Raw genomic sequence first — 115343 nt, 5'->3', positions numbered from 1 at the left:
CCCAGATTCGCTGGAATAGCAGCCGGATGCTGACGAGGATATTCCACGGATCGAGGCCGATCGCCGCCAGCACGACGCCGACCAGGATCGACATCAGCACCAGGCGGAACAACACCGCGAGCGGCGAGCCGCCGAGGAAGCGGGTCAGGCTGTCGTCGGAGGCCGGAATATTTCGGGTGTCGTCGCGCATCACTGGGTCCTCGTGCGGTGCGGCCGCATGATAATCGCTGTCGAGCAGATGGGGAACCGGCCTGATGGCGTCAATGGCTGCTCGGGGCGGCTTTTTCGGGGCCGGCGGTGTCGGCCTTCAGCATCCGTTCCAGCGTCGCCAGCCGGTCGGCGTCGCGCGGCGGCTTGTCCCAGCGCAGCCGGCTGATTCGCGGAAACCGCATCGCCACGCCGGACTTGTGCCGCGGCGAGCGTTGCAGCCCCTCGAACGCGACTTCCAGCACCAGGCCCTGGTCGGGCTCGTGCACGACATGGCGGACCGGGCCGAATTTCTCGGTGGTGTTGCGGCGGACGAAGCGGTCGATCTGCAGCAGCTCCTCGTCGGTGAAGCCGAAATAGGCTTTGCCGACCGGAACGAGCTGGTCGCCGTCGTCGCCTTCAGTCCAGACCCCGAAAGTGTAGTCGGAGTAATAAGACGAGCGCTTGCCGTGGCCACGCTGGGCGTACATCAGCACCGCGTCGATGATGTGCGGGTCGTGCTTCCACTTCCACCACTGGCCTTTCGGCCGGCCGGGCAGATACAGCGCGTCGCGCCGCTTCAGCATCACGCCCTCGACCGCGTCGGCGTCGAGGCCGGCGCCGGCGCTGGCCGGATCGCGCCGCGCCGCCCGCAAGCCGTCCCAATCGTCGAACGCGACCGTCGGCGAAAGATCGACTCTGGGGTCGTCGAGCCGTGCGATGAAGCGCTCGAGCCGCGCACGTCGATCGACGAAGGGCTGTATCCGCAGATCCGCGTCGCCGTCGCCGAGCAGGTCGTAGGCGCGCAGATGAATCGGATACTCCTTGATCAGCTTCGGCGTCACCGATTTGCGGTTGAGCCGTTGCTGCAGCACGTTGAACGACTGCACCCGGCCTTCGCGCAGCACCAGGAGTTCGCCGTCGATCGCGCCGGGCAGCCGCAGCGATGGCAACAGGTCCGGGAAGCTCATGGTGATGTCCTCGCCGCTGCGCGAATACAGCCGCACCACGGTTTCGCCGTCGTCGCCGATGCCGCTCACCGCCTGGACGCGGATGCCGTCCCATTTCCATTCGGCGATGTAGTCGGCCGGGGTCATGGCCTCGAAGTCGGCGTCCTCGACCGCATGCGCCAGCATCACCGGGCGGAACGGCGCCGGATCGCGGTTGACCGGCTGCGGGCCGCGGCCGTCGAGCCAGGCGAACAAGTCGAGATAGGGCGCCTCGAGCCCGGGCCAGACCAGTTCGACGTCGTGCGGATCCTTATCGCCGAGCGCTGCGGCAGCGGTCTTTGCGAGGCGCGCCGAGATGCCGATCCGCAGGCCGCCCGTGACGAGCTTCAACAACGCCCAGCGTCCGGTCTCGTCGAGTTCGTCGAGCCAGCGCGCAAGCTGCGCCGGCAGCTCGGCCTTGCCGAGGCTGTGCAGCGTGGTGACGATGTCGGTGAGCGTCGGCGGCGGCGGGTTGTTGTGGCCAGCTTTCGTTGCTGCGTCGGATAGTGGAGAGGTGTGTTCACCCGACGGACTGCGCGCTCCCTCTCCCGCTTGCGGGAGAGGGGTGGGGTGAGGGTGCGCCGAGGAAAAGCTCCCGTTGTCGACCCCCACCCCCGACCCCGGATCAAGTCCGGGGCAGGCTCCCTCCCCGCAAGGGGGAGGGGAGGAGGCTCGGCCTCGCGGCGCAGGCCACATCAGCGCGACCGTCTCCGACAGGTCGCCGACATAGTCGTAGGACAGGCCGAACAGCACCGGATCGGTGCGTTCGGCGATCAGAGTCCGGATCAGGCCGGGCTTGGCGTGGCGAAACGACAATGCGCCGGTCAGCGCGGCCAGCGCATAGCCGCGGTCGGGGTCTTCGGTGGCGCGGAAGTAATTGGTGATCAGCCGCAGCTTGTTGTTGCGGCCGGGCTCATAGGCGAGGCGGTCGAGCAATTCGGCGAACCGGTTCATGCCTCGGCGGCCTCGGTCTCGCCCGCCGCCAGGCCGACGTCTTCGTCTTCGTCACCGTAGCCGACCAGATCGAGCGGGCGCGCGGTGAGGCCCTTGCGCTGGCACCAATGCACCAGCGCGTCTTCCTGGCCGTGGGTGACCCAGACTTCGCCGGCGCCCGTTGCGGCGATGGTCGCGGTCAGGCCGTCCCAGTCGGCGTGGTCGGAAATCACCAGCGGCAGCTCGACGCCGCGCTGCCTCGCGCGGGCGCGCACCCGCATCCAGCCGGAGGCGAAGGCTGTGAGCGGATCGGGGAAGCGCCGCGTCCACAGATCGGACGTCGCGGACGGCGGCGCCAGCGTGATGGTGCCGGCGAGCTCGGCCTTCTTCACCCCCTTGACCGGCCGCAGCTCGCCGAGCGGCAAACCGCGCTGGGCATAGTAACGCGTGATCTTCTCCATCGCGCCGTGCAGATAGATCGGTGCATCATAGCCGGCATCGCGGATCAGTGCGATCACCCGCTGCGCCTTGCCCAGCGAGTACGCGCCGACCAGATGTGCGCGCTCCGGAAACAGCGCGACGGATCCGAGCAGCTTGCGCACTTCCCCGGTTGCGTCGGGATGGCGAAATACCGGCAGCCCGAAGGTCGCCTCGGTGATGAAGACGTCGCACCGGACGAGTTCGAAAGGCGTGCAGGTCGGGTCCGGCGCGTCCTTGTAGTCGCCGGAGGCAACGATCCGGAGGCCGCCGCATTCGACCGCCACCTGCGCCGAACCGAGCACGTGGCCGGCCGGATGGAAGGTCACTGTCGTCTCGCCGAGCCGGATCGTTTCGCCGTAGCCGATCGCCTGCGTGCTGCCGGCGAAATTTTCGCCGTAGCGCAGCCGCATCATGTCGAGCGTTTCCTGCGTCGCCAGCACCGCGCCGTGGCCGGGCCGGGCGTGGTCGGAATGGCCATGCGTGATCACGGCCCGTTCGACCGGCCGCACCGGGTCGATGTGGAAGCCCCCTGGCTTGCAGCACAGGCCTTCGGCTTGGGGCATCAGGATGTCTTGCGGGCGCATCGACGACATATAGGCGGGCCTCGACTGCAAACGAGTCTCGACCCGCCCGGTTCCGTCGACCGGCTTCTCTTTCAGCGGGAAGCGGAGGCTTCCCGCCGCGCCGCTGCGGCATCATCCAAACAAAAACCCCGGCCGTGAGGCCGGGGTTCGATATCTGTCGTCGCTGTCGGGAAGGCTTAGTACTTCGCAACAACCGGCTGGTTGAAGTGATAGTTGATGCCGGTGCGGAGCATGTGATTGGTCACCTTGGAGGTGCTCACGGCTGCGCCGCCCAAGAACGAGTCGGTGGTCGAGCCGAGGTCGACGTAGAGATATTCGGTCTTCGAGGTCCAGTTCGGGCCGAGCAGGCCGAACAGCTGGAACGGCGTCTCGACGCCGGCGCCGACCGCATAGCCGCTGCGCGAGCGGTTGAAGGTCTCGTTGCTGAACGCGGTCACGACGTTGGTCTTGACGTTGCCGTAAGCGTAACCGCCGGTGGCGTAGAACAGGGTCGAGCCGACCGTGTAGCCGAGGCGGGCGCGGGCGGTGCCGAACCAGGGAAGCTTCTGGTTGTAAAGGAGGAGCGAACTTAACACCGCGGCCCGGTCATCCTTCTGGGTCGAGCCTTGGAAGTCGGCCTCCGCACCGAACACCCAGTTCGAAGCCTGCCAGTTGTAGCCGATCTGACCGCCGCCGACGAAGCCGTCCGGCGAGAGGTTGAAGTTCTCGCTAAAGATCACCGACGAGGTCGTCCGGTTGCGCGCGGTGGCGCCGCCGAAATTGCCGCCGAGATACAGGCCGGCCCAGTTCGCCGGGGGCGGCGTGATGTACATGCCGTTGCCGCCGATGCGATAGTTGAGGCCGACGCGGAAGATGCTCTCGCGATATTCGGTGCGCAGCGCCTGGGTGCCGAACACGTCGTTGCGGTTGCCGAGGTCGAGATACAGATATTCAATCTTGCCGGTCCAGTTGCCGCCGATCGCCGCTTCGACGCCGGAGCCGATGGTCCAACCGGTGCGGGTCTCGCTGAAGGCGAACGGCACGATGCCGCCGATCTGGGTAACGGTGGTCTTGACGTTGGCGGCGGCGAAACCGCCAGTGAAGTAGCCGACCACCGGGCCGCGCACCAAGCCCACGCGGCCGCGCACGGTGGTGAACCAGTCCAGCTTCTGATTGTAGTTGGCCGCGCCGAGCGGGCTGCTCAGGGTGGTATGGCCGTCGGTCATACCGCTGCCCTGGATGTCGGCTTCGACGCCGATCAGCAACGGACCGAGGAAGGTGGTATTGGACTGCCAGTTGTAGCCGATCTGACCGCCGCCGATCACCCCCTGGGGCGACAGGTGCGAGGCAACGCCGCCCGCCGGGACGGCATGGGTCTGAAGGTCACGACCGAGGCCGACGCCGACGTTCGCGCCGATGTAGAAGCCGGTCCAGTCATAGACGGCCGCGATCGGCGCCTTGAGGTACGGGGCTTTGACGGCAAGATCGGCCGCCTGGGCGCTGACGGCTGAGCCAATGAGCGCGACGCCGACGAGAATCTTTTTCATGAGTGGACCTTCCTGACAATTGCCCAACTATTACCCGGCATGCCCTCTTTGCGCTGTACCCGTGCGGCCACAGTCGCTGAAAATCGGTCCCCGGCCTCGCCGTAAATGATTGATTAACGGACTGAATCCGAGCGGAGCGAAGTCCGCCGGAGGCTGCGGCACCAAGTCGCTGGGAAGAATCGACAAATTCATTCGAATTTGCCGCCAAGCGGCAAATCCCGCTCCAATTTCGCGCGCCGAGGGTTGCGGTCCTGAAGTGTTCCGCACAGGATGACTTGCCGCAAAGAGCGATTCAAGCCGCGGCAAACGAGAACCGGACGCGCCAGCGAACCGGCACAACAGGGGAGGAAACTCAATGAATTTACGCCCGAATTCCGTTTTCGCGTCGGCAGCCGCGGTGGCCGCGGTTATGCTTGCGGCCACATCGGCTGCAGCGGCGGAGAAGAAATACGATCCCGGCGCCAGCGACACTGAAATCAAGATCGGCCAGACCGTGCCGCATTCGGGTCCCGGTTCGCTCTATGGCGTGCTCGGCCGCGTCGGCGAAGCCTATTTCCAGATGCTGAACGACAAGGGCGGCATCAACGGCCGCAAGGTCAAATTCCTGACCCTGGACGATTCCTACAGCGCGCCGAAGGCGGTCGAAGCCACCCGGCGGCTGGTCGAGCAGGAAGAGGTGCTGGCGCTGTACGGCTCGCTCGGCACCGCGCCGCAGACGGCTGTCCACAAATATCTCAACAACAAGAAGGTGCCGCAGCTGCTGCTGAACACCGGCGCGTCGAAATGGAACGACCCGAAGAACTTCAAATGGACCATGGCGGGTCTGCCGCTCTATCCGACCGAGGCGCGGATTCTCGCCAAATACGTGCTCAGCGTGAAACCGGACGCCAAGATCGCGATCCTCTATCAGAACGACGATTTCGGCCGTGACTTCCTCGGCCCGTTCAAGAAGGTTTTGGAAGACGCCGGCGGCAAGGCCAAGGTGATCGCCGAGGCCAGCTACGATCTGACCGAGCCGACCATCGACTCGCAGATGATCAATCTGTCGAAATCCGGCGCCGACGTGTTCTACAACATCACCACCGGCAAGGCGTCGTCGCAGTCGATCCGCAAGGTCGTGGAACTCGGCTGGAAGCCGCTGCAACTGCTGTCGGCCGGCTCGACCGGGCGCTCGATTCTCGAGGCCGCAGGCCTCGACAACGCCAAGGGGATCGTGGCGATCGCCTATACCAAGGACATCGGATCGCCGAAATACGCCGGCGACCCCGACGTGATGGCGTTCGAGGAATTGCGCAAGAAGTACCTGCCGAACGTCACGCCGGACAATTCGATCGCGTTCTCCGGCTATGCGCAGGCCGCCGCCATGGCGGAAATTCTGCGCCGCTGCGGCGACGATCTGACGCGTGAAAACGTCATCAAGCAGGCGTCGATGCTGGGCGGATTCCGCGCTCCGCACATGCTGCCCGGCGTGAGCTACTCCTACAAGCCGGACGACTACACTTCGATCAAGACGCTCTACACGATGGAATTCAGCGGCAAGGACTGGATCGTGTCCGACAAGCCGGTCGCTGAATAACGGATCTCACCGCGTCCAGCGCTGACGGGACGCCCGCCTTCGGCGGGCGTTTTGCGTTTCCGGATCGCATGGCCGGCGGAGCCGCGCGACGATCTCGATTTTGACGCGACGAATGCCTAGCTTGGCGATGTGACCATCGCCGATTCCGACGCTCCCCTCGATCTGCTGCCCGACCGCTTTCGGCACTGGTTCGCCGCACGCGGCTGGACGCCGCGCGCGCACCAGCTAGCGTTGCTGCGACAGGCGCGCGCGCAACGCTCGGCGCTGCTGATCGCCCCGACCGGCGCCGGCAAGACACTGGCGGGCTTTTTGCCGACGCTGGTGGAGTTGAGCGAGGCGGCGCCTAACCTCTCCCCGATTGCGGGGAGAGGTCGACTAGCTGGCGTAGCCGGCAAGTCGGGTGAGGGGGCTGATGAGTTGCCCATTGCCGGGGCAGCTGTGTGCGCCGAGGCGCCCCCTCACCCGGCGCGCCGAGCTGCGCTTGCCGCGCCACCCTCTCCCCGCGCGCGGGGAGAGGGTTCGAGCCGCGGTCTCCATACACTGTATATTTCGCCGCTGAAGGCGCTGGCGGTCGACATCGCCCGCAATCTCGAAGCGCCGATCGCGCAGATGAATCTGCCGATCCGGGTCGAGACCCGCACCGGCGACACGCCGGTGTCGCGACGCGCGAGGCAACGCAAATATCCGCCGGACATTCTGCTGACCACGCCGGAACAGCTCGCGCTGCTGCTGGCGTCCGACGATGCGCCCTATCTGTTCGGTTCCCTGCAGCGCATCGTGCTCGACGAGCTGCACGCGCTGGTGACCTCGAAGCGCGGCGATCTGCTGTCGCTGGGGCTGGCGCGGCTTTGGCGGATCGCGCCGCAGCTTCGCGCCACCGGGCTATCGGCGACGGTCGCCGATCCCGATGAGCTCGCGCGCTTCCTGGTGCCGCAGCCGTTCGTTCCCTCTCCCCTTGTGGGAGAGGGTGGCGCCGAACGCAGTGAGGCGACGGGTGAGGGGGCGAGCGCGGGCGCCGAGCCCGCAGCCTACCCCTCACCCCGGCCCTCTCCCACAAGGGGAGAGGGAGAACAGGCCGACATCGTCGTCGCCCGCGGCGCGGCGCAGCCGATCGTCGAGATGCTCGACACCAAGGAGCGGCTGCCCTGGGCCGGGCATTCGGCGCGCCATGCGCTGGCCGAGATCTACGACCTGATCCGGCGCAACACCACCACGCTGGTGTTCGTCAACACCCGCAGCCAGGCGGAGATGCTGTTCCAGGAACTCTGGCGCATGAACGACGACAATCTGGCGATCGCGCTGCATCACGGTTCGCTCGACGTCGCGCAGCGCCGCAAGGTCGAGGACGCGATGGCGGCGGGGCGGCTGCGTGGCGTGGTGTGCACCTCTTCGCTCGATCTCGGCATCGACTGGGGCGACATCGACCTGGTCGTCAATGTCGGCGCGCCGAAAGGCTCGTCGCGGCTGATGCAGCGGATCGGCCGCGCCAATCACCGGCTCGACGAGGCGTCGCGCGCGGTGCTGGTGCCGGCCAATCGCTTCGAAGTGCTGGAATGCGCTGCCGCAATCGATGCGGTCGCCGAAAACGCGCAGGACACCCCGCCGCAACGCACCGGCGCGCTCGACGTGCTGGCGCAGCACATCCTCGGCTGCGCCTGCGGCGAGCCGTTCGTCGCAGATGAATTGTACAAGGAAGTGCGGAGTGCGGCACCTTACGCCGATCTCAGCCGGGCTGATTTCGACGATACGCTCGATTTCGTCGCCACCGGCGGCTACGCGCTGAAGAGCTATGAGCGCTTCGCGCGCATCAGGCAGGACAAGCAGGGCAAGTGGCGCGTCGCCAATCCGAAGGTGCGGCAGGCTTATCGCCTGAATGTCGGCACCATCGTCGAGGAGGCGATGCTGAAGGTGAAGCTGGTGCGCTCGGCGAAGTCCAAAGGCGGCGGCCATACCGGCGCGATCGCGCGCGGCGGCCGGATGCTCGGCCAGATCGAGGAGTACTTCATCGAGGGCCTGACGCCGGGCGACACCTTCGTGTTCGGCGGCGAGGTGGTGCGCTACGAGGCGCTGATGGAGGATCAGGTCTACGTCTCCCGCGCGCACGACAAGGATGCGCGGGTGCCGTCCTATATGGGCGGCAAGTTCCCGCTCTCGACCTATCTGGCCGAACGCGTCCGCGGGTTGCTCGCCGACAAGCAGGCGTGGAAGGGGCTTCCTGATCAAGTGCGTGACTGGCTCGCGCTGCAGAGCAAGGCGTCGCGCGTGCCGGGCCGCAGCGAGCTCGTGGTCGAAACCTTTCCGCGCGCCGCCAAATACTACCTGGTCTGCTACCCGTTCGAAGGACGGCTGGCGCATCAGACGCTCGGCATGCTGCTGACGCGGCGGCTGGAGCGTGCCCGCGCCCGGCCGCTCGGCTTCGTCGCCAACGAATATGCGCTCGCAGTGTGGGGGCTCGGCGATACGTCTCACATGATCCGGCAGGGGCGGCTCGATCTCGACGCGCTGTTCGATCCGGATATGCTCGGCGACGATCTCGAAGCCTGGCTCGCCGAATCGGCGCTGATGAAACGCACCTTCCGTTACGCGGCGATCATCTCCGGGCTGATCGCGCGGCGCTTCGCCGGCGAGGAAAAATCGCGGCGCCAGGTGCTGTTCTCGACTGACCTGGTCTACGACGTGCTCAACAAGCACCAGCCCGACCACGTGCTGTTGCGCGCCGCGCGCGCCGACGCCGCCACGGGGCTGCTCGATTTACGGCGCCTCAGTGATATGCTGACGCGAATCAAGGGGCGCATCGTCCACAAGGAACTCGATCGCGTGTCGCCGCTGGCGGTGCCGGTGATGCTGGAAATCGGCCGCGAAGCCGTGTACGGCGAGGCTTCCGACGAACTGCTCGCCGACGCGGCCGACGAACTGGTGCGCGAGGCGACCGAGCGTCGCTAGAAGAACTGGATGTTCCGCATCCGCTCCGTCATGCCCGGGCTTGTCCCGGGCATCCACGACCACTGCTTCCCCCCGTGTCCATCGTGATGGCCGGGACGAGCCCGGCCATGACGATGTTTGCTGATCCGCTTCCGATCAACGACTCCGCAGTATCGATTGCCGGCGCTACGTTCGCCGCCGATCTGTCCGGCGTGCTGTATTGGGAGCGCGAGCGGCTGCTGGTCGTCTCCGACCTGCATCTCGAAAAAGGCTCGAGCTATGCGATGCGCGGCGTGCTGCTGCCGCCTTACGATACCGTCGCCACGCTGGGCCGGCTCGGCGCCGTGGTCACGCGTTTCAATCCGCGCACGGTGATCGCGCTCGGCGACAGTTTTCACGATCGCGACGCGCATGGCCGGCTGTCAGGCGGCAATCGCGATATCCTGATGGCCCTGCAGGCGGGCCGTGACTGGATCTGGATCGCCGGCAACCATGATCCGGCGCTGCCCGCCGATCTCGGCGGTTGCGTCGCCGACGAGGTCGCGCTCGGCGGCGTGATCTTCCGCCACGAGCCGACCGGGGCGCACGGCGAAATCGCCGGCCATCTGCATCCCAAGGCGCGGGTCAGCCGCCGCGGCCGCAGCGTCGAGCGGCGTTGCTTCGCCGGCGACGGCAGCCGCATGGTGATGCCGGCGTTCGGCGCCTATGCGGGCGGGCTCAACATCCGCGATGCAGCCTTCGCCAGGCTGTTCGGCTCGGCCGTGGTCATCGCCCATGTCCTCGGCGACCACCGTCTCCACGCCATCGCAGCGTCGCGCTGCTGCTGAAAGGCCCTGTTCGGCCCCGCGCGTCGAACGCGCCCCGGATTGACGCGTGCGGGATGGTCAGTCGCGACGAAAGACGATCGACGCCATCCATCCGGTCGCGAGCGCCATCAGGGCGGTCACCAGGCCGTAGATGATGCCGTGCTGCTTCGCCGCGGTGGCGACGAATTGTTCGAAGCCGACCTTGGCGATCTCGAAGGAGGTCTCGGTCTGGGTCAGCAATTCGCCATTGCCGAGCAGCTTGATGTGCACTTCGTAGCTGCCGATCGGCACTTCGGCCGGCAATGGAATGCCGGTGCGGAACAGCGTCGGCGTGAGGAACTTCACCGCCGCGGGGTCCTGCTCGTACAGCTTGCGTTCCTCGCGGAGCCGGACGAAGGCGGTGCGAAACTGATCGTCGGCGACGACGTCGGCATAGTCGGTGCCGATCCGCTGCGTCAGCAGCGTGTGTCTGATGCCGAGTTGTTGCCGCCGCCGCACGTCGGGCGCGGCGATGGCCTCGATCGGGCGGTTGGAAAACACCGCCAGATAGCTCGGCACCATCAGGAATTCGCGCGAATCGCTGTTGATCCAGATCCCGAATTTCCGTTCCTTGCGCCGCGTCACCATGTTCGTGCGCGGGCCGATCACGGTGACCACGAGGTCGTAGGGCATCTGCGCGACCGGCGCCGGAGAGTCGCGCTCGACCGAACCGAACAGCACCAGCTCGCCGCCGGAATAATTCGGCGTCACGGTGACCCGGGCGTTGGAGACGGAGACGATCAGTTTCTCGGCCTGCGCCGGCCAGGCGCAGGCGAGCCCGAACGCAGCTGCGACGGTGAATGCGAAGGCCGATAAGCGACGCCGTGCCATCAGCTCGGCCCCGTATCACGGATGGTGAAAAGCTCGTCCGGGCGGATGCCGAGCTCGACACCGAAGCGGACCCCGACCCCGAGCACCAGAAGGCCCAGCAACAGCCGCAGCTGCTCGCTGCGGATGCGCTGGCCGGCGCGGGCGCCGAACTGCGCCCCGGTGACGCCGCCGATCATCAGCATCAGCGCCAGCACCGCGTCGACCAGATGGTTGGTCGCAGCGTGCAGGATGGTGGCGATCAGCATCGTCACCAGCGTCAGCACCATCGACGTGCCGACCACCATGCTGGTCGGCACCCGCAGCAGATAGATCAGCATCGGCACCAGAATGAAGCCGCCGCCGACGCCCATCACCGCGCCGATGAAGCCGATCAGGAGGCCGATCGTCACCACCGGGATCACCGACAGATACATCTTGGAACGTTTGAACCGGATCTTCAGCGGCAGCGCGTGGATCCAGTTGCGGTTGCCGGTGCGGCCACTGAGCGCGACTTCGCCGCGGCGGGTGCGCAGGATCGCTCGCAGGCCCTCATAGACCATCAGCCCGCCGACTCCCGTCAGCAGCACCACATAGGCCAGCGCAATCGTCAGATCGAGCTGGCCGATCGAACGCATCAGCACGAAGAACCACACGCCGAGGGCGGTGCCGGCGATGCCGCCGCACAGCAGCACGAAGGCCAGCATCGGATCGATCGCGCGGCGCCGCCAATACGACAAAGCCCCGGAAAACGACGAGGCCGCCATGTGGCTGGTGACGGACGCCACCGCGACGGCGGGCGCGATGCCCACGAAAATCAGCAGCGGGGTGAGTAGAAAGCCGCCGCCGACGCCGAACATGCCGGACACGAACCCGACCGCGGCGCCCATCGCGAGGATGAGCAGGACGTTGACCGGCAGGTCTGCGATCGGGAGATAAAGCTGCACGCGCGGTCGCTTCGGAGTTCGTCGCTGTGGCTGAAAGCGCGGATCGTCGACCCGACAACCCTGAATAGCCGAAATCGGGCTGAGCAGGGATTAACGAATCCGCGACGACCGGGCTTTTTTCAGCCCGGCGGCCGGATCGTTTTCAAGACGGTGAACGAACAGGCTTAACGCGCGGCGCGCTTGCTGGTCGCTGGTTTGGCTGTGGCGGTCGCCTGCGCGTCCCAGCCGCCGGCCGGCGCCGCGACCTTGACGGCGCTGTCGGGCTGCGGCTCCACGGTGAAGGTCTGGATCGCGAGCCGGGCCGCCGACAACGACTGCGGGTCGAGCCGCTTGGCGACGTCGTCGCGTTTGCGCGCGGAATCGGCGTCACCCTGGGCGGCGGCGAGGCTGAACCATTTGAACGATTCGGCGAGGTTCTGTTCGACGCCGATGCCGCGGGCATAGAGGATGCCGAGGTTGAACTGGCTGTCGGCGACGCCGCGCTCGGCCGCCTTGCGGAACCATTCCGCAGCGCTCTTGTAGTTGGCGCCCTTGGCGCCGCCATCGGCGTCGAGCACCGCGAGATTGTGCATGGCCTTGGCGTTGCCGCGGTCCGCCGCCTGAATGTAGAAGCGCCGGGCCGTGTCGAGGTCCTTCTTCACGCCGAGGCCCTTCTCGTTGAGGGTCCCCATCCGGAACATCGCCGGCACGATGCCGGCTTGCGCCGCGCGGCCGTACCACTTCGCCGCTTCCTCGAAATTCGCGGTGATACCCTTGCCGTCGGCGTAGCGGTTGCCGACCTCGTAGGCCGCCGCGGCGTCGCCCTTCAGCGCGGCCTTGCGCAGCGCCTGTCCGCCGATCGCGTCGGGGAGGGTTTCGCCGGCCGGAATCGCGACCGTGGCCGTGACCGTGGTGTTTGCGGCGGCGTTGACCTGCGGCGTCGGGATCGTCCCGGTGACGTCGGCGGAGGCAGGAGCGGTGGACGGCGCGGGCGGCGCAGCAGGCGTTTGCGGCGGCGCGAACAGCGACTGCCGATTGATCGGGGTCGGCGATGTCATCGACGGGGCGGGCGTCGGCGTGGCGGGGTTCGCCGCGGGCGGCTCGATCTCTTCGTCCCCACTCTGCGGCATCAAGTCCTGCGGCGCCGGTTCGCTGAGGCTGGCGGCCGGGGTCGGGTGGCCGTCATCGAGCAGATTCATCGCCATCTTGAAGGTGCCGAGCACGATCACCACGACGCTGGCGCCGACCAGCAGCGAGCGGATCTTGGACCCGATGGTCGATCCCGGCTTGCCGGGAGCCGGGCCGGACTTGCCGCCGTCGCCCTTGGGCTTGTCGCCGGATTGGGTGGTGGCCGCTGCCGCGGCCTGCGCGGCGCGGCGGGCGGCCGCGATGAAATTCGAGCTGCTGGCGGGCTCCGGCTTGGCGCCGGCGAATTCGCTGATGGCGCTCTCCGAGGCTGCGATGCGTTCCGACGGCGACGCCACCCGGCCGGGAGGGCGGGTGCCGGGTTCGAGCGGATGATCCGGTGGCAGCGAGGCATCGGCGGCGAGCCTTTGCGGCGCGATCTGCGGCTCAGGGGCCGAGGGGCGGCTGACGGGCGGCGCCAGAATATCCATGATCGCCCGCGGTCCCGGCGTCGGCTCGGGCTGTTCCGTGGGCCGCGTCGGCGCGAACTCCCGCGGAGCGGCCGCGAACGCGGTCGCGGCTGCGGGATTCGGCATCTCCGGGCGCGGCGGCAGCGAGATTTGCGGCGCCGCCGGCGGAGGCGTGACGACCGGCTGCTGCGGCTGGGCGGGTTCGCGCGCCGCCGCGGGTTGCGGCGCGGACCGCGCCTTGCGCAAATCGCCTTCGATCATCGCCAGCCGGTCGACGACGTGGCCGAGCGTGTTGTGAACCGCTTCCAGCGAATCCTGGGTGTGGCGTCCGGTTTGCGACTGGCTCAGGCGGATGTCGGAAATTTCGCGCTTGATCGACTCGACGACGCCCGGGTCGAACGGCGGCGCGGCCGGCGCGCGACCGAGATCGGCGATGCGGTGGAAGCTCTCCTGCTGCCGCTCGAGCATCCGGAGGATGTCCTGCAGCCCTTCCTCGACCCGGCCGAGATCGCCGCTGCCGCGTTGGACGGCGGCGGCTTCCATCCGCTCGAGCAGGTAGGAAACACGCTGTTCGAGATGAGCGAACGCCGACGAGCCGTCGTTGCCGACCGGCATCTGATCGAGCCGCTCCGACAGCGCCCGCACCGCGCCTTCGAGCTGCTCGGTGGATTCGGTGGCGATCGGCCGTTCGCGGTTCTCCAGCGCCGCGGTCAGCGCCGAAATCCGGCTTTCCAGCGCCGCGAAGGAATCGCTGTGGCTGTCGGCGCGGGCGAGCTGATCGACCTTGTCGGCCAGCGTGTGAACGTTGTCGCTGAGCTGCGCCAGCGCCTCGTTGGAGGCGACGTTGGAGACGATGCCGCGCAATGCGCCGATTGCATTCTCGAGCTGTTGCAGCGTGCCGGGATCGTCGCTGTTGCGCACGATCATGTCGATCTTGCCGCCGAGATTGCGGATCGCCTCGTCGAAGCCGGCGAGCTGCTCGGCCGGCGTCAGCGAGCGCAAGGCATCGCGGATTTCGCCGAGCGCGCGTTCGATCCCGGCGATCACGCCGGCGTCGCTGCCGTTGGCACGGGTCTCGTCGAGCCGCTGCGACAGCGATCTGATCTCGCTTTCGAGCGATTCGATCGCCTTGCGCGGCAATGCTTCGGTGATGGTCTGGCGGATATCGGCGAGATCGGCGCGGAACGCCGCGATCGATTGCTCGATCACGTCGGGGCGCTGCAGCGCGTCGATCTGGCTGGTGATCTTGAGGAGCTGTTGCTCGAGGCTGGAAAAGTCGGGCCCCGGCCGTGCCTGCGGCGGCGCCATCGCCGGCGCGATCGGCGGCGACTGGCGCAGCGGCATCCGCTCCACCGGGGCGTCGAGCTCGGACTGGCGCGCGGCGATCTCGGCGATCGCGCGATCGAGCGCACTCGGATCGAGCGGCGGCGAGGCGTGATAGACCTGCGCCGCGGCGTGCTCGACGCGTTCGGTCGGCGATTGCGGGGCGGAGGCAGCGGCTCGGGGCGGCGCGGCCTGCGTCGGCGCGACGGCTGAGGGGGCCGCCGTAGCGACCTTGGGTTCGGTGATCCGGGCGAGCCTTGCGTCGAGTCGCGAAATCGCGTCGTTGAGCTGCCGCGCCACGCCGGGCTCGCTGCGCACCGGGGGGCGTGAAATCTGGTCGATCTGGCGGGCGATGGAATCCAGCCGTTGGTGAATTTCGGCGACCTCGGTCGCGTTCTTTTCCGCCAGCGGGGCGCGGATCGACTCCCGGGTCGTGTCGGCCGTCGGGTGCGGCTGAGGTGCGCTGTCGCCGAGCTGACCGTCGATCCAGTCGGCGAGCGACATGCCAGCGCGCCGGGCGGCGGCCTCCGCCCTTTCGCGCACTGACGGTTCGATGCCCTCGACGCTCCACGATACGCGATTCATGCCCTTGTCCGCTTCCGAACCGGCGCCTGCGGCGCCCGCGAATCCTCCCCGTCGTGTCCGTGCCGAAAGACACCCGAATTCAATGCGGGAGGGCCGCCTCTGGCATCGACTTTTTCCTGTTAGGGTAAATACCGAGTTAAGGATTTGGGCGGTTGCGCCGTAAAGTTGCCGGTCGCGACCCGCCCGCCACACCTTCGCGCGGTCGCCCGGTGTGTTCGCTCGCTATCGGGTGAACAGGGCGCTCAAATCGTCGATATCCGATTCCGTCACGACGGTGTGGGCCGGGTTCAGCACCGCGGTCTGACCGATATAGGCCCAGTACAGAAATTCGGCCCGCGGTAGCGCGCGCCGGCCTTCGACGCCCGACTCGATCATGAGCTTCGACAGATAGTCGATGCGCCGGGCATCCACCGAGGCGACCATCGCCGCCGCAGTGGGATCGGTCGCCGCAAGCTCGCGGATCGCCCGGTCGAGGCTTCGGTCCTCGTTGAAGGCGAGCTTCATCAGATGCGTCAGCCGCGCCGGCCCGACGATGGCGGCGTCGATGTCGCGAAACACCTGGTCGGTCGCTCGCTCCTGCCAGAGCTGCAGGAGTTGCAGGCGGAAATCGGTGGCGTCCCTGAAGTGCCAGTAGAAACTGCCCCGCGACACCTCCAGCCCGGCCGCGAGATCGCCGACCTTGAGGGCATTCGCCCCGTGCCTGGCCAGCGTCCGCAGCCCGTGCGCGAGCCAGTCCGAACGTGTCAGCCGGTCCTTGGTATCTGAATCCATGGCCGGACCATACACCAGTGTATTGACAGGTCCAAGCCGCGCCGTTACATGCCATTCATAGGTGTATGGAGATGATCCGACAGAATGCGGCCCCTACGGCTGCCGGGATCATCCTGGTGGAGGAGCGCTCGTGCATGCCATCTCGGTCCAGCGCTGGATGCCCCTGACGGCCGCTTCGCGGCCTGCGTCAGCTGCGCGTGTCGATTGATGTTGCGGCGCCGCCTGTTCGGCAACATCCTCCCTCACCCCACGTTCCCTTTGTATTTATGTCTCGTTGATCTGGAGCGTCGCCGATGGCCTTGACCGGGCTCGACAAGTGGTACGCCTTCATGAAATCCCACGACGCCGCGGCGTTGTGGGAGCTGCTGCATCCCGACGCGGTGTTCGAGAGCCCGGTCGTTCACACGCCGCAGGCCGGGCGCGACATCGTGTTCAAGTACCTCACGAGCGCCGAGAAGGTGCTGGGCGGCCCGGGTTTCAGCTATGTCGGCGAATGGCGCAGCGACAACGGCGCGGTGCTCGAGTTCGAGAACGTGATCGACGGCATCAAGCTCAACGGCGTCGACATCATCACTTTCGCCGAGGATGGCCGTATTACCCGTTTCAAGGTCATGGTAAGACCACTGAAAGCGATCAACCTGCTGCATCGGCTGATGGGAGAGCAACTGGCGCGACAATAAGGCGCTGCGACCGGCCGAATTTCCCTCGCCGCCGTTCGAGATCACTCGGATGGCGGACACCTCACAACAATCCCGATCGAGAGAACCGCATGACGATCTACAAGGCTCCGGTTGAAGATGTCAGCTTCCTGCTGAACAACGTGTTTCACTTCGACAAGTACAACAACCTGCCCGGCTTCGCGGACGCGGCACCCGACGTGCGCGACGCGATCATCAACGAGGCGGCGCGGCTCTCCGAGCAGGTGCTGGCGCCGCTGAATGCGGTCGGCGACCGCGAGGGCTGCGTCCGCCACGACGACGGCAGCGTCACGACGCCGAAGGGCTTCAAGGAAGCCTACAAGCAGATCGCCGAAGGCGGCTGGCTCGGCCTGTCGTCGCCGCCGGAATTCGGCGGCCAGGGCCTGCCGGTGACGCTGACGCAGACCGTCGCCGAATTCCAGATCTCCGCCAACATGGCGTTCTCGATGTATCACGGCCTGACCATGGGCGCCGCCGCGGCGCTGCTGGTCCACGGCAATGCCGAGCAGAAGGCGCTGTATCTGCCGAAGATGACCGCCGGCGAGTGGACCGGCACCATGAACCTGACCGAGCCGCAATGCGGCACCGATCTCGGACTGCTGCGCACCAAGGCGGTGAAGCAGGCCGACGGCAGCTACAAGATCACCGGCACCAAGATCTTCATCTCCGCCGGCGAGCACGACCTGTCAGAGAACATCATCCATTTGGTGCTGGCACGGATCGAAGGCGCGCCCGCCGGGATCAAGGGCGTGTCGCTGTTCGTGGTGCCGAAGATCCTGGTCAATGCCGATGGTTCGCTCGGCGCCCGCAACGGCGTGATGTGCGGCTCGATCGAGCACAAGATGGGCATCCACGGCAACGCCACTTGCACAATGAACTACGACGATGCCACCGGCTGGCTGATCGGCGAAGAAAACAAGGGCATGCAGGGCATGTTCGTGATGATGAACGAGGCTCGCCTCGGCGTCGCCGTGCAGGGCCTCGCGCAGTCCGAGGTCGCGTATCAGAACGCGGTGGCCTATGCGCGCGAGCGTCTGCAGGGCCGTGCGCTGTCGGGACCGAAGGCGACCGACAAGCCGGCCGATCCGATCATCGTGCATCCGGACGTGCGCCGCGTGCTGCTCACCATCCGCGCCTTCAACGAGGCGGCGCGCGCGCTGGTGATGTGGACGGCGCTGAAGAGCGACGTCGCGCACCGTTCCGACGACGCCAAGGAGCGGCAGATCGCCGACGATCATCTCGGCCTGATGACGCCGGTTCTGAAGGGCGTGCTGACCGACGTCGGCTTCTCCAACGCGGTGCTGGCGCAGCAGGTCTATGGCGGCCACGGCTACATCGCCGCCAACGGCATGGAGCAGTTCGTCCGCGATGCCCGCATCGCGATGATCTACGAGGGCGCCAACGGCATTCAGGCGCTGGATCTCGTCGGCCGCAAATTGCCGCGCGACGGCGGCCGCGCGGTGATGGCGTTCTTCGCCGAGGTCGGCGCCTTCGCCAAGGAGCACGGCGGCGACGAGGCGATGAAGCCGTTCGTCACGCCGCTGTCGACCTCGCTCAGCCATCTGCAGCAGGCCACCACCTGGCTGATGCTGAACGCGATGGCGGCGCCCGACAATGCCGGCGCCGGCGCCACCGATTACATGCAGCTGTTCGGCCTGGTGGCCTGCGGCTACATGTGGGCGAAGATGGCCAAGGTGGCACAGGACAAGATTGCCGCCGACGGCGCCACGCCCTATCTGACCACCAAGCTCGTCACCGGCCGGTTTTTTGCCGAGCGAACCCTGCCGGGCACCGCGCTGCATCTCGCGCGAATCCAGGCCGGCAGCGGTACGGTGATGGAATTGCCGGCGGAAGCGTTCTGAGCAAGCCCCAAGCGTCATTGCGAGCGAAGCGAAGCAATCCAGAAGCCGCACCCAAAGACTGGATTGCTTCGTCGCTATCGCTCCTCGCAATGACGAAATGACACGCGATTGTTCAATTCGTCCGGCATCCTGAGCACGGACCGATACGGGAGAGAACCGATGCCCGAAGCCTATATCTACGATCACGTTCGCACGCCTCGCGGCCGCGGCAAGGCCGACGGCGCCTTGCACGAGGTGACCGCGCTGGCGCTCGCCACCGTACCGCTGAAAGCGCTGAAGGAACGCAACAACCTGAAGCAGGACGTGGTCGACGACGTCATCCTCGGCGTGGTCGATCCGGTCGGTGAGGCCGGCTCGGACATCGCGCGGTTCGCGGCGATGAACGCGGGCCTCGGCGAAGCCGTGCCGGGCATCCAGATCAGCCGCTTCTGTGCCTCGGGCCTCGACGCGGTGAACTTCGCTGCGGCGCAGATCATGAGCGGCCAGCACGAGCTGGTGATCGGCGGCGGCGCGGAATCGATGAGCCGCATCGGCATCGGCGCCTCCGGCGGCGCCTGGCCGATGGACCCGTCGATGGCTGTGCCGTCCTACTTCATGCCGCAGGGCATTTCGGCCGATTTGATCGCGACCAAATACGGTTTCTCGCGGGACGACGTCGACGCTTATGCGGTGCAGAGCCAGCAGCGCTCGGCGAAGTCGTGGGAAGAAGGCCGCTTCGCCAAATCGGTCGTGCCGGTCAAGGACATCAACGGCCTGACCATTCTGGCCAAGGACGAGCACATGCGGCCATCGACGACGATGCAGTCGCTCGGGCAGTTGCAGCCGTCGTTCGCGCCGATGGCGGTGATGGGCGGTTTCGACGCGGTGGCGATCCAGTCGCATCCGGAGATCGAGAAGGTCAACTACGTCCATCATGCCGGCAACTCTTCCGGCATCGTCGATGGCGCCGGCGCGGTGCTGCTCGGCAGCAAGGAAGCCGGTGCCAAGCACGGCCTCAAGCCGCGCGCAAAAATTCGCGCCTTCGCCAATATCGGCTCCGAGCCGGCGATGATGCTGACCGGCCCGGTCGACGTCACCAAGAAGCTGTTCGAGCGCTCCGGCATGAAGAAGAGCGACATCGACCTGTTCGAGCTCAACGAGGCTTTCGCCTCGGTGGTGCTGCGCTTCATGCAGGCGTTCGAGATCGACAACGACCAGATCAACGTGACCGGCGGCGCGATCGCGCTCGGCCATCCGCTCGGCGCGACCGGCGCGATGATCCTCGGCACCGTGCTCGACGAGCTCGAGCGCACCGGCAAGGCGACCGCGCTGGTGACGCTGTGCATCGGCGGCGGCATGGGCACCGCGACGATCATCGAACGCGTCTGACGCCGTAGGGTGGGCAAAGCGAAGCGTGCCCACCATCGCATTCATTGCGTGAACGTGGGCACGGCGCGAGGCGCGCCTTTGCCCACCCTACAAACACCCACACCGCCGCGCCGCAACGGCTGCTGGCATCGAAGGAGCTAATCAATGACCTTCAAGATCTTCAAGCTCGAAACCGACGCCGACGGCATTGCGCTGGTGACCTGGGACCTGCCCGGCAAGTCGATGAACGTGCTGGACGCCGCGACCATCGAGGAACTCGGCGCGATCGTCGAGCAGACCACCAAGGACGCCGCGGTCAAGGGCGTGGTGATCACCTCCGCCAAGGAGGCGTTCTGCGCCGGCGCCGACCTGTCGATGCTGGAAACCATGAACCGGCAGTTCGCCCAGATCCGCAAGGACAAGGGCGAGGAGGCCGCGCAGCAGATGCTGTTCGACGAGAGCCGCAAGCTGTCGCAGATCCTGCGCAGCATCGAGACCAGCGGCAAGCCGTGGGTCGCGGCGATCAACGGCCTCGCGCTCGGCGGCGGCTTCGAAGTGACGCTGGCCTGCCACTATCGCGTCGCCGCCGACAATCCGAAGTCGCGGCTCGGCCTGCCCGAGATCAAGGTCGGCCTGTTCCCCGGCGGCGGCGGCACCCAGCGGATTCCGCGTATCGTCTCGCCGCAGGACGCGATGACGATCCTGCTCAAGGGCGACCAGATCAAGCTCGACAAGGCCAAGGCCTGGAAGCTGGTCGACGCCGTGGTGCCGGCCGCGGATTTGATCCAGACCGCGAAGGACTGGATCAAGGGCGGCGGCAAGGCTGTGGCGCCGTGGGACGAGAAGGGCTTCAAGCTGCCCGGCGGTCCGGTGTTCTCCAAGCAGGGCATGATGATGTTCCCGGCCGGCAACGCGATCTATCGCCGCGAGACCTACGACAACTACCCGGCCGCGCGCGCGATCATGAGCTGCGTCTACGAGGGCCTGCTGGTGCCGATGGATACGGCGCTGCGGATCGAGTCGCGCTACTTCGCCAAGGTGCTGCAGACCAAGGAAGCCGCGGCGATGATCCGCAGCCTGTTCTTGTCGATGCAGGAGCTGAACAAGGGCGCGCGCCGCCCGCAGGGCGTGCCGCCGACCAAGGTCAAGAAGCTGGCCATCATCGGCGCCGGCTTCATGGGCGCCAGCGTAGGCTACGTCTCGGCCAAGGCCGGCATCGACGTGGTGCTGATCGATCGCGATCAGGAGAGCGCCGACAAGGGCAAGGCGCACTGCAAGAGCGTGATCGACGGCCTGATTGCCAAGGGCCGCGCCAAGCCGGCCGACGCCGAAGCGCTGATGTCGCGCATCACGGCCACGCCGGACTACAACGCGATCTCGGATTGCGACCTGGTGATCGAGGCGGTGTTCGAGGATCGTAAGATCAAGGCCGAGACCTACGCCAAGGCGCAACCGCTCTTGAAGGAAGGCGCGATCTTCGCCTCCAACACCTCGACGCTGCCGATCAATTCGCTGGCCGAGGAGTTCAAGGACCAGTCGAAATTCGTCGGCATCCACTTCTTCTCGCCGGTCGAGAAGATGATGCTGGTCGAAATCATCGTCGGCAAGAACACCGGCGACGTCGCGCTCGCGACCGCGCTCGACTACACCCGTCAGATCAACAAGACCCCGATCGTGGTCAACGATTCGCGCGGCTTCTTCGCCAACCGCTGCGTGCTGCGCTTCACCGCCGAAGGCCTCGAGATGCTGATGGAAGGCATCCCGGCGCCGATGATCGAGACCGCGGCGAAGATGGCCGGCATGCCGGTCGGGCCGCTGTCGCTCGCCGACGAGGTCGCGCTCGATCTGGTGCTGAAGATCATGAAGGCCACCGAGGCCGATCTCGGCGAACAGGCGGTCGATCAGCAGCAGAAGAAGCTGATGGTCGAGATGGTGGAGAAGCAGGGCCGGTTCGGCCGCAAGAACGCCAAGGGCTTCTACGACTATCCGGAGAAGGGCAAGGGCCAGAAGGCGCTGTGGGCCGGCATCGGCGCACTGCAGCCCAAGCACGTCGATCCGGATACGGTCGACGTCGAGGAACTGAAGCAGCGCTTCTTGGTGGTGCAGGCGGTCGAAGCCGCGCGCACCGTCGAGGATCACGTCATCACCGATCCGCGCGAGGCCGATGTCGGCTCCATCCTCGGATTCGGCTTCGCGCCGTTCACCGGCGGCACGCTGAGCTACATCGACTTCATGGGCACCAAGGAGTTCGTGGCACTGTGCCACAAGCTCGAGGGCAAATACGGCTCGCGCTTCACGCCGCCGAAGCTGCTCGAAGACATGGCCAAGACCGGCGAAACCTTCTACCAGCGCTTCGCCCCGAAGAAGCAGGCCGCGGCGTAAGTCGTTACTTGCCTCTCCCCGCGCGCGGGGAGAGGTCGGATCAGCGCGAAGCGGTGATCCGGGTGAGGGGCGCGTTTCCACACAGTCGAGAATCAGTGCTCGCGTCGCCCCTCACCCCAACCCTCTCCCCGCGAAGAGCGGGGCGAGGGAGCCCGCCGCCGCTTTTGCAAGGCTTCGGATCGAATTCGAAGGCCGAATGAAAAAGGGCCGGATCATCGTGATCCGGCCCTTTTGTCGTCTGGTCGTTTCAGTCGTCATTGCGAGGAGCGCAGCGACGAAGCAATCCAGACATCACGTGTGTCGAGCTGGATTGCTTCGCTCTGCTCGCAATGACGCTGAAGCGCGCTCACGCCTTCTGCATCAGCCCTTCGCTCTGCAGCGCGGCCTGCACTTGCGGGCGGGCGCCGACGCGGGCCTTGAAGGCGACGAGGTTCGGAAACGCCGAAGTGTCGATCTTCATCCGCTCGGCCCAGCTCAGGATCACGAACAGATAGCCGTCCGCCACCGTGAACGACGAGCCCATCAGGTAGTCCTTGCCGGCGAGCTGTTTGTCGGCATAGGCGAAATATTTGGCGATGCGGTCCTTGAAGAACTGCTTGGCGTCGTCGCCGAGCACCGGGGAGAACAGCGGGCCGAAGCTCTTGTGCAGGTCGGTGGAGATGAAGTTCAGCCATTCCTGCAGGCGGTAGCGCTCGGGCGTGCCATTCTCGGGTGCGAGCTTGCCGCCGCCGATCTTGTCGGCGATCATCTGCACGATCGCCGGGCCTTCGGTCAGCACGCTGCCGTCGTCCAGGCCCAGCGCCGGGACTGAGCCTTTCGGATTGATCTGCGTATAGTCGTCGCCGTTTTCCAGCTTCTTCGCCCGGAGGTCGACCTTGACCAGCTCGAACGGCAGGCCGGATTCGCTGAGTGCGATGTGCGGCGAGAGCGAACACGCGCCGGGCGAATAATACAGTTTCATGGACGGCTTCCTCCTCGGGGAGATGGGACTTATCCCGCGATTAAATGCAGTTGCATGAATTCGAGTCAAGGTCGATGCGGCCGCCTCAGCGCGGCGGGCGGACTAGACCGCGGGTGCGCCGGAAGATGTCGCCGAGGCTGCGGAACAGTTCGGCGCGGGCGGAGGTCGTTCGCCACGCCAGCACCACCTTGCGCGGACAGGCGTCCGGCAGCGGCGCGATCGCCACGTTCTGTCCGCCGAGAACGCCGGCGTCGAGCGCCAGATCCGGCAGCAGGGTGATGCCCAATCCTTCACTGACCATCGAGATCAAGGTCGATAGCGACGTCGCCGAAAAGCTCTCGTCCTGTTGGATGTCGTGGTCGGGGAAGGCGCTCAGCGCGTGGCGTTGCAGGCAATGGCCGCGCTCCAGTAGCATCAGTCGGGCGCCGTCGAGCTGGGACACGCGCACCGGCTCCGGCCCGAAGCTGCCGGGTGGTGCTGCGAGATGATAGCCGTCCTCGAACAGCTCCATGATCTCGATGCCGCTGGTCTCGAACGGTAGCGCGAACAGGATCAGATCGAGCCGCCCGTGATGCAGGCCATCGAGCAGCGGCTCGGTCATCTCTTCTCGCATCAGCAATCGGAGGCCGGGAAAGGCTCGGCGGATTTCGGGCAGCGCGCGCGGAATCAGATAAGGCCCGATGGTGGGGATGGCGCCGAGCCGCAGATCGCCGGTATCCGGCGCAGCCTGGGTTGCGGCGAGCGTTTCGATTTCGCGCGCCGCCAGCAGCACCGCGCGAGCTCGCGCGGCGATCACCGCACCCACCGGCGTCAGCAGCACCGAGCGCTTGGTGCGCTCCGCCAGCACGACGCCGAGCCGATCCTCGAGCTCCTTCAAACCGGCGCTCAGCGTCGGTTGGGTGACGAAACACTGCTCGGCCGCGCGCGAGAAATTCAGGGTGTCGGCGACGGCGACCAGGAAGCCGAGCTGACGGAGGGTGATGTTGGTGTTCATATAGAGTTAGTCTATCACAGAAAGAAATATAATCAATTTCTCCAATCAGTCAGCCTCGCATACATCCGAGGTGCTCGGGACATCCCGATCACCAGGAGACTGCAATGACCGATTTCGCCACGCCTGCCCCCCAACTCAACGCCCCCGCGCCCGCATTCAATGCACCGACCACCCATGGCCCCAAGACGCTGGCCGATTACGCCGGCAAGTGGCTGATCCTGTTCTCGCATCCGGCGGATTTCACCCCGGTCTGCACCACCGAATTCATCGCCTTCGCCAAAAAGCACGACGCCTTTGCGGCGCGTGGTGCCGAGCTGCTCGGCCTGTCGATCGACAGTCACTATTCGCACATCGCCTGGATGCTGAACATCAAGGAGAAGTTCGGGGTCGAGATCAGATTTCCGATCATCGCCGACCTCAGCATGACCGTGGCCAGGGCGTACGGCATGATCCAGCCGGGTGCGTCCGACACGTCGGCGGTGCGCGCGACGTTCCTGATCGATCCCGAAGGCAAGCTGCGCGCGATGGTCTACTACCCGATGATCGCCGGCCGTTCGGTCGACGAGATCTATCGGCTGCTGGTGGCGCTGCAGACGGCCGACGCCAACAAGTGCGCGATGCCGGAGAGCTGGCAGCCGGGCGATGCGGTGATCGTGCCGCCCCCGGCGACAGCGGCCGCTGCGCTCGCCCGCGCCGGTGAGGGCTACGACACGGTCGACTGGTACTACTCGACCCGCGCTCTCTGAGGCTGCGCGCAAGCTCCGGCGCGCGCCGGAGCTCTTCCTTCAACTCATTCGTCTGATCATCACGGAGGATCAAGCCATGACCAATGCTGCGCAGACCACGACCGATGCACTCTCCCGCGTCCTCGGCCGGACCTTCGGCCTCTATGTGCAAACCCACGGCTATCACTGGAATGTCGTCGGGCCGGAATTCCGCCGCCTGCACGCCGCGTTCGAAGAGCAATACAACGACCTCTGGAACGCGCTCGACGACATCGCGGAACGAATCCGCAGTCTCGGCGCTCATGCACCCGGCTCGCTGGCCGAACTGACCGGACTGGCGGGCGCGTCGCCGGCGCCGGCGCAATCTGCCGAAGCCATGGTCGGCGCGTTGATGGCGGGCCACGAGGCGCTGATCGAGGAACTGCGCCGCGCAATCGCCTCGGCGCAGCAGGATGGGGACGAGCCGACGGTGGGATTGTTGAGTGATCGCACGGCCTGGCATCAGAAGCAGCTCTGGATGATGAAGGCAGCCCGCGCCTGACGATTGCTGCGGCGTCTTCCGAAGGGGGCGCCGCGGTTTACCGATGCAGAGGAGGACCGACCGATGACCAAGCCGATCGTGAAGCCGTTCTGGGACGAGGCGACTGGAAGCTGGCAATACGTATTTCATGATCCGCAGACGATGCGGGGCGCGGTGGTCGATCCGGTGTGGAACTACGACCCGAAAGCCGGTGCCACATTCACCCGCAGTGTCGACGAGATCGTCGCCTATGTGCGGGAGGCCGGAATCGACGTCGTCTGGATCCTCGACACGCATCCGCATGCCGATCATTTCTCGGCGGCGCCGCTCCTGTCCGAACGGCTGAAGGCGCCGACCGGGATCGGCGAGCGCGTCACCGAGGTGCAGAAGCTGTGGCAGAAGATCTATCATCTGCCGGAGTCGTTTCCGACCGACGGCCGCCAATGGGACCGGCTGTTCGCCGACGGCGACATCTTCATGGTCGGCGACATTCCGGTGCGGGTGATGTTTTCGCCTGGACACACATTGGCGTCGGTCACCTATGTGGCCGGCGATGCCGCCTTCGTCCATGATACGCTGATGATGCCGGACAGCGGCACCAGCCGCGCCGATTTTCCCGGCGGCTCGTCGAAGCAGCTGTATGCCAGCCTGCAGCGGATCCTGTCGCTCCCCGACGACACCCGGCTTTACGTCGGCCACGACTATGCGCCCGAGGGGCGCGACGCGCAGTGCATGGCGACGGTCGCCGAACACAAGGCGCGCAACATCCATCTTGCCGGCGGTCGCAGCGAAGCCGAGTTCTGCGCCGCCCGCGACCGGCGCGACGCGTCTCTGCCGCTGCCGAAACTGATGCTCGCAGCGCTGCAAATCAACATCCGCGGCGGCCGCAAGCCGGAGCCGGAAGCCGACGGGCGCTCTTATTTGAAGATTCCGCTGGACTATTTCGAGCCGCGTTGATCGCCCGGATTGCGGAAGGCGCCGGTCGTTGCATCGGCGTCTTCCGGGCCGCGGCGCGGCTCCCCGGCGGTCGCCGATCCGGATTCCGATCCGCTCCGTCATCCGATCTCGGGACCAAAGGCGCTTTCTGACGCTGCGATCTTGGCTTTCCGAGCCGGGGGCATTAAATGCGAGTGCATGGAAGACTCGCGATTGCCGCATTTGCAGGCCCTGCGCTAGAGTTCGCGCGCACGATGGATGGAGCGATGAAACGCAAGCCGTCGACCGAAGCGACCGCGGCCTGGGTCCGCCTGATGCGGGTCCGCAGCCGGGTATTGGACGCGGTCGAACTGGAATTGAAGAAGGCCGGCTTCCCGCCGCTCGCCTGGTACGACGCGCTGCTCGAGTTGTCGCGCGCGCCGGCCGGCGAGATGCGTCCGGTCGAGCTCGAGAAACAGATGCTGATCCCGCAATATTCGACCTCGCGCCTGATCGACCGGCTGGTCGACGAGGGGCTGGCGGCGCGGCGCGAATGCAAGATGGACAAGCGCGGCCAGTTCGTGGAAATCACCGAAGCCGGACGCGAGTTGCAGAAGAAAATGTGGGCCGCCTATTCCGCCGCGATCGAAAAACACGTCGGCTCGAAATTGTCGGATGCCGACGCGCTGCGGTTGTGCGGGCTGCTCGACCGGCTGGGCTGCTCGTGCGACGGAGCCGCAGCCACGCCGGCTGCGCGAGACACCGCGTCGTCGCGATGATACACAAAACGTCCCTCTCGCTTGCGGCTGTCGTCTGCCGCGACCCCCGCCACCTTGCGCAGACGATCCCCGCGCGCTGCATCCGGAATTCTCATGGCGCGTGACCAGATCGATATGACGCCGCTGAACTCGCGCGACGAACTGGTCGCGTGGATCGAAGCGGGCGTCAAACCGCCGTCGGAATTCCGCATCGGCACCGAACACGAGAAGACGCCGTTCACGCTCGAGGGCCATCACCCGGTACCTTACGACGGCGCGCGCGGCATCGGCGCGCTGCTCGAGGGCATGAAGATCCTGCTCGGCTGGGAACCGATCATGGAAGGCCCGCACATCATCGGGCTGCACGACGTCACCGGCGGCGGCGCGATTTCGCTCGAGCCCGGCGGACAGTTCGAATTGTCCGGCGCGCCGGTCGACAATGTGCACCAGACCCATTCCGAGCTGATGGCGCATCTGGCGCAGGTGCGCGAGATCGCAGCCCCGCTCGGCATCGGCTTCCTCGGCCTCGGCATGACGCCGTCGTGGTCGCGCGACGACATTCCGGTGATGCCGAAGGGCCGCTACAAGATCATGACCAACTACATGCCGAAGGTCGGCCGCTACGGCCTCGACATGATGTATCGGACCTGCACGGTGCAGACCAATTTGGACTTCTCGTCCGAAGCCGACATGGTCAAGAAGCTGCGGGTTTCGGTGGCGCTGCAGCCGGTCGCGACCGCTCTGTTCGCCAACTCGCCGTTCACCGAAGGCAAGCCGAACGGCTTCTTGTCGTTCCGTTCCGAAATCTGGCGCGACACCGACAACGCCCGCTCCGGCATGATCCCGTGGGCGTTCGAGGACGGCATGGGGTTCGAGCGCTGGGTCGACTACGCGCTCGACGTGCCGATGTATTTCGTCAAGCGCGGCGATGATTACATCGACGTCTCCGGCTCGTCGTTCCGCGATTTCTTCGACGGCCGAAACGACAAGATGCCGGGCGAGCGACCGACGCTGTCGGACTGGGCCAACCATCTGTCGACGATCTTCCCCGAAGTGCGGCTGAAGCGTTACCTCGAAATGCGTGGCGCCGACGGCGTGCCGTGGGGCCGGCTGCCGGCGTTGCCGGCGTTCTGGGTCGGCCTCTTGTACGACGACCAGAGCCTCGACGCCGCCTGGGAGATCGTCAAAGGCTGGGACGCCTGGGAGCGGCAGGCGCTGCGCGACGACGTCCCCCGGCTCGGCTTCAAGGCCAAGATCCGCAACCGATTTCTGTTCGAGATCGCCAAGGAATGCCTGGTGCTGGCCCATGCGGGCCTGAGGCGCCGCGGCCGGATCGATTCGTTCGGCAACGACGAATCGCGGTATCTCGCGCCGCTCGAGGACATCCTCGCCTCCGGCCGCACCCCGGCCGAAGAGATGCTGGAGAAATTCAACGGCGCCTGGCAGGGCTCGGTGGAGCCGGCCTACGACGAATACGCGTTCTGAACCCGACCGGCGAGGGAACGCCGTTCATCGCCCGTACAGGTAGACGACCGTCAGATGCCGTTTTGGTGCGGCGGTCCGGCTCCATATTCTGGTGCACCGATCGGCGGGACACGGGCCTATTTCGAAAGCGGGTGTGGATGCGGCGAGGCGGCCCGCTCAGGGCGTGGATACTCGTGCTTGCCGTCGCTGCGGCGGTGCTGGCGCCGCGCGTGGCGCAGGCGCAGGCCAATTTCGACCGGCCTGGCGCCGATTATCTGCGCGCGCCGGTGGCGAGCAACGATCCCGCCGACTGCGCGCTGATGTGCGAGCGCGACCGCCGCTGCCGGTCCTGGACCTTCGCCTATCCGCAGGCGCCCGAGGACGGTGCGGTCTGCTGGCTGAAGGGCAGCGTACCACAGCGTACGCCGAACAATTGCTGCGTGTCGGGCGTGCGCGGCGCCGGCGTTCTCGAGCCGCGCACCGGCGCGATCGAAGCGTCGATCGACCGCTTCGGCGGCGACTACCGCAATTTCGAGTTGAAGCACAACGAAGGCGACGAAGCCTGCAAGGCCGCCTGCGAGCAGGACAACAAATGCCGCGCCTGGACCTATGCGCGGCCGGGCTATGTCGGCCGCAACGCCCGTTGCTTTCTGAAAAGCCAGGTCAAACCGCCGCAGCGCAAGCCCGGGTTTTTTTCCGGCGTGGTCAGGTAACGTTCGCCGGAACCCTCTCGTAACTCAGGCACGCGCCACCGGGAGAACCGGTGCAGCGCATCGCCAGCAGAGGGATTTCGACATGTTTCAGGCCCAACTGACCCGAAAGACGTTCACCCGCGCCGTTCTCGCCACTGCGCTGACGGCGATGATGCCGCTGGCATCGGCCTTCGCCAATCCGGTCACGCCCTACACGCCGTCCGCCTTCAAGGCGGCTCAGGCGGCCGGCGCGCCGATCCTGATCGCGATCCATGCCGACTGGTGCCCGACCTGCAAGGCGCAGACCCCGATCATCGACCGCCTCGCGGGCGATCCGAAATTCGCCAAGCTGAAGATCTTCCGGGTCGATTTCGACGGCCAGAAGCCGGTCGTGAAGGAGTTCGGCGCCAACATGCAGTCGACCCTGATCGTGTTCAAGGGCACCGCCGAGCAGGGCCGCTCGGTCGGCGACACCAAGGAAGCCTCGATCGCGACCCTGCTCGGTAAGGCGCTGTAAGGCCGTGACCGCGCTGGCACTGGCCTTCCTGGCCGGCCTGCTGTCGATCCTGTCGCCGTGCGTGCTGCCGCTGGTGCCGATCGTGCTCGGCGCTGCGGTGGCACAGCACCGTCACGGTCCATTGGCGCTGGCCGCCGGCCTTGCGCTGTCGTTCACGCTGATCGGGCTGTTGGTGGCGACCGTCGGTTTCAGCGTCGGTCTGGACGGCGGCGTGTTCCGCACCGCCGCTGCGGTGATCATGATCGCGCTCGGCGCCGTGCTGCTGGTGCCGGCGGCGCAGGCGCGGCTCGCCGCCGCCGGCAGTCCGCTGTCGGGCATGGCCGATCAGTATTTCGGCGGGATGCAAGGCGGGATGCAAGGCGGGATGCAAGGCTGGATGCAAGGCTCGGGGCTCGCCGGACAGTTCGGGATCGGGCTGCTGCTCGGCGCGGTGTGGTCGCCCTGCGTCGGCCCGACCTTGGGTGCGGCGTCGCTGCTGGCATCGCAGGGCCGCGATCTGCCGACCGTGGCGCTGACCATGGCGGTGTTCGGGATCGGCGCGGCGCTGCCGCTGGTCGCGCTCGGCTGGGTCTCGCGCACGACGCTGATGGCGATCCGAAGCCGGCTGCTGTCGGCCGGCAAGCTCGGCAAGCTGCTGCTCGGGATCGCCTTCGTCACGATCGGCGTCGCGATCCTCTCCGGCCTCGACAAGACGATCGAAGCCGCCCTGGTCGCCGCCTCGCCGCAATGGCTGACGAATCTGACGACGGCGTTCTAGCCGGCCGGGATCGACGATTGCGTAGGGCCGAGCCCGCGCATGACGGGCGTGCGTGGTGATGCGCGATGCCACACAATTTGCCGTCATCCTCCGCGAAAGCGGAGGATCCAGTATTGCAGAGCGTGCGTGGTGAGCGCACGACGAACTAACAAACGCTCCGGGATACTGGGTCGTCCGGTCGAGCCGGACGATGACGGCTGAGAATGGGACGAGCGTCGCGACCATCTCGGCGCCGTCATCCTGAGGTGCTCGCCCGCAGGGCGAGCCTCGAAGGATGCGGAGATGCGCACAGCCGGTGCCTTGCGGCGCATCCTTCGAGGCTCGCTGCGCTCGCGCCTCAGGATGACGGAGTGCAAGTCGAGAACCTGCACGCCGCGACAGATTCGAATTTCAAAGAGCCCTGTCAAACAGCCACGTCCATTCGCTCTCGCGGCTCCATCGAGCCCGAGCTTTGCACCCGTCGCTTCACAGCGAGGGGTGGGGGCGCGCCGGTCGGCGCGAAGGTGGTGAGTTTTCGCGATGGCTTTGCGGACCATCGCGCAACGCCTCGTCGGCGCGCCCACCGCGGCGGTTTTGGGCATCGGGACCGTTCTTCCGGGAACACAGCGGAGCGGGATCTCCCCGGCCTTGCTGCGCCCGTCCAGCCACGAAAGCGGCAGCCGCTCGTAGTAGCGGCGGACGGTGACCTCTGCCTCCCGGACGCGTGCTTGCGAGGCACAGCGCGCAGGACGCCGCGTCCACCCGACTTCGCTGACCAGTGTCAGCTTCGCCGGGCCATCGTTCCGGACCGGTTGCCCGGCCCGTCGATCTGTCCCGCTATCCGACGCCTCGCGAAGCGCCCCTCACGGACAGGACGGTGCGGATTATAATCACAATAGGATTATTGTCAAGGGATGATTTGTCTCGTGTCCCGGCCGCGCTGCGGCACGGCGTGCCGCTGCGCAGAGCCGGAATCCCGGTTCGCGGGCTCACAACACTTGCGACGTCTCGAGAAGAAACCGGGGTCCCGCATCTGCGGCGCAGCGCTGCGCGCTGCTCCGCGTGCGGGACACGAGACGGAGGATCACCCGGAAAGCCCCATGGCGAACGAGAGGTGGAGCGCGGCGCGCTCAGCATGACGGACTTTGCCGATGTGCTCGGAGCCGATCGCTCAATGCACCGCGGTGAAGAACCGGGCGATGCGGAAGCCGGACAGCCAGTTGGTGACGGGCTCCTTGCGCACGCCGGGATTCCACGAGCCGACGATGGCGTCGACGCGGCCGACCAGATTGTCCATCGGCAACAGCCCGACGCCGCCCTGGCGCACCGGCACGCGGCTGTCCGATGAATTGTCGCGGTTGTCGCCCATCACGAACAGATGTCCAGGCGGCACAATGATCTCCGGCGTGTTGTTGAGCCGGCCATGGTCGTACAGCTTGAAGATCGGATGCGAGACGCCGTCGGGCAGGGTCTCGATATATTTCGCGGCGGTCTCGTAAGCGCCGTCTTCGTCCTCGGCGCGGCCGACGCCGTCGGCTTTCACCGTGGCGGCGACGCCGTTGATGCTGACCACGCCGCCGGTCAGTTCGATCCGGTCGCCGGGCAGGCCGATCACGCGCTTGACCCAGACCTGCGAGCGGTCGCCGGGCCAGCGAAACACCACGACGTCGCCGCGATGCGGCGTGGCGCCGAACACCCGGCCGGTCTCGGGAAACGCCACGTGGATCGGCAGCGACGCGGTCGAGTAGCCGTAAGGAAATTTCGAGGCGAGCAGCGCGTCGCCGATCAGCAGCGTCGGCTCCATCGAGCCGGACGGCACGTAGAACGGCTCTGCCAGCGCGGCCTTGCCGGCCAGCACGATCGCCACCACCGCCGCCAATTGCCCGAGTTGGGCGCCCCAGCGCCGCACCGTCCCGGCGACCATGCCTGCCTTGCCGTTCATCCGCCGGTGCCTCCGACCGTGATCCGATCCATCCGCAGCGTCGGTTGACCGACACCCACCGGCACGCCCTGGCCGTTCTTGCCGCAGGTGCCGATGCCGTCGTCGAGCTGCAGGTCGTTTCCGATCATGGAAATGCGGTGCAAATCAGTCGGTCCGTTGCCGATCAGCATCGCGCCCTTGAGCGGCGCGCCGACCTTGCCGTTTTCGATCTTGTAGGCCTCGGTGCACTGGAACACGTATTTTCCGGAGGTGATGTCGACCTGACCGCCGCCGAAATTCACCGCATAGATGCCGTTCTTCACAGAGGCGAGGATCTCGGCCGGATCGTGGCCACCGGCCAGCATGTAGGTGTTGGTCATCCGCGGCATCGGCACGTGGGCGTAGCTCTGCCGGCGGCCGTTGCCGGTCGGCTTCATGCCCATCAGCCGGGCGTTCTGGCGGTCCTGCATGTAGCCGGTGAGGATGCCGTCCTCGATCAGCACGGTGCGGCTGGTCGGCGTGCCCTCGTCGTCGATCGACAGCGAGCCGCGCCGCGCCGAGATGGTGCCGTCGTCGACCACGGTGACGCCCTTGGCGGCGACCTGCTGGCCGAGCAGGCCGGCAAAGGCCGACGTCTTCTTGCGGTTGAAATCGCCTTCGAGGCCGTGGCCGACCGCCTCGTGCAGCATCACGCCCGGCCAGCCGGGGCCGAGCACCACCTCCATTTCGCCGGCCGGCGCCGGCACCGATTCCAGATTGACCATCGCCTCGCGCAGCGCGCCGTCGGCGGCCTCGCGCCAGGCCTTGGTCTCGATGAAGCGCGCATAGGGCTCGCGGCCGCCATAACCCTTGGAGCCGCTCTCCTGCCGGTCACCCTGGCCGGCGACCACCGAGACGTTGACCCGCACCAGCGGGCGGATGTCGCGATAGCTCTCGCCGTCGGGGCGCAGGATCTCGACCACCTGCCAGGTCGCGCCGACCGACACCGACACCTGCCGCACGCGCGAATCCTTGTCGCGCACATAGGCGTCGATCTCGGCGAGCAGCTTGACCTTGGCCTCGAAGCCCGGCGCGTCGAGCGGATTGTCGTCGCCATAGAGCCGGACATTGGTGTGGGTCGGCGCCGCCGAAAGCACGCCGCTGTAGTCGCCGCGCACCGCCGCCACCGCGTCCGCGGCGCGGATCAGCGCCGGCAGCGACACGTCGGAGGAATGCGCGTAGCCGACCGCGTCGTCCTTAACGGCGCGTAAACCAAACCCCTGCGCGGTGTCGTAGGTCGCCTGCTTCAGCCGGCCATTGTCGAACGCCAGCGCCTCGGTCTGGCTGTATTCGAGAAACAGCTCGCCATCATCGGCCCCCTGCAGCCCCCGCGCGATCTCGCGGCGGACGTCGTCACGATCGAGATTGGCGCGGTCGAGCAGGGAGGTCTGGGCGAGGCTGGTCATGAGGCGGGGTTCCCTTCGGTTCGACGCTCAAGATAGGCGCTTCGCAGCCCTTCTGCGAGGGGCTGGCGGGAAGAGCGCGCATCATCAGCCGAGCTGAAGTCGAAGTCAGGTGACGATTTGTTCATCCATCCCGCCGCCGTCATTGCGAGCGAAGCGAAGCAATCCAGTTGCCGGGCAGGACGCTTCTGGATTGCTTCGTCGCTTCGCTCCTCGCAATGACGCGTCCTGCGTGCACGCGTCCCCCGAACAGTCGCTTGACAATATATCGTGCGCAATATAAATCGACGGTCATGAAATCGTCCGCACCATCCACCGCCCGCCCGCTGCGCCCGGCCGACAAGCTGAAGCTGGAGACCCAGCTGTGCTTTGCGCTGTATTCGACGCTGCTCGGGGTCAACAAGGTGTATCGGTCGCTGCTGCGCGCGTTCGATCTGACCTATCCGCAGTATCTGGTGATGCTGGTGCTGTGGGAGAAGGATCAGGTCAACGTCTCGGAGATCTGCGATCAGCTTTATCTCGAAACCACCACGCTGACGCCGCTGCTGAAGCGGCTGGAGGCGCGCGGCCTGATCCGGCGGCGGCGATCGGCGGAGGACGAGCGGCAGGTGATCGTGTCGCTCACCGACGAGGGGCGGGCGCTGCGTCAGCAGGTCAGGCACGTGCCGGACTGCCTCGGCGCCGCGATGGGCGGCTCGGTCGAGGAGATCGTCGAGCTGCGCGACAAGCTGAAGAAGGTCCGCAGCAAGCTGTTCGAGGCGGCGTGATGGCGGTCGGCCCGGTCAGCGTCCATTCGACCGTCAATCATATCGCGCGCGATCTTCATGCGGGCGATTGAATCCACCAACTATCATCCCAGCAAAAGGAAACTGACATGTCGGTCGACAAAGTTCTCTACCGTGCCACTGCCACCGCCACCGGAGGCCGCGACGGGCGCGGCGTCAGCAGCGACGGCCAGCTCGATCTGGCGCTGACCACGCCGAAGGAGCTCGGCGGCCCCGGCGGCGCCGGCACCAATCCGGAGCAATTATTCGCGGTCGGCTATTCGGCCTGCTTCCTCGGCGCGATGAAGTTCGTCGCCGGGCGCGACAAGCTGCCGATCCCCAAGGATGTCAGCGTCACCGGCACGGTCGGCATCGGCCCGAGCGCGACCGGCTTCGGCATCGAGGCCGAGCTGAAGATCAGCCTGCCCGGCATGGATCGCGCCCAGGCGCAGACCCTGGTCGACGCCGCGCATGCCGTCTGCCCGTATTCCAACGCCACCCGCGGCAATATCGACGTCACGCTGACGCTGGTGTGATCGGCTGCGCGGCCGCATTCCGGCGGCGGACGGACTCAGGTCCCGCTTCCCCAAAAGTTCGTCGTGCCCGGGCTTGACCCGGGCATCCACGATTTGAGGCGAGGACGTGCTTGTGGCCGTGGATGGCCGGGTCGAGCCCGGCCATGACGGTGAATGTGAGGAAACACCTTGCCTCATCGGCGACGTCGCATGACGCAACGGGAGCCCTCGCCGTCGGAGCGGCCTCGTCGGCCGTGGCTCTGCCGAATCGCGTGCCGCCCTATGGCAGCTTGTCGTAGCCTTCGCCGAGGCCATTGAGGCTGAGCGGGAAGCCGATGCCTTCTTCGGGGGTCTCGAAGATGATGAAGGTCGCGGTCTTGGCGGTGCGGAGCTGGCCGAGCAGCTTGTCGTCCATCACCACTTCGGCGACGCAGCCGTTCGGCAGGCAGCGGACGAAGCCGGCGCGGCCGACATCGACATTGTCGAGCTTCAGCCCGAGGCCCGACGGCAGCAGCACGCCGAGCGGCGCCACCACGCGCATCAGCTTGCTCTTCTGATCCGCGGTTTTGAGGATGATCACCGTGAGGCCGGCATTGGAGCGGTCTTCGGCGACCACGCTCTGGATCAACGCGCATTGCTCGGCCTTGGCGCCCGGCGGCGTATCGCAACGGATCTGCCAGTCGCCATGCACCGTGCGCACCGCGCCCTGCGCATCGGCGCGACCGCTGTATCCGAGCGCCAAAGCGATCGCCACGGCGCCGGCCATCACGCGCCGCGCGCTGCTGCCCAGCGCAAGGCGGCGGCATGAGACGAGCATCGGCGAACGTTCGGCTGGGGCCATCGGGATCGCTTTCAAGGCAGCAAAAGGTTGGAAGAGGTCGCGGGCCCCCGACTGATCCGGCAATGACGGCACCATAAAGGCGGCCTCGCACGCCAGCGAATCAGGGTCCCGTGAAGTTCGAGCGCTGTGCCTACATCGGCGGGGGCAACTGTCAAGCTCAGTTCACATACTCGAGCACCAATTGAGCGACAGTTGGGCACAGCAGCTTGCGCCTAGAAGGTAACGCTTTCCGGGCTGCGGACAAACCTCCGCGAGGCTGCGGCGAAAGTACAATACTGCATTGCGGCTGCATGCGAATTGTGGTTTGAGGAAAGGAATGAGAAGCATTCTTAAGGGGGCATAGCGTCGCACACCCTCGAGGATGAAAGGGCACTGCGCAACCAAGCGGCAGGTCCGGAAAAGACATAGGGGAGCGAAGGCGGCATGACGATGTCGATGGGCCGAATTGGCCGGCATTTGCTTTGCAGTGGAATTCTGGCAGCCGCGCTCGGCGTCGGCGGCGCCGCTCACGCGGTCGAAGGCCAGCCCGCGCCGTGGGAGATGCAGCTTCAGAAGGCCGCGACCCCGGTGATGGAAAACATCGTCTGGTTCCACAGCTTCCTGCTCTGGCTGATCACCGCGATCACGCTGTTCGTGCTGGCGCTGCTGGTGATCGTGGTGGTGAAGTTCAACGCCAAGGCCAACCCGGTGCCGTCGAAGACCACGCACCACACGCTGATCGAGGTCGCCTGGACCATCGTCCCGGTGCTGATCCTGGTCGCGGTCGCGGTGCCGTCGTTCCGCCTGCTGTTCTTCCAGCTCGATATTCCGAAGGCCGATGTCACCATCAAGGCGACCGGCAATCAGTGGAACTGGACCTACAATTATCCCGACGACAAGATCGAGTTCACCTCGATCATGCTGACGGACGAAGAACGTTCGAAAATGAATCCGGTGCCGCCGCGGCTGCTCGCGGTCGACAACGAAACGGTCGTCCCGGTCAACAAGGTGGTGCGGATCCAGACCACCGCCGCCGACGTGATCCACTCCTGGGCGATCCCGTCCTTCGGCGTCAAGATCGACGCCATTCCCGGCCGCCTCAACGAGACCTGGTTCAGGGCCACCAAGGAAGGCCGTTACTACGGCCAGTGCTCGGAACTTTGCGGCAAGGACCACGCTTTCATGCCCATCGTCGTCCGCGTCGTCAGCGACCAGGAATACGACGCCTGGAAGAAGCAGCAGCAGGTCGCCTCCCGCGGCGGCAAGTCCTACGCCTCGGTGGGCGCCGCCGCGCAGTGATCGGTCACGGCGCGCGCTACGTCTGAACGGGGACCGCAAGGTTCGAAGGTTTCAAGTCAGGATCTGAACATGACGATGGAAGCTGCAAGGGTTGCTCATTCCGATCACGCGCACGACGATCACGCCCATGCGCATCCGACCGGGTGGCGGCGCTACGTCTACTCGACCAATCACAAGGACATCGGCACGATGTATCTGATCTTCGCGATCGTCGCGGGGATTATCGGCGGTGCGATGTCGATCGCGATCCGGATCGAGCTGATGTACCCCGGCGTGCAGATCTTCCACGAGAGCCACACCTACAACGTGTTCGTTACCTCGCACGGCCTGATCATGATCTTCTTCATGGTGATGCCGGCGATGATCGGCGGGTTCGGCAACTGGTTCGTGCCGCTGATGATCGGCGCGCCCGACATGGCGTTCCCGCGGATGAACAACATCTCGTTCTGGCTGCTGCCGGCGGCGTTCGCGCTGTTGCTGATCTCGACCTTCGTCGAGGGCGAGCCGTCGTCGAACGGCGTCGGCGCGGGCTGGACGATGTACGCGCCGCTGTCGACCTCGGGGCATCCCGGCCCCGCCGTCGATTTCGCCATCCTGGCGCTGCATCTGGCCGGCGCCTCCTCGATCCTCGGCGCCATCAACTTCATCACCACGATCTTCAACATGCGCGCGCCCGGCATGACGCTGCACAAGATGCCGCTGTTCGTGTGGTCGATCCTGGTCACCGTGTTCCTGCTGCTGCTGTCGCTGCCGGTGCTCGCCGGCGCCATCACCATGCTGCTGACCGACCGCAATTTCGGCACCACCTTCTTCTCCGCCGAAGGCGGCGGCGATCCGTTGCTGTTCCAGCATCTGTTCTGGTTCTTCGGTCATCCCGAAGTCTACATCCTGATCCTGCCGGCGTTCGGCATGGTCAGCCAGATCGTCTCGACCTTCTCGAAGAAGCCGGTGTTCGGCTATCTCGGCATGGCCTATGCGATGGTGGCGATCGGCGTGATCGGCTTCGTGGTGTGGGCGCACCACATGTACACGGTCGGGATGTCGAGCACGACGCAGGCCTATTTCGTCGCCGCCACGATGGTGATCGCGGTGCCGACCGGGGTGAAGATCTTCTCCTGGATCGCCACGATGTGGGGCGGCTCGATCGAGTTCAAGACGCCGATGTTGTGGGCCGTCGGCTTCATCTTCCTGTTCACCGTCGGCGGCGTCACCGGCGTGGTGCTGGCCAATGCCGGCGTCGACCGCGTGCTGCAGGACACCTATTACGTCGTCGCGCACTTCCACTACGTGCTATCGCTCGGCGCCGTGTTCGGGATCTTCGCCGGCTGGTACTACTGGTTCCCGAAGATGTTCGGCTACATGTACTCGGAGACCATCGGCAAGCTGCATTTCTGGGTGACGTTCATCGGCGTCAACATGGTGTTCTTCCCGCAGCACTTCCTCGGCCTGTCCGGCATGCCGCGGCGCTACGTCGACTATCCGGACGCGTTCGCCGGCTGGAACCTGGTGTCGTCGATCGGCTCCTACATCTCCGGCTTCGCCGTGCTGATCTTCCTGTTCGGCATGGCGCTGGCCTTCATCCGCAAGGAGAAGGCCGCCGACAATCCGTGGGGCGCCGGCGCCACCACGCTGGAATGGACGCTGTCGTCGCCGCCGCCGTTCCATCAGTTCGAAGTGCTGCCGCAGGTCCGCTGAGGCGTTCGATCGAGAGCATCCGTCGCGGGTCGTCCGTCGGCGGATGCGTATAGAGAGACAGAGGTTCCGAATTGTCGGTCATAGACACCAACCAGATCGATCTCGTCGCGCCCCGCATTTCCGAGGCCGGCGTCGCCGACTACATCGCGCTGCTCAAGCCGCGGGTGATGTCGCTGGTGGTGTTCACCGCGCTGGTCGGCATGCTGCTGGCGCCGGGCGACTTTCACCCGGTGCTGGCGATCACCGCGATGCTGTGCATCGCGGTCGGCGGCGGCGCGGCCGGCGCACTGAACATGTGGTACGAGGACGACATCGACGGCCAGATGACGCGCACCGCCAACCGGCCGATCCCGCGCGGCCGCGTCACCCGGCCGGAAGCGCTGACCTTCGGCATCACGCTGTCGTTCTTCTCGGTGATGACGCTCGGCATCCTGGTCAACTGGGTCGCCGGCGCGTTGCTCGCCTTCACCATCTTCTTCTACGTGGTGATCTATACGATGTGGCTGAAGCGCTCGACCGCGCAGAACATCGTGATCGGCGGCGCCGCCGGCGCGCTGCCGCCGGTGGTGGCGTGGGCCGCGGTCACCGGCTCGCTGGCGGTGGAGCCGCTGCTGTTGTTCGCCATCATCTTCTTCTGGACGCCGCCGCATTTCTGGGCGCTGGCGCTGTTCCGCAATGACGACTACGCCCGCGCCGGCGTGCCGATGCTGCCGGTGGTCGCCGGTCAGGATCACACAAGGCTGCAGATCCTGCTCTACACCATCGTGCTGGTCGCGGTCGCGGCGGCGCCCTGGCCGCTCGGCTATTTCAGCGCGATCTACGGCGTGGCGTCGCTGGCGCTCGGCGGCTGGATGCTGGTGCTCGCGCTGCGGGTCTATCGCCATCGCACCGGCAGCGCCGCGCTGCGGGCGACGCGCAATCTGTTCAAGTTCTCGATCCTGTATCTGTTCGCGCTGTTCTCGATCCTGTTGCTCGAGGTGGTGGCGAAGGCGGTGTGGCGATTGTTCGCCTGAGGAGGTCCGGATGGACCAGCAGAGACCCGGCATCGTGCTCACCGAGGCGCAGAAGAAGCGCCAGCGCGAACGATCGATCGCGATCGCCTTGGCGCTCGCCGTGCTGGTGGCGCTGTTCTTCGCGGTGACGATGGTCAAGGGGCCGATCGTGCTGCAACGGCCGATGTGAGGAGCGAGCCAGCGATGCCGGATACGCAGCCCAACGTTTCGCCGAACCCGATCCGTCGCCGCGGTCTCGGGCGCGATGCGACGGTTGCGTCGATCTGCGGTCTGGTGGTGGCGCTGATGGTCGGCGCGTCGTTCGCGGCGGTGCCGTTCTACAACTGGTTCTGCCGCACCACCGGGTTCAACGGCACCACGCAAGTGGCCGGCGTCGCGCCGTCGTCGGCGCCGCTGGCCCGCAAGGTCGCGGTGCGGTTCGATTCCAATATCAACGGGCTGCCGTGGACCTTCGAGCCGGAGCAGCGCGAGATCGAGGTGGCGATCGGCCAGGTCTTCACCGCGTATTACAGCGTCACCAATACGGCGAAACACGCCACCACCGGGCAGGCGGCCTACAACGTCACGCCGCTCACGGTCGGCTCCTACTTCACCAAGATCAACTGCTTCTGCTTCACCGAGCAGACGCTCGCCGCCGGCGAGACCCGCGAGATGCCGGTGGTGTTCTACGTCGATCCGTCGTTCGCCGCCGACAGCGAGAACGACGCCGTCAAGACCATCACGCTGTCCTACACGTTCTATCCCGTGCGCGAGCCGGCGCCGAAGCCGCTGGCTTCGACCGCGCCCGACAAGCGCAAGGGCAATTTATAAACGACACGGAAACGCTGCACGACGACTGCCGGACTGGACTCGGCGGAGACCGAACCGGCACTGCCCATGGAGAGCACCACAATGGCCACGGCACACGCGAAACACCACGACTACCATCTCGTCGATCCGAGTCCGTGGCCGTTCGTAGGCTCGGTGTCGGCCTTCGTCATGGCGCTGGGCGCGGTCGCCTGGATGCACAACATGTTCCAGGGCGCGCCGATCCTGTTCGGCGTCGGCACCATCGGCGTGCTCTACACCATGGCGAGCTGGTGGAGCGACGTCATCCGCGAGGCCGAATTCAAGGGCGACCACACCCGCGTCGTGCAGATCAGCCATCGCTACGGCATGATCCTGTTCATCGCCTCGGAGGTGATGTTCTTCGTCGCCTGGTTCTGGGCCTACTTCAATGCGGCGCTGTTTCCCGGCGATCCGGTGCACGCCACCCGCGAGGCGCTGTTCGGCGGCGTCTGGCCGCCGAAGGGCATCGAGACCTTCGATCCCTGGCACCTGCCACTGCTCAACACGCTGATCTTGCTGACCTCGGGTACGACGGTGACCTGGGCGCACCACGCGCTGCTGCACAATGACCGCAAGGGCGTCAAGCAGGCGCTGATCCTGACCGTGCTGCTGGGCGCCGCCTTCAGCTGCGTGCAGGTCTACGAGTACAGCCATGCGGCGTTCTCGTTCGCCGGCAACGTCTACGGCGCGACGTTCTTCATGGCGACCGGCTTCCACGGCTTCCACGTGCTGGTCGGCACCATCTTCCTGCTGGTCTGCCTGATCCGCGTCTACAAGGGCCACTTCACGCCCACCCAGCATCTCGGCTTCGAATTCGCCGCCTGGTACTGGCACTTCGTCGACGTGGTCTGGCTGTTCCTGTTCGTCTGCATCTACGTCTGGGGCCACGGCGCCTCGACCATGGCCGGCGCGCACTGACGCCGACACGGATGTGCTACAAAGGGCGGCCCGAGCGGCCGCCTTTTGCTTTCGAGGCTTAACGATGATGCGCCAGCAACACTCCGTCATTGCGAGCCAACGGGTCCGGCCTTTGGCCGGCCCGATGACAAGCTCCGCGAAGCAATTCAGAGCCGCGGATGGTGGCCTCTGGATTGCTTCGTCGCTTCGCTCCTCGCAATGACGAAGCAAATGGATAAGCCGCCCGTTACTCTCGGCCAAACCGTCTGGCGCGGCGTGGCCTGCCGCTGTCCGCGCTGTGGTGAGGGCAAACTGTACGCGGGCTTCCTGACATTGCGGCCGCGTTGCGAGGTCTGCGACCTCGACTACGCCTTCATCGATGTCGGCGACGGCGCGGCGGTGTTCATGATCCTGATCGGCGGCGCCATCGTGGTCGGCTGCGCGCTGGTGGTCGAAGTCAAGTATCAGCCGCCGTTCTGGGTGCACGCCGCGCTGTGGGGGCCGCTGGTGCTCGCCACCACGCTGCTGCCGCTGCGCTCGATGAAATCGCTGCTGATCGCGCTGCAGTTCCATCACAAGGCGCAGGAAGGCCGATTGACGGAGCGCGACCCGACATGACGGCGTCGCCTGCGCGCCGGCGCGGCATCGCCGGGATGAGCCTGATCGCGCTGTCGATCGTCGCGGTGCTGCTGTCGCTCGGGGTCTGGCAATTGCAGCGCCGCACCGCGAAGCATGCGCTGATCGCGGCGCTGACCGAGCGGCTCGCGCAAGCCCCGGTGGCACTGCCGCCGGTGGCGCAATGGCCGTCGCTGACGCCCGCCGCCGACGAATTCCGCCGCGTCGGCTTCACCGCGACCTACGCGCAGCAACCGGACGCGATGGTGTATTCGTCGGGCTCGGCGGTGCGCGGCGATATTTCCGGGCCGGGCACCTGGGCGTTCCTGCCGGCGCGGCTGCCCGGCGGCGAGACCGTCGTCGTCAATGCCGGCTTCGTCCCGAATACGATGCAGGACCGCGCTTACGAGGACCGCGTGGTGACGCCGCTGGTCACCGGGCAGCCGGTGACGCTCACCGGCTATCTGCGGTTCCCGGAGGGCGCCGGGGCGCTGACGCCCGATCCGGACGCCGCGAAGCGGCTGTGGTTCACCCGCGACGTGGCGGCGATGGCGGAGCGGCTCGGCTGGGCGGCGGACGCCGGCCTCGCGCCGTTCTATATCGACCTGGAGAAACCGGTGCCGCCGAACGGCCTGCCCAAGCCCGGCCCGCTCGGCGTCCATCTGCGCGACCAGCACATGCAATATGCGATCACCTGGTTCGGCCTGGCGTTGGCGGTGACGGTGGCGTTCGGGGTCTGGCTGTGGGGGCAGCGGCGCGCCGCCGCTGCTGTCGGTTGACGTCGGGCGGGCTTGGCCGGACTCCCGGACGTCGTGTAGGATCGACCGAAAGCACCGGTCCCATTCAATCCTTGCTCGTCCAGGAGCGACCTCATGGCCGTCAGCTACAGCTATTCCGTCATTCTCGAGCCCCAGGAGGGCGGCGGTTTCACCGTGCTCGTCCCGGCGCTGCCCGAGGTCGTGACCGAGGGCGACACCGAGCAGGAAGCGCTGGCCAATGTCGAGGAGGCGATCCGTGCCATTCTCGCCTATCGGCGGGAAAACGGCATGGCGCCTCCGTCCGATGCTCATCCCGAAATTCGCCACGTGACGGTGGCCGCCTGACATGGGCGGCGGACGGCTGCCGATCATCAACGGCAGGCGTGTGATTCAGGCGCTTATGAGAACGGGTTTCGTCGTCGATCGGATTGTCGGCAGTCATCATGTTCTTGTTTATCCTGGGGACCCGGCGCGAACGGTCACCGTTCCCGTTCATGCCGGACGAGACCTGAAGCCTGGCACTCTTCGTGCGATCATTCGGCAGACCGGCCTGACGGTGGACGAGTTCAGCGAACTTCTTTGAAACTGCTTCGACCCATTGATGCCCATGGTGCATCGGATGCGGCTTGCGGCGGCGGTGTCCCGCGGGACGACCGGATGTCGCGCGGGGGCGCGTTTTCGTCAGGGGCGGTTTCCCCTGCGCGGGAAAACCCTCTATGGTGCCCGGGATTTCACCCGTCGTGAGACGAATAGTATTCGCTATCAAAGGCTTGGCCGCGGCCTAGGCCTTTGGAGGATGCCTTGACGACCTATGTTTCCACCCGGGGCGAAGCCCCGCAGCTCGGCTTTTGCGATGTGATGCTGACCGGGCTCGCCCGTGACGGCGGGCTCTACATCCCTGACGTCTGGCCGCAGCTTTCGCCCGACGCCATCGCCGCTTTGTTCGGCCGGCCGTATTGGGAGGTCGCCGTCGAGGTGATCCGGCCGTTCGTCGCCGGCGAGATTTCCGATGCCGAGCTCGGCCGGATGGCCAATGAAGCCTACGCCACCTTCCGGCATCCCGCCGTGGTGCCGCTGCGCCAGAGCGGGTCGAGCCAGTTCGTGCTCGAGCTGTTTCACGGTCCGACGCTGGCGTTCAAGGACGTCGCGATGCAGTTGCTGTCGCGGCTGATGGATCACGTGCTGGAGAAGCGCCGGCAGCGCACCACCATCGTGGTCGCGACCTCCGGCGACACCGGCGGCGCCGCGGTCGATGCCTTCGCCAATTTGAACAATGTCGATCTGGTGGTGCTGTTTCCGCATGGCCGGATCTCCGACGTGCAGCGGATGATGATGACGACGTCGGGCGCGCCGAATGTGCATGCGCTGGCGATCGAGGGCCATTTCGACGATTGCCAGGCGATCGTGAAGGGGCTGTTCAACCACCACGCCTTCCGCGACAAGGTGGCGCTGTCGGGCGTCAATTCGATCAACTGGGCGCGGATCGTCGCCCAGGTGGTGTACTACTTCACCAGCGCGGTGGCGCTCGGCGCGCCCAACCGCGTCGTCGATTTCACCGTGCCGACCGGCAATTTCGGCGACATCTTCGCCGGCTATGTCGCCAAGAAAATGGGCCTGCCGGTGCGGCGGCTGAAGATCGCCGCCAACACCAACGACATTCTGGCGCGGACGCTGAAGACCGGGATCTACGAGGTCCGCGAGGTCCATTCCACGACCTCGCCGTCGATGGACATTCAGGTGTCGTCGAATTTCGAACGGTTGCTGTTCGAGGCGACCGGCCGCGACGCCGCGCAGGTGCGGGCGCTGATGGGGTCGCTGCACCAGTCCGGCCGGTTCGTGCTGCCGGATGCCGTGCTGGCGGCGATCCGCGAGGAATTCGACGCCGGCCGTGCCGACGAGACCGAGACCGAGGCCGCGATCCGTACTGCTTGGCGCGAGGCCGGCGATCTGGTCGATCCGCACACCGCGGTGGCGCTGGCGGTCGCCGATCGCGACACCACGGACCCGACCGTGCCCAATATCGTTCTGTCCACGGCGCACGCCGCCAAATTCCCCGACGCGGTCGAGGCCGCCTGCGGAATGCGGCCGGAACTGCCGGCCTGGCTCGGCGGGCTGATGAGCGGCACCGAAACGATGAAGATCATGCCGCGCGACCAGGCGGCGATCGAACGCCACATCCTGTCTGTCAGTCGGGCGGCGAAACAAGGAGCAGTCGGATGAGCGTCGAAGTCAGCAAGCTTCCCTCGGGCCTGACCGTCGTCACCGACACCATGCCGCATCTCGAGACCGCGGCGCTGGGCGTCTGGACCGGCGTCGGCGGCCGCGACGAGAAGCCCGACGAGCATGGCATCTCGCATCTGCTGGAGCACATGGCGTTCAAGGGCACCACCAAGCGGTCGTCGCGCGACATCGCCGAGGAGATCGAGGCGGTCGGCGGCGACCTCAATGCCGGCACCTCGACCGAGACCACCGCCTATTATGCGCGGGTGATGAAGGCCGACGTGCCGCTGGCGCTCGACGTGCTGAGCGACATTCTCGCCAACCCGGTGTTCGAGGCCGAGGAGCTCGAACGCGAGAAGAGCGTGATCGTGCAGGAGATCGGCGCGGCGCAGGACATGCCGGACGACGTCGTGTTCGAATATCTCAACGAGCTGTGCTATCCGGAGCAGCCGATCGGCCGCTCGCTGCTCGGCACCGCCAAGACGCTGAAGGGCTTCAACCGCGACAAGCTGCAGTCCTATCTGGCGACCCATTACCGCGGCCCCGACATGGTGGTGGCCGCCGCCGGCGCGGTCGACCACAAGCGTGTCGTCGAGGAGGTCTCGCACCGCTTCGCGAGCTTCGACGCCACCCCGGCGCCGAAGCCGCAGCCGGCGATGTTCGGCGCCGGTGGCTCGCGCGTAGTGCATCGCGACCTCGAACAGGCGCATCTGACGCTGGCGCTGGAAGGCCTGCCGCAGAGCGACAAGTCGCTGTTCAGCCTGCAGGTGTTCACCAACATCCTCGGTGGCGGGATGTCGTCGCGGCTGTTCCAGGAGGTGCGCGAGAAGCGCGGGCTGTGCTACTCGATCTACACCTTCCACGCGCCCTATGCGGACACCGGCTTCTTCGGCCTCTACACCGGCACCGATCCGGACGACGCGCCGGAAATGATGGAAGTGATCGTCGACGTCATCAACGACGCGGTCGAGACGCTCACCGATGCGGAGATCGCCCGCGCCAAGGCGCAGATGAAGGCCGGGCTGCTGATGGCGCTGGAAAGCTGCTCGTCGCGCGCCGAGCAGCTCGCCCGGCACGTCCTGGCCTATGGCCGGCCGCTGTCGGTCGACGAACTGGTCGGCAAGATCGATGCGGTCAGCATCGAGACGACGCGGCAGGCCGCTCGCGATTTGCTGACGCGCAGCCGCCCCGCCGTCGTGGCGCTCGGCAGCGGCCGGGGTCTGGACACGGCGGTGGGTTTTGCGGAAGGATTGACCCAGTCCAAGGCCAAAACCTCGTATCATTGACGCCGCGCGCGGCGCGCAGGGCCGAGCGTCCAGCGGAGCGCGGATCGGAGTGTCGTCATGGCGCTGTTTCGAATGCCGTCCGCCGGCCCCGCCGCGTTGGCGCCGCGCGGCTTCGGGCTGTTGCTGCGCTCTCCCCAGATGGCCGACTATGTGCAATGGGCCGAGCTGCGTGACCGAAGCCGCGCCTATCTCACGCCCTGGGAGCCGATCTGGCCGTCGGACGATCTGACCCGCTCCGGCTTTCGCCGCCGGCTGCGGCGCTACGCCGAGGACATCGCGGCCGATCGTTCCTATCCGTTTCTGGTGTTTCGCGAAGCCGACGGCGAAATGATCGGCGGCGTCACCCTCGCCAATGTCCGCCGCGGTATCGTCCAGGCCGGCACCATCGGCTATTGGGTCGGTGAACCGCATGCCGGTCGCGGCTATATGACGGCGGCGCTGCGGGTGCTGCTGCCGACGCTGTTCGGCGAGCTCAATCTGCACCGGGTCGAGGCCGCCTGCATCCCGACCAACGCGCCTTCGATCCGCGTGCTGGAAAAATGCGGCTTCACGCGCGAAGGGCTGGCGCGGCGCTATCTCTGCATCAACGGCATCTGGCAGGATCATCTGCTGTTCGGATTGTTGCACGAAGATTTCCGCGGCTGAAGGCGGCCCGAATCGCCGGACACGCGAGCCTCGCCGCCTTTGGATCGCCGGCTTTGCTTTGCTATAACGCCGGCTGCACAGACGAAATTCACAGCCGGGGTGGGTGATGAGACAGGATTTGGAACGAGCGCCGGCGCGTCGGCGGGCGCACAGCGCGGTGCGGATCATGCTGGGCGTTGCGATCGGCGGCAGCCTGCTGGCGACACCGGCCTGGTCGCAATCCTTCACCGATCGCTTCAAGAACCTGTTCGGCGGCGGTTCGTCCGATCAGGCACCGACGATTTCCAATGGTCCCGCTGCCGAGAGCAATCTCACCTGCCCGTCGGTGAGCATTCGCTCGGGCGCCGCAACCTACGCGGTCGGACTGCCGGGCAAGGAGGCCAGCGGCAACGATCTGCGTTACCAGGTGGTGATCAGCCGCACCGCGCGGGAGTGCAACCTCAGCAGCGGGATGATCAAGGCGAATATCGGCATCCAGGGCCGCGTCATCGCCGGCCCGGCCGGCGCGCCGGAGAATGTCGACGTGCCGATTCGCGTCGCCGTGGTGCAGGACGGCGTGTCGCCGAAAACAGTGTTCACCAAGGCCTACCGCACCAATGTCATGATGGGCAGCAACGGCAACGTGCCGTTCAGCCTGGTGATGGAAGACGTCGTCTATCCGGCGCCGTCGGCCGACGTGAACGACGCCTATGTGTTCTACATCGGCTTCGATCCGCAGGCGCTGAAGCCGGAACCGAAGGCGCGGAAGCGGTAGAAGTGCACGGCGCGCTCCCTCTCCCGCTTGCGGGAGAGGGGTGGGGAGAGGGCGACGCCGGCACTGAGGCTGCGTTGTGCCGAGAGTCAGCTTCCCCACCCGGATCGCTTCGCGATCCGACCTCCCCCGCAAGCGGGAGAGGTTGCGCCGTGCGCGTCCCCAGGTGAAAGCACACACGAAAAAGCCGGCGCGATTGCTCGCGCCGGCTTTTTGAATGTTGTCGAGAAGCGCCGCTCAGTTGAGCTTGCTGCGGACTTCCTGGATGCCCTTGCCGAGCAGGTCGTCGGCGACCTGGCCCTTGACCGACTGCGACAGGACGATCGCGGCGGCGGACACGGCGGCCTCGGCCGCTGCGGCCCGCACATCGGCGAGGGCCTGAGCCTCCGCCAGCGCGATCTTGCTCTCCGCGGTCTTGGTGCGGCGGACGACGAAGTCCTCCAGCTTGGCCTTGGACTCGGCCGCGATGCGTTCGGCGTCGGCCTTGGCGCTGGCGACGATCGCCTCGGCCTCGCGTTCCGCCTGAGCCCGGCGCGCGCGATAGTCGGCGAGCAGCTTGGCGGCTTCGTCTTTGAGCTTGCGGGCCTCGTCGAGCTCGGCCTTGATCCGGTCGCGACGATTGTCCAGCGCCTTCAAGACGGTGCGGTGGACACCGAGATACGCGAAGATGCCCATCAGGATCACGAATGCGATCGCGACCCAGGTTTCTGCTTCAGCGAAGATTGCCATCGGCCTCAGCCCTTTATCGAAGCGTTGACCGCGCTATCCAGCGCCTTGCTGTCCGGCTGGACGCCGGCGAGCTGCTGAACGATCGCAGCGGCCGCCTCGGAGGCGATGCCGCGAACGTTGCCCATCGCGGCGGTGCGGGTCGCAGCGATGGTCTTTTCGGCGTCGGCGAGCTTTGCCGACAGCCGCTCTTCCAGCGTCTTACGCTCGGCTTCCGCCGCCGCGTTCAGCTTCTCGCGGGTCTCGGCGCCGATCGCCTGGGCCCGGGTGCGGGCCGCCGCGAGCTCGGCCTCGTAGGCCTTCAGCGCGTCGTCCGATTCGCCCTTCAGCTTCTGGGCCGCCGCCAGATCGCCGTCGATCGTCTTCTGGCGCTCCTCGATCACACCGCCGACGCGCGGCAGTGCGAGCTTGGACACGATCAGATAGAGCGCGACGAAGGCGATCGTCAGCGACACCAATTGCGAGGCAAAGGTTTCCTTCTGGAACGGCGGAAAGGGGGCCTTGTGGCCCCCGTCGGCCGCCGTGTGGGCGGTTGCGCCCTTCGCATCGCCATGACCTTCAGCCACGGGCTTCTCCTGTTCGGCCGGTCACGACCACAGCGTCACGACCGGATTGGACTTCTTAGAGGGCGAACAGCAGCAGCAGCGCGATCAGCAGCGAGAAGATGCCGAGCGCTTCCGTCACCGCGAAGCCGAAAATCAGGTTGCCGAACTGGCCCTGAGCAGCCGAAGGATTGCGCACCGCAGCGGCGAGATAGTTGCCGAAGATGATGCCCACGCCGGCGCCCGCGCCGCCCATGCCAATGCAGGCAATACCAGCGCCAATGTACTTCGCGGCAATCGGATCCATGTAACGAACTCCTGTTGGGGTTTGGTTGTCGAGAGGTCGGAGACCGGGCCTCAGTGGCCCGGGTGAATCGCATCGTTGAGATAGATGCAAGTCAGGATGGCGAACACGTAGGCCTGCAGGAACGCGACCAGCAGTTCGAGGGCGGTCAAGGCGATGGTCAGGCCGAGCGGCAGCACCGCGCCGACCCAGCCGACGACGCCGAGCGCGCCGAGCATGGCGATGAAGCTCGCGAACACTTTCAGCGCGATGTGGCCCGCCAGCATGTTGGCGAACAGACGAACGGAGTGCGACACCGGCTTGAGGAAGAACGAGATGACCTCGATGAACACCACCAGCGGCAGGATGTAGATCGGCACGCCGGACGGCACGAACAGCTTGAAGAACTTCAGGCCGTTCTTGGCGAGGCCGTAGACCAGCACGGTGACGAACACCAGCATCGCCAGCGTCACGGTGACGATCAGGTGGCTCGACACCGTGAAGGTGTAGGGGATGATGCCGACCAGATTTGAGACCGCGATGAACATGAACAGCGAGAACACCAGCGGGAAGAACTTCAGGCCTTCCTTGCCGGCGGTCGATCGGATCATGTTGGCGACGAATTCGTAAGACAGCTCGGCGACCGACTGGAACCGGCCCGGCACCAGCTGGCGGCCCGGCGCCAGCATCATCACCGCGATGATCGCCACCGCGGCGAACATGTAGGCCGACGAATTGGTGAACGCGATTTCCTGTCCGCCAATGTGACCAAGGGAAAACAGCTTGGTGATCTGGAACTGATGAATTGGATCGGCGGCCATTGTTTCTCAGTCTACCGGTTTCGCGAACTTGCGCTTGTGTCGATGGTCGGTTGCACTTCGGAACCCGTCAGAGCCGCTCGGACTGCTTCGCCATCACACCCGCGGCTCTCATCACATTGATCACGCCGGCGGTAAAGCCCAGCAGCGCAAACACGATCAGGCCCCAGGGAGACATCGACAGCAACCGATCGAGACCCCAGCCGAGCGCCGCTCCGCCAAGGACACCGGCCACCAGCTCCGAGGACATACGAAGCCCAACGGCCATGGCGGATGCCTTGGCCTGGGCCGCGTCCTGCTGGTCTCCGGACCCGTCAGTCCCGATGTTTCGGCTGCCCCCAATTTTGGACAACCGGCGATCCAGACTTCCGAGCCTTGCGGAAAGCGCAGCTTCATCGGGCGTATTGCCGCGACTTCCATCAGTCTGTTTGCTGCCCTCGTGCGTGTCGTCCGCCATAGTGTGGAGACCCGAAACGGTGCCGCAGATGATGAAAATAACGCCCCGTGACCCTCAAAAGCCGCGCGGACCATACTGACGGCATAGAGGCAAGTCAAGATTCGCTCGCAGCCCTCCAGGGCCTTGTTTTGGCTGATTTTATTGAGGATTTGCGACTCGCTGCGGTAACTTGTCCGCAGTGCAATCGCTGCATTGCGCCGAGGTTCGGCTTGCACCGGCCGACAGCCTCTGATCCGATGCGGCCAATTTCGGCGACTCGTTCGCATCGAGCGTTTCGATATTCCATCAGCCGGAGTACGCATGTCGCGTCAGATCGACTACTATTTCTCGTTCCAGTCGCCCTGGGCCTATATCGGCCACAAGGCGTTCCGACAGCTTGTCGAAGCGCACGACCTCGCGGTCGTCTACAAGCCGGTGCTGCTGGCTGGGCTGTTCTCCGAAACCGGCGGCCTGCCGCTCGCCAAGCGTCATCCGGCGCGGCAGCGCTATCGGCTGGTCGAATTGCAGCGCTGGCGCGACAAGCGCGGGCTGGATTTCAAATTGTGGCCGAAGCACTGGCCGTTCGATGCCCGTCTCGCCGATGGCGTGGTGCTGGCCGCGCTGGCGGCCGGGCTCGATCCCGAACCCTATCTGCAACGGGCCTATCCTGCGGTGTGGGAGCAGGAACTCGATCTCGCGGATGTCGCCGTCGTGACGCGCCTCGCCGACGAGGCCGGCCTGCCGGGCGAAAAGCTGGCGGCGCACGCGGCGTCGGATCAGATCCGCGCCGCCTATGAGCAGAACCGCCACGACGCGATGGCCGCGGATGTGTTCGGCTCGCCGGCCTATGTGCTCGACGGCGAAGTGTTCTGGGGACAGGACCGGATCGAATTGCTGGCCGATGCGTTGAAATCCGGCCGCGGCCCGTACCGTCCGCCGGCCTGACACCCCATATAGGCCGGGTCCTTTTCTGTCAGGCGGAGCGTTCCGATGACCCTTGCCACCCGCGATGCGATCTCCGCTCGCCCTGCGCCGCATCTGGCGCGACTTGCGGCGCTGTCCTTGATGGCCGGATTGTTCGCCGGTGGCGCATCGGCGCAGTCGCTGCCGGACAGCGAGAACGGCCGCTACACCTTCACGCCGAGCGCGGACGGCGTGATGCGGCTCGACACCCGGACCGGCAAGGTCTCGACCTGCAGCGACAAGGGCAACGGCTGGGCCTGCTACGCGATCGCCGACGAGCGTTCGGCGTTCGACGCCGAAATCGGCCGGCTGCAGGGCGACAACGACCGGCTGAAGCGAGAGGCCGAGGCGCTCCGGGTCGAGAACGACAATCTCAAGGCGCAGCTCGCGCAGCGCGGCCCCACCGTCTCCGGCAAGATCGACGAGTCGATGCCGAAGAGCGACAAGATGGCGACGCCGGAAGTCACCACCAAAGACGGCCAGCGCCGGCTCGAGATTCCGCTGCCGAGCGATCAGGATGTCGACCGGGTGATGGGGTTCATCGAGCGCGCCTGGCGGCGGCTGATCGAGATGGCCAACCGGATCCAGCGCGAAACCATCGGCGACGGCAAGACCTGAGCAGGTTCTGGTCAGCGAGGTCCGCATGACTGCACCCCGCACGATGACGCGCGCGCCGGTGAGAGCAGCCTCGGTGACCCACGTCGCCTCGTCGCTGCTCACCGTGCAGACCGGCGGCGCCGGCTTCCTCGATATCACTGGCGAAGCGGCGAAGTTCATCGCCGAGGCGAAGGCGCAGGACGGCGCGTTGACGCTGTTCGTGCGCCACACCTCGGCGTCGCTGACGATCCAGGAGAACGCCGATCCGACGGTACTGATCGATCTCGCCACGGTGCTGAACCGGCTGGCGCCGGAGAATGCGGGCTGGGCGCACGACACCGAGGGACCGGACGACATGCCGGCGCATGTCAAGGCGATGCTGACCGCGACCTCGCTGCAGATCCCGGTGCTGCAAGGCCGGCTCGCGCTGGGTACCTGGCAGGGCATCTATCTGATCGAGCACCGCCGCCGTCCGCACCGCCGCGAGATCGTGCTGCAGTTTCTCGGAACGACGCGCTGATCCCATGCGCATTCGAGCCGCAGCGTCATCCTGAGGTGCTCGCCGCGCCGCGGCGGGCCTCGAAGGATGAGCAACGACACTGTGGCCCATCCTTCGAGGCACCTCCTGTCGCGCTGATGCGCGTCAGGAGGTGCACCTCAGGATGACGCTTTGCTTGTGAAGATGATCAATCAGCCGCTGAGCGCTCCCTCTCCCGCTTGCGAGAGAGGGTTGGGGTGAGGGCGACGCGGGCGCGACGCTTGCTTCAAACAAAACGGCCGCGGATTGCTCCGCGGCCGAAATGCGTCGGCAGAACAAGTCCGGCGCGCACGGCGCCGGACTGATCAGCGTCAGTTCCTGCTGATATCGACGTTCTTGGTCTCGGGCAGGAAGATCAGGCCGATCACCACGGTGATCGACGCGAAGATGATCGGATACCAGAGGCCGGCGTAGATATCGCCGGTCGACGCCACGATGGCGAAGGCGGTCGCCGGCAGCAGGCCGCCGAACCAGCCGTTGCCGATGTGATAGGGCAGCGACATCGAGGTGTAGCGGATGCGGGTCGGGAACAGTTCGACCAGCATCGCGGCGATCGGCCCGTAGACCATGGTGACGAACAGCACCAGCACGAACAGCAGCCCGATCGTCGCCGCGATGCGCGGCTGGAAGACGTCGAACGGATGCGCCATCTTGATGATCTCGGCGTTGCCGGCCTTCGGATAGCCCGCCGCCTGGATCGCCGCCAGCACCGCCGGGTTGGAGGTCTTGGCGTCGACGTAGGGCACCTCGGCGCCGTTCACGAGCACCTTGACGCCCGAGCCCGCCGGGCCCTTCGCGGTCGAGTACTTCACCGACGACTGCGACAGGTAGGCGCGCGCAGTGTCGCAAGGCGCGGTGAACACGCGGGTGCCGACCGGGTTGAACAGGTCGCCGCACAGCGCGGGATCCGACACCACCTCGACCTTGACGGTCTCGATGGCCCGCTCCAGCGCCGGGTTGGCGTTGGTCGTGATCGCCTTGAAGATCGGGAAGAACGACAGCGCGGCGATCGCGCAGCCGGTCAGGATGATCGGCTTGCGGCCGATCTTGTCCGACAGCCAGCCGAAGAAGATGAAGAAGAAGGTGCCGAGCAGCAGCGACCAGGCGATCAGCAGGTTCGACGTGTAGCCGTCGACCTTCAGGATCGATTGCAGGAAGAACAGCGCGTAGAACTGGCCGGTGTACCAGACCACGCCCTGGCCCATCACGCCGCCGAACAGGGCGATCAGCACGATCTTGGCGTTGCCCCAATTGGCGAAGGCTTCGGTCAGAGGCGCTTTCGAACTCTTGCCCTCTTCCTTCATCTTCTGGAACACGGGCGATTCGTTCAGCCGCAGCCGGATCCAGACCGAGACGCCGAGCAGCGCGACCGATACCAGGAACGGAATGCGCCAACCCCAGGCGGCGAATTCCGGTTCGCCCAGCACCGTGCGGGTGACCAGGATCACGATCAGCGACAGGAACAGGCCGAGCGTGGCGGTGGTCTGGATGAACGACGTGTAGTAGCCGCGTTTGCCGGGTGGAGCATGCTCGGCCACATAGGTCGCCGCGCCGCCATATTCGCCGCCGAGCGCGAGGCCCTGCAGCAGACGCAGACAGATCAGGATGATCGGCGCCGCAATGCCGATGGTCGCCGCATTGGGCAGCAGGCCGACGATGAAGGTCGACAGGCCCATGATCAGAATGGTGACGAGGAAGGTGTATTTGCGGCCGACGATGTCGCCGATGCGGCCGAACACGATGGCGCCGAACGGGCGCACCAGGAAGCCGGCGGCGAACGCCAGAAGGGCGAAAATGTCGCGTGTGGCGGGCGGGTAGGCGCTGAAGAACTGCGCGCCGATGATCGCGGCGAGCGACCCGTACAGATAGAAATCGTACCATTCGAAAACGGTGCCGAGCGAGGATGCGACAATGACGAAACGTTCGTCCTTGGTCATTCCGCCGGACCGCCGCTGCGTTGCGGCATAACTAGACATAAGCGATTACCTCCCCTTGATAAAATAATGGCGTTTCTTGCCGCGTTACGGAATGAAAGCGGAATTCCGACGCGGTGCGTTGGGCGAACGGTAACATTGCCATCAACGTGCGGCATTACGACTTTCGGCTCGCGTTCCTGTTGCGTTCTTGCGCTTGCTCAATGTTTTTCATGTTCGAACGGCGCAGGGTGGTACGCCAAGGCAGCCGAACACGCCTTGCCAGCCGTCGACCTTAGGGCGACACTTCCAATCCGACCTGCCAACCGCGGGCCTGAATGCGACCGTTCGGTTCCAGTCTGCGCACAAGGGACACCCATGAGCACGCCCGCCAGCACGCATTTGATCATTGCCGATGACCACCCGCTGTTCCGCGACGCCTTGCGGTTGGCGGTTTCCAGCGTCGTTCCCGGTGCGAAGATCGGCGAGGCCGGGTCGTTCGAGGACCTCACCGCGATGCTCGAGCGCGACGGCGACGTCGATCTTGTCCTGCTCGACCTGAAGATGCCCGGGATCAGCGGATTTTCCGGGCTGATCTATCTGCGCGCGCAGTATCCGGCGATCCCCGTCGTGGTGGTCTCGGCCAGCGACGATGTCGAGACCATCCGGCGCTCGCTGGATTTCGGCGCGTCCGGTTTCGTGCCGAAGCGGTTCGGGGTCGAGAAGCTCGGCGACGCGATCCTGCGGGTGCTGGACGGCGACGTCTGGGTGCCGCCGGATGTCGATCTGTCGGCGGCCGCCGATCCGGAGACCAGCAAGCTGCGCGACCGGCTGGTGACGCTGACACCGCAGCAGGTGCGGGTGCTGATGATGCTGTCCGAAGGGCTGCTCAACAAGCAGATCGCCTACGAGCTCGGCGTCTCGGAAGCCACCATCAAGGCGCATGTCTCGGCGATCCTGCAGAAGCTCGGCGTCGAAAGCCGCACCCAGGCGGTGATCGCCGCGGCGAAGATCTCCGGCAGCCAGTGGCGCCAGGACGAGCCGGTGGCGTAGCCGCCGACTCCGTTCACTTTCCGAATACCGAATATTCGTCATGGCCGGGCTCGTCCCGGCCATCCACGCCTTTCTTGCGGCTTCCGCTGCAAGACGTGGATGCCCGGCACAAGGCCGGGCACGACGCGTTGAATCGAAAATGCCCGATCTTGATGGCCCATTCCCGCCGGGCTCCTCGAGGAGGTGCGTCCGGCGTGGTTGCGGATCGCTACTCCGCCGCCGCGATGCTCTGCTGGGCGTGCCACTGGTTGAGCAGCGCGCGGAGCGAGGCGGCTTTCACTGGCTTGTTCAGCACCGCGATCTCCTCCTGCCGGGCGGCGGCGCGGACGCCGGGGCTGCGGTCGGCGGTGATCAGGATCGCCGGGATGGCGACGCCGAAGCGGGCGCGGATGTCGCGGATCGCCGCGATGCCGTTGCCGCGATCGAGGTGATAATCGACCAGCAGCCCGGTGATGCGCCGGTCGGCCGACTCGATCGCCTTGATCGCCGCGTCCGGATCGGCCACCGCGATCACGCTGGCGTCCCAGGTCGTCAGCAGCGTCTTCATGCCGTCGAGGATCGCCGGATCGTTCTCGATGCACACCACCAGGCTGCCGGCCATCGAGGCGCGCGACAGCGGCGTCGCGCTGGTCACCGCGGTGGTGTGGTTGACGACGGCGGCGACCGGAACGGTGACGGCGAAACACGAGCCGCCGCCGCGATTGGCGTCGAGCGTGATGCCGTGGTTCAGCACCCGCGCCAGCCGCTCCACGATCGACAGCCCGAGGCCGAGGCCGCGGGCGATCCGGGCGCCCTGTTCGAGCCGGTGGAATTCCTTGAAGATCTCGCCGCGCTTGAGGATCGGCACGCCGACGCCGGTGTCGTAGATGCCGATCTTCAAGGACTCGCCCTGGCGGCGGCAGCCGACCAGCACGCGGCCCTGCGGCGTGTATTTGATCGCGTTGGAGATCAGGTTCTGCATCAGCCGGCGTAGCATCAGACGGTCCGACCGCACCGGAAGCGAACACGGCACGAAGATGAGTTGCAGACCTTTGGCGCGCGCGGTCGGGGCGAATTCGATCTCCAGCGAGCGCATCAGATCGCCGATGACGAAATTGGTCAGCGACGGCGTCATCGCGCCGGCGTCGAGCCGCGAGATGTCGAGCAGCGCGCCGATGATCTCCTCGATCGCCTCGAGCGATTCGTCGATGTTCTCGACCAGGCGCGAATCCTCGCCGCCGTTCTGACGCTCGACCAGGCTGGTGGCGTACAGCCGCGCCGCGTTGAGCGGCTGCAGGATGTCGTGGCTCGCCGCCGCCAGAAACCGGGTCTTGGAGATGTTGGCTTCCTCGGCGGTGCTCTTGGCCAGCGCGAGCTGCGAGTTCAGCCGGGTCAGTTCCTCGGTGCGTTCGCGCACCCGCCGCTCCAGCGTGGCATTGGCGCGCTCCAGCGCCTCGGCCGCCTCGAAGCTCGGGGTGACGTCGGAGAAAGTGATCACCAGCCCGCCGTCCGGCATGCGGTTGGCGCGGACCTCGATCACCAGATGGCGGTCGTGCAGCCGTTCCAGGAACGGCTCGCCCTCGGTGGTATAGGACGCGAGCCGCATCTGGGTCTGCGCTTCTGTATCGGCCGATCCGGCGCTGGCGCTCGACAGGAATTCGAGGATCTCGATCAGCGGGATGCCGATCTGGATGATGTGCGGCGGCAGCCCGAGGATCTCGCCGAACTGCCGGTTGGAGCAGATCAGCTGCAGCTCCGGGTTGAACACCGCGATGCCCTGGCGGACGTGGTTGAGCGCGGTCTGCAGGATCTCGCGGTTGAAATGCAGCGCCGCGTGGGAGTCGTCGAGCAGCTTCAGCGCGGCTTCCGCCGACACGGTGCGCTTGCGCAGCAGCAACGACAGCACCAGCCGCGACGACGCCGCCCCGATCGAGGACGCGATCAAGTGCTCGGCGTGCTTCAACAGTTCGAAATCCGCCGGCGCCGCCGGGTCGAGCGTCAACCGGCGGCTGATCGCGAACGACCGAAACGAGTCCCGCGCCCGCTCCGGCCCGAGATACTGCCCGACCGCGCCGAGAATATCCTGCACCGTCACGGTGGTGCGCCAGCGCCGGAACGCCGGCGTCATCGGCGTCAGCGTGTCCGGCACGAACACTTCGGCCTGCAGCCGCTCGATCGACGACGGCCGGCTCAGCAGCGACAGCGCGATATAGGCGAACAGATTGAGCGACAGGCTCCACACCACGCCGTGCACCAGCGGCGGCAATTCGGCGCCGAACAGCGCCCGGGGCCGCAGCGCTTCGATTCCCCACGGGCCTTGCTGCAACAGCACGAGTCCCGCGGTGCTGCCCTCCATGAAGCTCGGGATGAACAGCGTATAGGCCCAGGCCGCGAAGCCGATCATCATGCCGCCGATCGCGCCACGCGCGGTGGCGCGGCGCCAGATCAGCCCGCCGAAGAACGCCGGCGCGAACTGCGCGATCGCCGCGAAGGACAACAGGCCGATGGCGGCGAGCTGGGTGTTGCCGAGCGCGCGGTAATACAGATAGGCCAGGATCAGGATCGCGAAGATGGCGACCCGCCGCACCGTCAGCAGAAAGCCGCCGAAGCTGCGCTGGTCGTTGCGCGGCGCGCCGTGGCGCTTCAGCACCAGCGGCATCACCAGATCGTTCGACACCATCACCGCCAGCGCCACGCATTCGACGATCACCATCGCGGTCGCCGCCGACAGGCCGCCGATGAACACCATGAAGCTGAGCAGCGGCGCATTGGCCTCGATCGGCAGCGCCAGCACGAACATGTCGCTGTCGACCGCGCCGAACGGAAATTTCACCAGCCCCGCCAGCGCGATCGGGATCACGAACAGATTGATCGCGATCAGATACAGCGGGAACATCCAGCGGGCGCGGCTGACCTCGGCGTCGTTGGTGTTCTCCACCACGCCGACATAGAACTGCCGCGGCAGCATCAGAAAGGCGCAGAACGACAGCACCGTCATGGTCAGAAAGGTGGTGGCCGACGGCGTCGATTCGAGCACCCGCACCGCTTCCGGCATCTTCATCGCCCGCTCGATCAGATCGGCCGGGCTGAACATCCAGAAGGTGACGAAGACCCCCGCAGCGATGAACGCCACCAGCTTGACGATCGATTCGGTGGCGATCGCCAGCATCAGGCCGTGCTGATGCTCGGTGGCGCTGGCCTGGCGGGCGCCGAACAGCACCGCGAACAGCGCCATCAGGATCGCCACGATCAGCGCCATGTCGCCGACGATCGGAATTTCGGCGATGTTGTGATCGTCGCCGAGGATGGTCTGCAGCGACGATGCCACCGCCTTGAGCTGCAGCGCGATGTAGGGCACCGAGCCGATGATGGCGATGATCGCCACCGTGGCGGCGACCTTCTGGCTCTTGCCGTAGCGGGCGGCGATGAAGTCGGCGATCGAGGTGATGTTCTGCGATTTCGCCAGCCGGATGACGCGACGCAGCAGCGGCGTGAACACGCCGATCAGCAGGATCGGCCCGACATAGATCGCGAGGAAGTCGATGCTGGTGCGGCTGGCGAAGCCGACCGAGCCGAAGAACGTCCAGGAGGTGCAGTAGATCGCCAGCGACAGCGGATAGATCAGGCCACCGGCGCGCTCGCGCTGGCCTTGCGACAGCCGGTCGCCGAAACTCGCGACATAGAAGAGGAAGCCGATATAGGCGAGCGCGGCTGCGATCACGCCCCAATCGTGCAGCATCGCTGTGGTGCTCCTCGCGCGTCATGCGCCGACGGGATTTCTAGCGGGTAGGAACGCCGCACGCGACAGGGATTTTGCCCCGTCGCGCGGCGTCTCCGCCGAAAATCGTTTGCCGGCCGTGGCGCGCGGGCTATTCGGCCGCGATCGCCTTGGCGCCGAGCGGCAGGCCGAGCTGGCCCCAGACCTGGACCAGCGCCTCGGCCAGCGCGTCGATCAGCTTGTCGTCGTGATACGGCGACGGCGTGATCCGCAGCCGCTCGAGGCCGCGGGCGACGGTCGGGTAGTTGATCGGCTGGATGTAGATACCGTGCTGCTCGAGCAGCAGATCGGACGCCATCTTGCATTTTTCGGCATCGCCGACGAACACCGGCACGATGTGGGTGTCGGTCGGCATCACCGGGATGCCGGCATTGTTCAGCACGGCCTTGACCCGCGCGGCGCGGTCCTGGTGGCGCTCGCGTTCCCAGGTCGACGCCTTGAGGTGGCGGATGGCGGCGGTCGCGGCGGCGCAGATCGGCGGCGGCAGCGCGGTGGTGAAGATGAAGCCCGGCGCATAGGAGCGCACCGCGTCGATCACGTCGGCCTTGCCGGCGATGTAGCCGCCGAGGCAGCCGAACGCCTTCGCCAGCGTCGCTTCGATGATGTCGATGCGGGCCATCACGCCGTCGCGTTCGGCGACGCCGGCGCCGCGCGGCCCGTACATGCCGACGGCGTGGACTTCGTCGCAATAAGTCATCGCGTCGTACTTCTCGGCGAGATCGCAGATCTTCGCCAGCGGCGCGGTGTCGCCGTCCATCGAATACAGGCTCTCGAATGCGATCAGCTTCGGCCGGTCGGGGCCGGCGGCGATCAGCAGCTCTTCGAGATGGGCGGTGTCGTTGTGGCGCCAGACCACGCGCTCGCAGCCCGACTGACGGATGCCTTCGATCATCGAATTGTGGTTCAGCGCGTCCGACAGGATCAGGCAGTTCGGGATCAGCTTGCCGAGCGTCGACAGGCCGGTCTGGTTCGACACGTAGCCCGAGGTGAACAGCAAGGCCGCTTCCTTGCCGTGCAGGTCGGCGATTTCGCGCTCGAGCTGCACCAGCGGATGGTGCGTGCCGGCGATGTTGCGGGTGCCGCCGGCGCCGGTGCCGATCCGGGTCGTGGTCTCGACCATCGCGCCAATCACTTTCGGGTGCTGACCCATGCCGAGGTAATCGTTCGAGCACCAGATCACGACATCGCGAGGACCCGTCGGCGAATGCCACACGGCCTGCGGAAACCTGCCGGCGATGCGCTCGAGATCGGCGAAGACGCGATAGCGGCGCTCGTCGTGCAGGCGGGTGAGAGCGTCCTCGAAGAATTTGCTGTACTGCATTGCAATGACCTGGAAGGGACGGGAAACAGCGACGAGCCGCAACGGGCGACCTCGGTATTAGAACCCTTCCAGCTCGGATGTCGAGGCGCAATTCGTCCAATTGGCTGCGCCGGAGGCGTGCCTAACAGCTCCCCGCGCAGGTCAAAGCTTGATGAAGATCAATGCATTGGCCGAGGTCACCGTCCCGCTTCGCGGCCGGGCTCAGGCGGCCGCGAAGCGCAGGATGCCGTCGGCCTTGTCGACGATCGTCAGGCGGTTGCGCGCCAGCATGTAGTTGACATGCGCGATCAGTTCGCCGGCCGCAAAGCCGGTCTGGTGCGCATCCAGCACGTGCTTGTGGAACACCACCGGCACCAGCTCGGCGGAACTCATCGCCCGGTCGCGGCAGGCCTCCGCGATCACGCCGCAGCGTTCCTCGTGATGATCGGCGAGCTGCTTGATACGGGTCTTGACGCCGTGGAAGGGCAGGCCGTGACCCGGCAGCACCAGCACATCGTCCGGTAGCAGCGTGGTCAGTTCGGCGAGTGATTTCAGATAGGAGCCGAGCGCGTCTTCGTCCGGCTCGTGCGCCCAGACGCTGACATTGGGGGAGATCTTGCTCAGCACCTGATCGGCGGAGAGAAACAGCTTGTCGGCGGCGCAATACAGCATCACCTGATCGGGCGAGTGGCCGGCGCCGGTGATGATGCGAAACGTCCGTGTGCCGATCCGGATGTGGTCGCCCTTGGTGAGTCGTCGATACGCCGCCGGAAGCGGCACCGCGCGCTTCAGATAGTCCTGACCGCGGCCGAGCAATTGCGCGGTGATGGAGTCGTCCATGCCGTGGCGGTGGAAGAACTCGCGCGAATTGACGAGCCGCTCCTCGCTGCGGCGGTTCTGATGATAGACGCCCTGCAGATATTCGATCTGCGACATGTAGAACGGGCAGCGGAACCGCTGCACGATCCAGCCGGCCTGGCCGAAATGGTCGGGGTGGGCGTGGGTCACGATCACGCGGCTGATGGCGAAGCCTTTGAGCGCGCCGTCGAACAGCGTTTCCCAGGCCGCGATCGTGGTGTCGTTGCCGAAGCCGGTGTCGACCATCGCCCAGCCGTCGCCATCGGCGAGCAGATAGATGTTCACGTGGTTGAGGCGGAACGGCAGCTTCAGCCGCAGCCACAGCACGCCCGGGGCGATGTCGACGACCTGGTCGGGTCCGGGGTGGCTCTCCAGCAGAAAGCGCAGATCGTCGTGGGGTTTGTCGGCGGTGTCGGTCTTCTTATGCATGTGGCGCAGGCTCCCACTATCGCCTTAGCGGGACCGGACCAGCGGCGCCAGCCGAAAAACCGCTGGAGCGGGTTGCGCAATCGCCGGTTGGACCGGCCGTGCCGCCGCACGGAATGGCGTAGCGCTGCCGGGGCCGCCGCATGAAAAGGCCGGCGGCGCGGGGCGCCGCCGGCTGGATGCGTGGGAAGAGAGGATCAGGCGGCGCGGATGTTCGACAGGAATTCGTCGATCTCGCCGCGCAGCAATTCGGCCTCCTGGCGCAACGCGCCGGATGCCGCCAGTACCTCGGAGGCCGCCGAACCTGCCTGGGTCGAGGCGGCGCTGACGCCGACGATGTTGCCGGAGACTTCGCTGGTGCCGCCGGCCGCCTGCTGGATGTTGCGGGCGATCTCGCGGGTCGCGGCGCCTTGTTCCTCGACGGCCGCGGTGATCGCGGTGGTCACCTCGTTGATCGAGGTGATGGTCTGGCTGATGTTGCGGATCGCGCCCACCGCCGAACTGGTGACGCCCTGCATCGCCACGATCTGGGCGCGGATGTCCTCGGTCGCCTTCGCGGTCTGGCTGGCGAGGCTCTTGACCTCGGAAGCCACCACGGCGAAGCCGCGGCCGGCGTCGCCGGCGCGGGCGGCCTCGATGGTGGCGTTCAGCGCCAGCAGGTTGGTCTGGGAGGCGATGCTCTGGATCAGGTCGATCACCGCGCTGATGCGCTCGGCGTTCTCGGCCAGCCCCTGCATGGTGGTGTCGGTGACGCCCGCTTCCTGCACCGCCTTGTTGGCGATCTCCGCCGAGGTCGTCACCTGGCGGCTGATCTCGTTGATCGACGAGGCGAGCTGCTCGGTGCCGGTGGCGACGCTCTGCACGTTGGCGGAGGTTTCCTCGGCCGCCGAGGCCACCGCGGTGACCAGCGAACTGGAGCGGTCGGCGGTGGTCGCCATGCTCTGCGCCGTTTCCTGCATGACGCTGGTCGACGCCTGCAGTTTCTCCATCGCGGTGCGTACGGTCGCCTCGAAATCGGCGATCCGGGATTCGATCCGCGTCGTCCGCTGCGCCTTGGCGGCACGGTCCTTGTCCTGTTCCTCGGTCAGCGCCCGCGCCTGGATCATGTTGTCGCGGAATATTTCGAGGGATTCCGCCATCACGGCGATCTCGTCGCGGCGGCTGCCGCGGTCGATCTCGGTGTCGAGGTTGCCGGAGGACAGCGACTGCATCGAGCGCTGCAGCCCGCCGATCCGGCGCAGAATGCTGCGGCCGACATACAGCCAGACGAACAGCGCCGAGCCGACCAGGGTCAGCGCGCCGAGGCCGATCATCACCTGGGTGGCGAGCGCGATCTGGTCCTGCGCCTGTGCGGCGGCGGCGGTGGTGTCGCTGCGAACGCTGTCGACGAGTTGCTTGACGCTGATGCCGAGGCCGACATTGAGCTTGCGGGTCTCGTCGAGGATCAGGTCGCTGTAGTCGCCGGCGTCGAGTTCCTTCTGGCGCATCTTGAAGATGCTGGTTTTGCCCTCGCCGAGCGCCAGCAGCGTTTGCGCCGCCGCCTTGATCGCCGCCGTGGCTTCGCCCGCGGGCATTCCGTCGAGGTTGGAAGCGACCTGTTGGCGCGCCTCCTTGAAGGAGGTTTCGACCGGATCCAGCGCATCGGCGTTGCGGGCCGACAGCGCCGCCATCAGATTGGAGGCGGCGAGATTGCTGAGCGCGATCACATTGCCGAGCTGCTCGATTCGCCGTCCGGCTTCGGTCGCGTCGTCCTGCGACAGATTCGCCGACGCCAGCACCGCATTCATCTGGGTTTGCGCATTCAACATTGCCGGGTTGGCGATGGCGATGAAGGCGTCATGCGAGGTGCGCAGCGCGTCATAGACCTTGTCGTGCTGGCGGGCGAGATCGAGCCGCTCCTGCGCCGCGGCGCCGAGGCTGCGGATGGTGTCCTCGATATTGCGCAGCGTTTCCGCCATCGCCGCGACGACGGCCTTGTCGGCGCCGTAGCTGGTCAGATCAGCCAGTTTCTGGGAGGCAACCGACTGCGCCTGTTTCATCCGCGCGGAGCGCTCGGCGAGTTGCTCCGGCGTCGCCGACACGAGCAGCATCGGCGCCAGGCTGGCGAGCCGTTCGCTCTCGGTGGCGAGTTGCAGGCTGGTGGCGAGCTTGGGGATGTCCTGGCCGCTCAGGGCCGCCAATTTACCGCCGAGGTCTCGCAGGCTGACGCCCGCGCCGGCGCTGATCAGGATCGTCATGCTCGCGATGACGGCAAACGCCGCGAACAGGCTGCCACGGATTCCGAATTGCGGCATGCGTAAGCGCGGCCGCGCGAGCCTCAGTCGTCCAAACATTCCCGCCCCCAAAATGCTTCCTGCTTGTCCTGTTGCTGAACAAGCGAGTGCACTATTGGGCTTGGGAGTTAATTTTTGTCCGATTTTCGGTGTGCTGTTTTGAACAAACTGGCCCGTTGCCGGGGCGGGGCCCAATTCCCGAACTGTTGGGTAAACAATTTGTCCATGCAAATTCCGCCCGGCGCAAATCAACAAAAAAGGGCCGGCATGAAGCCGGCCCTTCTCAGCCCCGAAGGGATTTCGTCAGTACGGATCAGTACTTGGCGACGACCGGGCCACCCCAGTTGAAGCGGTAGTTCAGGCCGGCCTTGACGACGTGCTGGTCGTTCTTGGCGGTGAAGCCAGCGCCCAGATCGACGTTGCCGAAGTCGTAGTACTGATATTCGATCTTGCCCGACCAGTTCTGGGCGAACAGGTACTCGAGACCGCCGCCGACGGTGTAACCGTCCTGGCTGCTGGTGGACGAGACGGTGCCGACGCCGCTCAGCGTCAGGCTGCTGGTGTAGTCGGCATAGGCCCAACCGCCCTTGACGTAGAGCAGTGCCGGACCCCAGGTGTAGCCGAGGCGACCGGTGACCGAAGCCAGACCGCGCTGGTTGTCGGCGTAGGTGTAGGTGCCGGCAACGCCGGGGACCGTGAAGCTGACCGCGTCGTTGGTGCCGCTCAGCCAGGAGTACTGACCTTCGACGCCGAGCACCCAGCTCGGAGCGAACTGCCAGTCGTAACCGACCTGCACACCGCCGAGGAACTTGCCGTCGCTGCCGGCGGTGACGCCGGTGCCGATCGAGTTGTCGCCGGCGAAGGCGCCGCCGATGTGACCGCCGATGTAGAAGCCGGTCCAGTTATAGATCGGGGCCGGCGGCGCGTAGACCGGGGCCTTGTTGTACGGGCGGGCCGCGAGGTCGGCGGCGAGGGCCGGAGCCGCGCCGAGGGCAACCAGAGCAACGGTGCCGAGAAGGAACTTTTTCATTGTGGTTCTCCAGGAGTCGTCTTCAACAGAGGCGACGTTCGTCGTCACCATCTGGACCAAGATTTAGCGCGGTCGTGCATAAAAAGCTGTCACCTGGCGGCAACACTGCATGTGGAACTAACCGTATGAGTTTCAACAATTTTTCTTGCTTAATGGAACCTAAAAGAAACCTTAAAATCGCCTTAATCGGGTTCCCGAAAAGTTGCGTAATTCTCGGGCATTTTCCGAGTTTTCGAGAGGGTTGCCTAACGCTGGGGCACTAGGAATTGCGTCGCCGGGCGGATTGTCCCTTCCAGCGTTGATTTGATCGACGCGGACCTCCTGTAATACTATAACAAAGCCCCGAGCCTCCCTTCGAGCGGTCTGAAATGGACGTCCGTCTCCCTGATTCGCATCATTCCGCCGCACCGAAGTCTGCTCACATGCACATCCACGGCGCCGATTCGCCGCACCCGATGCAGCCGCCGCCCTGGTCGATCCTGCGCATGACGCTGGCGGCCCGGTTGACGGCTGCGATTGCGATCAGCGCCGTCCTCTGGGCGATCGTGCTGCTGGCGATGAGGTGACCATGGCTGCCCAACTGCACTTTAATAATGTGACGCTCGGCTACGACCGCCATCCGGCGGTGCATCACCTCAGTGGCGAGATTCGAAGCGGCACGCTGCTTGCCGTGGTCGGGCCCAACGGCGCCGGCAAGTCCACTCTGTTCCGGGGCATCGTCGGCATCCTCAAGCCGCTGGCGGGCGCGATCGACCGCCGTGGGATCGACATCCGCGACATCGCCTATCTGCCGCAGACCGCCGATATCGACCGCAGCTTCCCGATCTCGGTGTTCGATTTCGTCGCCACCGGGTTGTGGCGCAGCTCCGGTCCGTTCGGCGGAATCGGTCGCGCGGCGCGGCCGAAGATCGCGCAGGCGCTCGCCGCGGTCGGGCTCTCCGGCTTCGAGAATCGCACCATCGGCACGCTGTCCGGCGGCCAGACCCAGCGGATGCTGTTCGCCCGCGTGCTGCTCCAGGATGCGCGCGTCATCGTGCTGGACGAGCCGTTCAACGCCGTCGACGCGCGCACCACCGCCGATCTGGTGGCGCTGATCGGGCGCTGGCATGCCGAAGCCCGCACCGTGATCGCGGCATTGCACGACATCGAGCTGGTCCGGGCCAGTTTTCCGGAGACGTTGCTGTTGGCGCGCACCGCGGTGGCGTGGGGGCCGACCGCCGAGGTGCTGACCGCGGCCAATCAGGCCGAGGCGCGGAGGATGTGCGAGGCGTTCGACGACGGCGCCCCGGCCTGCGCCGCCGACACGCCGCCGTCGCGGGCGGCCTGATCATGCTGCTCTACGAGGCGCTGATCGCCCCCTTCACCGAATTCGAGTTCATGCGCCGGGCGCTCGCCGGCATCGTCGCGCTGTCGCTCGGCGGCGCGCCGATCGGCGTGTTCCTGATGCTGCGGCGGATGAGTCTCGTGGGCGACGCGATGGCGCATGCGATCCTGCCCGGCGCCGCGATCGGCTTCCTGCTGTCCGGCCTCAACCTGTTCGCGATGAGCTTCGGCGGGCTGATCGCCGGCTTCACGGTGGCGATCCTGGCCGGCGTGGTGTCGCGGGTCACCGAATTGAAGGAGGACGCCTCGCTGGCGGCCTTCTATCTGGTGTCGCTCGCGGTCGGCGTCACCATTGTTTCAATGAAGGGCACCAATATCGATCTGCTGCACGTGCTGTTCGGCAACATCCTGGCGATGGACGACCAGACCCTGCTGGTGATCGCTTTCAACACCTCGCTGACGCTGATCGTGATGGCGGTGATCTACCGGCCGCTGGTGATCGAATGCGTCGATCCGCTGTATCTGCGCACGGTGAGCCGCGCCGGGGCGCCGGCGCATCTGGCGTTTCTGGCGCTGGTGGTGATCAATCTGGTCAACGGCTTCCACGCGCTGGGCACGCTGCTCGCGGTCGGCCTGATGATCCTGCCGGCGGGCATCGCCAAATTCTGGGCGCGCGACATCACCGGGATGATGCTGGTCGCGGTCGGCAGCGCGATGCTGTCCGGCTATGCCGGGCTGGTGCTGTCGTTCCAGACCCGGGTGCCGTCGGGGCCGGCGATCATCCTGGTCGCGGCCATTCTCTACATCGCCTCGCTGCTGTTCGGCCGTGCCGGCGGCGTGGTGCGCAAACTGTTTCCCGGCCGCCATCTCGAGGCTTGAACATCATGATCCGGATCGCCATCGCCGTTGTCTCATTGTTGGTCGCGGCGTTGCCGGCGCGCGCGCAGGAGCGCATCGGCGTGGTCGCCAGTTTTTCGATCCTCGGCGATTTCGTCCGCAATGTCGGGGGCGATCGGGTCGCGGTCACCACGCTGGTCGGGCCGACCGGCGACGTCCACGTCTACACGCCGTCGCCGCGCGACGCCAAGCAGGTCGCCGACGCGAGGCTGGTGGTCGTCAACGGGCTCGGCCTGGAAGGCTGGCTGCCGCGGTTGGTGCAGTCGTCCGGCGGCAAGGCCACGATCGTCACCGCCACCAAGGGCATCAAGACACGCGACGCCGATGAGGGCGATTCGCACGGCCACAGCCACGGCAAGGACGAGCACGCCGATCCGCACGCCTGGCAGTCGGTGGCGAACGCCAAAATATATATGTCGAACATCCGCGCCGCGCTGATCGCGGCCGATCCCGCCGGCGAGGCGGTCTACCGGGCCAATGCCGAGGCCTATCTCGGCAAGCTCGACGCGCTCGACCGCGAGGTCCGGGACGAGGCGGCGAAGATCCCGCCCGCGGCCCGCAAGGTGATCTCGAGCCACGACGCCTTCGGCTATTTCGCCGACGCCTACGGCATCACCTTCATTGCCCCGCAGGGCGTCTCGACCGAATCCGAAGTCAGCGCCCGCGACGTCGCCCGCATCATCAAACAGATCCGGGCATCCAAGATCCCCGCGGTGTTCCTGGAGAACATCAGCGACCCGCGGCTGATCCAGCGGATCGCCGCCGAGACCGGCGCCAAGATCGGCGGGACGCTGTATTCCGACAGTCTGACGGCCGAAAACGGCGACGCCCCCACTTACATTGACATGGTCAGGCACAATATAAGGACGCTGACGAGCGCCCTGGCCGATTAGCCGCGCTTGCCTCGCCTCATCCCGAGGGGCCCGCCGCCACGTCTTCCGTAAGGCACGGGCGTCTCGCTGGATGAAAACAACGCCTTCACTCTCATCCTTCGAGATGCGCGCAGTCGTGCGCTCCTCAGGGTGAGAGCTCGTTCTGGAGCACCTGCCTGATGACGAACTCCGCCGCCTCGAAAATTCCCGTCACCGTGCTCACCGGCTATCTCGGCGCCGGCAAGACGACGCTGCTCAACCGCATCCTGTCGGAGAATCACGGCAAGAAATACGCGGTGATCGTCAACGAGTTCGGCGAGATCGGCATCGACAACGACCTGATCATCGGTGCCGACGAGGAAGTGTTCGAGATGAACAATGGCTGCGTCTGCTGCACGGTGCGCGGCGACCTGGTCCGGATTCTCGGCGGGCTGATGAAGCGCAAGGGCAAGTTCGACGCCATCATCGTCGAGACCACCGGGCTCGCCGATCCGGCGCCGGTGGCGCAGACCTTCTTCGTCGACGAGGACGTGATGGCGAGCGCACGGCTCGACGCGGTGGTGACGGTGGCCGACGCCAAATGGCTGAGCGACCGCCTCAAGGATGCGCCCGAGGCCAAGAACCAGATCGCCTTCGCGGACGTCATCGTGCTCAACAAGACCGACCTCGTCACCAAGGCCGAACTCGCCGAAGTCGAGGCGCGGATCCGCGCGATCAATCCCTATGCCCGGCTGCATCACACCGAACGCTGCCAGATCCCGATCGCCGACGTACTCGATCGCGGCGCGTTCGATCTCGACCGCATTCTGGAGATCGAGCCGGAGTTTCTCGATGCCGGCGACGATCACGATCACCACCATGATCACGATCATGGTCATCATCATCACGACCACCACGGCCACGGCCTGAAGCACTATCACGATGAGGACATGCAATCGCTGTCGCTGAAGAGCGACAAGCCGATCGACCCGGCGAAGTTCATGCCCTGGCTGCAGCAATTGGTGCAGACCGAAGGCGGAAAGATCCTGCGCTCCAAGGGGATTCTGTCTTTTGCGGGTGACGACGACCGCTACGTGTTTCAGGGCGTGCACATGATGCTCGAGGGCGATCACCAGCGCGCCTGGAAGGACGACGAGCCGCGCGAAAGCCGCGTCGTGTTCATCGGTCGCGAATTGCCCGAACAGGCGATCCGCGACGGCTTCGCGAAGTGCGTGGCGCAATGAGCGACTTCGAAACGTCCGGCGAGGCGGCCTCGATCGTCTCGGTCACCGACCGCGTCCGCGAGGTCGCGATCGGCGCGCCGGTGGGGGCGGTGCATTTCCTCGGCGACACCGCGGTGTTCATCGGCGCGGAGGAAAACGCGACCTTTGCCAAGTCGGATGGCGAGAGCTCGACCGTCGCGCTGCACGGCGGCGCCGTTCTCAGCTCGGTCACCGACGGCAAGCGCATCGTCAGCGGCGGCGACGACGGCAAGGTGATGGCGCTCGACGCGGGCGGCAAGGCCGAGCTGTTCGCCACCGACGCCAAGCGGCGCTGGATCGACAATGTCGCGCTGCATCCGGACGGTGCGGTGGCGTGGTCGGCGGGCAAGATCGCTTACGTCCGCGCGCCGAAGGCCGAGGAGAAATTCTTCGAGGTGCCGTCGACGGTCGGCGGCCTCGCTTTCGCGCCGAAGGGAATGCGGCTCGCGATCGCGCATTACAACGGCGTGACGCTGTGGTTTCCGAACATGGCGGCCAATGCCGAAATGCTCGAATGGGCCGGCTCGCATCTCGGCGTGATGTTCAGCCCGGACAACCGTTTTCTGGTCACGTCGATGCACGAGCCGGCGCTGCACGGCTGGCGGCTCGCCGACGCCAAGCACATGCGGATGACCGGCTATCCCGGCCGGGTGCGGTCGATGGCCTGGACCTCGGGCGGCAAGGGCCTCGCTACCTCGGGCGCCGACGCCGTGATCGTCTGGCCGTTCGCCAGCAAGGACGGGCCGATGGGCAAGCAGCCGGCGATGCTGGCGCCGCTGCAGGCGCGCGTCAGCATGGTGGCGTGCCACCCCAAGCAGGACATCCTCGCCACCGGCTACAGCGATGGCACCGTGCTGATGGTGCGGCTCACCGACGGCGCCGAGATCCTGGTCCGGCGCAACGGCACGCCGCCGGTCACGGCACTGGCGTGGAATGCGAGCGGCAGTCTGCTGGCATTCGCCGACGAGGAGGGTGCAGCGGGACTGCTGACGCTGTAAGAGGAAGCCGGTTCCCGACCGGGCGGTTTTCTCATGCGCTTCCTCGCCACCTTCCAGACCCTCGACTTCCTCGACACGCTGATCAGCCTGGGCGCAGCCTTCGTGCTCGGCATGCTGATCGGCGCCGAGCGGCAATATCGGACCCGTGCGGCGGGGCTGCGCACCAACGTGCTGGTGGCGGTGGGCGCCGCCGCCTTCGTCGATCTCGCCATGCACCTCAAGGGCGTCGACGGCGCGGTGCATGTGATCGCCTATGTGGTGTCCGGCATCGGCTTCCTCGGCGCCGGCGTGATCATGAAAGAGGGCATGAATGTCCGCGGCCTCAACACCGCGGCGACGCTGTGGAGCTCGGCCGCGGTCGGCTGCTGCGCCGGCGCCGACATGGTGGCGCAGGCGGTGGCGCTGACCGTGTTCGTGATCGCCGGCAACACGCTGCTGCGGCCGCTGGTCAATGCCATCAACCGCATCCCGTTCGACGAGCGCTCCTCGGAGGCGACCTATTCGGTGCGGCTCACCGCCGGCAGCGCCTCCGCCGATCAGCTCCGCGATCAACTGGAAGAACGGCTCGAAGCGGCCGATTACCCGGTCGCCGAGATCGAGGTCGAAACCTCCGAACACGCCGACGACAAGGTCGAAATCGTCGCGACGCTGGTGTCGACCTCGATCGAACCGAGGGAACTCGACATCGTCGTCGCCGACATGGAGAAACGCCCGGGCGTCGATTACGCGACCTGGGAAACCAGCACTAAGGATTGATTCACGTCGTCACTCAAATACGACCGAACGGGAACCCGTGCCGCACGCGGGAACGGAACGTTGCCATCCCGCATCCGTTGTTTCGCCAGGCAAGGGATGAGGCTCAACATGACGACGATGGATAACGGGCGGGGATTGAAGCGCGATCTGGTGCTGGCGGGCCTGCTGATCGCCGCCGGCGTGGCGATTTCGGGGCTTTCGCTGACGCAGGTCGATTCCAGCGGCCGACTGCAGCTCGCGCAGGCGACCCATCCGCTGCAATCGACGCCAGGCGCCGAGGCCAGGCCGACGGCGCCCGATGCGCCGCGCGATTCCACTGCGCGACCGCACGACGTTGCGCCGCAACCTGCGCGTCCCGATTCGGACGCCGTCGATGCCGGCGCCAAACCAGCCCTGCCGCCCGCCCCCGCGGAAAAGAAGGGCGAGCCGATCCAGCCGAAGGGTTGAGCTGAAGAAACGTGACGGTGGACTTCGATCCGGGCCGCGCTTGCGCGCGCCCGGATTTTGTTTTGCGCCGAGTTTGCGGCGACGGCGCGATTCCGGAGGGCGCGGTCTCATCCCGGGCACGGCGCACCTCTCCCGCCTGCGGGAGAGGTCGACGCGCGTAGCGCGGCGGGTGAGGGCACGCCTATCAACTCATGGCGGACTCACTGCCCGTGGCGCCCTCACCCCAACCCTCTCCCGCAAGCGGGAGAGGGGGCGCGCTGCGGTCGGGGAGGGGCGCGTGTAGTTGTGGTGAAGCCGAGGCGGTCTTGCCTTCAGCGCACCAGCACGTTGCGGAACTGCCACGGGTCCGAGGTGTCGATGTCCTCGGGGAACAGGCCGGGGCGGTCGGTCAGCGGGGTCCAGTCGGTGTAGTAGCCCTTGACGGGGCCGAGATACGGCATCTGCACTTCGAGGCAGCGCTTGTAGTCCATCTCGTCGGCCTCGACGATGCCGGCTTCCGGATTCTCCAGCGCCCACACCATGCCGGCCAGCACCGCCGACGACACCTGCATGCCGGTGGCGTTCTGATACGGGCAGATCTCGCGGGTCTCTTCGATCGACAGCTGCGAGCCGTACCAATAGGCGTTCTTGGCGTGGCCGTAGACCAGCACGCCGAGCTCGTCGATGCCGTCGACGATCTCGTTCTCGTCCAGGATGTGCCATTTGGGCTGCATCTTACCGGTGGCGCCGAACATTTCGTGCAGCGACAGCACCGCGTCGTTGGCCGGGTGATAGGCATAGTGGCAGGTCGGCCGGTACACCACGTTCTGGCCGTCGCGCACCGTGAAGTAATCGGCGATCGAGATCGACTCGTTGTGGGTGACCAGGAAGCCGTATTGCGCGCCCGGCGTCGGGCACCAGGTGCGGACGCGGGTGTTGGCGCCGGGCTGCAGCAGGTAGATCGCGGCGCCGCAGCCTTCGCTGTGGGTGCGGCCGTTGTCCGGCATCCAGGTCTCGTGGGTGCCCCAGCCGAGTTCGGCCGGCTGCAAGCCCTCGGAGACGAAGCCTTCGACCGACCAGGTGTTGACGAACACGTTCATCGGCTTCGGATTCTTGGCGCGCTGGGTGTCGCGCTCGGCGATATGGATGCCCTTGACACCGAGCTTGTGGGCGAGCTGCGCCCAGCCGTCGCGGCTCTTCGGTTCGTTGATCTCGGTGCCGGTGTCGCGGGCGATGTCGATCAGCGCCTGCTTGACGAACCACGACACCATGCCGGGGTTGGCGCCGCAGGTGGAGACCGCGGTGGTGGTGCCTTCGCCGGCCTTGGCCTTGGCGGCCAGCAGGGTCTCGCGCAGCGCGTAGTTGGAGCGCTTCTCTGGGCCCGCGCTCTTGTCGAAATAGAAGCCGAGCCAGGGCTCGATCACGGTGTCGATATATAGCGCGCCGATCTCCTGGCACATCGTCATGATGTCGACCGAGCAGGTATCGACCGACAGGTTGACGCAGAAGCCCTGGCCGCCGCCTTCGGTGAGCAGCGGAATCAGGAGCTCGCGGTAATTGTCGCGGGTGACGCCCTCGCTGATGAAGCGCACGCCGTGCTTCTTCGCCAGTTCGCCGTCCTCGTGCGGATCGATGATGACGAAGCGGTGCTTGTCGTACTCGAAGTGCCGCTCGATCAACGGCAGGGTGCCTTTGCCGATCGAGCCGAAGCCGATCATCACGATGGGGCCGGTGATCTTGGCGTGAATCTTCGAAGTGGACGACATCAGGGATGAACTCCGGACAGGGGTGGACGGGGCGAACCCGCTAGGGGCGGTCGGGACGGATCTGGAATACGACGGCGGGGTGAAAGTCGGATGTCACCCCGGCAGCAATCGGCTCAGTGCAGTCAGTTCGGTTCGGACACGCTGAGCACCGTCAGGGAGCGCCGCTCGCCCGACGGCGTTTCGAAGGTGATCGACTGCCCGACGGAGAGGCCGATAAGCGCCGCTCCGATCGGGGTCAATACCGAAATGCGGCCAGCCTCGACATCGGCGTCGGGCGGATACACCAGCGTGACCTGCTTCTCCTTGCCGGTGCTCTCGTCCCGGAAGGTCAGCTCGGAGTCCATGCAGACGATGCCCGGGAGCGGCTCGCCATCCGGCGTCACCGCGGCACGCGCCACCTCGCCGGCAAGAAAATCGGCCGTCGCCGGGTGGCGCTGCGCGGCCGCCTCGGCGAGCTGGCCGAGCCGTTCGGCGTCGCGGCTACGGAGGACGATCGGCGGGCGCTGGCAAACAACAGACTGGATCATGGCTTTCACGGCTCCTGTCACGCCGGACGCGCTGGGCGCGCCGGCATCTCGGGATGGTGGCAGAACGAAAGAGCGAAAGGGAGGGTCGACGACATCAAAGCCCGGATCGCGCATGCGCGCGTCCGGGTCACCTTCCTGCGTGAAGGCGACCGGCGCGCAGCGTCAAACGGTTGCGGGGCAATTTCGTCATGGTTCAGAAACTGGGGGCTCCCCGCCGCAAAGTCAACGGAGAGCCGATTGTTGTGAAAGTAGCAGGGTTTAGCTGCGGCGCTTGGCGGTGACTTCGATCTCGACCTTCATCTCGGGCTTGTACAGCCCGGCGACCACCAGCAGCGTCGCGGCGGGGCGGATGTCAGCGAGGTTCTCGCCGCAGACCGCGAACACCGCGTCGGCGTCGGCGGCGTCGGTGATGTAGTAGGTCGCGCGCACGATGTCGGCCATCTCGAAGCCGGCGTCGGCGAGCGCCTTGGCGATGGTCTTGAAGCAATTGCGGGTCTGCGCCGTGACGTCCTCGGGCAGCGTCATCGTCGCGTAGTCGAACCCGGTGGTGCCGGAGACGAACACGAAATCGCCGTCGACCACGGCGCGGCTGTAGCCGGCGGTCTTCTCGAACGGCGATCCGGTGGAAATCAGGCGGCGCGGCATCGGGTCATTCCTGGAACTGAAGGGGAGGGTGCGCAGCCCATGCCGCGTCTGGTTCTGCAAATCAAGGCCGAGCAAATCAAGGCCGAGCAAATCAGGGCCGAGACTGTCGCGGCCCTGACATACGATTGGGCTAGGCTACAGTTGTCTCGGCCCCACGGGTCCGACGCCGACGCCAAGCGTCGACGGCGATCTTGAGCACAAGCACGGTGAGGACCAGCACCGTGACGCGCGGTCGCTTGGCCGGATCGCGCGGTGCGAAGACGCGATGGGTCGGGCGTGGAAAACGCAGAAAACGCATCGGACTCTCCTTACGCGGCGCGACGAAGACGCGCCCGTTCGGCGCGCGCCGGCTTGGCGGCGGCACCGGTCGCGACGATCACGCCATTCGCGCCGTCGAGCGCGCCGTCCCGCAGCTCGAGGCCGAGCAGGCGGTCGCGCTCGAACGGCCCCGGCAGCGCCAGCAAGCCCATCTTATCAGACGTGAAGCCGAAACGCGCATAATACGGCGCGTCGCCGAGCAGGATCACCGCGCCATGGCCGCGCGCCGCGGCCTCCGCCAGCGCCGCGCGCATCAGCGCGCCGCCGACGCCGAATTCGCGGCACGACGAATCGACGGCGAGGGGGCCGAGCACGAGTGCGGCCCGGCCCCCTGCGTCGACGTGCCAAAGACGCACGGTGCCCACCAGCCGACCCTGACGGACCGCGGAGAAGGCCAAGCCTTCCGCGGGCGCGCGTCCATCACGCAAACGCTGGCAGGTGCGCGCATGTCGGCCTTCGCCGAAGCACGCATCCAACAGGCGCTCACGCGCAGCAATATCGGAGCTCTGTTCCGCACGGATCGCGAACGGAAGAGCTGCGACGTTCAGGGCAGTCAGGGTGGTCCGAGCGTTCGTCATGGCACGTCGATCCCCACGCGGTCCGGTGCGCACACCGGCAGCGTGTTGTCAGCAAAATTGCATGTGACAGGGAGAGGCCGGCAAGCCGGCCTCGATTCTTCTGCTCCCTCTCCCGCCTGCGGGAGAGGGCCGGGGTGAGGGCGAGTCGCTCTTTCCCCCACCCGGATCGCTTCGCGATCCGACCCTCGGGTCAAGCCCGAGGGCAGGCTCTCCCCCGCAAGCGGGGGAGGTGAACAACCTCAGATGTGGTAGGTCCGCAGCGGCGGGAAGCCGTTGAAGGCTACCGCCGAGTAGGTCGACGTGTAGGCGCCGGTGCCTTCGATCAGCAGCTTGTCGCCGATCTCGAGCGTCACCGGCAGCGGGTACGGCAACTTCTCGTACATCACGTCGGCCGAATCGCAGGTCGGGCCGGCGAGCACGCAGGGCGCCATCTCCGCGCCGTCATGGCGCGACTTGATCGCGTAGCGGATCGACTCGTCCATCGTCTCGGCGAGACCGCCGAACTTGCCGATGTCGAGATAGACCCAGCGCATCTCGTCCTCGTCGCTCTTCTTGGAGATCAGAACGACCTCGGTCTCGATGATGCCGGCGTTGCCGACCATGCCGCGGCCCGGCTCGATGATGGTCTCCGGGATCTGGTTGCCGAAGTGCTTGCGCAGCGCCCGGAAGATCGAACGCCCGTACTGCACCACGGCCGGCACTTCCTTCAGATACTTGGTCGGGAAGCCGCCACCCATGTTGACCATCGACAGGTTGATGCCGCGCTCGGCGCAGTCGCGGAACACGGTCGCGGCCATCGCCAGCGCACGGTCCCACGCCTTCACCTTGCGCTGCTGCGAGCCGACATGGAACGAGATTCCATAGGGCTCCAGGCCGAGGCGCTTGGCGGCGTCGAGCACGTCGACCGCCATCTCCGGATCGCAGCCGAACTTGCGCGACAGCGGCCACTCGGCGCCGGCGCAATCGTACAGGATGCGGCAGAACACCTTCGAACCCGGCGCCGAACGCGCGATCTTCTCCACCTCGGCGCTGCAGTCGACCGAGAACAGGCGAATGCCGAGCGCGAAGGCGCGCGCGATGTCGCGTTCCTTCTTGATGGTGTTGCCGAACGAGATGCGGTCCGGCGTCGCGCCGGCGGCCAGCGCCATCTGGATCTCCTGCACCGAGGCGCAGTCGAAGCACGAGCCGAGCGAGGCCAGCAGCGACAGCACTTCCGGCGCCGGGTTGGCCTTCACCGCGTAGAACACGCGGCTGTCCGGCAACGCCTTGGCGAAGCTGGCGAAGTTGTCGCGCACGACGTCGAGGTCGACGACCAGGCAGGGCTCGAGATCCTGACCTTCGTTGCGGCGGGCGCGGAGGAATTCCTGGATACGTTCGGTCATAGCACTCTCCCAAACGGCCCAGCGATGGGTACCGTTCAAAAACGACGTCCGATCCGAGCCTTCGACGTCGGCGCGCGATGGAGGCGCGACGAGCCAAAAAGCTCAGACAAACAGTGCTGCCGTGGATTGGAGGGGAGATGCTCCCGCCCGCACACCTGGCAATGAAGGACAAGCCTCTTCGGTATTCGCGCCGGCTGATGGAAAGCCGGCAGAGACCAAAAAAGCCCGATCCGTCGTTGCTTTAAGTCGCGTCCCCCGTTGAGAGCGGGGTGCGCCGGTTCGCCTCCGGCTGCCGATCACGGTTGCAAGAGAAGAAGTCACCTTCAACGGCATCTCTTGAGAGAGATGCTGGCCTCTGGCGAAATTCGCTTCGAGACCCTCGGCTTCTTCATCCCTTGGCGGCTGTCCGGCCTCTTGTCCGGATACCTACCGATCGACACACGACCACAGGCACGTGCGAAATTGGGCAAGACCGGAGATAGGTGTTTCAGTGCTGGTCCGCAAGATTTTTTTTGGCTTAACGGCGAATTTATCCGCCGCAGGCTCCGAGCGTTGCTGATGAGACACGCAAACGTCCACCAACATGAACAACTATTCAAGTTCACTAACGACGTCTGAAGATATGACGGCTGCAGCGTCGCGCGACTAGTTCGAGAAATCCCTGCGGGGCAGGCTCTGAACGGCTGTCGTCGGTTTTGAGACGAACGCTGCGCCGGATCCCGGCGTGCCGTGCGATCGAATGTGACGAAACTCCGACGCGCGCGAAGCGCCGCGCTCAGGCGCGCTTGAAGAACGGCTCGATGCGCTGCGCGTTGCGGACGAAGGCGATCATCACCGCGACGCCGAGCACGAACAGCACCGCCTGCAGGATATGCGAGGAGGTCTCGTCGAGACCGAACAGGATCGCCAGCGCCCAGCCGCCCGCGAAGGCGGCGCCGAACACCTCGGCGCCGATCAGGATCGCGGCGCTGATGACGGTGACGACGCTCGGCCAGACGATCCGGCGGGTCGCGTTCGGGTTCGGAAGCTTGCTCATCGTTCGGGGTCCTGTTGGGCGGCGCAATCTCTCTGAAAAAGCCAGCCGCGGCAAGCTAAAGCCGATGATCCTTCAAAGTGTCAGCACTGCGGCGCTGCGCGGGGTGAATAATCCGTGACCGGGCGGCGGTCGGGGCGCAAAAAAGCCCCACCCGGTGCTATATGTTCGCAATTCGCGACGCCCAACGCAGGAATTCTAGATGTCTGAAAGCTCCGGACCGATTGCCGCGCCCACGGGCAATCCGCTGTTGCAGGCCTGGACCACGCCGTTCGAAACCCCGCCCTTCACCGAGATCGTGCCCGAGCATTTCCTGCCGGCGTTCGAGCGGGCGTTCACCGACCATGCCGCCGAGATCGCCGCGATCGCCAACGATCCGACCGAGCCGGACTTCGCCAACACCATCACGGCGCTGGAGCGCTCCGGCAAGCTGCTCAACCGGGTCGCCGCGGTGTTCTACGACCTGGTCTCGGCGCACTCCAATCCGGCGCTGCTGGAGATCGACAAGGACGTGTCGCTGCGGATGGCGCGACACTGGAATCCGATCATGATGAACGCCGTGCTGTTCGGCCGCATCGCGGCGCTGCACGACAAGCGCGCCGAGCTGAAGCTGACCTCGGAAGAGCGTCGCCTGCTGGAGCGCACCTACACCCGCTTCCACCGCTCCGGCGCCGGCCTCGACGAGGCCGCGAAGGCGCGGATGGCCGAGATCAACGAGCGGCTGGCGCAGCTCGGCACCAACTTCAGCCACCATCTGCTCGGCGACGAGCAGGACTGGTTCATGGAGATCGGCGAGGGCGATACCGAGGGGCTGCCGGACAGCTTCGTCGCCGCCGCGCGCGCTGCGGCGGACGAGCGTGGCCTGCCCGGCAAGGCGGTGGTGACGCTGTCGCGCTCCTCGGTCGAGCCGTTCCTGAAGATGTCCGGCCGCCGCGATCTGCGCGAGAAGGTCTACCGCGCCTTCATCGCCCGCGGCGACAACGGCAACGCCAACGACAACAACGCGCTGATCGGCGAGATCCTCGGCCTGCGCGAGGAGAGCGCCAAGCTGCTCGGCTATCCGACCTTCGCGGCCTACCGGCTGGAGGATTCGATGGCCAAGACGCCGGAAGCGGTGCGCGGCCTGCTGGAGCGGGTGTGGAAGCCGGCGCGCGCCCGCGCGATGGCCGACCGCGACGCGCTGCAGGAGCTGGTCACGGAGGAGGGCGGCAATTTCGAGCTGGCGCCGTGGGACTGGCGCTTCTACGCCGAGAAGCTGCGCCAGCGCCGCGCCAATTTCGACGACGCCGCGATCAAGCCGTATCTGTCGCTCGACAACATGATCGTCGCGGCCTTCGACACCGCGACCCGGCTGTTCGGCGTCACGTTCGCCGAGCGCAAGGACGTGCCGGTGTGGCACCCGGACGTCCGGGTCTGGGAAGTGAAGGATGCCGACGGCAGCCATCGCGGGCTGTTCTACGGCGATTACTATGCCCGGCCGTCGAAGCGCTCCGGCGCCTGGATGACGTCGCTGCGCGACCAGCAGAAGCTCGACGGCGCGGTGGCGCCGCTGATCATCAATGTCTGCAATTTTTCGAAGGGCGCCGACGGCGAACCGTCGCTGCTGTCGCCCGACGACGCCCGCACGCTGTTCCACGAATTCGGCCACGGCCTGCACGGCATGATGTCGGACGTGACCTATCCGTCGCTGTCCGGCACCAGCGTGTTCACCGATTTCGTCGAACTGCCCTCGCAGCTCTACGAGCACTGGCAGGAGCGGCCCGAGGTGCTGCGGCGTTTCGCCCGGCACTACCAGACCGGCGAGCCGCTGCCCGACGATCTGCTGCAGCGCTTCATCGCCGCGCGCAAATTCAACCAGGGCTTCGCCACGGTGGAATTCGTGTCCTCGGCGCTGCTCGACCTCGAATTCCACACCCAGCCGGCCGCGAGCGTCGGCGATATCCGCGATTTCGAGCGCCGCGAGCTCGACAAGATCGGCATGCCGGACGAGATCGCGCTGCGCCACCGGCCGACCCAGTTCGGCCACATCTTCTCCGGCGATCACTACGCCTCGGGCTATTACAGCTACATGTGGTCCGAAGTGATGGACGCCGACGCCTTCGGCGCCTTCGAGGAGGCCGGCGACATCTTCGACCCCAAGGTGGCGAAGCGGCTGCGCGACGACATCTACGCCTCGGGCGGCTCACGCGATCCGGAGGAGGCCTATATCGCCTTCCGCGGCCGTGCGCCGGAGCCCGACGCGCTGCTGCGCCGGCGCGGCCTGCTCGAAACCCCGGAGGCGGCGTAGCGCCATGCTCGGCTTGCTTCGCCTAGCCGTCATTCGAACCGCGCTCGCGGCCGCGCTGACGCTGTCGGCAGGCGTCGCCGCGGCCCACGCCCATCCGCACGTCTGGATCACCGCGACCAGCGAGCTGGTCTACGGGCCCGACGGCGCGCTGACCGGCGTGCGCCATTCCTGGGCGTTCGACGACATGTTCTCGACCTACGCGCTGCAGGGGATCGAGACCAAGCAGAAGGGCGTCTACACCCGCGAGGAGCTGGCGCCGCTGGCCCAGACCAATGTCGAGTCGCTGAAGGAGTTCGCGTTCTTCACCTTCGCCAAGGCCGAGGGCAAGAAGCAGAAGTTCAACGATCCGGTCGACTACTATCTCGACCACAACAACGGCGTGCTGACGCTGCACTTCTTCCTGCCGCTGAAGGCGCCGGTGAAGAGCCGGGAGCTCGCGGTCGAAGTGTTCGATCCGAGCTACTTCATCGACTTCACCTTCGCCGACAAGGACCCGGTCAAGCTCGCCGGCGCGCCGGCCGGCTGCGCGTTCAAATTCGAGCGGCCCAATGACGGCACGGCGACCGCGCAGCGGATGTCGGAAGACAATTTTCTGAGCGGCGACAACTCCAACTACGGCGCGATGTTCGCCAACAAGATCGAGGTCAAGTGCCCGTGATGCCGTTGCGCGCGATGAAGTCTCGCACATGCCTGGCGTTCGGCCTGCTCGCCGTCGCCGCACTGCTCACACTGGGTGACGCCACGCTGCACAGCGCGCTGGCGCAGAATCCGTTCGGCGCGCCGAAGGCCGCCGCCGAGCCGCAGGCCGGCGGGATCATCGGCTGGCTGCTGGCGCAGCAATCGGCGTTCTATCGGCAGATGTCGGCGACGATTCGCGCCGCCAAGGCGGACGGCAGCGCGGTCTGGACGCTGCTCGGCATTTCGTTCGCCTACGGCATCTTCCATGCCGCCGGCCCCGGCCACGGCAAGGCGGTGATCTCGTCCTACATGATCGCCAATGAAGAGACCGCGCGGCGCGGCATCGTGCTGTCGTTCGTCTCGGCGCTGATGCAGGCGCTGGTCGCGGTGCTGATCGTCGGGATCTGCGCCTGGCTGCTCAACGCCACGGCGAAGACGATGTGCAGCGCCGAACGGGCGATCGAGATCGGCAGCTACGCCCTGATCGCCCTGTTCGGCGCGCGGCTGGTGTGGAGCAAGGGCGGCGGGTTCTTTCGCGCGCTGCAGGGCAGCATGCGCAAGCCGGGCCTGGCGCTGGCCGGCGTCCCGGCAATGGCCCCCGCCGGCGCGGCGTCCCATGATCACGATCACGCGCACGGCCACAGCCATTCGCATCCGCTGCAGGCCCATGCCGGCCACGACCATCACGATCACGGCCATAGTCATGGCCACGATCATGCTCACGCGCACGATCATCATGGTCATGATCACGCCCATGACCATGCGCATGCCCACGACGAATCCTGCGACCATTGCGGCCATTCGCATGGTCCGACGCCCGCGGAACTCGCCGGCCCGGGCGGCTGGCAGCGCGGCCTCGGTGCGGTGCTGACGGTCGGCATCCGGCCGTGCTCGGGCGCGATCCTGGTGCTGGTGTTCGCGCTGGCGCAGGGCATGTTCTGGGCCGGGATCGCCGCGACCTTCGTGATGGGGCTCGGCACCGCCATCACCGTGGCGACCATCGCCACGATCGCGGTATCCGCCAAAGGCGTGGCGCGGCGGCTTGCCGCGGGTCACGCCGGCGCCGGAGCGCTGGTCATGCGTGGCGTCGAATTCGGCGCAGCCGGGCTGGTGCTGCTGTTCGGCATCGGGCTTCTACTAGGTTACGTTGCAGCCGAGCGCGTGACCTGTCTTTAACCAGCGCGCTGCAATTTCGGGCAATGCGCGACTGCAGCAAAACCGGATCGGTTGTCGTTCGTAGATCGCTTCATACGTATGGGTTTCATACGTATGGTGTGAGGCGCCCCGGCGCGGCGTTCGGCCGCCGCGCGGTCATCGCGTCGTCTTGACAACAATAGGCCAAAGCGCGAAGCCAATCAGCATCATGACGGTGATTGTCCCCATTCACGGCCCTGCACCCGCTCTGGCACCTGCGCCCGAGCGCGTCGGCGTATTGCTGGTCAATCTCGGCACCCCCGACAGCTGCGACACCAAGGGCGTGCGGGTCTATTTGCGCGAGTTCCTGTCGGACCCGCGGGTGATCGAGAATCAGGGGATCTTCTGGAAGCTGGCGCTGAACGGCATCATCCTGAACACCCGTCCGGCCCGCAAGGCCAAGGACTACCAGAAGATCTGGAACCAGGAGAAGAACGAGTCGCCGCTGAAGACCATCACCCGCGCGCAGGCCGAGAAGCTCGCCGCGTCGCTGAGCGATCGCAGCCACCTGGTGGTGGACTGGGCGATGCGTTACGGCAACCCGTCGATGCGCGACCGGATCGAGGCGCTGGTGGCGCAAGGCTGCTCGCGGCTGCTGGTGGTGCCCCTCTATCCACAATATTCGGCGGCGACCTCGGCCACCGTGTGCGACCAGGCGTTTCGCGTGCTGCGCGAATTGCGCGCCCAGCCGACGCTGCGGGTGACACCGCCTTACTACCGCGACGACGCCTATATCGACGCGCTGGCGAATTCGATCCATGCGCATCTGGCGACGCTGCCGTTCAAGCCGGAGATGATCGTCGCCTCTTTTCACGGCATGCCGCAGGCCTATATCGAGAAGGGCGATCCGTATCAGTCGCAATGCGTCGCCACCGTCGATGCGCTGCGCGAGCGGATGGGGCTGGACGACAAGAAGCTGCTGCTGACGTTCCAGTCGCGGTTCGGCTTCGACCAGTGGCTGCAGCCCTACACCGACAAGACCATCGAGAAGCTCGCCAAGGACGGCGTGCGCAAGCTCGCCGTGGTGATGCCCGGCTTCGCCGCGGACTGCCTCGAGACGCTGGAAGAAATCGCGCAGGAGAATGCCGAGATCTTCATGCACAATGGCGGCGAGGAGTTCTCCGCGATCCCCTGCCTCAACGACAGCGCCGACGGCATCGCGGTGATCCGGCAACTGGTGATGCGCGAACTGGAAGGTTGGCTGTAGGCGGCGGGATTTGCCGCCGGCCGTCGACGGTTGCATCCGCGGCATCCCAACGCCGCACACCCCGGCGATCAGGCTCGCTTTCCCCGCGCTCGAACCTTACATCACAATCAAGCGACCCATGACCGGTTGCGCCGGCCCGGCGTCCGCATGGCCATGGCCGCTTGGGCGGCCCGATGCGGACCCAAGCCGCCGGAGGAGACATTGCATGTTCGACCTGTCTGGCTTCGATATCTTTTCCATCGTGCTCGTGCTGCTGGTGATCCTGACGCTGTTCGCCGGGGTCAAGACCGTGCCGCAGGGCTACAACTGGACGATCGAGCGGTTCGGCAAGTTCACCCGCACGCTGTCGCCGGGGCTCAATCTGATCATCCCGTATTTCGACCGCGTCGGCCGCAAGATGAACGTGATGGAGCAGGTGATCGACATCCCGCAGCAGGAAGTCATCACCAAGGACAACGCCACCGTCACGGTCGACGGCGTCGCCTTCTTCCAGGTGTTCGACGCCGCCAAGGCGAGCTACGAGGTCTCCAATCTCGATCAGGGGATCATCGTGCTGACCATGACCAACATCCGCTCGGTGATGGGCTCGATGGATCTCGACCAGGTACTGTCGCATCGCGACGAGATCAACGAGCGGCTGCTGCGCGTGGTCGACGCCGCGGTGTCGCCGTGGGGCATCAAGGTCAACCGCATCGAGATCAAGGACATCGTGCCGCCGGCCGATCTGGTCGAGGCGATGGGCCGCCAGATGAAGGCCGAGCGCGTCAAGCGCGCCGACATCCTGCAGGCCGAGGGCGCGCGGCAGTCGGAAATTCTCCGTGCAGAAGGTGCAAAACAGGGCCAGATCCTGCAGGCGGAAGGCCGCCGCGAGGCGGCGTTCCGCGACGCCGAGGCGCGTGAGCGCTCCGCCGAGGCCGAAGCGCGCGCCACCCAGATGGTTTCGGACGCGATTTCCAAGGGCGACGTCGCGGCGCTGAACTACTTCATCGCCGACAAATACATCAAGGCGTTCGGCCAGCTCGCCGAATCGCCGAACCAGAAGGTGATCATGCTGCCGGTCGAGGCGATGAGCATGCTCGGCTCGCTCGCCGGCATCGGCGAGATCGCCAAGGCGACGTTCGGCGAGGCCGCGACCTCGCAGGCCGCCGCCCGCCGCGGCTCGGTGCCGCCGGCCGGGCCGACGAAGTCGTCCTAACGCCCGTAACAACGCCCGTGAGGTGAGTACGGTCTCTCCACCCGTCATGGCCGGGACGAGCCCGGCCATGACGGGGATGGACGGGCGAACGACGCGGCACGATAACGGGCGAGAAAGGCCGATGCTTTCGGCGAGACTCTGAGGTGCAGCCATGGCTGAATTGTTTGTCGCGCTCGGCTCCTGGAACTGGCTGATCGTCGGCTTCGTGCTGATGGCGCTGGAGCTGCTCGCGCCCGGGATCTTCCTGTTCTGGCTAGGCGTCGCCGCGCTCCTGACCGGCGTCGCGACCTTCGCGCTGGCTTCGGTGCTGGCGCTGTCATGGCAGGCGCAGGCGCTGCTGTTCGCCGCGCTGGCGGTCGCCGCGGTGCCGCTGTGGCGGCGGATGGCGCGCGGCGGCGCCGCCGAGTCCAGCACGACCAATCCGTTTCTCAACCGCCGCTCCGACGCGCTGGTCGGTCGCGTCTTCACCCTGGAAAAACCGATCGAGGGCGGCGTCGGCACGGTGCGGATCGACGACACCTTCTGGCGCGTCACCGGCCCCGACGCGCCGGCCGGCAGCAGGGTCAAAATCGTCCACGCCGACGGGGTGAATCTGACGGTGGCGGGGGTGTGAGCGCCCTTAGCGCTGCCACACCCGCCCCGTCATCCTGAGGCGCGCGATCCGGCGCGCGTGAGCGTGACGGATCAAGCCTCGAAGGATGAGCCGCAAGCGCGTGTCGCCGCATCCTTCGAGGCTCGCCGAAGACGGCGAGCACCTCAGGATGACGATTCGGAGCAATTAGCGATTCAAGAAAGGACGGGGTGGCGACCTCGGGCGCTGCAACGCGCACGCCGTCATCCTGAGGCGCCGCCGCGTCGCGGCGGCCTCGAAGGATGGGTTCGGGGTCTTGCCTACGCCACGCCCGCCCGCAGCAGGTCGTGCAGATGCACGATGCCGACCGGCTTGTTGCCTTCGGTCACCAGGAGCGCGGTGATCTTCGAGGAGTTCAGCAATTCCAGCGTCTCGCCGGCGAGCAGGCCGGGGCTGATCGTCTTCGGCCGCTTGGTCATCACCTCGTCGACGGTCGCGGTCATCAGATCGGGGCGCATGTGGCGGCGCAGATCGCCGTCGGTGACGATGCCGGCGACGGCGCCGCTGGCGTCGACGATGCCGACGCAGCCGAAGCCCTTGGCCGACATCTCGACCAGTGCATCCGACATCTTGGTGCCGAGCGGCTTCAGCGGCACGGCGTCACCGGTGTGCATCAGGTCGCGGGCGTATTTCAGCATCGCGCCGAGTTTGCCGCCGGGATGCAGCACGCTGAAATCGGTCGAGGTGAAGCCGCGGCTCTCCAGCAGCGCGATCGCGATCGCGTCGCCGAGCGCCAGCATCATCAGCGACGAGGTGGTCGGCGCCAGATTGTGCGGGCAGGCCTCGCGCGCCTTCGGCAGCGTCAGCGAGATATCCGCGGCCTTGGCCAGCGTCGAGCCCGAGTCGGAGGTCATCGCGATCAGCGCGATCCTGAACCGCTTGGCGTAAGAGATCAGGTTCTTCATTTCCGGCTGCTCGCCGGACCACGACATCGCGAGAATAATGTCGTCGGCGGTGATCATGCCGAGATCACCGTGGCTGGCTTCGGAGGCGTGGACGAAGAACGCCGGCGTGCCGGTCGAGGCGAAGGTCGCGGCGATCTTGCGGCCGATATGTCCGGATTTGCCGAGCCCGGTGATGATCAGCCGGCCCTTGGCGTTGCGGATGGTCTCGATCGCCGCCGCGAAGGCGCTGCCGAGGTCGGATCGCAGCGCTGCGGCGAGCGCGGTGACGCCGTCGGCTTCGGCCTCCAGCGTGCGCAGGGCCGAGGGGATCGCGGCGGCTGAATCTGTCATCGCGGGTTTTGTCGTACGGGGTTTTGAAAGCGCCATGCAGGGTCCCGAAGCGTGGGCCGAGGTGTGGCCGGGGGGCCCTTCCTAGCATGCCGCCACCCGGGATGCGACGCGCGGAGCCGCGGTCCGGAGCCTTTCTCAACCGATCCTTCGCCGCGGTCTCAACCCCTCCTTAACCATAAACGTTTTTACTCCATTAACGATGATCAACGCCGCCCGCCCTCGCGGCGCTTGGTCGTTGAGCGCAAAATATTGATGTTGTTGAGGTTTTGTGAACGCGACCGCGGCGCCAGCAACCGGCCGTCTCCGCCTTGCAGGTTTGCTGCGGGCTGCCGTGGCGTGCCTGATGGCCGGCGCGGCCGGGCACGCCGAGGCGCAGAGCCTGACCCGCGACCTGTTCCGGCCGGAGCGCGGCGCCTTCGTCGCGCCGCAGGACCTGCCGCTGCAACGCACGCCGCGGCTGGCCGCCGCGCCCGATCCCTATGCGACCGACAATGATCCGCGCAGAGACAGAACCACGCCGCCGCGGCTCGGATCGCCGAATTTCGGGCTGCAGCCCAGCCTGGGCAGCGCCGGCACCGGCTATGACGCGCTCGGCCGCAAACGCCAGAAGCCGAAGATCTTTCCCGGCGCGCCGCAGCCCAAGGCGGTCGGCCCCGGCTCAAAGCCGGTGATCGCCGCCCCGCCGCCGGCCCGTCCGCTGCCGCCGTCGCAGAATGCCGCCAAGCCGCCGGTTCCGGCCGCCTTCACCGGAACGCTGCCCGGCCAGCCGACCCGGCGCCGGCTCAAGCCCGACCTCGATCCGTTCGGCTCGGTCGGCGATTACGCCGGCAGCTTTCTGTTCAAGGGCGCGATCGAACTGAACGGCGGCTACGATACCAATCCGGCCCGCATCACCACGCCGCGCGCCTCCGGCTTCTACAAGATCTCGCCCGAATTGATGGTGACCTCGGACTGGGAGCGCCACGCGCTGGTTGCCGATCTGCGCGGCTCCTTCACCGGCTATGGCCACGACTTCATCAATCCGGCCGGCGCCGTGTCGTCGGCGCCGCGCAATCTCGACCGCCCCGATTTCAACGGCCACGTCGACGGCCGGATCGACGTCACCCGCGATACCAGGCTGCTCGGGCAGGGCCGGCTGATCGTCGGCACCGACAATCCCGGCAGCCCGAACGTGGAGGTCGGGCTGCAGAAATATCCGATCTATACCCAGACCGGCGTGTCCGGCGGCATCGACCAGAACTTCAACCGGCTTCAGGTCACGGCGATCGGCAGCGCGGATCGTCGCGCCTTCCAGAAGTCGGTGTTCACCGACGGCAGCACCGACACCAACAACGACCGCAACTACAATCAATATGCCGGCACCGGCCGCGTCAGCTACGAGATTCTGCCGGGGCTGAAACCGTTCGTCGAAGGCCAGGCCGATACGCGCACGCACGACACCGTCACCGATCGCTACGGCTATCGGCGCGACAGCAATGGCGGCTACGTCAAGGGCGGCACCAGCTTCGAACTGACGCGGCTATTGACCGGCGAAGCTTCGATCGGCTGGGCATCGCGCACCTACAGCGATCCGCGGCTGCTGAAGCTCGACGGCCTGCTCACCAGCGCCTCGCTGATCTGGACGATGACGCCCCTGACGACGGTCAAATTCATCGCCGACACCAGCATCGACGAATCGCCGCTGTCCGGCGTGTCCGGCGTGCTGACGCGGACCTACACGGCCGAGGTCGACCACGATTTCCGCCGCTGGCTGACCGCGATCGGCAAGTTCACCTACGCGACCTACGATTACCAGGGCTCGGGCCGCAGCGACCGCTTCACCTCGCTCGAGGGCAATCTGGTCTACAAGCTGAATCGCTCGCTTTGGGTCAAAGGCACGCTGCGCCGCGACCAGCTCGATTCCAATATCGTCGGCGGCAGCTACAATGCCACCGTCGTGATGCTCGGCGTGCGGCTGCAGAACTGAGCGCGCATGGCCGGCCGTGGTTCAGTACGGCCGGCGATGTCGTTCGGCCTTGATGCGGCGGAAGCGCACGCCCGTGCCGTCGGGCAGGCGGGTCGCGGTGTAGCCGGCCTCGAGGCAGGCTTCACGTTGCGGCATCTTCTCCTCGGGCGCCCGGGTCGAGTCCCACCACGACGCGCGCTGCGCCGCGCGCGGGAGCGCGAAACCAATCAATTCCTCGATCTGCTCGTTGCTCAGCACCAGTTCCGTCGCGGTCTGGCTTTTCAGATAGTCCCGGAGCTGTTCAAATTTGCTCACGTATTGCAGATCCCTTGTCGGAGCGGAACCCTGTCGCCTGGAGCGTTCTGGTTCCGCAGGTCATTTCGCGGTCGTTGTGGACGCTCACTGGTGAAATCGGGCGTTAACCGCAGGTTACGTCATGATCGCAACTTAAGCGCTCCGCAAGCTTTGGTTGGCTAATTTTCAGCATGCGCGGCAGTGGGCTTTTCGAACGGATCAGGCAGGAAATCGGGCGGCGGCGGCGGATGTCGCCACGCCTGCTGATCTTCTCGTCGGTCATCACGGTGCTTGGATTTTCGGCGGTCTGCGGCAGCATCATGCTGGAGATGCGGCGCAACGCCCAGGAGCTGGCGCGTCAGACTCAGGAAAATCTCGCCTCCACGATCAGCGCCGACATCAATCGCACCGTCGAGCTCTACGACCTCTCGCTGCGTTCCGCGGTCAACAGCCTGGCGCTACCGCAGCTTTCGCAGGTCGACGACACCATCCGCCGCCTGATCCTGTTCGATCACGCGGCGACGGCGCAGCATTTCGGTGCGATCCAGGTTTTCGACGCGCAGGGAAACCTGGCGATCGATTCCGCGTCGCGGACCCCGGACAAGATCAATCGCGCCGCAGAGCCGTATTTCACCGTGCAGCGGGATCAGCCGGATCACGGCCTGTATATCAGCGGGCCGATGCAGCATCGTGGCGCCTATTCGATCGTGCTGAGCCGGCGCGTCTCTGGGCCGGACGGGCAATTTCTCGGCATCGTCGCGGGCTCGATCCGCTTCAGCTATTTCCAGGAGCTGTTCAGCCGGCTGCGGCTCGCACCGCACGACGTGATCGCGGTGATCGTGTCGGACGGCAGCCTGATCATGCGAACACCGTTCAGTCCAGAACTGCTCGGCTCCAATGTGATGGCGAACATCGGCATGAGCAACATCCTGAGCCAGCGGCGCGGCTGGTTCAGTGGGCACGGCAAGCTCGACAAGATTTCCCGGATCTACGTGTGGGCGGACAGCACCCGGCCGCTCGTGGTGCTGGTCGGCAAATCCTGGGACGACGTCTTCAAGATGTGGCGCGAGGAGGCGATCCGGATCGGCGCCATCCTGCTCGGGCTCGCGATCATTGTCGCCGGCTTCACCGTCTTCTTCATCCGCGAGATCGACCGTCGCGCCGCGGCCGAACGGCGGCTGGAGGAACTGGCCACCACCGACGCGCTGACCGGGCTGACCAACCGTCGCAAGTTCGACGTCACGATCGATCGCGAATGGCGCCGCGCGCTGCGGTCGCAGACGCCGATCGCCCTGATGATCATCGACGCCGATCATTTCAAGGCGTTCAACGACAGCTATGGTCACCAGGCCGGCGACCAGGTGCTGGTCGGCATCGCGCTGTGCATCGGCGACTCCGTGCAGCGCGCCGGCGATTGCGCGGCGCGGTTCGGCGGCGAGGAATTCGCCGTGCTGCTGCCGGGGATGAATGCAACGGCGGCGCTGGAGATGGCGGAAACGATCCGGCAGAAGGTCGAACTCTGGTCGGATGGTCAGGCTGGCGTCACCGTCAGTGTCGGCGTCGCCAGCATGATGCCCGGTCCGGCGCAGCACTGGTCGGTGCTGTTCGAGGCCGCCGACAAGGCGCTCTACGCGGCCAAGGATCTCGGCCGAAACCGCTCCGTGGTCGCGGCGAACCGCAGCGACCTCACGCTGGTCGCCTGACCGGCGCGATCACGTCCCGAGATAGCGCTGCATGTCGGCGACGAGGCCGTCGCGCAGATCGTCGCGCCGCATCGCGAAGGCGATGTTGGCGCGCAGGAAGCCGGCCTTCGAGCCGCAATCGTGGCGCTCGCCCTCGAATTCGACGCCGTAGAATGTCTGCGTCTTCGACAGCCCGATCATCGCGTCGGTGAGCTGGATCTCGCCGCCGGCGCCGCGCTCCTGGGTGGCGAGGATCTTGAAGATCTCCGGCTGCAGGATGTAGCGGCCGGTGATCGACAGGTTGGACGGCGCGGTGCCCTTGGTCGGCTTCTCCACCATGCCGTCGACCTCGAAGATCTTGCCGTCGCGCTTGCCGACGCCGCAGATGCCGTATTGGTGGGTCATGTCGGCCGGCACTTCCTCGACCGCGATGACGTTGGCCTTGTCGCCCAGCTTTTCCGCGGCCTGAATCATCTGCTTGAGGCAGCCCGGCGAGTTCAGCACCAGCTCGTCCGGCAGCACCACCGCGAACGGTTCGTTGCCGACGATGTCGCGGGCGCACCACACCGCGTGGCCGAGACCGTGCGGCGCCTGCTGGCGGGTGAAACTCATCGCGCCGGCTTCCGGCTGGTCGCGCGCCAACAGCTCCATTTCCACGGTCTTGTTGCGGCCCTTCAGCGTCATGTCCAGTTCGAACTGGCGGTCGAAATGGTCCTCGATCATGCCCTTGTTGCGGCCGGTGACGAAGATGAAATGCTCGATGCCGGCTTCCTTGGCCTCGTCGACGACGTACTGGATCAGCGGCTTGTCGACGATCGTCAGCATCTCCTTCGGCATCGCCTTGGTGGCGGGAAGGACGCGGGTGCCGAGGCCGGCGACCGGGAAGACGGCTTTGCGGATTTTCATGGAACGCGATCTTTCAAAAATGTGCTGGCGGGAGCCTGCGGCGGGCCGGCGGGTGTTGCAGCTTGCAACCAAGGCGGATGTGTGGAGTTCCGCAACCTTCGATCGAAAGTCGTGATCAGTGAGGCGGCCTCGCGGCGAGAGGTGTCTTCAGAACAGTGGCGTGCCGGGCACGAAGGCGTCGAACGCCGCCCAGAATTGCTGGCGGTAGCGATCCTGCTCCTGCAGGATCTCGTGCTTGGCGCCGGCGATCACCAGATGCGAGCCCGCGCGCAGATGATAGGCGAACTCCTCGATCGCGGCAGTCGAGACGATGGTATCATGGCTGGCGGCGAGCATCAGGATCGGCTGCCGGATCCGCGACGGATAGTCCGCCGCGCGGAAGCCGTGCATGGTGCGGAACGCGGTATCCGCCCAGGCGATGGTCGGCGAGCCGAGGCCGAGCGTCGGGTCCTCGGCGATGATCGCGGCATTGCGGGCGTAGCGCACCGGGTCGGAGGTCAAAGGGTTGCCGGCGAACGGCTCGGTGTTGGCGAGCACGTCGTTGCCGCCGGGCACGTAGCGGCCGCCCTGGCCGGCGAGCCGCATCGCCCGCAGCAGCAGCCGCACCGGCAGCGAGGTGGCGCGGCCCGGCAGGTCGATCATCGGCGCCGACAGCACCATGCGGTCGAACCAGCGCTTGCCGGAATAGGCGATCCGCAGCATCACCGCGCCGCCCATCGAATGCGCCAGCGCGAAATGCGGCGGCGGACAGTCCGGCAGCACCACCTCGCGCACGAAGGTCTCGACGTCGATCTCGAAGTCCGAGAAGTTGCGGACATAGCCCTTGCGGAAATCCTTCAGCCGCCGCGCCGAATGGCCCTGGCCGCGCCAGTCGATCATCGCCACCGCGAAGCCGCGGTCCTGCAGGTCGCGCACCGTCTCGAAATACTTCTCGATCTGCTCGGTGCGGCCGGTGAAGACGCACACCGTGCCCTTGCGCCCGGCCGGCGGCGGCCATCGCGCGAACCGCAGCTCGGCGCCGTCGGGGGTCTTGATGGTGCCGGAGACGGCGCCCTCGGGAACCGGATTGGCGGGAATCGAGACGAGCGTCATGCACCGGGTCCGGTCGGTCTAAAAGGCTGAAGGGAAAGTAGAAAAAACGATGGCCGCGAACACTGCCCGGACCTCTTGAACGCCGGATCGACCCTCCCATATCATTTTCGTGCAGGCCACACCAAGGGGTCAGGAAACCGGCTCCGGCTGCACACAATGCCCGGCCCGATGGCGGGCGGGTGTCGCAACAGTCGCTTCTAGGAGGACTACACCATGCGTACTTTCGATCTCACCCCGTTCTATCGCTCCACTGTCGGCTTCGACCGCCTGTTCAATCTGCTGGACCAGACCTCCGCCGAGGCGGCCCCCGGCTATCCGCCCTATAATATCGAGCGGACCGGCGAGAATGCCTATCGGATCAGCGTCGCGGTCTCCGGCTTCTCCCCGGCCGAACTGTCGATCGTGACCAAGGAAAACCAGCTCACGATCAAGGGCGAGAAGACCGCCAACGAGAACGGCGGCAAGTCCGAGGTGCTGTATCGCGGCATCGCCGCGCGCGCCTTCGAACGGGCATTCCAGCTCGCCGACTACGTCACGGTGAAGACCGCCAGCCTCGAGAACGGCCTGCTCCACGTCGATCTCGTGCGCGAGATTCCCGAGGCGAAGAAGCCGCGCAGCATCCCGATCAGCACCACCGCGGTCTCCGCGCCGCAGGTGGTCGACCACGCCGGCGACAAGGCGGCGGCGTAAGCGCGCAGCAACTCTCGCCATCCGCATCGTCGAACGCCCCGGGAAACCGGGGCGTTTTGTTTTGGAAGCGCTGAAAGTCCTGAACTTCGGAGCGTCGGTGGTTCCGGCGGGCCCGTCCCCCCGCCGTCATTGCGAGCGAAGCGAAGCAATCCAGAAGCCTCGCCACGCGGCGTGGATTGCTTCGTCGCTTCGCTCCTCGCAATGACGGACCTTTTCGGGAGCGCGCACGGGTCTCGACCGTGAGTAGATGCGCTGTGCTTATTCCAACCCCTGCACCGGCGGCATGGCTTCGGTCGGCTGGATCGTCGGCGTTGACGGCTTGGCCTCGGTCGGCGCCGGCGATCCGGGAGCGGGCGAGGCGGCCGACTTGTTCTCGGCCTTGGCTGTCTCCTGCTTCGGCGCCGCATCGGTCGCCGGCTTCGAGGCATCCTTCACCGGCGCGACCGTGGTCGCGGCCTTGGCGGCCATGGTCGGCGAGGGACCTTTGGTCGATTGCTGCGGCGACGGACGCGGCAGCGGCGTCGCCGGGGTGCGGCTGGCCAATTGCGGGACCGGCTTGGCCGGCCGTGGTGCGCGGCTGTCGGGCAGCGGCGGCAGGCCCTGCACCGGGCCGTAGCCGGCGACGGTCTCGTCCTCCATCGCAGCGCCCATCCGCCACGCCGGCATGAACCGCACCAGCCGGCCGCTGCGGCCGTCGATCACCAGGCGGCCATCGTCGCCGTCCGGATTGATGGCGGCCAGCGTGTAGAACATCCCGCGCTGCCGCGGCAGGCCCAGCGGGGCGAACCCCTGGTCGCGGGCGATCGCGACGATCGCGCGCGGCGGCAGCAAGTCCGGCGCAAAGCTCGCCTCGGGCACGTAGCGGCCTTCGGGCAGGTAGCGCCGAATCCGTGGCGGCGGCGGGAGCGCCGCATAGGGCCCCTCGATGTCCGAGATCACGGTGATCGCCGGCGGTCCGATGTCGCGTGGCGCCGGCTGCGCCATCGCCGCGGTCGCGCCGGCCATCAGTCCGGCCGACATCACGCACCCGATGATATTCATGTCCTGCTCCTGCTACGTCCCGCTTTTGGCCCTGTCCTGGGCGGCGCGGAGCCTCCCGCCGGAATTGGGCGCGGCTTGGGCCGGATCGCGGCGGTTTCAGCTTGAATCCGCGGCAGTTGTCCGCGATTTGCACCTTCGGAAACAGGACTCACGCACGCTTGTGTGCTAGACAAAAATTTGCCAAGGTTGTGCTAGGACAGCATCGCTGTCTCAATTGCGGTGGTAGCCCAGCACGGGATTACAACGTAAATCGCGGCGTTTGACGTCGCGCGAGACTCCTGGATTGTCCTATGGACGATCTGGACACGGGGGTCTGAATACGGAAATCGTGGCTCGCGGCGGCGAGCGGTGGCCCGGAGGGTGCCGCGGACGCCCGAAGTGCGCCGCTGCTGGAAAATATCCTTGCCGGATAGATGAGGACGAAAATGAGCGGGTCTGAGGTTGAGCGCGAGAACATGGTTGCCAATGCGCTGACGGCGGGCCCGGCCGTGAAAACGCACGCCTCTTCGGACGCGCGCGAGCACGATTGGCGTCCGCCGGCCGAGGGCCTGTACGACCTGTCGCGCGAGAAGGACGCCTGCGGCGTCGGCTTCATCGCCAACATCAAGGGCGTCAAGTCGCATCAGATCGTCGCCGATGCGATCCGGATTCTGTGCAACCTCGAGCACCGCGGCGCAGTCGGCGCCGACCCGCGCGCCGGCGACGGCGCCGGCATTCTGGTGCAAATTCCGCACGCCTTCTTCAACCGCAAGGCCTCCGAGCTCGGTTTCACGCTGCCGGCGCCGGGCGAATACGCCGTCGGCGCGCTGTTCATGCCGCGCGACACCTCGTGGCGGAAGGTGATCCAGAGCATCGTCGCCGACCAGATCAAGGCCGAGGGCCTGACGCTGCTGGGCTGGCGCGACGTACCGACCGACAATTCGTCGCTGGGCGAAACCGTCAAGCCGACCGAACCCGCCAACATGCAGGTGTTCATCGGCCGCGGCGGCGCGATCAAGACCGAGGACGAGTTCGAGCGCCATCTCTACATCATGCGCAAGTCGATCTCGAACGCGGTGTATCAGCGTCGCGAGCGCGGCTTCGCCGGCTACTACCCGGTGTCGCTGTCGTGCCGCACCGTGATCTACAAGGGCATGTTCCTGGCCGATCAGCTCGGCAAGTACTATCCCGACCTCAGCGATCCGGATTTCGAAAGCGCGCTGGCGCTGGTGCATCAGCGGTTCTCGACCAACACCTTCCCGACCTGGTCGCTGGCGCATCCCTACCGCATGGTCGCGCATAACGGCGAGATCAACACGCTGCGCGGCAACGTCAACTGGATGGCGGCGCGGCAGGCCTCGGTGCACTCCAAGCTGTACGGCAAGGACATCAGCCGGCTGTGGCCGATCTCCTATGAGGGCCAGTCCGACACCGCCTGTTTCGACAACGCGCTCGAATTCCTGGTGCGCGGCGGCTATTCGCTGCCGCACGCGGTGATGATGATGATCCCGGAGGCGTGGGCCGGCAATCCGCTGATGGACGAGCAGCGCCGCTCGTTCTACGAATATCACGCCGCGCTGATGGAGCCGTGGGACGGCCCGGCGGCGCTCGCCTTCACCGACGGCCGCCAGATCGGTGCCACGCTGGACCGCAACGGCCTGCGCCCGGCGCGCTATCTGGTCACCCGCGACGACCGCATCGTGATGGCGTCCGAAATGGGCGTGCTGAAGATTCCGGAGGACCAGATCGTCACCAAGTGGCGGCTGCAGCCCGGCAAGATGCTGCTGGTCGACCTGGTCGAGGGCCGCCTCATTCCCGACGACGAGATCAAGGCGCAGCTCGCCGCCAGCCAGCCCTATCGCGAATGGCTCGGCCGCACCCAGATCGTGCTCGAGGAACTGCCGGACGCGCCGGTCAAGGGCCAGCGCTCCAACCTGCCGCTGCTCGATCGCCAGCAGGCGTTCGGCTATACCCAGGAGGACATCTCGATCCTGATGACGCCGATGGCGTCGACCGGCGAGGAAGCCTCGGGCTCGATGGGCAACGACACGCCGCTGTCGGCGCTGTCGGACAAGCCGAAGCCGCTGTTCACCTACTTCAAGCAGAACTTCGCCCAGGTCACCAACCCGCCGATCGATCCGATCCGCGAGGAGCTGGTGATGAGCCTGGTCTCGATCATCGGGCCGCGGCCGAACCTGTTCGACACCCAGGGCATCGCCGGCACCAAGCGGCTCGAAGTCCGCCAGCCGATCCTCACCGACGGCGACCTTGAGAAAATCCGTTCGATCTCCGAGATCGGCGATCCGCATTTCAAGTCGCGCACGCTCGACACCACCTTCCACACCGCGCTCGGCGCCGCCGGCCTCGAGCAGGTGCTGGAGGATCTGTCGGCGCGGGCCGAAGCCGCGGTGCGCGACGGCGTCAACATCATCATCCTCAGCGACCGCGCCGCCGGCGCCGACCGGATTCCGATCCCGTCGCTGCTCGCCTGCGCTGCCGTACATCATCATCTGATCCGCGTCGGGCTCCGAACCTCGGTCGGCTTGGTGGTCGAATCCGGCGAGCCGCGCGAGGTGCATCACTTCGCCTGTCTGGCCGGCTACGGCGCCGAGGCGATCAACCCGTATCTCGCCTTCGAGACCATCATCGCGCTCAAGGATCGGCTGCCGGCCAAGCTCGACGACTACGAGATCGTCAAGCGCTACATCAAGTCGATCGGCAAGGGGCTGCTGAAGGTGATGTCCAAGATGGGCATCTCGACCTATCAGTCGTATTGCGGCGCGCAGATCTTCGACGCGGTCGGGCTGCGCAACGATTTCATCGCCAAGTACTTCGCCGGCACGCATTCGCAGATCGAGGGCGTCGGCCTCGCGCAGATCGCCGAGGAAACCGTGCGCCGTCATCACGACGCGTTCGGCGACGCGCTGGTCTACAAGACCGCGCTCGATGTCGGCGGCGAATATGCCTACCGCTCGCGCGGCGAGGACCACGCCTGGACGGCGGATTCGGTGGCGACGCTGCAGCACGCGGTGCGCGGCAATTCGGTCGAGCGCTATCGCGCCTTCGCCCGCATTCTCAACGAGCAGCAGGAGCGTCTGTTGACGCTGCGCGGCCTGTTCCGGATCAAGGGCGCCGAGGCCGAGGGCCGCAAGCCGGTGCCGATCGAGGAGGTCGAGCCCGCCGCCGAGATCGTCAAGCGCTTCGCCACCGGCGCGATGAGCTTCGGCTCGATCTCGCGTGAGGCGCACAGCACGCTGGCGATCGCGATGAACCGCATCGGCGGCAAGTCGAACACCGGCGAGGGCGGCGAGGAAGCCGACCGCTTCAAGCCGATGGCCAACGGCGATTCGATGCGCTCGGCGATCAAGCAGATCGCTTCGGGCCGGTTCGGCGTCACCACGGAATATCTCGCCAATTCCGACATGATGCAGATCAAGATGGCGCAGGGCGCCAAGCCCGGCGAGGGCGGACAGTTGCCCGGCCACAAGGTCGACGCCACCATCGCGGCGGTGCGGCACTCGACGCCCGGCGTCGGCCTGATCTCGCCGCCGCCGCATCACGACATCTATTCGATCGAGGATCTGGCGCAGCTCATCTACGATCTGAAGAACGTCAATCCGCAGAGCGCGGTCTCGGTCAAGCTGGTGTCGGAAATCGGCGTAGGCACCGTCGCGGCCGGCGTCGCCAAGGCGCGCGCCGACCACGTCACCATCGCGGGCTTCGAAGGCGGCACCGGCGCCTCGCCGCTGACCTCGATCAAGCACGCCGGCTCGCCCTGGGAAATCGGTCTCGCCGAGACGCACCAGACGCTGGTGCGCGAGCGGCTGCGCTCGCGCATCGTCGTTCAGGTCGACGGTGGCTTCCGCACCGGCCGCGACGTCGTGATCGGCGCGCTGCTGGGTGCCGACGAGTTCGGCTTCGCCACCGCGCCGCTGATCGCGGCCGGCTGCATCATGATGCGCAAGTGCCATCTCAACACCTGCCCGGTCGGCGTCGCCACCCAGGACCCGGTGCTGCGCAAGCGCTTCACCGGCCAGCCCGAGCATGTCATCAACTACTTCTTCTTCGTCGCCGAGGAAGTCCGCGAGCTGATGGCGTCGCTCGGCTATCGCAGCTTCAACGAGATGGTCGGCCAGTCGCAGATGCTCGACCAACAGGCGTTGGTGGCGCACTGGAAGGCGAAGGGCCTCGACTTCTCCAAGCTGTTCCACAAGCAGAAGGCCGAAAAGGGCCAGACGATCTATCACTCCGAGCTCCAGGATCATCACCTCGACAAGGTGCTCGACCGCACCCTGATCGCCAACGCGCAGGCCGCGATCGACCGCGGCGCGCCGGTGAAGTTCGAGGTCGAGATCAACAACACCAACCGCTCGGCCGGCGCGATGCTGTCCGGTGTCGTCGCCAAGCATTACGGCCATGCCGGGCTGCCGCACGACACCATCCAGGTGCACCTCAAGGGCACCGCCGGGCAGGCGTTCGGCGCCTGGCTGGCGCGCGGCATCACCTTCGACCTCGAAGGCGAAGGCAACGACTATGTCGGCAAGGGCCTCTCCGGCGGCAAGATCATCGTTCGCCCGCCGGCGATCTCCGGCATCGTGCCCGAGGAGTCGATCATCGTCGGCAACACCGTGATGTACGGCGCGATCGAGGGCGAGTGCTACTTCCGCGGCATCGCCGGCGAGCGCTTCGCGGTGCGCAATTCCGGCGCCGTCGCGGTGGTCGAGGGCGCCGGCGATCATTGCTGCGAATACATGACCGGCGGCATCGTCGTCGTGCTCGGCAAGACCGGCCGCAACTTCGCCGCCGGCATGTCGGGCGGCGTCGCCTATGTGCTGGACGAGGACGGTGCGTTCGGCAAGCTGTGCAACATGGCGATGGTCGAGCTCGAGCCGGTGCTGTCGGAGGAGATGATCAACGCCAACGCGTATCATCAGTCCGGCGATCTGGAGGTGCACGGCCGGGTCGACGTGTTCGCCGATCTGCTCGGCTTCGACATCGAGCGGCTGCACGTGCTGATCTCGCGCCACGCCAAATACACCGGCTCCAAGCGCGCCGCCGAGATCCTGGCGAACTGGAAAGAGTGGCTGCCGAAGTTCCGCAAGGTGATGCCGGTCGAGTACCGCCGCGCTTTGCGCGAGCTGAAAGCACGCCAGGCCGAGGAGCCCAAGATCGCGATCGGGGCTTAACGACGAGACAGGCCCGTCACCCTGAGGCGCCGGTGCGCAGCACCGGCCTCGAAGGGCGACAGCCGCGGGGACAGCAGCAGAACAGTCATCCTTCGAGGCTCGCCCAAGCGGGCGAGCGCCTCAGGATGACGGCTCAGGATGAATTCGAAGGTTCAGGGGCGTTGGTAGTCTGATGGGCAAGATCACGGGATTTCTGGAAATCGAACGGCACGATCGGGTCTATGCGCCGGTCGCCGAGCGGGTGAAGAACTACAACGAATTCGTCGTCCCGCTCAGCGACAAGGACCTCGGCGACCAGGCCGCGCGCTGCATGAATTGCGGCATTCCGTATTGCCACGGCACCGGCTCGGCGCAGCCGGGCGCGCCGGGCTGCCCGGTCAACAACCAGATCCCCGACTGGAACGATCTGGTGTACCAGGGCAATTGGCAGGAGGCCTCGCGCAACCTGCACTCCACCAACAACTTCCCGGAATTCACCGGCCGCATCTGCCCGGCGCCGTGCGAAGCCTCGTGCACGCTGAACATCGACGACAACCCGGTCACCATCAAGACCATCGAATGCGCCATCGTCGACCGCGCCTGGGAGAACGGCTGGCTCGTGCCCGAGCTCGCCTCGGTCAAGACCGGCCAGAGCGTCGCGGTGATCGGCGCCGGCCCGGCGGGCCTCGCCTGCGCCCAGCAGTTGGCGCGCGCCGGCCATGACGTCCACGTCTATGAGAAGCTCGCCAAGGCCGGCGGCCTGCTGCGCTACGGCATTCCCGACTTCAAGATGGAGAAGCATCTGATCGACCGCCGCGTCGCGCAGATGGAAGCCGAAGGCGTCACCTTCCACTACAATGCACCGGTCGGCGGCAATGCGGCCGGCGCGGTCGATCCGGCCGAGCTGCTGAAGCAGTACGACGCCGTGGCCTTGACCGGCGGCGCGGAATATCCGCGCGACCTGCCGATCCCGGGCCGCGAGCTCTCCGGCATCCATTTCGCGATGGACTTCCTGACCCAGCAGAACCGCCGCGTCTCCGGCGAAGCGGTGAACGGCGCCGACATTCTGGCGACCGGCAAGCACGTCGTGGTGATCGGCGGCGGCGACACCGGCTCGGACTGCATCGGCACCTCGATCCGTCAGGGCGCCACCTCGGTGACCCAGATCGAGATCATGGCGGCGCCGCCGGAGAAGGAAGACAAGGGCCTGACCTGGCCGAACTGGCCGATGAAGATGCGCACCTCGTCGAGCCAGGCCGAAGGCGCGGTCCGCGAATTCGCGGTGCTGACGCAGAGCTTCACGGGCGAGAACGGCGCGGTGAAGCAGCTCGATTGCGTCCGCGTCGACGCCAAATTCCAGCCGATCCCCGGCACCGAATTCACGCTGCAGGCCGATCTGGTGCTGCTGGCGATGGGCTTCGTCTCGCCGGTCAAGCAAGGCCTGCTCGAAAAACTCGGCGTCGCCCTCGACCCGCGCGGCAATGTCAGCGCCGACCTGTCGCACTTCACCACCTCGGTCGACAAAGTCTTCGCCGCCGGCGACATGCGCCGCGGCCAGTCGCTGGTCGTCTGGGCGATCCGCGAAGGCCGCCTGTGCGCCCGGGCGATCGATCAGTTCCTGATGGGAAGCACGACGCTGCCGAAGTAAGGGGGGACGGCCCCTTACTTCTCCCTCCCCCTTGTGGGGAGGGTGGCCCGGCGTAGCGCAGCGAAGCCGGGACGGGTGGGGGGCCGCGGGCAGGGCGCCAGCGTCACCGCACCGACGACCATCTCGCAGCATTGACCGTTTGCGGAACTTGATCGACCCTTGCTGATCAGCCGAGAGATCAGCCGTGCCGATTGCTACCGCCCGAACCCTCCGCAAACGCCTCACTCCGCAGGAAGCCCGGCTGTGGGTGCAACTCCGCCAGTTGAAGTCTCGCGGCTATCACTTCCGCCGACAGGCCCCGATCGGTCGCTACATTGTCGATTTCGTCTGCTTCGGCGCAAAGATCGTCATCGAGGCGGACGGCGGCCAGCACGGGATGCCAGACGGTATCGCTGCCGATCAGCAGCGTGACGCATTCCTGCGCGGCGAAGGGTTTCGCGTTCTCCGGTTCTGGAATTCGGACATCGATCGCCATTTCGACGGTGTGATGCAGACCGTCCTCGACGCGTTGCCACCCCCACCCGTCCGGCCCGATTAGCATCGGGCCGTCCACCCTCCCCACAAGGGGGAGGGAAAGGAAGCCGCGCACCAGTGGATCGTCGCCCTCACGCATTCCTCGCCATCAATCCCCCGTCGACCGGAATCACCACGCCGGTGAGGAACGACGCGGCGGGGAGGCACAGGCTCAGCGTCATGTGGGCGACTTCTTCCGGGGCGCCGTAGCGGTGCAGCGCGGTGCGGCGGCGGGCGTATTTCTGCTTGTGGTCGTCGCTGATGCGGTCGGTCATCGCGGTGGTGATCGGACCCGGGCAGATGCAATTGACGGTGATGCCTTCGGGGCCGAGCTCGACCGCGAGCGAGCGCGTGAGACCGGTGACGCCGGCCTTCGCGGCCGAATAGGCGCTGTGGCCGGCGGTGGCGCCGAGCGCTTCGGTGGAGGCGATGTTGACGATCCGCGGCGAAGACGACTTGCGCAGATAGGGCAGCGCGGCGCGGATCACGCGCGGATGTGCGCTCAGCATCACCGCGAGCGCGCGGTCCCAGCCGGCGTCGTAGCCGTCGTCGTCGATCGGCAGTCGCACTGAAATGCCGGCATTGTTGATGACGATGTCGAGCCCGCCGAGCGCCTGCGCGATCGCGTCGACGCCGGCCTTGATCGCGGCGGCGTCGCCGACATCGAGCGCGAACGCGGTCGCGTCGCCGCCGCGCGCTTGGATCGCCTCGGCCACCGGCTGCGCGGCGTCGCGCGTCACGTCGGTGACGGCGACGCGCGCGCCTTCGTCGGCGAACACATGCGCGGTGGCGCGGCCCATGCCGCTCGCAGCACCCGTGATCAGCACGCGCAGGCCTTCGACGGAACGGCTGAGGGGTTTGTAGCTCATCGGTTTCCTCCGGTTGTTTCTTGTTGCGGAATTGCGCGGACGCGCGTCGCGGTCCGGCTCCGATTGACAAGGCTCGCATCGATTGGGACACAGGTCAAACGCGCGCCGTCAGAGCCGCGACACGACAACAAGGGAGAAACCGCGATGAACGATCTCGATTTTGGCGGCCAGCAGATGCTGATCGTCGGCGGCTCGAGCGGCATCGGCAACGGCATCGCGCAGGCGTTTCGCACGCGCGGCGCGAAAGTCTGCGTCACCGGCACCCGGGCGCAAACGTCCGACTACGCACCCGAAGACGGTAGCGATTTCGGCGGGCTGACTTACGCGCAGCTCGACGTCAGCAAGCCACAGGCGATCGAGGCGTTCGCGCCGGCGCTGGAGCGGCTCGACGTGCTGGTGCTGGCGCAGGGCGCGGTGATCTATCGTCGCGGCGAGTTCGCGATGGACGGCTTCCGCCACGTGATGGAGGTCAATCTGATCAGCCTGATGGCCTGCGCGGTGAAGTTTCATCCGCTGCTCAAGGCGTCGTCCGGCAAGCTGATCATCGTCTCATCCACCGCGGCGTTTCACGCCACCAAGGGCAACCCGGCCTACAACGCCTCGAAGACCGGCGCGATGGGGCTGACCCGGACGCTGGCGCAGGCCTGGGCCGAGGACGGCATCCGCGTCAACGGCATCGCGCCCGGCCTGGTCGATACCAAAATGACCAAGGTCACCACCGCCAATCCGAAGCGGCTCGCCGGCGCCATCGAGGGCATTCCGATGCGGCGGCTCGGCACGCCGCAGGAGATGGCCGGCGCGGCGTTGTTTCTCGCCTCGCCGTTGTCGTCCTACGTGCTCGGCCAGACCCTGGTGGTCGATGGCGGGCTGATTTTGTAGCTGCGCGAACGCCCGAAACGATCAGCGGAAGATCGAGAAGAATCCCGACGCGGGCGGCGGCGGCGGGGGCGCGCGGCGCATCTGCGGCTGGGGCTGCGCCGGCGCGAAGCCGAAGAAGCCGGAGGCGGCGGGCGGCGGTGGCGGCGCGGCGCGGGCGATGCGCTTCTGCGGTTGCGGCTGGCCGCTCGCACCCGGCGCGGCGCTGCCCGGTGCGTTGCTCGCCACCGGCGCCGCGCTCTTCGGCGGCGGCGGCTCCTGCGCGCGCTCGACCACGATCTCGCGGCGCGGCCAGGCGTAGTCGTCGGCGCGACCGGCCGGGGCGGCGAGCGGCTCGCCCTTCACCAGCGTGCGCGCCACCAGCGCATCGACCGGCGCCGGCGCGACGCCGGGGCCGCCCAGCAGGCGCTCGGTCGAGACCGAGGACGCCACCAGCGGCATGATCGGGCCGGCGATCGGCCGCGGCGCCGGGCCGTCCGGCTTTGCGCTCGCGTCCGGCGTGCCGGGATCGGTCGGCAGGGCGATCGGCCCGGATCGCGCGGCGAGCAGGCGGGCGATCTCGCGCTCGACATAATGCGCCAGCTTGCGGGCGCCGGATTTGGTGAAATACACCCCGTCATAGGCGCGCAGCCGGCGGGTCTGGCCTTCGAAGTCGGGGCCCTGCAGCACATAGCGCCCGGCCTCGTCGACGAAGCCGTCCCAGACGTCGACATAGGTGATTCCCGCCTTGGCGGCGGCGTCGCGATACAGCGCGTTGAGGAACTGCGCGTCCGAGGTCGATTTGGTGCCGCGCACCGCCGGCAGGCCGACCCACAGCACCGGCACGCCCTTGGTCTTGAGCACGGCGATCATGTCCTCGAGCTTCTTGGTGTAGAGCTCGATCCAGCGATCGTCGCGGAACTGGGCGACGCCGGAGCGTTTGCCCTTCTCCGGCGTCATGATCTGGGGCGTGTCGTCGTCCTCGTCGTCATCGTCGGCGGCGCCGTCGGCGGTCTTGTCGTCCGGCTTCGCATTAGGCTTGGCGTCGGCGTCTTCGGGCTTGCCCTTGCCGTCCTTCTTCTTGTCCTTCTCCGCCACGGGTTCGGTGATCGGGACGCGGTCGCTGAGGCCGAGCATCACCACGATCGCGTCCGGGTTCTCGGCGGCGAGGATGTCCCGGGCGGCGGCGATCCAGTCGGACGGCTCGCCCTTGGGCTGGTAGCGCAGCAGGCCGGAGACGGTCTTGTGCTTGCGGATCACCCCCATGTCGGGCTGCTCGGCATAGGCCTGCTCAAGGCCGTAAGCGAGCCAGTCGGCCATCGCGTCGCCCAGCACCACGACGTTGCGCTCCGGCGTCAAAGCCGCGTCGCGCTTGTCCGGCGCGGGTGCGCGGGAATAATCCTCGCGCACCGGGGCGCGCTTGGGCGCCTGATGCTGGAACGGCGCGAACACGTCGCTGCCGAAGAAACCGCCGCCGCCGCCGTTGTAACCGCCGCCGCCGTTGCCGATGCCGCGCTGTGGGCGCGGCGGCGGTTGCGACGGCCCGCCGAAGCCGAAAAACTGCGCCGAGGCCGGCCCGGCGACGCCGACCAGCAACAGCGCCATGATCGCCAGCAGCGGGCCGCGTCGGGTCAGGGCCGTCAGCAGGGATTTCGGCTTGTCGGACATCGGCTTTGCCGCGCTCGCATCGGAAAGAGGAGATCTGCCTATACTAGCGGATTCGGGCCGCAACCGGGCAGCCTTCGCGACGCATAGACGGGCCTCCAGCCGCCGCCGTCAAGGGCCGCGGCCGAACTTCCGGAGGCCGCGCCGGCGCGCCGGCGCAAGCCCGTCGCATCACGCGTAAGTACCGGATTTAGCGGCCAAAAGCCGGGCGTCGAGGGCTTTGGCGAGGTCGTCGCTGATGCCGGTCAGCGGCAGCCGCAATTCCGGGCTGTCGATCAGCCCCAGCCGCCACAGCGCGTATTTCAGCGCCGCAGGCGATGGCTCGGCGAACAGCAGCTTCGGGACTTCGGCGAGCCGCTGCCATGCGATCGAGGCGCCGAGCCGGTCGTCGGCCAGGATGCGCTGCCGCACCGTGGCGAAGGCCTCGGTCTCGATATGCGCCGAGGCCAGCACCGCGCCGTCGCAGCCGCGCACCAGCGCGCCGAAATACAGCGCGTCCTCGCCGCTCAGCACGGCGAAGCCGCGCGGCCTGTCGTGCAGCAGTTCGACGGTCTGCCGCGTATCGGCGCAGCAATCCTTGACGCCGACGATGTTGTCGCGCGCGGCGAGATGCAGCATCGCCGCGTTGCCGAGATTGACGCCGGTCCGATAGGGAATGTTGTAGATCATGATCGGCCGCGTCGCGGCGTCCGACAGCGCCTCGAAATGCAGCACCAGCCCTTGTTGCGACGGCCGCGAGTAGGACGGGCAGGCGATCAGATAGCCGTCGACCGGCCAGTTCGCGACCCGCGCCAGCGTCCGCACCAGTTTGCGCGTATCGCTGCCGCACAGGCCGAGCCACACCGGCAGCGCGCGGCCGGCCTCGGCCAGCGCCTCGGCCGTCAGCATCACCAATTGCTCGATTTCGTCGTCGTCGAGCGTCAGCCCTTCGCCGGTGGTGGCGGCGAGGATCAGCCGGTCGATCGGCTGCCGCGCATAGTGGGCGATCAGCCGGCGCAATGAGGCTGCGTCGAGCGCGCCGTCGCAAAACGGCGTGATCAGCGGCAGCCACAGCCCGCTGGGCGGCTCGGATTCGGTCTCCATCGTGGTGTCTCCTTCGCGAGGAGCCGGCCGACGGAGCGCAACAAAAAACCCCGTCGAAACCGGCGGGGTTTTTGGGTGATTGCGAACTGCGTATCGATCTAGCGCGCGCGTGCATCTCCGGCCCCGATGGAGGCACGGTATTTATCATTGCGATGAGCGGCGCGGTTGATCATGCAGCCAGTAGGACCCGCGAGGGGAGTTTTGTCAACTGTGGAGGCGAACAACCACCCGATGGGCGATGGCGTAGCAGCCGGCGCGGATTAGCGCGCCAGCCCGGCGAGAATGTTCGCGCGCGCCAGCGTCGACCGCAGCGCCTCGTCGGAGACGTGGGTGTAGATCTCGGTGGTGGCGATGCTCGAATGGCCGAGCAGCCGCTGCACGATCCGGATATCCACGCCGCTCTCGATCAGCAGCGTCGCCGCGGTGTGGCGAAGCATGTGCGGCGTGACGCGGCGGCGGACGCCGGCTTGCCCCGCAAAATTGCGCAGCTTGGCACGAAACGAATGCGGCCGCAGCTTGTCGCCGTTGCGGTTGAGGAACAGCGGCCCATCGCCGCCGAGCGTACGCTGGCGCAGCACCGCGAGCTTGCGAAGCTCGGCGCGCAGGCCGTTGTCGGTGACGTACACCATCCGGTCGCGCGAGCCCTTGCCGTGAATCCGGATCGCCGCGCCGTCGCTGGAGACGTCGGTGCTGGCGATCTTGCAGAGTTCGCCGATCCGGATGCCGGTGGCGATCATCAGCCGGATTTCGGTGCACAGCGATGGCGACTCGGGTGCTGCATGCCGGGCCGCACCCGGCGCTCGCGCCGATTTCAGCAGCTGCGTGGTCTCGTCGCGCGACAGCGTCCGCGGCAACCGCTTGCGCTTCGGCAGCTTCAGTCGCCAGCCATCGAAAGGATTGGGCATCGTGCCGCGATCTTCCAGGTAGCGGAAAAACGACCGCAAGCAAGCGAGCCGCCGCCGCACCGTCGCAGCCGACAGCTTCCGCTCGGTCATGTGCTCGAGATAGGCGCGCAGGTGGTCGGTCTCGATTGGCGCACCGGCGGAGAAGGCCTTGTCCTTCCGCCGCCGCGTCCCCACCCACGCGGCAAAATCCGCCAGATCGTAGCCGTAAGCCTGCAACGTATGGTCCGACAACTGCCGCTCGACCGAGCAATGATCGAGAAAGCTCACGATAGGTTTGCTGAGGGTCATTCCGCACTCCGCCCAACCGGGGCAGAGAACTTGTGAGGTATCAATCGGCTCTGCGCTACGCAGCATGCAGGCATTTCTGGAATTGAGGTTATTGGTTGAGTGAGAGGGTGAATGCAGCCTCTGCGGGCGAGTTGCTTCATAACTCGGAATTATGCAAAGGCCATTGAGACAAATGGGAACATTAGAATCGAGCTTAGTTCGCGGCGATTTCTCGCCCGACGACTATGAGAAGATCAACAGAGACTATTTCGATGAGATACTAAAATCTCGAGCTTGGAGTGCCTTTCCGTCTGGATGGTATAATCCTTCTTGTGAAGGAGCGGCTTCATTCTCGCTGCATCTCCCTGAAGCGCGCGACATAATTCACTACGCCGTTGATGAAGGAGCTTCACTAGGAGAGTCCCGATCGTCCATTGTTCGCCTTGTTGGTCAGTGGGAGAACCGCCCGCTTGAGCATGACGAAATCACGATCTGCCCGAGCGTTTCTAGCTGCAATCTCGCGGTTCTATATGTCCTTAAAGAAGCGGGGATAGATACGATTCTGTTTGAAAGTCCCGCCTATTATGCGACTCTGCAGCAAGCAGAGCTACTTAAGATGGAATTCATCCGGTTGCCAACTTTTAGAGCTGAACGTTTCGAAGCTGACCTAGAGAGATTTGAATCTATCCTATATTCAAGGTCGAATTGTGCAATTTGGCTTACTCAGCCGCGCTTTGGGATAGGCTCTAATCAGTGCCTCAAAAGGCTACGTCACTTGGGTGAGATCTTGGGGCCAAGGCGTATGCTAGTGATTGATGAAGCTGCCGAGCAAATGTTCCCCAGCGTCACATCAGGTCTCTCTCAAATGCGCTGCCCTGTCTTTCGAACCAGAGGAATAGTAAAGGGAGTTGGCCTCAACGGAATCCGCGCGAGCGTTATATTGCATCCGCCGCAGTGGCGATCTAACTTCGAAGAAATTCTTGAAGCTGCGGGGGCGTCATTAGATCGGTTCAGCTTATCCAACGTTGCGTTGCTTGCTGATACACCAATGTTATTGCCAACAATGCTGAGAATCGCGAACGCACAAGTCCGGCGAGAGCGGGCAAAATTGGAAATTATGTCTCTTGGTTCTTGGATGCAGCCTACTCCGCTGGAGAACGGATATATTGGGGCGATAATGCTAGATCTGAGTTGCATCGTTGGATCTTACGCGAGAAAGCGCAGCGCACTTCTTGGTTTCTGCAAAGACCGAAGAATGCCCATCGTGCTGGGGTCCAGCATCGGGTTTGCATTTGACGACGAATTTGAAGCGGTACGGATCAATTACTTTACGCCGACAGAGAACATCGAGAAAACGGGAGCAATCCTCCTGGAGGCCGGCGAAGACCTTCGGGTGATCAAGGGTCTTTAGGTGGCAGTAGCAATCCAATCAACACCCCTCTGACCCTCTTGAACAGAGAGATGTTCAAGCAAAGGTGTAGATCTAAAAGGAAGGAGCGCGGCAGTAATGTTCGCACATTAATTTCATACTCAGAGGGACGATCGAGAGAGAAGCCTGTTCGAAATGCGATCAATTGCTTGCCGTTGGCGGCTTCTCCATTTCGATCGCCTGTCGGTGGAGACGCTATCCATCCCATTGACTGTATTTTTGACAGTTCAAATTTCGTTCGGGTTGCGAGTACGAGAGCGACTATCGACAGCAAAGTTGCATAGTCGAAGAAATTTAAGGAGACTTCTACCGGAGAATTGCGCGGGCGAACCCAATCTACCCGAATCTGCCCGCCATCGGCTTCACGAAAGAGCGATTCGTAATAGCTAGGATCCAGGGGGCCATCTGCTTCAAGTCGAATATGGAGCAAGTTTGTATGAGCGTCGACTATTTCCTGAACTGCTCTAGCGTAAGCGTCAACTTCCCGAGTCACAGAAAGATGGACGCCCGCGGCAGATTGATAAAGGGATGAAAACTCGGGCTTCCCTGACAGCCATTCCAGTAGTGCAAAATTATGAGTGTGAAAGCGGAGTAGACCATAGACGGGTAAACGGTTCGCGGCGAATAGCGCCAGCAAAAATTGAGCAAACGAATTCAGTAGAGCTCCGAAGCTCGACTCTATAATCGCCTCGCTGGTCCAATTTCGTGGATTGATTGCCTGTTCAAGTGCGTCGGGATCTCCGTCTGCGTCCCCGGTCTCAAAGAATGCCAAACGGAATGTTTCGATGGGGCTCAGTGGCCGGTGACCTCCTATACGACCGAGGTCAGACCAAGTGATTTCCCGCAAGCTGCGGTCAGGCTGTTTTTCGAACAGTACGCAGGCCTGAACATTAGACCGCTCGAGACCGAAGTTTCCAAGGATCAGACCAACTTCCAAATTCATACCACTCCAAGAGGTGTCAATGAGTAAGCTACTCTCAATGACCCTGTTTGAAGTTGAGCATCGACTGAATCGAGATCGCTCGATTCGATTTGACTTCATTACGATGTTGCTGAGATCACAGTCCTCGAAAACACAATTGCGGAAGCTGCAATCGCTGATCCCAGTATTTGGAAACTTGCATTGGATAAAGCTGCACTGATCGAACAGGTTTGTAATGAATGACGCGTCGCCCAGTTCGCAGTCGATAAAAGTGGTATTGTAAACTCGACAATCCTTCCAGTCGCAATTCGAGAAGTTGATCTTGTCAAGCTCGACGCCGTCGAAAAGGCACTCAACGAAGTTGCCTGCGAAGGTCTGTTCTGATTGAGCCCTGCCTGAGAAGCGAATTCGCCTTAGGTCCGCCAAGCCTAAAGCCTCGAACCTGTCTCCAGGAACATGAACGTTTTGATCTCCATGAGTCGAAAATAGCATTCCGCGCACGATCATAATTCCGAGTTATGAAATGGAGTGGTTCAAAAATCTCGTGGCCCAGTATAACCAGAGGTTGTGGGAATTTTCCAGCGGCGTGGGATGCTACCTTCCTCTCAACCTCTCCAGCATCTCCCCCGTGGCAAATCCATCCGCCGGGGCCCCAATGGACGCCTGGAAATTCCGGAGTCCTTCCCGCGTCAGGCTGCCGAATTGGCCGTCGGGGGTGCCGCGGTAGAAGCCGCGTTGGGCGAGGAGTTGTTGCAGTTCGAGGCGTTCGCTGCGGGACAGCACGCGTTCGTGGCGCGGCCAGGGCTGGACGAAGGGCGGACCGCCGCGCAGGCGGTCGGCGAAATGGCCGATCGCCAGCGCATAGGCTTCGGCGGGGTTGTACTTCATGATGACGCGGAAATTGGTCAGCATCAGGAAGCCGGGGCCTTCGGCGCCGGCGGGCGCCAGCAGATAGGCCTTTTCGCCGCCGCGCGGGAACGGCTGGCCGTTCGGGCGGCGGACGCCGAGCTCTTCCCATCGCGCCAGCGTCAGCATCTGCTTGCGGTCGGCCTTCATGTAGTCGAAGCCGCGCGGCACCGCGACCTCGTAGCCCCAGGTCTGGCCGCTCTGCCAGCCGTCCTTCTTGAGGTTGTTGGCGGTCGAGGCGATCAGGTCGGCGGGATTGTCGACGACGTCGCGGCGGCCGTCGCCGTCGGCGTCGACGGCGAAGCGCTTGAACGCGGTCGGCATGAACTGCGTCGGGCCGAACGCGCCGGCCCACGAGCCGCGCAACTGCTCGGGACGCAGATCGCCGCGATGCAGGATCTCCAACGCGGTGAGGAATTCGTCCTTGAAGTAGTTTTGGCGGCGGCCGACGCAGGCCAGCGTCGCGGTCGAGTTCAGCACATAGCGGTCGCCCATCTGGGTCGAGTAGTTCGACTCGATGCCCCAGATCGACGCAATGATGTAGCGGTCGACGCCATACGCGCGCTCCACCGCGTCGAATTGCGGCTTGTATTGCGCCAGGATCTCGCGGCCCCGCGCCATCCTGTTGTCGTTCACCAGGATGTCGAGATACTCCCAGATCGCCTTGGTGAATTCCGGCTGCGAATCCATCAGGTCCATCAGCCGCAGATCGGGCGACAGCCCCGCGGTGAAGCGCGCGAAGCTGTCGCGCGAGATGCCGCGGCGCTGAGCGTCCGGCCAGAAGCCGGCGACGCAATTGTCGAAATTGGCGGCGGCCTCGCGGATCGCCTGCGCGGTCATCGTCGGATGGCCGGAGCCGCCGTCCTCGCCGCTCCACGGCGGCGCAGCGCTGCTGCCTTGCTGCGAAGCGGGCTTTTGCGGGCCGACATTGGCGGGCTGCGGCGCATTCGGCGCGGCGCTCTTGCCGCCGAACAGATTGAACACGTCGAACGGGTTCTGCGCCTGCGCGGCGCCCGTGTGCAGCACGGCGCCGAGTACGGCCATCCCTGCGACCCGCGCTAGCCTGTTGCCAGTTTCCGTCATGCTCGGTCCGATCCCGCTTGCTCGATAGAGCCCCCGCGGTCAGGAGGCCTCGTCATGGTTTCGATCAGCTTAACAAGGCGTTGTTTTGGCGTCGGCGGTGCGGTGGCGGACCGGGTTCTCGCGGCCCGCCATCCGCCTTGACCGCCGGGCCGTTCCCGGATGGAGATGCCGGAAGATCAAGTCTCACTGGCGCCACGCAATGCTCGGCATTCACGATTTCTGGCTGTTCGTCGCCTCCGGGCTGCTGCTCAATGTCACGCCCGGGCCGGACACCGCCTTCATCCTCGGTCGCGGGCTTCAATTCGGTTGGCGCGGCGGTGCTGCGGCGGCGCTCGGCGTCAGCGCCGGCTGCCTGGTGCACGTCACGGCGGCGGCGGTCGGACTGTCGGCGCTGCTGATGGCCTCGACGCTGGCCTTCACCGCCGTCAAGCTGATCGGCGCAGCCTATCTGGTCTGGCTCGGAATCGGCATGCTGCTGTCGCGCGCGACCAGCTTTGCGGCGGCGTCGGACGATGCGCCGACGCTGCGGCACGCGCAGGTGTTCCGCCAGGGCATGCTGACCAACGCGCTCAACCCGAAAGTGGCGCTGTTCTTCCTGGCCTTCCTGCCGCAATTCGTCGATGCCGAGGCGCCTCACAAGGCGCTGGCGTTCCTGGTGCTCGGGCTGATCTTCGTCGCCAACGGCACGCTGTATTGCCTGGCGCTGGCGGCGTTCGCGGCGCGGGCGTCGGATCGGCTGCGCCGCTCCGGCCGGGTGCTGCAATGGATCAATCGCGGGCTCGGCGCGCTGTTCGTGGCGCTCGGCCTGCGCGTCGCGCTGATGCAGGCGCGCTGACCGCGCATCAGCCGAACATCTTCACCAGCGTCTCGGCGGACAGATAGCAGCCGAGCCCGATGATCGAGATCAGAAACCAGCGCCGGAACACGTCGGGGTGCATGCGCGTTCGCACCGCCTGGCCGGCGAACATGCCGGCGAAGGCGGCGACCAGCGCGACCCCGCCGGGCAGCGCGGTGGCGACCGACAGCAGTCCGGCGTCGGTGAGGTTGAACGCCAGCGCCAGCGTCGCCGTGGTGAAGAACACGCCGAGCGCCTGCACCAGCTCGTCCTTCTCCATCCCGATCGCCTGCATGAAGGGCATCGACGGGATCACCTGCACGCCGGTCGCGGCCGAGACCACGCCGGTGACCAGCCCGACCGGGCCGCCGACCCATTTCTCGTGCGCGCGGGAGACATGGAAGCGCATCTTGCTCAGCCCGAGTAGGCCGTAGATCACCAGCAGCCCGCCCAGCACCAGCGTGCCGTAGCGCGCATAGGGGCCGGTCATCAGTCCGGAGCCGAGCCGGATGCCGATCACGGTGCCGAGCATCAGCGGCCACAGCCGGCGGATGATGTCGCGCAGATAGGGTCCGGCGAAGGTCTGCCAGATGTTGGTGACGATCGCCGGCACGATCACGATCGCGATCGCCTGCGCCGGCGGCATGATCACCGCGAGCAGGCCGATCGACACCGTCGGCAGGCCGAGGCCGATGACGCCCTTGACGAAGCCGGCGAAGGCAAACACGGCGGCGATGAGGAGAAGAAGCGGATCGGGCATCGCGGTACATTGACGCAATGGGTAGCCGGGCACAATGTGGAGGCTCCAGAGTCAGCCTTCGCTATATCCGAAGGCAGCGGGGACGCCATGCGGTTCGACCTGGTCGACCTTCAGTTGTTCGTCGCGGTCGTGGAGGCGCGCAGCATCACGGGCGGCGCGGCGCGGGCGCATCTGGCGCTGGCCTCGGCGAGCGCTCGGATCCGCGGGCTGGAGCAGGCGCTCGGTGTGACGCTGCTGCGCCGCGGCCGCCGCGGCGTGGCGCCGACGGCGGCGGGTGAGAGCCTGTTCGGCCACGCCCGGGTGGTGCTGCAGGACGTCGAGGTGATGCGCGGCGATCTGGCCGCCCATGCGCGGGGCCTGAAGGCCAGCGTCCATCTGCTCGCCAACACCGCCAGCCTTTCGGAGCATCTGCCGAAGACGCTGGCTGAATTTCTGGCTGCGCATCCCGATTTCAACGTCGAGGTCGAGGAACGCGAAAGCGCCGAGATCGTCGCGGCGATCGCGGCCGGCGCCGCGGAAGTCGGCATCGCGGTCGACACCGCGGTGCCGGACACGCTGGAGCGCTTTGCGTTCTGCGACGATCGCCTGGTGCTGGTGCTGCCGCCGCACGATCCGCTGGCGCAGCGCCGCGGCATCCGTTTGGCCGAGGTGCTGCAGCGGGATTTCGTCGGGCTTTCCGGGCCGAACGCATTGCACGCGCACGTCGCCGCGCAGGCGGCGCGGCTCGGCGCGCGGCTGCGGTTTCGCGCCCGATTGCGGGATTTCGCCGGCCTGTGCCAGCTGGTCGAGGCCGGGGTCGGCGTTGCGGTGATGCCGGAGACCGCGGTCAGAGCCAACGCCAGAACCATGCGGATTCGGGCGGTGCGGCTGCTGGACGAATGGGCCAGCCGCAAGCTGGTGATCTGCGCCCGCAGCCTGAAGGCGCTGCCACGGCCGGCGCAGCAGCTGGTCGCGCATCTGCGCCGCTCGGCGCCGCCCTGACCGCCGGTGCTCAGCCGTTGAGGATCTTCATCGCGGCCTCGTGGACGCGCTTGTCGCCGGCGGCGACGATGCGGCCGCCGTTCTGCGCCGGCTGGCCTTCCCAGGTGGTGATGACGCCGCCCGCGCCGGTGACGATCGGGATCAGCGCCGCGACGTCGTAGGGCTTCAGTTCGGTCTCGATCACCAGATCGAGCTGGCCCGCCGCCAGCATGCAATAGGCATAGCAGTCGCCGCCGAACCGGGTCAGCCGGGTCTCGGCCTGCACCCGCTCGAAGGTGGCGCGGTCGGTGTCGTTCATCAGCAGCGGCGAGGTGGTGAACAGCGTCGCGTCCTTCAGCGTCGCGCAGCGCCGCACCGTCAGGCGGCGCTCGCCGGACGGGCCCTTGTACGATGCCGAACCATTGTCCCCGGTGAAGCGCTCGCCGATGAAGGGCTGATGCATCATGCCGTAGACCGGCGTTCCCTTGTGCAGCAGCGCGATCAGCGTGCCCCACACCGGAAAGCCGGCGATGAAGGATTTGGTGCCGTCGATCGGATCGAGCACCCAGACGTAATCGGCGTCCTCGCGCTCGTTGCCGAATTCCTCGCCGACGATGCCGTGCTGCGGGAAGCTCGCCTTGATCAGCCGGCGCATCACCGCCTCGCCGGCGCGGTCGGCCTCGGTCACCGGATCGAAGTCGCGTCCCGGCTGCTTGTTGTCGATCGTCAGCGAGGTGCGAAAGAACGGCAGGATGGTGTCGCCGGACGACGTTGCGAGGCGTCCGATAAAGGCGGCGAAATCGATGACCGTCACGGGCGTTCCTTGTCAGTCTGGGGTTACACTGCACGAGGTCCTAGGCTTGCCTGAAACCCCGCCCGTCCGCCTCACTTATTATGGCTGCTGAGCCGCGGTCCAGAGGTTGAACCATCCTTCGCACGCGCCATTCACATTTTTCGGATGGCATTGCGATCGGTTCGTTTTAGGCCGGCTTGGCGGCCGCAACAGCAGCTGGAACCCATGCTGTTTTGTCGCAGGCGGAACGCGGGAATCGATTTTAT

Annotated in this window: 102 protein-coding genes (1 of these 102 only partly in view); 59 read left to right on the top strand and 43 right to left on the bottom strand. The window is 66.1% G+C overall.

What is annotated here, in order from left to right:
• From RPB_RS23245 to RPB_RS23230, 4 genes are all read right to left on the bottom strand, one after another.
• Positions 1–190, bottom strand: the 5' portion of a protein-coding gene (locus RPB_RS23245) for a DUF6460 domain-containing protein (protein WP_011443483.1). The gene continues 113 nt to the left of window position 1, outside the view; only the first 190 of its 303 coding nucleotides appear in the window; the start codon lies at positions 188–190; its stop codon lies off the left edge, out of view.
• A gap of 70 nt (positions 191–260) precedes the next feature.
• On the bottom strand, positions 261–2129 hold the full coding sequence (locus tag RPB_RS23240) for an ATP-dependent DNA ligase (RefSeq protein WP_011443482.1): 1869 nt from the start codon (positions 2127–2129) through the stop codon (positions 261–263).
• Complete coding sequence (locus RPB_RS23235) at positions 2126–3181, bottom strand: ligase-associated DNA damage response exonuclease (RefSeq protein WP_011443481.1); 1056 nt, start codon at positions 3179–3181, stop codon at positions 2126–2128. Before RPB_RS23235 ends, RPB_RS23240 begins: the two co-directional genes overlap by 4 nt.
• A 167-nt stretch (positions 3182–3348) precedes the next feature.
• Positions 3349–4698 carry an outer membrane protein gene (locus tag RPB_RS23230; RefSeq protein ID WP_011443480.1) on the bottom strand — a complete coding sequence of 450 codons (1350 nt, stop codon included), beginning with the start codon at positions 4696–4698 and terminating at the stop codon, positions 3349–3351.
• Between the two features lie 355 nt (positions 4699–5053).
• Between RPB_RS23230 and RPB_RS23225 the strand changes: the two genes are divergently transcribed.
• The 3 genes from RPB_RS23225 to pdeM all read left to right on the top strand — a co-directional run bounded on the left by RPB_RS23225 (position 5054) and on the right by pdeM (position 10023).
• The gene (locus RPB_RS23225) at positions 5054–6274 is read left to right on the top strand and encodes an ABC transporter substrate-binding protein (protein WP_011443479.1); all 1221 of its coding nucleotides are present in this window, start codon (positions 5054–5056) and stop codon (positions 6272–6274) included.
• A 129-nt stretch (positions 6275–6403) separates the two neighbouring features.
• Positions 6404–9217: a ligase-associated DNA damage response DEXH box helicase gene (locus RPB_RS23220; RefSeq protein ID WP_011443478.1), complete on the top strand. Its 2814-nt coding sequence runs from the start codon at positions 6404–6406 to the stop codon at positions 9215–9217.
• 107 nt (positions 9218–9324) lie between these two features.
• Entirely contained in the window at positions 9325–10023 is a 699-nt protein-coding gene (gene pdeM / locus RPB_RS23215; protein ID WP_011443477.1) for a ligase-associated DNA damage response endonuclease PdeM, read from the top strand.
• Positions 10024–10080: 57 nt separating this feature from the next.
• Here pdeM and RPB_RS23210 read toward each other — a convergent pair whose 3' ends face one another.
• The 4 genes from RPB_RS23210 to RPB_RS23195 all read right to left on the bottom strand — a co-directional run bounded on the left by RPB_RS23210 (position 10081) and on the right by RPB_RS23195 (position 16048).
• Positions 10081–10872, bottom strand: a complete 792-nt coding sequence (locus RPB_RS23210) for a TIGR02186 family protein (protein WP_011443476.1) — start codon at positions 10870–10872, stop codon at positions 10081–10083.
• Positions 10872–11795, bottom strand: a complete 924-nt coding sequence (locus RPB_RS23205) for a sulfite exporter TauE/SafE family protein (RefSeq protein WP_011443475.1) — start codon at positions 11793–11795, stop codon at positions 10872–10874. Before RPB_RS23205 ends, RPB_RS23210 begins: the two co-directional genes overlap by 1 nt.
• A 164-nt stretch (positions 11796–11959) precedes the next feature.
• Positions 11960–15277: a tetratricopeptide repeat protein gene (locus tag RPB_RS23200; protein ID WP_011443474.1), complete on the bottom strand. Its 3318-nt coding sequence runs from the start codon at positions 15275–15277 to the stop codon at positions 11960–11962.
• 222 nt (positions 15278–15499) lie between these two features.
• The gene (locus RPB_RS23195) at positions 15500–16048 is read right to left on the bottom strand and encodes a TetR/AcrR family transcriptional regulator (protein WP_011443473.1); all 549 of its coding nucleotides are present in this window, start codon (positions 16046–16048) and stop codon (positions 15500–15502) included.
• A gap of 293 nt (positions 16049–16341) precedes the next feature.
• Here RPB_RS23195 and RPB_RS23190 point away from each other — a divergent pair, with 293 nt between their 5' ends.
• The 4 genes from RPB_RS23190 (at position 16342) to RPB_RS23175 (ending at position 22337) form a co-directional block, all read left to right on the top strand.
• Complete coding sequence (locus RPB_RS23190) at positions 16342–16728, top strand: nuclear transport factor 2 family protein (RefSeq protein ID WP_011443472.1); 387 nt, start codon at positions 16342–16344, stop codon at positions 16726–16728.
• Positions 16729–16817: 89 nt separating this feature from the next.
• Positions 16818–18608 carry an acyl-CoA dehydrogenase C-terminal domain-containing protein gene (locus tag RPB_RS23185; RefSeq protein WP_011443471.1) on the top strand — a complete coding sequence of 597 codons (1791 nt, stop codon included), beginning with the start codon at positions 16818–16820 and terminating at the stop codon, positions 18606–18608.
• A gap of 159 nt (positions 18609–18767) precedes the next feature.
• The gene (locus RPB_RS23180; protein WP_011443470.1) at positions 18768–19976 is read left to right on the top strand and encodes an acetyl-CoA C-acetyltransferase; all 1209 of its coding nucleotides are present in this window, start codon (positions 18768–18770) and stop codon (positions 19974–19976) included.
• Positions 19977–20120: 144 nt separating this feature from the next.
• Complete coding sequence (locus RPB_RS23175; protein ID WP_011443469.1) at positions 20121–22337, top strand: 3-hydroxyacyl-CoA dehydrogenase NAD-binding domain-containing protein; 2217 nt, start codon at positions 20121–20123, stop codon at positions 22335–22337.
• 346 nt (positions 22338–22683) lie between these two features.
• Here the strand turns inward: RPB_RS23175 and gstA are convergent, their stop codons facing one another.
• Together gstA and RPB_RS23165 are read right to left on the bottom strand one after the other, a co-directional pair.
• On the bottom strand, positions 22684–23298 hold the full coding sequence (gstA, locus tag RPB_RS23170; RefSeq protein ID WP_011443468.1) for a glutathione transferase GstA: 615 nt from the start codon (positions 23296–23298) through the stop codon (positions 22684–22686).
• A gap of 85 nt (positions 23299–23383) precedes the next feature.
• Complete coding sequence (locus RPB_RS23165) at positions 23384–24292, bottom strand: hydrogen peroxide-inducible genes activator (protein ID WP_011443467.1); 909 nt, start codon at positions 24290–24292, stop codon at positions 23384–23386.
• A 104-nt stretch (positions 24293–24396) separates the two neighbouring features.
• Here RPB_RS23165 and RPB_RS23160 point away from each other — a divergent pair, with 104 nt between their 5' ends.
• From RPB_RS23160 to RPB_RS23125, 8 genes are all read left to right on the top strand, one after another.
• Positions 24397–25038 carry a peroxiredoxin gene (locus RPB_RS23160; protein ID WP_011443466.1) on the top strand — a complete coding sequence of 214 codons (642 nt, stop codon included), beginning with the start codon at positions 24397–24399 and terminating at the stop codon, positions 25036–25038.
• Positions 25039–25114: 76 nt separating this feature from the next.
• The gene (locus tag RPB_RS23155) at positions 25115–25558 is read left to right on the top strand and encodes a Dps family protein (RefSeq protein ID WP_011443465.1); all 444 of its coding nucleotides are present in this window, start codon (positions 25115–25117) and stop codon (positions 25556–25558) included.
• 63 nt (positions 25559–25621) lie between these two features.
• Positions 25622–26494 carry an MBL fold metallo-hydrolase gene (locus RPB_RS23150; protein ID WP_011443464.1) on the top strand — a complete coding sequence of 291 codons (873 nt, stop codon included), beginning with the start codon at positions 25622–25624 and terminating at the stop codon, positions 26492–26494.
• Between the two features lie 245 nt (positions 26495–26739).
• Positions 26740–27231: a MarR family winged helix-turn-helix transcriptional regulator gene (locus tag RPB_RS23145; protein WP_041798446.1), complete on the top strand. Its 492-nt coding sequence runs from the start codon at positions 26740–26742 to the stop codon at positions 27229–27231.
• A gap of 93 nt (positions 27232–27324) precedes the next feature.
• Positions 27325–28695 carry a glutamate--cysteine ligase gene (locus RPB_RS23140; protein WP_011443462.1) on the top strand — a complete coding sequence of 457 codons (1371 nt, stop codon included), beginning with the start codon at positions 27325–27327 and terminating at the stop codon, positions 28693–28695.
• A 137-nt stretch (positions 28696–28832) separates the two neighbouring features.
• Positions 28833–29387: a PAN domain-containing protein gene (locus tag RPB_RS23135; RefSeq protein WP_041799014.1), complete on the top strand. Its 555-nt coding sequence runs from the start codon at positions 28833–28835 to the stop codon at positions 29385–29387.
• Between the two features lie 82 nt (positions 29388–29469).
• Positions 29470–29883, top strand: a complete 414-nt coding sequence (locus tag RPB_RS23130; RefSeq protein ID WP_011443460.1) for a thioredoxin family protein — start codon at positions 29470–29472, stop codon at positions 29881–29883.
• Positions 29884–29887: 4 nt separating this feature from the next.
• Positions 29888–30640 (top strand): cytochrome c biogenesis CcdA family protein, encoded by a 753-nt coding sequence (locus tag RPB_RS23125; protein ID WP_011443459.1) that lies wholly within the window; start codon positions 29888–29890, stop codon positions 30638–30640.
• Between the two features lie 1150 nt (positions 30641–31790).
• On the opposite strand, the gene lepB is transcribed toward RPB_RS23125, so the two are convergent.
• Positions 31791–32561 carry a signal peptidase I gene (gene lepB, locus RPB_RS23120; protein ID WP_011443458.1) on the bottom strand — a complete coding sequence of 257 codons (771 nt, stop codon included), beginning with the start codon at positions 32559–32561 and terminating at the stop codon, positions 31791–31793.
• Positions 32558–33985: a metalloprotease TldD gene (gene tldD, locus RPB_RS23115; RefSeq protein ID WP_011443457.1), complete on the bottom strand. Its 1428-nt coding sequence runs from the start codon at positions 33983–33985 to the stop codon at positions 32558–32560. The genes lepB and tldD overlap by 4 nt, the downstream gene beginning before the upstream one ends.
• Positions 33986–34275: 290 nt before the next feature.
• Here tldD and RPB_RS23110 point away from each other — a divergent pair, with 290 nt between their 5' ends.
• A complete protein-coding gene (locus tag RPB_RS23110; protein ID WP_041798444.1) occupies positions 34276–34749 on the top strand; it encodes a MarR family winged helix-turn-helix transcriptional regulator in 474 nt (157 codons plus the stop codon).
• 107 nt (positions 34750–34856) lie between these two features.
• The gene (locus RPB_RS23105) at positions 34857–35282 is read left to right on the top strand and encodes an organic hydroperoxide resistance protein (RefSeq protein WP_011443455.1); all 426 of its coding nucleotides are present in this window, start codon (positions 34857–34859) and stop codon (positions 35280–35282) included.
• Between the two features lie 259 nt (positions 35283–35541).
• On the opposite strand, the gene RPB_RS23100 is transcribed toward RPB_RS23105, so the two are convergent.
• Positions 35542–36102 carry an invasion associated locus B family protein gene (locus RPB_RS23100; RefSeq protein ID WP_157038889.1) on the bottom strand — a complete coding sequence of 187 codons (561 nt, stop codon included), beginning with the start codon at positions 36100–36102 and terminating at the stop codon, positions 35542–35544.
• Between the two features lie 423 nt (positions 36103–36525).
• Between RPB_RS23100 and coxB the strand changes: the two genes are divergently transcribed.
• The 14 genes from coxB to RPB_RS23030 all read left to right on the top strand — a co-directional run bounded on the left by coxB (position 36526) and on the right by RPB_RS23030 (position 48091).
• Complete coding sequence (gene coxB, locus RPB_RS23095) at positions 36526–37380, top strand: cytochrome c oxidase subunit II (protein WP_011443453.1); 855 nt, start codon at positions 36526–36528, stop codon at positions 37378–37380.
• 69 nt (positions 37381–37449) lie between these two features.
• Complete coding sequence (gene ctaD / locus RPB_RS23090; protein WP_011443452.1) at positions 37450–39075, top strand: cytochrome c oxidase subunit I; 1626 nt, start codon at positions 37450–37452, stop codon at positions 39073–39075.
• Between the two features lie 71 nt (positions 39076–39146).
• Entirely contained in the window at positions 39147–40088 is a 942-nt protein-coding gene (locus RPB_RS23085) for a heme o synthase (protein WP_011443451.1), read from the top strand.
• 10 nt (positions 40089–40098) lie between these two features.
• A complete protein-coding gene (locus tag RPB_RS23080; RefSeq protein WP_011443450.1) occupies positions 40099–40257 on the top strand; it encodes a hypothetical protein in 159 nt (52 codons plus the stop codon).
• 14 nt (positions 40258–40271) lie between these two features.
• Positions 40272–40898: a cytochrome c oxidase assembly protein gene (locus RPB_RS23075; protein WP_011443449.1), complete on the top strand. Its 627-nt coding sequence runs from the start codon at positions 40272–40274 to the stop codon at positions 40896–40898.
• Between the two features lie 81 nt (positions 40899–40979).
• The gene (locus RPB_RS23070) at positions 40980–41834 is read left to right on the top strand and encodes a cytochrome c oxidase subunit 3 (protein WP_011443448.1); all 855 of its coding nucleotides are present in this window, start codon (positions 40980–40982) and stop codon (positions 41832–41834) included.
• Between the two features lie 210 nt (positions 41835–42044).
• Complete coding sequence (locus RPB_RS23065) at positions 42045–42431, top strand: DUF983 domain-containing protein (RefSeq protein ID WP_433993725.1); 387 nt, start codon at positions 42045–42047, stop codon at positions 42429–42431.
• Positions 42428–43207, top strand: coding sequence for an SURF1 family protein (locus tag RPB_RS23060; protein ID WP_011443446.1), 780 nt, complete (start codon positions 42428–42430; stop codon positions 43205–43207). Before RPB_RS23065 ends, RPB_RS23060 begins: the two co-directional genes overlap by 4 nt.
• 93 nt (positions 43208–43300) lie before the next feature.
• Complete coding sequence (locus tag RPB_RS23055) at positions 43301–43531, top strand: type II toxin-antitoxin system HicB family antitoxin (RefSeq protein WP_011443445.1); 231 nt, start codon at positions 43301–43303, stop codon at positions 43529–43531.
• 1 nt (position 43532) lies between these two features.
• Entirely contained in the window at positions 43533–43769 is a 237-nt protein-coding gene (locus tag RPB_RS23050) for a type II toxin-antitoxin system HicA family toxin (RefSeq protein ID WP_011443444.1), read from the top strand.
• Positions 43770–43987: 218 nt separating this feature from the next.
• Entirely contained in the window at positions 43988–45406 is a 1419-nt protein-coding gene (gene thrC, locus RPB_RS23045; RefSeq protein WP_011443443.1) for a threonine synthase, read from the top strand.
• Complete coding sequence (locus tag RPB_RS23040; RefSeq protein ID WP_011443442.1) at positions 45403–46692, top strand: M16 family metallopeptidase; 1290 nt, start codon at positions 45403–45405, stop codon at positions 46690–46692. The genes thrC and RPB_RS23040 overlap by 4 nt, the downstream gene beginning before the upstream one ends.
• A 57-nt stretch (positions 46693–46749) precedes the next feature.
• Positions 46750–47337 (top strand): GNAT family N-acetyltransferase, encoded by a 588-nt coding sequence (locus RPB_RS23035; protein WP_011443441.1) that lies wholly within the window; start codon positions 46750–46752, stop codon positions 47335–47337.
• A gap of 106 nt (positions 47338–47443) precedes the next feature.
• A complete protein-coding gene (locus RPB_RS23030; RefSeq protein ID WP_011443440.1) occupies positions 47444–48091 on the top strand; it encodes a hypothetical protein in 648 nt (215 codons plus the stop codon).
• Between the two features lie 234 nt (positions 48092–48325).
• Here the strand turns inward: RPB_RS23030 and RPB_RS23025 are convergent, their stop codons facing one another.
• From RPB_RS23025 to RPB_RS23005, 5 genes are all read right to left on the bottom strand, one after another.
• Positions 48326–48817: a F0F1 ATP synthase subunit B family protein gene (locus RPB_RS23025; protein WP_011443439.1), complete on the bottom strand. Its 492-nt coding sequence runs from the start codon at positions 48815–48817 to the stop codon at positions 48326–48328.
• A 5-nt stretch (positions 48818–48822) separates the two neighbouring features.
• Positions 48823–49380 carry a F0F1 ATP synthase subunit B family protein gene (locus tag RPB_RS23020; protein ID WP_011443438.1) on the bottom strand — a complete coding sequence of 186 codons (558 nt, stop codon included), beginning with the start codon at positions 49378–49380 and terminating at the stop codon, positions 48823–48825.
• A 55-nt stretch (positions 49381–49435) separates the two neighbouring features.
• On the bottom strand, positions 49436–49663 hold the full coding sequence (locus RPB_RS23015) for a F0F1 ATP synthase subunit C (protein ID WP_009796340.1): 228 nt from the start codon (positions 49661–49663) through the stop codon (positions 49436–49438).
• A 50-nt stretch (positions 49664–49713) separates the two neighbouring features.
• Entirely contained in the window at positions 49714–50460 is a 747-nt protein-coding gene (locus RPB_RS23010; protein WP_011443437.1) for a F0F1 ATP synthase subunit A, read from the bottom strand.
• 67 nt (positions 50461–50527) lie between these two features.
• Positions 50528–50914 carry an AtpZ/AtpI family protein gene (locus RPB_RS23005; protein WP_011443436.1) on the bottom strand — a complete coding sequence of 129 codons (387 nt, stop codon included), beginning with the start codon at positions 50912–50914 and terminating at the stop codon, positions 50528–50530.
• Between the two features lie 300 nt (positions 50915–51214).
• Here RPB_RS23005 and RPB_RS23000 point away from each other — a divergent pair, with 300 nt between their 5' ends.
• The 3 genes from RPB_RS23000 to RPB_RS22990 are packed head-to-tail and all read left to right on the top strand — an operon-like array spanning position 51215 to position 52973.
• On the top strand, positions 51215–51838 hold the full coding sequence (locus tag RPB_RS23000) for a 2-hydroxychromene-2-carboxylate isomerase (RefSeq protein WP_011443435.1): 624 nt from the start codon (positions 51215–51217) through the stop codon (positions 51836–51838).
• A gap of 45 nt (positions 51839–51883) precedes the next feature.
• Complete coding sequence (locus RPB_RS22995) at positions 51884–52474, top strand: hypothetical protein (RefSeq protein ID WP_011443434.1); 591 nt, start codon at positions 51884–51886, stop codon at positions 52472–52474.
• A gap of 25 nt (positions 52475–52499) precedes the next feature.
• On the top strand, positions 52500–52973 hold the full coding sequence (locus RPB_RS22990) for a secondary thiamine-phosphate synthase enzyme YjbQ (RefSeq protein ID WP_011443433.1): 474 nt from the start codon (positions 52500–52502) through the stop codon (positions 52971–52973).
• A gap of 329 nt (positions 52974–53302) precedes the next feature.
• On the opposite strand, the gene RPB_RS22985 is transcribed toward RPB_RS22990, so the two are convergent.
• Positions 53303–54928, bottom strand: coding sequence for an MFS transporter (locus tag RPB_RS22985; RefSeq protein WP_433993724.1), 1626 nt, complete (start codon positions 54926–54928; stop codon positions 53303–53305).
• A gap of 354 nt (positions 54929–55282) precedes the next feature.
• Between RPB_RS22985 and RPB_RS22980 the strand changes: the two genes are divergently transcribed.
• Entirely contained in the window at positions 55283–55957 is a 675-nt protein-coding gene (locus RPB_RS22980) for a response regulator transcription factor (protein WP_011443431.1), read from the top strand.
• Positions 55958–56165: 208 nt separating this feature from the next.
• Here RPB_RS22980 and RPB_RS22975 read toward each other — a convergent pair whose 3' ends face one another.
• The 5 genes from RPB_RS22975 to RPB_RS22955 all read right to left on the bottom strand — a co-directional run bounded on the left by RPB_RS22975 (position 56166) and on the right by RPB_RS22955 (position 65601).
• On the bottom strand, positions 56166–59675 hold the full coding sequence (locus RPB_RS22975; RefSeq protein WP_011443430.1) for a hybrid sensor histidine kinase/response regulator: 3510 nt from the start codon (positions 59673–59675) through the stop codon (positions 56166–56168).
• Positions 59676–59805: 130 nt separating this feature from the next.
• Positions 59806–61035 carry a 5-aminolevulinate synthase gene (gene hemA / locus RPB_RS22970; RefSeq protein ID WP_011443429.1) on the bottom strand — a complete coding sequence of 410 codons (1230 nt, stop codon included), beginning with the start codon at positions 61033–61035 and terminating at the stop codon, positions 59806–59808.
• Between the two features lie 201 nt (positions 61036–61236).
• Positions 61237–62301: an MBL fold metallo-hydrolase gene (locus tag RPB_RS22965; protein ID WP_011443428.1), complete on the bottom strand. Its 1065-nt coding sequence runs from the start codon at positions 62299–62301 to the stop codon at positions 61237–61239.
• 194 nt (positions 62302–62495) lie between these two features.
• Positions 62496–64631 (bottom strand): methyl-accepting chemotaxis protein, encoded by a 2136-nt coding sequence (locus tag RPB_RS22960; RefSeq protein ID WP_011443427.1) that lies wholly within the window; start codon positions 64629–64631, stop codon positions 62496–62498.
• A gap of 253 nt (positions 64632–64884) precedes the next feature.
• Positions 64885–65601 carry an outer membrane protein gene (locus RPB_RS22955; protein ID WP_011443426.1) on the bottom strand — a complete coding sequence of 239 codons (717 nt, stop codon included), beginning with the start codon at positions 65599–65601 and terminating at the stop codon, positions 64885–64887.
• A gap of 422 nt (positions 65602–66023) precedes the next feature.
• Between RPB_RS22955 and RPB_RS22950 the strand changes: the two genes are divergently transcribed.
• The 8 genes from RPB_RS22950 (at position 66024) to RPB_RS22915 (ending at position 72135) form a co-directional block, all read left to right on the top strand.
• Positions 66024–66167: a hypothetical protein gene (locus RPB_RS22950; RefSeq protein ID WP_433993723.1), complete on the top strand. Its 144-nt coding sequence runs from the start codon at positions 66024–66026 to the stop codon at positions 66165–66167.
• A gap of 2 nt (positions 66168–66169) precedes the next feature.
• Positions 66170–66928 (top strand): metal ABC transporter ATP-binding protein, encoded by a 759-nt coding sequence (locus RPB_RS22945; protein WP_011443425.1) that lies wholly within the window; start codon positions 66170–66172, stop codon positions 66926–66928.
• A gap of 5 nt (positions 66929–66933) precedes the next feature.
• A complete protein-coding gene (locus tag RPB_RS22940; protein ID WP_198135195.1) occupies positions 66934–67803 on the top strand; it encodes a metal ABC transporter permease in 870 nt (289 codons plus the stop codon).
• A 5-nt stretch (positions 67804–67808) separates the two neighbouring features.
• Positions 67809–68714: a metal ABC transporter substrate-binding protein gene (locus tag RPB_RS22935; RefSeq protein ID WP_041799008.1), complete on the top strand. Its 906-nt coding sequence runs from the start codon at positions 67809–67811 to the stop codon at positions 68712–68714.
• A 158-nt stretch (positions 68715–68872) separates the two neighbouring features.
• Positions 68873–69916, top strand: coding sequence for a CobW family GTP-binding protein (locus tag RPB_RS22930; RefSeq protein ID WP_011443422.1), 1044 nt, complete (start codon positions 68873–68875; stop codon positions 69914–69916).
• The gene (locus RPB_RS22925) at positions 69913–70932 is read left to right on the top strand and encodes a WD40 repeat domain-containing protein (RefSeq protein ID WP_011443421.1); all 1020 of its coding nucleotides are present in this window, start codon (positions 69913–69915) and stop codon (positions 70930–70932) included. The genes RPB_RS22930 and RPB_RS22925 overlap by 4 nt, the downstream gene beginning before the upstream one ends.
• A 33-nt stretch (positions 70933–70965) precedes the next feature.
• Positions 70966–71688: an MgtC/SapB family protein gene (locus tag RPB_RS22920; RefSeq protein WP_011443420.1), complete on the top strand. Its 723-nt coding sequence runs from the start codon at positions 70966–70968 to the stop codon at positions 71686–71688.
• 108 nt (positions 71689–71796) lie between these two features.
• A complete protein-coding gene (locus RPB_RS22915) occupies positions 71797–72135 on the top strand; it encodes a hypothetical protein (protein WP_198135142.1) in 339 nt (112 codons plus the stop codon).
• 311 nt (positions 72136–72446) lie between these two features.
• On the opposite strand, the gene RPB_RS22910 is transcribed toward RPB_RS22915, so the two are convergent.
• The 6 genes from RPB_RS22910 to RPB_RS22885 all read right to left on the bottom strand — a co-directional run bounded on the left by RPB_RS22910 (position 72447) and on the right by RPB_RS22885 (position 78366).
• Positions 72447–73880 carry a homospermidine synthase gene (locus RPB_RS22910; RefSeq protein WP_011443418.1) on the bottom strand — a complete coding sequence of 478 codons (1434 nt, stop codon included), beginning with the start codon at positions 73878–73880 and terminating at the stop codon, positions 72447–72449.
• Between the two features lie 122 nt (positions 73881–74002).
• Entirely contained in the window at positions 74003–74407 is a 405-nt protein-coding gene (gene rnk, locus RPB_RS22905) for a nucleoside diphosphate kinase regulator (protein ID WP_011443417.1), read from the bottom strand.
• A gap of 258 nt (positions 74408–74665) precedes the next feature.
• A complete protein-coding gene (locus RPB_RS22900) occupies positions 74666–75052 on the bottom strand; it encodes a RidA family protein (protein ID WP_011443416.1) in 387 nt (128 codons plus the stop codon).
• A 308-nt stretch (positions 75053–75360) separates the two neighbouring features.
• Positions 75361–75948, bottom strand: a complete 588-nt coding sequence (locus RPB_RS22895) for a GNAT family N-acetyltransferase (RefSeq protein WP_011443414.1) — start codon at positions 75946–75948, stop codon at positions 75361–75363.
• A gap of 239 nt (positions 75949–76187) precedes the next feature.
• On the bottom strand, positions 76188–77330 hold the full coding sequence (locus RPB_RS22890) for a type III PLP-dependent enzyme (protein ID WP_011443413.1): 1143 nt from the start codon (positions 77328–77330) through the stop codon (positions 76188–76190).
• A 775-nt stretch (positions 77331–78105) separates the two neighbouring features.
• Positions 78106–78366 carry a hypothetical protein gene (locus tag RPB_RS22885; RefSeq protein ID WP_011443412.1) on the bottom strand — a complete coding sequence of 87 codons (261 nt, stop codon included), beginning with the start codon at positions 78364–78366 and terminating at the stop codon, positions 78106–78108.
• A gap of 199 nt (positions 78367–78565) precedes the next feature.
• Between RPB_RS22885 and RPB_RS22880 the strand changes: the two genes are divergently transcribed.
• The 6 genes from RPB_RS22880 to RPB_RS22855 all read left to right on the top strand — a co-directional run bounded on the left by RPB_RS22880 (position 78566) and on the right by RPB_RS22855 (position 85537).
• Positions 78566–80650: a M3 family metallopeptidase gene (locus RPB_RS22880; protein ID WP_011443411.1), complete on the top strand. Its 2085-nt coding sequence runs from the start codon at positions 78566–78568 to the stop codon at positions 80648–80650.
• Between the two features lie 4 nt (positions 80651–80654).
• Complete coding sequence (locus tag RPB_RS22875; RefSeq protein ID WP_011443410.1) at positions 80655–81308, top strand: DUF1007 family protein; 654 nt, start codon at positions 80655–80657, stop codon at positions 81306–81308.
• On the top strand, positions 81308–82504 hold the full coding sequence (locus tag RPB_RS22870) for a nickel/cobalt transporter (RefSeq protein WP_011443409.1): 1197 nt from the start codon (positions 81308–81310) through the stop codon (positions 82502–82504). Before RPB_RS22875 ends, RPB_RS22870 begins: the two co-directional genes overlap by 1 nt.
• A 187-nt stretch (positions 82505–82691) precedes the next feature.
• Positions 82692–83729, top strand: a complete 1038-nt coding sequence (hemH, locus tag RPB_RS22865) for a ferrochelatase (RefSeq protein ID WP_011443408.1) — start codon at positions 82692–82694, stop codon at positions 83727–83729.
• 214 nt (positions 83730–83943) lie between these two features.
• Positions 83944–84924: an SPFH domain-containing protein gene (locus RPB_RS22860; RefSeq protein WP_041799007.1), complete on the top strand. Its 981-nt coding sequence runs from the start codon at positions 83944–83946 to the stop codon at positions 84922–84924.
• A gap of 151 nt (positions 84925–85075) precedes the next feature.
• On the top strand, positions 85076–85537 hold the full coding sequence (locus tag RPB_RS22855; protein WP_011443406.1) for an NfeD family protein: 462 nt from the start codon (positions 85076–85078) through the stop codon (positions 85535–85537).
• Between the two features lie 278 nt (positions 85538–85815).
• Here the strand turns inward: RPB_RS22855 and RPB_RS22850 are convergent, their stop codons facing one another.
• On the bottom strand, positions 85816–86826 hold the full coding sequence (locus RPB_RS22850) for a KpsF/GutQ family sugar-phosphate isomerase (RefSeq protein ID WP_011443405.1): 1011 nt from the start codon (positions 86824–86826) through the stop codon (positions 85816–85818).
• Positions 86827–87133: 307 nt separating this feature from the next.
• Here RPB_RS22850 and RPB_RS22845 point away from each other — a divergent pair, with 307 nt between their 5' ends.
• Positions 87134–88756, top strand: a complete 1623-nt coding sequence (locus tag RPB_RS22845; RefSeq protein WP_011443404.1) for an outer membrane beta-barrel protein — start codon at positions 87134–87136, stop codon at positions 88754–88756.
• Positions 88757–88777: 21 nt separating this feature from the next.
• Here RPB_RS22845 and RPB_RS22840 read toward each other — a convergent pair whose 3' ends face one another.
• Positions 88778–89050 (bottom strand): DUF7662 domain-containing protein, encoded by a 273-nt coding sequence (locus RPB_RS22840; protein WP_011443403.1) that lies wholly within the window; start codon positions 89048–89050, stop codon positions 88778–88780.
• A gap of 170 nt (positions 89051–89220) precedes the next feature.
• Here RPB_RS22840 and RPB_RS22835 point away from each other — a divergent pair, with 170 nt between their 5' ends.
• Positions 89221–90732: a sensor domain-containing diguanylate cyclase gene (locus RPB_RS22835; protein ID WP_011443402.1), complete on the top strand. Its 1512-nt coding sequence runs from the start codon at positions 89221–89223 to the stop codon at positions 90730–90732.
• A gap of 9 nt (positions 90733–90741) precedes the next feature.
• On the opposite strand, the gene galU is transcribed toward RPB_RS22835, so the two are convergent.
• Both galU and RPB_RS22825 read right to left on the bottom strand, forming a co-directional pair.
• Positions 90742–91617: a UTP--glucose-1-phosphate uridylyltransferase GalU gene (gene galU / locus RPB_RS22830; protein WP_011443401.1), complete on the bottom strand. Its 876-nt coding sequence runs from the start codon at positions 91615–91617 to the stop codon at positions 90742–90744.
• Between the two features lie 147 nt (positions 91618–91764).
• The gene (locus RPB_RS22825; RefSeq protein ID WP_011443400.1) at positions 91765–92709 is read right to left on the bottom strand and encodes an alpha/beta fold hydrolase; all 945 of its coding nucleotides are present in this window, start codon (positions 92707–92709) and stop codon (positions 91765–91767) included.
• 213 nt (positions 92710–92922) lie between these two features.
• On the opposite strand from RPB_RS22825, the gene RPB_RS22820 reads away from it, so the two are divergent.
• Complete coding sequence (locus RPB_RS22820) at positions 92923–93399, top strand: Hsp20 family protein (protein ID WP_011443399.1); 477 nt, start codon at positions 92923–92925, stop codon at positions 93397–93399.
• A gap of 258 nt (positions 93400–93657) precedes the next feature.
• On the opposite strand, the gene RPB_RS22815 is transcribed toward RPB_RS22820, so the two are convergent.
• Positions 93658–94440 (bottom strand): hypothetical protein, encoded by a 783-nt coding sequence (locus RPB_RS22815; RefSeq protein ID WP_011443398.1) that lies wholly within the window; start codon positions 94438–94440, stop codon positions 93658–93660.
• A 425-nt stretch (positions 94441–94865) separates the two neighbouring features.
• Between RPB_RS22815 and gltB the strand changes: the two genes are divergently transcribed.
• The 3 genes from gltB to RPB_RS24390 all read left to right on the top strand — a co-directional run bounded on the left by gltB (position 94866) and on the right by RPB_RS24390 (position 101770).
• On the top strand, positions 94866–99605 hold the full coding sequence (gene gltB / locus RPB_RS22810) for a glutamate synthase large subunit (protein ID WP_011443397.1): 4740 nt from the start codon (positions 94866–94868) through the stop codon (positions 99603–99605).
• A 172-nt stretch (positions 99606–99777) separates the two neighbouring features.
• Positions 99778–101232, top strand: coding sequence for a glutamate synthase subunit beta (locus tag RPB_RS22805; RefSeq protein WP_011443396.1), 1455 nt, complete (start codon positions 99778–99780; stop codon positions 101230–101232).
• A 184-nt stretch (positions 101233–101416) separates the two neighbouring features.
• Positions 101417–101770, top strand: coding sequence for an endonuclease domain-containing protein (locus RPB_RS24390; protein ID WP_011443395.1), 354 nt, complete (start codon positions 101417–101419; stop codon positions 101768–101770).
• A gap of 67 nt (positions 101771–101837) precedes the next feature.
• On the opposite strand, the gene RPB_RS22795 is transcribed toward RPB_RS24390, so the two are convergent.
• Complete coding sequence (locus RPB_RS22795) at positions 101838–102614, bottom strand: SDR family NAD(P)-dependent oxidoreductase (RefSeq protein WP_011443394.1); 777 nt, start codon at positions 102612–102614, stop codon at positions 101838–101840.
• A 144-nt stretch (positions 102615–102758) separates the two neighbouring features.
• Here RPB_RS22795 and RPB_RS22790 point away from each other — a divergent pair, with 144 nt between their 5' ends.
• Positions 102759–103493 carry an SDR family NAD(P)-dependent oxidoreductase gene (locus RPB_RS22790; protein WP_011443393.1) on the top strand — a complete coding sequence of 245 codons (735 nt, stop codon included), beginning with the start codon at positions 102759–102761 and terminating at the stop codon, positions 103491–103493.
• 21 nt (positions 103494–103514) lie between these two features.
• On the opposite strand, the gene RPB_RS22785 is transcribed toward RPB_RS22790, so the two are convergent.
• The 3 genes from RPB_RS22785 to RPB_RS22775 all read right to left on the bottom strand — a co-directional run bounded on the left by RPB_RS22785 (position 103515) and on the right by RPB_RS22775 (position 107410).
• Positions 103515–105137, bottom strand: a complete 1623-nt coding sequence (locus RPB_RS22785; protein ID WP_011443392.1) for an SGNH/GDSL hydrolase family protein — start codon at positions 105135–105137, stop codon at positions 103515–103517.
• Between the two features lie 168 nt (positions 105138–105305).
• On the bottom strand, positions 105306–106217 hold the full coding sequence (locus RPB_RS22780; protein ID WP_011443391.1) for a 4-hydroxy-tetrahydrodipicolinate synthase family protein: 912 nt from the start codon (positions 106215–106217) through the stop codon (positions 105306–105308).
• Positions 106218–106477: 260 nt separating this feature from the next.
• On the bottom strand, positions 106478–107410 hold the full coding sequence (locus RPB_RS22775; protein WP_011443390.1) for a tyrosine-type recombinase/integrase: 933 nt from the start codon (positions 107408–107410) through the stop codon (positions 106478–106480).
• Positions 107411–107582: 172 nt separating this feature from the next.
• Between RPB_RS22775 and RPB_RS24770 the strand changes: the two genes are divergently transcribed.
• The gene (locus tag RPB_RS24770) at positions 107583–108800 is read left to right on the top strand and encodes an aminotransferase class I/II-fold pyridoxal phosphate-dependent enzyme (RefSeq protein ID WP_198135141.1); all 1218 of its coding nucleotides are present in this window, start codon (positions 107583–107585) and stop codon (positions 108798–108800) included.
• Here the strand turns inward: RPB_RS24770 and RPB_RS24385 are convergent.
• Together RPB_RS24385 and RPB_RS22765 are read right to left on the bottom strand one after the other, a co-directional pair.
• Positions 108787–109761: a hypothetical protein gene (locus RPB_RS24385; protein ID WP_245258280.1), complete on the bottom strand. Its 975-nt coding sequence runs from the start codon at positions 109759–109761 to the stop codon at positions 108787–108789. The two genes, RPB_RS24770 and RPB_RS24385, sit on opposite strands and share 14 nt — an antisense overlap.
• A 573-nt stretch (positions 109762–110334) precedes the next feature.
• Positions 110335–111729 (bottom strand): lytic murein transglycosylase, encoded by a 1395-nt coding sequence (locus RPB_RS22765; RefSeq protein ID WP_011443387.1) that lies wholly within the window; start codon positions 111727–111729, stop codon positions 110335–110337.
• Between the two features lie 199 nt (positions 111730–111928).
• On the opposite strand from RPB_RS22765, the gene RPB_RS22760 reads away from it, so the two are divergent.
• On the top strand, positions 111929–112564 hold the full coding sequence (locus tag RPB_RS22760; protein WP_011443386.1) for a LysE family translocator: 636 nt from the start codon (positions 111929–111931) through the stop codon (positions 112562–112564).
• Between the two features lie 7 nt (positions 112565–112571).
• On the opposite strand, the gene RPB_RS22755 is transcribed toward RPB_RS22760, so the two are convergent.
• Positions 112572–113324, bottom strand: coding sequence for a sulfite exporter TauE/SafE family protein (locus tag RPB_RS22755; RefSeq protein ID WP_041798434.1), 753 nt, complete (start codon positions 113322–113324; stop codon positions 112572–112574).
• Between the two features lie 87 nt (positions 113325–113411).
• Here RPB_RS22755 and RPB_RS22750 point away from each other — a divergent pair, with 87 nt between their 5' ends.
• A complete protein-coding gene (locus tag RPB_RS22750; protein WP_011443384.1) occupies positions 113412–114305 on the top strand; it encodes a LysR family transcriptional regulator in 894 nt (297 codons plus the stop codon).
• Between the two features lie 10 nt (positions 114306–114315).
• Here RPB_RS22750 and hisN read toward each other — a convergent pair whose 3' ends face one another.
• Positions 114316–115098 (bottom strand): histidinol-phosphatase, encoded by a 783-nt coding sequence (gene hisN / locus RPB_RS22745; RefSeq protein WP_011443383.1) that lies wholly within the window; start codon positions 115096–115098, stop codon positions 114316–114318.
• Positions 115099–115343: the final 245 nt, after the last annotated feature.

The sequence above is a fragment of the Rhodopseudomonas palustris HaA2 genome, from assembly GCF_000013365.1.
Lineage (GTDB): Bacteria > Pseudomonadota > Alphaproteobacteria > Rhizobiales > Xanthobacteraceae > Rhodopseudomonas > Rhodopseudomonas palustris_J.
This window is presented reverse-complemented; position numbering and strand designations above follow the sequence as displayed.

Coding starts and splice junctions, on each gene's coding strand:
- RPB_RS23240 (WP_011443482.1), bottom strand. CDS start 2,129: ATGAACCGGTTCGCCGAATTGCTCGACCGCCTCGCCTATGAGCCCGGC.
- RPB_RS23235 (WP_011443481.1), bottom strand. CDS start 3,181: ATGTCGTCGATGCGCCCGCAAGACATCCTGATGCCCCAAGCCGAAGGC.
- RPB_RS23230 (WP_011443480.1), bottom strand. CDS start 4,698: ATGAAAAAGATTCTCGTCGGCGTCGCGCTCATTGGCTCAGCCGTCAGC.
- RPB_RS23225 (WP_011443479.1), top strand. CDS start 5,054: ATGAATTTACGCCCGAATTCCGTTTTCGCGTCGGCAGCCGCGGTGGCC.
- pdeM (WP_011443477.1), top strand. CDS start 9,325: ATGACGATGTTTGCTGATCCGCTTCCGATCAACGACTCCGCAGTATCG.
- RPB_RS23210 (WP_011443476.1), bottom strand. CDS start 10,872: ATGGCACGGCGTCGCTTATCGGCCTTCGCATTCACCGTCGCAGCTGCG.
- RPB_RS23200 (WP_011443474.1), bottom strand. CDS start 15,277: ATGAATCGCGTATCGTGGAGCGTCGAGGGCATCGAACCGTCAGTGCGC.
- RPB_RS23195 (WP_011443473.1), bottom strand. CDS start 16,048: ATGGATTCAGATACCAAGGACCGGCTGACACGTTCGGACTGGCTCGCG.
- RPB_RS23190 (WP_011443472.1), top strand. CDS start 16,342: ATGGCCTTGACCGGGCTCGACAAGTGGTACGCCTTCATGAAATCCCAC.
- RPB_RS23185 (WP_011443471.1), top strand. CDS start 16,818: ATGACGATCTACAAGGCTCCGGTTGAAGATGTCAGCTTCCTGCTGAAC.
- RPB_RS23180 (WP_011443470.1), top strand. CDS start 18,768: ATGCCCGAAGCCTATATCTACGATCACGTTCGCACGCCTCGCGGCCGC.
- RPB_RS23175 (WP_011443469.1), top strand. CDS start 20,121: ATGACCTTCAAGATCTTCAAGCTCGAAACCGACGCCGACGGCATTGCG.
- gstA (WP_011443468.1), bottom strand. CDS start 23,298: ATGAAACTGTATTATTCGCCCGGCGCGTGTTCGCTCTCGCCGCACATC.
- RPB_RS23165 (WP_011443467.1), bottom strand. CDS start 24,292: ATGAACACCAACATCACCCTCCGTCAGCTCGGCTTCCTGGTCGCCGTC.
- RPB_RS23160 (WP_011443466.1), top strand. CDS start 24,397: ATGACCGATTTCGCCACGCCTGCCCCCCAACTCAACGCCCCCGCGCCC.
- RPB_RS23155 (WP_011443465.1), top strand. CDS start 25,115: ATGACCAATGCTGCGCAGACCACGACCGATGCACTCTCCCGCGTCCTC.
- RPB_RS23150 (WP_011443464.1), top strand. CDS start 25,622: ATGACCAAGCCGATCGTGAAGCCGTTCTGGGACGAGGCGACTGGAAGC.
- RPB_RS23145 (WP_041798446.1), top strand. CDS start 26,740: ATGAAACGCAAGCCGTCGACCGAAGCGACCGCGGCCTGGGTCCGCCTG.
- RPB_RS23140 (WP_011443462.1), top strand. CDS start 27,325: ATGGCGCGTGACCAGATCGATATGACGCCGCTGAACTCGCGCGACGAA.
- RPB_RS23135 (WP_041799014.1), top strand. CDS start 28,833: ATGCGGCGAGGCGGCCCGCTCAGGGCGTGGATACTCGTGCTTGCCGTC.
- RPB_RS23130 (WP_011443460.1), top strand. CDS start 29,470: ATGTTTCAGGCCCAACTGACCCGAAAGACGTTCACCCGCGCCGTTCTC.
- lepB (WP_011443458.1), bottom strand. CDS start 32,561: ATGAACGGCAAGGCAGGCATGGTCGCCGGGACGGTGCGGCGCTGGGGC.
- tldD (WP_011443457.1), bottom strand. CDS start 33,985: ATGACCAGCCTCGCCCAGACCTCCCTGCTCGACCGCGCCAATCTCGAT.
- RPB_RS23110 (WP_041798444.1), top strand. CDS start 34,276: ATGAAATCGTCCGCACCATCCACCGCCCGCCCGCTGCGCCCGGCCGAC.
- RPB_RS23105 (WP_011443455.1), top strand. CDS start 34,857: ATGTCGGTCGACAAAGTTCTCTACCGTGCCACTGCCACCGCCACCGGA.
- RPB_RS23100 (WP_157038889.1), bottom strand. CDS start 36,102: ATGGCCCCAGCCGAACGTTCGCCGATGCTCGTCTCATGCCGCCGCCTT.
- coxB (WP_011443453.1), top strand. CDS start 36,526: ATGACGATGTCGATGGGCCGAATTGGCCGGCATTTGCTTTGCAGTGGA.
- ctaD (WP_011443452.1), top strand. CDS start 37,450: ATGACGATGGAAGCTGCAAGGGTTGCTCATTCCGATCACGCGCACGAC.
- RPB_RS23080 (WP_011443450.1), top strand. CDS start 40,099: ATGGACCAGCAGAGACCCGGCATCGTGCTCACCGAGGCGCAGAAGAAG.
- RPB_RS23075 (WP_011443449.1), top strand. CDS start 40,272: ATGCCGGATACGCAGCCCAACGTTTCGCCGAACCCGATCCGTCGCCGC.
- RPB_RS23070 (WP_011443448.1), top strand. CDS start 40,980: ATGGCCACGGCACACGCGAAACACCACGACTACCATCTCGTCGATCCG.
- RPB_RS23065 (WP_433993725.1), top strand. CDS start 42,045: ATGGATAAGCCGCCCGTTACTCTCGGCCAAACCGTCTGGCGCGGCGTG.
- RPB_RS23060 (WP_011443446.1), top strand. CDS start 42,428: ATGACGGCGTCGCCTGCGCGCCGGCGCGGCATCGCCGGGATGAGCCTG.
- RPB_RS23055 (WP_011443445.1), top strand. CDS start 43,301: ATGGCCGTCAGCTACAGCTATTCCGTCATTCTCGAGCCCCAGGAGGGC.
- RPB_RS23050 (WP_011443444.1), top strand. CDS start 43,533: ATGGGCGGCGGACGGCTGCCGATCATCAACGGCAGGCGTGTGATTCAG.
- RPB_RS23040 (WP_011443442.1), top strand. CDS start 45,403: ATGAGCGTCGAAGTCAGCAAGCTTCCCTCGGGCCTGACCGTCGTCACC.
- RPB_RS23035 (WP_011443441.1), top strand. CDS start 46,750: ATGGCGCTGTTTCGAATGCCGTCCGCCGGCCCCGCCGCGTTGGCGCCG.
- RPB_RS23030 (WP_011443440.1), top strand. CDS start 47,444: ATGAGACAGGATTTGGAACGAGCGCCGGCGCGTCGGCGGGCGCACAGC.
- RPB_RS23025 (WP_011443439.1), bottom strand. CDS start 48,817: ATGGCAATCTTCGCTGAAGCAGAAACCTGGGTCGCGATCGCATTCGTG.
- RPB_RS23015 (WP_009796340.1), bottom strand. CDS start 49,663: ATGGATCCGATTGCCGCGAAGTACATTGGCGCTGGTATTGCCTGCATT.
- RPB_RS23010 (WP_011443437.1), bottom strand. CDS start 50,460: ATGGCCGCCGATCCAATTCATCAGTTCCAGATCACCAAGCTGTTTTCC.
- RPB_RS23005 (WP_011443436.1), bottom strand. CDS start 50,914: ATGGCGGACGACACGCACGAGGGCAGCAAACAGACTGATGGAAGTCGC.
- RPB_RS23000 (WP_011443435.1), top strand. CDS start 51,215: ATGTCGCGTCAGATCGACTACTATTTCTCGTTCCAGTCGCCCTGGGCC.
- RPB_RS22995 (WP_011443434.1), top strand. CDS start 51,884: ATGACCCTTGCCACCCGCGATGCGATCTCCGCTCGCCCTGCGCCGCAT.
- RPB_RS22990 (WP_011443433.1), top strand. CDS start 52,500: ATGACTGCACCCCGCACGATGACGCGCGCGCCGGTGAGAGCAGCCTCG.
- RPB_RS22985 (WP_433993724.1), bottom strand. CDS start 54,928: ATGACCAAGGACGAACGTTTCGTCATTGTCGCATCCTCGCTCGGCACC.
- RPB_RS22980 (WP_011443431.1), top strand. CDS start 55,283: ATGAGCACGCCCGCCAGCACGCATTTGATCATTGCCGATGACCACCCG.
- RPB_RS22975 (WP_011443430.1), bottom strand. CDS start 59,675: ATGCTGCACGATTGGGGCGTGATCGCAGCCGCGCTCGCCTATATCGGC.
- hemA (WP_011443429.1), bottom strand. CDS start 61,035: ATGCAGTACAGCAAATTCTTCGAGGACGCTCTCACCCGCCTGCACGAC.
- RPB_RS22965 (WP_011443428.1), bottom strand. CDS start 62,301: ATGCATAAGAAGACCGACACCGCCGACAAACCCCACGACGATCTGCGC.
- RPB_RS22960 (WP_011443427.1), bottom strand. CDS start 64,631: ATGTTTGGACGACTGAGGCTCGCGCGGCCGCGCTTACGCATGCCGCAA.
- RPB_RS22955 (WP_011443426.1), bottom strand. CDS start 65,601: ATGAAAAAGTTCCTTCTCGGCACCGTTGCTCTGGTTGCCCTCGGCGCG.
- RPB_RS22950 (WP_433993723.1), top strand. CDS start 66,024: ATGCACATCCACGGCGCCGATTCGCCGCACCCGATGCAGCCGCCGCCC.
- RPB_RS22945 (WP_011443425.1), top strand. CDS start 66,170: ATGGCTGCCCAACTGCACTTTAATAATGTGACGCTCGGCTACGACCGC.
- RPB_RS22935 (WP_041799008.1), top strand. CDS start 67,809: ATGATCCGGATCGCCATCGCCGTTGTCTCATTGTTGGTCGCGGCGTTG.
- RPB_RS22930 (WP_011443422.1), top strand. CDS start 68,873: ATGACGAACTCCGCCGCCTCGAAAATTCCCGTCACCGTGCTCACCGGC.
- RPB_RS22925 (WP_011443421.1), top strand. CDS start 69,913: ATGAGCGACTTCGAAACGTCCGGCGAGGCGGCCTCGATCGTCTCGGTC.
- RPB_RS22920 (WP_011443420.1), top strand. CDS start 70,966: ATGCGCTTCCTCGCCACCTTCCAGACCCTCGACTTCCTCGACACGCTG.
- RPB_RS22915 (WP_198135142.1), top strand. CDS start 71,797: ATGACGACGATGGATAACGGGCGGGGATTGAAGCGCGATCTGGTGCTG.
- RPB_RS22910 (WP_011443418.1), bottom strand. CDS start 73,880: ATGTCGTCCACTTCGAAGATTCACGCCAAGATCACCGGCCCCATCGTG.
- rnk (WP_011443417.1), bottom strand. CDS start 74,407: ATGATCCAGTCTGTTGTTTGCCAGCGCCCGCCGATCGTCCTCCGTAGC.
- RPB_RS22900 (WP_011443416.1), bottom strand. CDS start 75,052: ATGCCGCGCCGCCTGATTTCCACCGGATCGCCGTTCGAGAAGACCGCC.
- RPB_RS22895 (WP_011443414.1), bottom strand. CDS start 75,948: ATGACGAACGCTCGGACCACCCTGACTGCCCTGAACGTCGCAGCTCTT.
- RPB_RS22890 (WP_011443413.1), bottom strand. CDS start 77,330: ATGACCGAACGTATCCAGGAATTCCTCCGCGCCCGCCGCAACGAAGGT.
- RPB_RS22885 (WP_011443412.1), bottom strand. CDS start 78,366: ATGAGCAAGCTTCCGAACCCGAACGCGACCCGCCGGATCGTCTGGCCG.
- RPB_RS22880 (WP_011443411.1), top strand. CDS start 78,566: ATGTCTGAAAGCTCCGGACCGATTGCCGCGCCCACGGGCAATCCGCTG.
- RPB_RS22875 (WP_011443410.1), top strand. CDS start 80,655: ATGCTCGGCTTGCTTCGCCTAGCCGTCATTCGAACCGCGCTCGCGGCC.
- RPB_RS22870 (WP_011443409.1), top strand. CDS start 81,308: ATGCCGTTGCGCGCGATGAAGTCTCGCACATGCCTGGCGTTCGGCCTG.
- hemH (WP_011443408.1), top strand. CDS start 82,692: ATGACGGTGATTGTCCCCATTCACGGCCCTGCACCCGCTCTGGCACCT.
- RPB_RS22855 (WP_011443406.1), top strand. CDS start 85,076: ATGGCTGAATTGTTTGTCGCGCTCGGCTCCTGGAACTGGCTGATCGTC.
- RPB_RS22850 (WP_011443405.1), bottom strand. CDS start 86,826: ATGGCGCTTTCAAAACCCCGTACGACAAAACCCGCGATGACAGATTCA.
- RPB_RS22845 (WP_011443404.1), top strand. CDS start 87,134: ATGGCCGGCGCGGCCGGGCACGCCGAGGCGCAGAGCCTGACCCGCGAC.
- RPB_RS22835 (WP_011443402.1), top strand. CDS start 89,221: ATGCGCGGCAGTGGGCTTTTCGAACGGATCAGGCAGGAAATCGGGCGG.
- galU (WP_011443401.1), bottom strand. CDS start 91,617: ATGAAAATCCGCAAAGCCGTCTTCCCGGTCGCCGGCCTCGGCACCCGC.
- RPB_RS22825 (WP_011443400.1), bottom strand. CDS start 92,709: ATGACGCTCGTCTCGATTCCCGCCAATCCGGTTCCCGAGGGCGCCGTC.
- RPB_RS22820 (WP_011443399.1), top strand. CDS start 92,923: ATGCGTACTTTCGATCTCACCCCGTTCTATCGCTCCACTGTCGGCTTC.
- RPB_RS22815 (WP_011443398.1), bottom strand. CDS start 94,440: ATGAATATCATCGGGTGCGTGATGTCGGCCGGACTGATGGCCGGCGCG.
- gltB (WP_011443397.1), top strand. CDS start 94,866: ATGAGCGGGTCTGAGGTTGAGCGCGAGAACATGGTTGCCAATGCGCTG.
- RPB_RS22805 (WP_011443396.1), top strand. CDS start 99,778: ATGGGCAAGATCACGGGATTTCTGGAAATCGAACGGCACGATCGGGTC.
- RPB_RS22795 (WP_011443394.1), bottom strand. CDS start 102,614: ATGAGCTACAAACCCCTCAGCCGTTCCGTCGAAGGCCTGCGCGTGCTG.
- RPB_RS22790 (WP_011443393.1), top strand. CDS start 102,759: ATGAACGATCTCGATTTTGGCGGCCAGCAGATGCTGATCGTCGGCGGC.
- RPB_RS22785 (WP_011443392.1), bottom strand. CDS start 105,137: ATGTCCGACAAGCCGAAATCCCTGCTGACGGCCCTGACCCGACGCGGC.
- RPB_RS22780 (WP_011443391.1), bottom strand. CDS start 106,217: ATGGAGACCGAATCCGAGCCGCCCAGCGGGCTGTGGCTGCCGCTGATC.
- RPB_RS22775 (WP_011443390.1), bottom strand. CDS start 107,410: ATGACCCTCAGCAAACCTATCGTGAGCTTTCTCGATCATTGCTCGGTC.
- RPB_RS24770 (WP_198135141.1), top strand. CDS start 107,583: ATGGGAACATTAGAATCGAGCTTAGTTCGCGGCGATTTCTCGCCCGAC.
- RPB_RS24385 (WP_245258280.1), bottom strand. CDS start 109,761: ATGAATTTGGAAGTTGGTCTGATCCTTGGAAACTTCGGTCTCGAGCGG.
- RPB_RS22765 (WP_011443387.1), bottom strand. CDS start 111,729: ATGACGGAAACTGGCAACAGGCTAGCGCGGGTCGCAGGGATGGCCGTA.
- RPB_RS22760 (WP_011443386.1), top strand. CDS start 111,929: ATGCTCGGCATTCACGATTTCTGGCTGTTCGTCGCCTCCGGGCTGCTG.
- RPB_RS22755 (WP_041798434.1), bottom strand. CDS start 113,324: ATGCCCGATCCGCTTCTTCTCCTCATCGCCGCCGTGTTTGCCTTCGCC.
- RPB_RS22750 (WP_011443384.1), top strand. CDS start 113,412: ATGCGGTTCGACCTGGTCGACCTTCAGTTGTTCGTCGCGGTCGTGGAG.